Source organism: Psychroserpens sp. BH13MA-6, assembly GCF_052983595.1.
The window spans coordinates 461370-567292 of record NZ_JBRJGE010000002.1 but is presented as its reverse complement, the minus strand read 5'-3'; the positions used below and the strand labels follow the sequence as shown (position 1 = coordinate 567292).

Below are 105923 nucleotides of genomic sequence, written 5' to 3'. Positions count from 1 at the left end.
GTATTTACCGGATCGGTACTTTCAGAACATTCAACCGTTGCATCTGCAGGCACATTTAAAGTAGGAGCCACTGTATCTTCCACAGTTATGATTTGAACTCCAGTTGTTGTGTTACCACAATCGTCGGTTGCTGTCCACGTTCTTGTAATAGTTTCGGTGTTACCACAATCGGCAACAGAGGTATCGTTGAAGGTAACGGTTACCTCACCACAGCTATCCGTCGCTGTTGCGTCTCCTGTATTTATTGGATCGGTGCTTTCAGAACATTCAACAGTTGCATCTGCAGGCACATTTAAAGTAGGAGCCACTGTATCTTCCACAGTTATGATTTGAACAGCTGTTGCTGTGTTACCACAATCATCAGTAGCTGTCCATGTTCTTGTAATAGTTTCGGTGTTACCACAATCGGCAACAGACGTATCGTTAAATGTAATGGTCACCTCACCACAGCTATCCGTCGCTGTTGCTTCTCCTGTATTTACCGGATCGGTACTTTCAGAACATTCAACCGTTGCATCTGCAGGCACATTTAAAGTAGGAGCCACTGTATCTTCCACAGTTATGATTTGAACAGCTGTTGCTGTGTTACCACAATCATCAGTAGCTGTCCATGTTCTTGTAATAGTTTCGGTGTTACCACAATCGGCAACAGACGTATCGTTAAATGTAATGGTCACCTCACCACAGCTATCCGTCGCTGTTGCTTCTCCTGTATTTACCGGATCGGTACTTTCAGAACATTCAACCGTTGCATCTGCAGGCACTATGATAGTTGGATCCGTCGTGTCTACGATATTAATAGTCTGTGTAGCACTGGTAATATTGCCACATTGATCTTCTAAAGTCCACGTTCTTGTAATGGTAGATTCGTTATTACAACTTCCAGCGACAACCACATCTGTATAGGATGGCTCAAGACTTAAGTTACAATTATCGTATTCATCTGACACATCACCTGTGATATTCAGATCCGTTGGGTCTTGATCACACTCAATAGTGACATCCGAAGGCACCGTAAAGGTTGGTGGTGTTGTATCATCTATGGTAATTAGTTGGACATCGCTTGTTGTATTTCCGCAAATATCTGTCACCGTAAAAGTTCTAGTCACAGTTATCGGACAAGTTCCAGAATTGGTATCACTATAGCTTATAGACTCTATGGCTTCATCATCAGAGGCTATACCATTGCCACCTAGAGCTGCTTGCAGCTGTTCTAAAGTTATAACAGTTGATGTCTCTCTATATGGTAAATCACTAATAGCGCTCGTTCCACAACCTTCCAAACTATAATCATCAGGTGCTGTGATTTCTGGGGCTTCGGTATCCGTAACTGTTAAGGTGATTTCTATAGGTGTTGGATCGGCACATCCAGTACTATCTTGGACATACACGGTATATGTTCCAGCGGACAGATTGTTAAAAGTACCGGTTGTGTTGTCAAAATTAATGTTATCTAAGCTAAAATAATAGGGTGCAATTCCACCACTTGGAATTACTGTGATTGAACCATTAGCAGTATCATCACAAGTTGGATCTATATGATCTTCTATACTTTCTGAACCATTAACACTTACAACGGTGATGTCAAATTCACATGACAACTCTACTGGCTCTCCGTTTTCAGGAGTGTAGGTAGCTGTATACGTTACGGTCGTTTCACCAGGTACGAAAGTGTCTCCTGGATTGTGAGAAGATGTCACCACAAAATTAATACCTCCAGCACAAGCCGCATCAATGAGTGTCGCATCAAAAAACAAACTATTGACTTCAATTTTATCTCCACCATTGGCATCTGGGCTATCATAATTGAAACGTAATTTATATGCGCCACTAGGAACCGTATTAGGAATGACAATAGTTTGTTGGCCATCAGTCGTTATTCCTGAAATTTGGTCTGTATATACCACAGCATTGGTATCTGGATCGATGACAGATAAAGTCCAATTAACAGTAGCTGTTACATCCACCAAATCAATATTGATAGGTGCGCCGTCACTAGTGTCAAAATAGAGCGTTGGTGTTGTGAAAAAGGCATCGTCATAAATAGAACCAGAACCCGTAGATTGAAAAAGTCTTAGATTATCCGTTCCAACTCTTTGTACATAGTTGAATTCCCAGCAATCATCAGAAAACGTGTTTTCAGGTAGATCAAATTCCATGTTAAAGGAATAATTGTCACCATCTACAGACGTACAACATTGATATTCGAATGTAGGAGGTGTCCAAAACATGATGGCTTCCATATTTTCATCAGCACATCCAATTTCAACAGGAGGTGGGCAATCAAATACTTGAATATCACAAGTTTGTATTTCAGGCTGAATAATTGTAACATCAATAGACTCCATCGTTGTTATACAGGAGTTTGCATCCGATACCGTAAGCGTGTAAGTTCCGGCAGGAAGCCCAGAAAGATCCTCAGTATTTGCGGTAAAACCGTCAGGACCAGTCCAATCATACGTATAAGGTGGAACACCACCAGTCACTGTAGCATTAATACTGCCTGTGCTTTCACCATAACACAAAATATTATTTTGATTATATGAAATTTCAATAGGTGTATACGGTGTTCCTACCGTTATGACTTGAACAAAGGTTTCGCTAATTTCACCACAGGCATCTGTAAACGTCCATGTATTTGTATAAGTCCCTGTATTTGGGTTATTACTATCTTCCATAAATTCCCCAGACTCCTTAACATAAGTAAAGTTGCAGATATCTGTTTCAGGTTCTAAGTTTTGTGCATTCGCTAATCCATCAACATCAGAACATGCTAATGATACATCTAGTGCACCTTCAGCAGTTGCCCAATCGGCAGAAGGTTGTTGTACTTCCACTTGAATAGGAAGAAGATCTCCAATATTACAAGCAAGCACAGAGGCAGAGCTCAATGTGGTTTGTTGATTAGGATTTTGTACGCCATTAAAAGTGGCGGCAAACTGAAATTCGAAATCTAAATCACAATCGGTTTCAAGAAAATAACAAGCATCTTGAAGTACCAATTCAAAATTGACATCAAGACTCTGATCACCTACATCTAGCAAGCCATCATTAAAATCAAAAGTTAATTCATTAGTGCTGTTGTCAAAATTGAAAGTGACTCCTGATGGCAATGAATTGACAATCACATCACTTACCTGTGGTGGCAAGGTTGTCGCCATAGAAAAATCAACAGCGTCATCATTACCTGTATTCAGAATATCAAATGAATACCCAAGTGTTGATCCTGGAGCAGTAGGGTTGGACCCTGATTCAAGAACGATATCAATTGGTGATAAATTAGGAGACCATACTTCTACGGCAAATCCTAGTAAGTAAAGGCCGTAAGTCTCTTGATTAGATGTCAATCTGAAGGTCGCTGACGTTTGATCGTTATCTATAATGAGATTTCCAGAGTTGTTTAATGGAAAAATAGCAGCATCAAAACCAAGCGTATTTGTACTAGCCGGTAAACGGTTAGTAAAGTTGTTGGTACCTAGAGTAATTCGACTATTAAAAAAATTGTTACTGTCTCTTAAAGGTGCCTGTAAATCAACAAAATTACCTGCGACATTTTGAATTTGTAGTTTATCACCAGATAAATCTCGGTCTCCTTCCAATGCACCGATAATGACATCAGCGTCAACAGCACCTTGAGGCACTGTTTGAAAGCCGTTAAAAGAAATATCAAATCCATTATTTACGGCAGTGACTTGTGCATAACCATCAAATAAAGTGATATTTCTTGCCGGTAATTTCGGGCTTTCATAAACGAATACAATTTGCCATCCACCAGACGTACCAGTAATGCTTAAATCATGACCAGTAAGACTTCCGGTTTTAGCTTCAACATTGGCAACTTGATAAGCGCCAAAAGCATTATTTAATGATTGTACTTGTGCCGTGATATCTTTAAAACAGATATATGGATCATTGTTTATATGTGGATTTTGGTCTCTTCCTCTGTAGATCACTTCATCTGCAGTCACTGTGGTATAAGTAGTCTCTCCAGGAAGCATTAATTTGACGTCATTATAATTCCAGTTAGGCTGATTTTCAGAGTTAATATCTGTTGTTGGCTCTCTATCAGCCGCAGCCCAATACAGGAATACTTTTTTTAATGACAAGCATTCAAGACTAGGAGCTGGATTCGATAAATTTGCTCTTGAAGAATTGAAAGTACTTGGATCATTATCTATATCGACATAAACGTTATCAGTGAAACTATGGTTACCAGCTTCACCATTATAATTTGTAGTGGCAGATCTGGACAATACATTGTTTGCAATCATCGTGATGTCGCCGTGAACCGTTTCATTATATCTCGGTTGGAAGGCATCTAATACTTGACCATGTGAAACATAGCCTAAGCAGAGCATCAATAAAAAGATGATACGTTGTTTGGTATTATGATTAATAGCGGTTTTCATAAATACGTATGAGTTTAGATTTAACTATGACTAGTTAAATTTGGATGGATCTGGGATTAATGATTTAATCAAAATGGTATTACTTAGAACAGTGCCATTGTTTGTGACAGCTTTTACTTCAGTACAATTCCATTTATTGTTTAACGAATTATTGTTTCTTGATAATTTGAGATAAAAATTTAAAATATCTCCAGAACCAAGGACAGTATTATTTAGTTCACTGACTTTATCTTTCTTTAAAAGACGCTTTGCTAAAGGCACTTGTACTTCAGGACTTAGTCCGTCACAATTCTTGTCCTTAGCAGAAATCTTAAAACTAGCATTGTTGCTGCCAATATTGGTAATGCGCAATACATAGAATTGCTCAGGTTCAGTGTTGGGTCTGTCAGCACCTGACATGATTTTTAATTCAAGTGGCTGTTGACCATACGTTAATAGCGTCGCTAGAAATACTAGCATCAGCATCATAATTTTTTTCATAGAATACTATTTAAACTATCTTGTTTCGCTTTGCGATGTTACTTAAAAGTAAAACTGACGGGAGCTTGTAGGCCTTAATCAGAATTCCATTTTTTTTTGAGGGAAGTACATTGGCAACCAATGCGTGGTAAATGGATAAATTAATTTATTTTTGATTTGGGGTCATAAAACATTGTTATTAAACTTAACAAATGAACTCATTAGTTATACCTTTGACAAATATAAATGTTGAAGAGACGAAAATAATCGTTAAAACGGAATTATCCAACATTTTATCGATAAAAATTGCATTTAATCGAATAACATATGAAAACAATCATACTAACACGACATGCCAAATCTTCATGGGAATTTGATGTTTCTGATCGCGAACGACCTTTAAAAAAGCGTGGATTTAAGGACGCGAACTTAGTTTCAAAAGCATTCAAACGAGAGAGGATTGACTCAGATGCCATATTTTCTAGCCCAGCCAATAGAGCACTTTCCACATGTAAAATATTTATGAAAAACTTGAATGTTGATCCGAAAAACATTCAAATTAAGGAAGATTTATATGATTTCGGAGGTGATAATGTTATCACATTCTTGAAATCTCTTGACGAGAATTATCAAAAGGTTATGATTTTTGGTCACAATCATGCATTCACATCAATTTGCAATATATTTGGTGATAAATTTATCGATAATGTACCTACCAGTGGTCTGGTTGTTATAGATTTTGAGGTGAACACCTGGAAAGACATTAAAAAAGGTATAACGAAATTAACGATTTTCCCAAGAGATTTAAAATAATGACAAAAGACAAAAATAGTTATATCAATAGAGAGTTAAGTTGGCTTCAATTCAATGAACGCGTATTGCAGGAAGCAGCCGATGAAAGTGTTCCATTAATAGAGCGCTTTCGTTTTTTAGGAATTTTCTCAAATAACCTCGATGAGTTCTTTAAGGTGCGTTATGCGACGGTAAAGCGAATCGATGAAGCCGGAAAAGGTGGTAAGAGCGAGTTGGGTATCAAAGCTGCAGAATTGCTAGAAATCATTACGCAAGTAGTGATTAAACAGCAAAGTGAAAGTTTGGATATTTTAAGTAATATTCAAAAGAAATTGGAAGATGAAAATATCTATATCATTAATGAAACACAAGTTGATGACGAACAACACCAATTTATTAAAGACTATTTTATACAGCAAATTAGTCCGGCTTTAGTAAACATCATCTTGAATGATTCTGTGGATTTACCATTGCTAAAAGATAGTGCGGCTTATTTAGCTGTAAAAATGGAATTAACGAATCAAAAAAAGCAATTTGCGCTTATAGAAATCCCCAAATCGATGGATCGATTTATCGTTCTTCCTAAAAAAGGAGATAAAAGTTACATCATGATTCTTGACGATTTGTTGCGCTATTGTTTAGATGATATCTTCAATATCTTTAGCTACACAAGTATTACGGCTAATATGATTAAGATTACGAGAGATGGTGAGCTTGATTTTGATAGTGATTTGAGTAAAAGCTTTATTGATAAGATTTCTGATAGTGTGAAGGATAGGCAAATAGGTGACCCAGTTCGATTTGTATACGATAAAACCATTGACGAAAAGACCTTACTTTATCTTATGACAAAGATGGGAATTGACTCTAGAGATAGTGTGATTCCTGGTGGGAGATATCATAATAGACGCGATTATATGGATTTTCCAAGTCTGGGAAGAACAGATTTATTGTACAAAAAAATCAAGCCACTTCAAATTAAAGGACTGAGTTTGGAAAGCAGTATTTTTACGTCTATCTCTCAAAGAGATTATTTGCTGCATACGCCTTATCAGACTTTTTCATATATCGTAAAGTTTTTGAGGGAAGCTGCCTTAGATCCGCAGGTTAAATCGATTAAGATCACGATTTATCGCTTAGCTCAAATTTCTCATATTGCCAGTTCCTTAATTAACGCGGCAAAAAACGGCAAAAAGGTAACAGTTGTGATAGAATTAAGAGCGCGTTTTGATGAGCAAGCTAATATCAATTATGCCGAACAAATGCAAGATGAAGGTGTTAATTTATTATTTGGTGTAAACGGACTCAAAGTACATAGTAAAATTTGTGTTATAGAACGAGAAGAAAACAATACTTTAAAGCGTTATGGTTTCATCAGTACTGGTAATTTTAATGAGTCAACGGCTAAAATCTATACCGATTTTACCTTGTTTACAGCTAACTCCAAGATATTGAAAGACGTCAATAAAGTCTTTAACTTTTTTGAAATCAATTATCGTATTTATAGATACAAACATATCATTACTTCGCCACATTACACGAAAACAAAGCTGTTTGCCTTAATTGACAAAGAGATTGAAAATGTCAAACATGGTAAACCAGCTTTTATCAAACTTAAATTGAATAGTATTTCAAGTTATAAGATGGTAGACAAACTCTACGAAGCGAGTAGAGCAGGTGTTAAAATCCAAATGATTGTACGTGGTATCTGCTGTTTAGTACCAGGAATTAAAGGTATGAGTGAAAATATTGAAGTCATAAGTATTGTCGATAAATTTTTGGAGCATACAAGACTTTATGTATTTTGTAATGATAATGATACCAAAGTTTATATCTCCTCTGCAGATTGGATGACACGAAACATTGAAAATAGAGTGGAAGTAAGCTGTCCAATTTATCAGGAAGATATTAAGCAGGAATTACTCGACATATTTGATATTTGCTGGAGAGACAATGTTAAGGCTCGCGTTATCGATGAATCACAGAGTAATGATTATAGACGAAATAATGAACCTAAAGTAAGAGCACAATTTGCGCTATATGATTATTTTAAAGAAAAACTAACATCCTAGTATGCTGACTATAAAAAAATATGCGGCTATTGATATTGGTTCAAATGCTGTCAGATTATTAATTTCCAACATCATAGAACAAGAAGGACAAGCGCCAAAGTTTAAGAAAAGTTCTCTGGTTCGTGTCCCTATTCGTTTGGGTTCCGACGTGTTTATAAACGGGAACATTTCCGAAGAGAATACACATCGGATGTTGGATACAATGACCGCTTTTAATTTACTGATGAAATCACACAAGGTAATTGCTTACAAAGCTTGTGCTACGTCTGCGATGCGTGAAGCAAAAAACGGGAATGACATTGTTAAATTAATATCGAAAAAAGCAAAAATAGATATAGATATCATTAATGGTGAAGAAGAAGCGGCCATAATAGCGGCTACAGATTTAAATTCCTACATCAAAGAGGATAAAACCTATCTCTATGTAGATGTTGGTGGCGGAAGCACAGAGTTTTCCGTGATTCATCTGGGTGAAACCGTCGCATCCAAATCGTTTAAAATAGGGACGGTGAGATTACTGAATGATATTGTAAAAAAGGAAACTTGGATGGAGCTTGAAGAATGGGTAAAGCACAATACACAGGTCTATGACCAATTAGACTTGATAGGATCAGGCGGAAATATTAATAAAATATTTAAGATTTCAGGAAAAGCACTGGGCAAGCCATTAACTTACTTCTATCTCACTACCTATTACAATAAACTACAAACCTATTCTTACGAAGAACGTATCACAGAATTAGAATTGAATCAAGATCGTGCTGATGTGATCATTCCTGCTACGAGAATTTATTTATCTGCCATGAAATGGAGTGGTGCTAAGGATATATATGTGCCAAAAATAGGGCTATCCGATGGCATTATTAAAAGTATTTATCACAATACGGTATCAAGTGTGATGGTTTAATGTGGTCTTATCGTGTATTTTGGTGCATCAGCTAATATTTATTTTGTAATTTTATTTTTCATCATATATTAGCCGATGATAAGTGGTACAGTGATTTGACGGCTTATTCTAAGATCCCAATTTAAAAAACTTAATTAAAATATTTATGTATATGAAATCATTACTATTTACTTTTTTATTAATCACCTTTACTTCGGTAACCTTTGCTCAAGAGATAAGTTATGGTGTAAGAGGTGGATTAAATATTTCAAATTTGGACTTTGATCCTGATGCCACTTTTTCGAATCAACATCGAAACGGATTTGCTTTTGGTGGATTCGTAGATTATGGCGTGAGTGATCAGTTTTCTGTATTAGTGGAACTGCAATATTCTGCAGAAGGTGCTAAAGCCGATGAACTGAGAGCCGATTATATTCAAATGCCAATCATGGCACGATTTGCCATAAACGATCATATTACCTTAGGTGTTGGACCAATGGTGAGTTTAAAAACTTGGGAAGAGCGTGATGGCTTCTCCACATTTACATTTTCTGGAATTGGTGGTGTAGAGTATATGATTACCGATGAACTATTTGTTGATGCACGTGTTCATTACGGTTTAAGCAATATTTTGGATGAAGATTTGACAGATCTCGAAGCTCAAAACACGACGTTTCAATTTGGCTTCGGAATAAAAATATAATCTTATAGACTTAAGATTTTCAATAAAGCTTCAGTTCTGCTGAAGCTTTTTTTGTGACGTACTAATTAGGATTTGTAAAGGGTTTCTATAGCTTGATAAAATTAGCCATGAATGGTTTCTTTTTTGCTCAAATCTTTCATAATATCCGCTTCATAACCTAAGAGTTCTTCCCATTTTTTGTCAACTTCTTGTCGTTCACCATACTGTCTTGCAAATCTTAAAAACATGGTGTAATGATTCGCCTCACTCACCATCAATTTTCTATAAAATTCAGCCAATTCCTTATCTTTTAATTCTTCAGATAATAAGCGAAAGCGTTCGCAGCTTCGCGCTTCAATTAAAGCGGCATACAAAAGGCGATGAACTAATTGGGTGGTTCTACTGCCTCCCTTTGGAAAGAATTTTAAAAGTTGGATGACATAATCATCTTTGCGGTCTCTTCCTAATACCCAACCTCTCGCGATAATTTTGTCATGAACCATTTTAAAATGGCTTATTTCTTCTTTGACAAGAGCGGTCATTTCTTGTACTAACTCTGTGTACTCAGGAAAACTAACGATCAATGAAATGGCTGTACTCGCTGCTTTTTGCTCACAATAAGCATGGTCTGTTAGGATATCTTCAATATTTTTTTCTACGATGTTGACCCAACGAGGATCTGTTGGTAGTTTTAATCCGAGCATCATGAGGTGTAATCTTTAATTAAAGTGATCAATTCATTGCCTTCTCTGTCTACTAGCAATTCATAAAGTTGATATGTGTGATCTTTAGGATTCATAAAAGACAGGTTCAATACCACCTTTGTAGGATCTGAATGTTCCTCATCCACCCATACATGCTCCAAGGTAGCATAGCGCCAAAAATGACTATTGGAATACGCTGAAAAATTCTTGGCTGAAATGTGTTTATCAAATATCATTTTGTCTGCAACTTTAATATTAATTTCAGACTCAAAAACGCGATGATAATGCGCCGATTTCGACTTCCCGTTTATAGATTCTTTTATTAAGATTCCCGTATCAGATAGAGAGTGATTTACGATACTAACATGAAAGGTTTTTGAAACAATAGAATCTGTTTTTATTTTAACATAATCTTCTGGATAATAAGTTTTTATATCTAAGGACTTATATTTATTATTAAACTCATGAACAGCATGTTCTAAACGTTCTTTTTTACTAGACCTACGATCACAAGAACATATGGTGACCGCAAAAATGCACGTTAAAATAAAGACTATTTTTTTCATGTAGAATGCTTTTAAATATCCAACCCAAAGGTCTTTTTTAGAATTTCAATATTCGGATTTTTTTCCTTTAATTTTTCATATTTTTCTTGGGCAGTAAATGCATATTTTTTAGAAACTTCTTCATTGACATGAATCACTAATTTTAAATCAAAATTCATTAACGTTTTTCTCAGATGTTCCATAAGTGGATGCTGAGCTCTCTCCAATTCTACTTTTAAGGTGTCGTTTGGAAATTCTAAATGAATGTCGGTTCCTTCTAGTTTAGGCTGATCCATTTCTAATATAGAAGCCATAATTTTTTCACCACTCTTATGCAATTTAGAGATATAAGAAGACCAAGCCTCTTGAAATTGTACTTCCGTAAATTCTTCTGTTGGTAGATCTTCTACATCGATAACTACCTCCATTTGTTTGATTTGATGTTCTTTTTTGGCGCGTATACTTTTAAGGGATAACCCTGAAGTCCGTTGGTCTTTTTTTAAATCAATGGTAGGCACTTTGTCTTCAACAAGTTCAGGCTGTGGTTCTGGTTCAACAGTTGGCGCTTTGCTAAGGTTTTGATTTTTTTCTTTTTTGGGAATGTCAATTGGTATTGGTGTAATTCCCTTAGCTTTAAAATAGGAAGGTGGAATTATGTAATGTTTGCTATTTTTTTTTTCTCCATCAAAAGTGATAGAGGCAAGTTGCATGAGGCATAATTCAACCAATAAGCGTTGATTTTTACTGCTTTTGTATTTAAGATCACAGTCATTGGCCAACTCGATGCCTTTTAAAAGAAAATCCAGAGGTGATTTTCGAGATTGTTCTAAGTACTTAGTCTTAGTATCTTCACCAACTTCTAATAGCTCAATGGTCTTTTCATCTTTACAAACTAACAAATCTCTAAAATGAGAGGCTAAACCTGTAATATAGTGATGTCCGTCAAAACCTTTAGAAAGTGTTTGATTGTACTGTAAGAGTAATTCAGGGATCTTGTTCTCCAAAATTAATGCTGTACTGGTAAAATAGGTTTCATAATCTAATACATTCAAGTTTTCCGTAACAGCTTGTCTTGTAAGCTCCTTTCCAGAAAAACTAACGACACGATCAAAAATAGAAAGTGCATCTCGCATAGCGCCATCTGCTTTTTGAGCGATGATATGTAAGGCGTCATCTTCGGCATTAATACCTTGTTCTTCAGCTATATATTTCAGGTATGCTTTCGCGTCTTTGACCGTAATTCTTTTAAAATCAAAAATCTGACAACGCGATAATATGGTGGGTATAATTTTGTGCTTTTCCGTAGTGGCTAATATAAAAATACAATGTTTTGGAGGCTCTTCAAGAGTTTTCAGAAACGCATTAAAGGCGGCCTGAGACAACATATGAACTTCATCAATGATATAGACTTTATATTTTCCTACTTGAGGAGGAATTCTAACCTGGTCGGTCAGATTTCTGATATCATCCACAGAATTATTAGAAGCGGCATCTAACTCAAAAATATTGAAAGCAAAATCCTCATCTTCACGTTCAGAACCGTCACTATTAATCATTTTAGCTAGAATTCTTGCACATGTTGTTTTACCAACACCTCTCGGACCAGTAAACAACAAAGCCTGCGCTAAATGATTATGCTCTATGGCATTCAGTAACGTGTTGGTAATGGCTTGCTGACCCACAACGTCTTTAAACGTTTGAGGTCTATATTTACGAGCAGATACGATGAAGTGTTCCATTGGAATTACTTAGAGTAACAAAGTTAAAAAACTAGGCGTAAATTCTAAATGAAATACTGCCAAGTTTGATGGAGTTATTAACACAAGCATACATAAAAAAGCTTCTTAATAATTCATCAATGTCAAGAGCATTTGAATCCCTCGAGGATCTAATTCGCCATTGCTAAATCCGGTACTTCCTACAATTTCGAGATCTGAAGCTTTATATAAATAAAAAAGGGCATAGCCGTTACTACTAGTTCGTGTGGTTTCAACACCAGCAAATTCTCTTGTCTTGGTACGAGGTCTTTGTGCAATGAAGATTTCTCTTAAAAATAAAATATCTGATTGCTTATTGATTATGGCATCATCTATCAACGACTTATCAACAAACTGATAAGGATATTGATAAAGCTTATCCATCTCTTTAAGCAGTTTTTTTGACACATTATTTTTATCGATCAATAAGGTTTTATGCGCTAGAGAATCTTTTAAAAACTGCGAATAATACTTCGTCTGATCTCTCACTAGGTTTTTGTAATTATCGCCCATTTCCAAGTCTACTTGTAGATTTTTTAGAGTAACCATGAAATCTGCTACTGAATTATAATTATCATCCCTAATATCTGGAATGGCTTTATAGTGCACAGACATTTTGTTTTCTAATAGCCCAATAAGAATACTACTTGCAGGTGCATTCGACTGCAAGGGCGTTAAAGTGTAATGTAAATAGGCATATTTTTTGGCTTCGTCTTTATCTTTAGAAAGCGCTTTCCATTCGTCTGTCGATATATATTTTACAGATGGAGAGAGGGTCCAAACTTCCTCAATAGCTTTTTTAATTGTTTCTTCAAAACCGTCATAATCACCGTAATTGAAAACGAGAAGCGGCCTTTGTTTTAGTTCGTCAATATATTTTGCTGCTTTTTTATCGGTGCCCATTTGTGCAGTGGCACCTAAGCTAAGAATAGCAAGAATGAAGGTAAGTACTGTTTTTCTCATTGTTTATGTTTATAATTCTGAATAGAAATATAAAAAAAATTAATGAAAGAATGTTGTATTTTTGCACCCAAGTAAATCGCCTTATCGCTATTTGTTTTCAAATGGAGGAAAGTCCGAACACCATAGTGCAATCATAGTGGTTAACAGCCATCCATCGCGAGGTGAGGAAAAGTGCAACAGAAAGAATGTACAGGTCATGCTGTAGTGAAATCAGGTAAACTCTATGTGGTGCAATGTCATGTAAACTAGTGTTTGAGCGTGCACGCGCGATGCTAGAGGGTAGGCAGCTAAAGTTTGCTGGTAACAGTAAATGTAGATAAATGATAAGGATCGAAACTCATGAAGTTTTGATACAGAATTCGGCTTATAGATTTACTTTTGTTATAAAGACCCTTTATTCTATTAATAAAGGGTTTTCTTTTAGCATTCAGTACGATCTATTCAAAAAAGCTAAACATATTACCACCATAACTCTTTGCGTATGAATAATGTTCTAGATGGGATAAATCTGTATGCTTAGAATGCTCAACTATGAGTAGTCCGTCTTCTTCCAAAAGATGGTTTTCAAATACCAGCGCAGGTATTTTAGCAAATTCTTCAACAGGAAAGTCATAAGGTGGATCTGCAAAAATGATGGTATGTTGCTGTTTGGTTTTTTCCAAGTATTTAAAGACATCACTTTTAATGGTGGTAATTCCCATGTCGAAACTTTCGGAGGTCTCATTGATAAATTTGATACAGCCATAATTCTCATCCACCGCAGTAATGCTTTCCGTTCCTCGAGACGCAAATTCATAACTGATGTTGCCTGTACCTGCAAATAGATCAAGGACTGTGATATCATCAAAATAATAATGGTTATTGAGGATATTGAATAGGGATTCCTTAGCCATATCGGTCGTAGGCCTAACCGGTAGTTTTTTTGGAGCCGTGATACGTCGCCCTTTATAAAGTCCAGATATAATGCGCATTAATTAAAACTATTTAATAATATAAAATGATGACGGTCTGCATTTTCTAAGTCTATTTGGCTCAAGTCAAAACCGTATTTTGGATACATTAATTCTACGAAACGCACATATTTATACAAAACACCAAACAAAGCTTCATCTTCATTTATAGAGCCAGAAAGCACTGTTTTAATAGTTTCGGTATCGAGTTCTAGTTGTTCAATTGTAAAGAGGATGTAGTATATAAAATCTTCTTTTGTACTATACTCAAACGTATTGTAGAAGATAAGTTTGTCTCCATTCATACAAACAATCTCGAAGGATGTTGGATTGACATGCACAAACAAGGTAGGCGCATTATCATTATGATATTTTTGTAAAATTGTTTCGATTAATACCGTAGAGGCGTGCTTATAATCGAAAGTACCGAACGTTTCAAAAATATAATTATTGATATTCACTAAAGGGACGTAGACATTTTTACAGTCTATTGATAAACTGTCGTAATTAATGTAGTCTGTTTTCAATATTTTGGCATTAAACTTTAAATAGTCAGCCAGATTATTCTCATCAAAATACGCGTCTGGAACCAAACAGGATAGTTCATTTTGATAAATACATGTGATGGTATCAAATGCTTGATTGCTATCGATATGTGTATCAAAAACCTCTTTTAATTGATTCAACAAATCGAATGGTGACGATTTTTTATCCAGAGGTTTATGGTGAAGTTGTTCAATCGTGTTGTTGGAACGATTCAATATACAAAAAGAAAGTCCATTCAAACTAATTTGAATGGACAATGCTTTTATATGATTCTGATTCAAGGAATTAATCTTGACTATTAAGGTTTTTAGGCCAGTTTCCTTTGGTATAGGCTTCCGTCATAGAACCTACTTGTAATTTAGGTCCATTAACGCCATCTACAGAAACGACTTCTTTTTCTTTCGCAACAAGGTTCTTGTCTTGATCAAAGAGGATTACTGCTTTATCAACAGAAGCTTCAAATACAGCAATATTCGTCTCTGGTAATTTACCAGCTTTCAATTCAAATTTTGCTCCTGGTTCTCCAACAGGAACATTCATCATAGTTTTATATCTGGTGTCTGCTCCGAATAAAGAGTCTTTTACTGGTACAAATCCAAGTGTATCTATCACGACGATATCTTTAGTCATTTCTACACCACCAAAACGTTTTGTCAATTCTTCATCAATTACTGTTGAATCCTTACGTTGTGTAATGGTGAATTTAGCAGTGTCTATAAATGTGATAAGTTTATCGAAATCACCAGAGAACGTTCCCGTGACAGATCTGTGTGCCAATTCAGCATCTCTGATGTCTTTTAGTTTAGTAATCACTTTTTGGTATCTGTCGGCCTTTAGTTTGTTGAATTTAATTTCACCGTAAACTGAATCGAAAGTTAAGTAACCTAAAAATATGATAAGCGCCCATAGCACTAAATTGAGTACAGGTTTTAACTTTTTTGGCACAAATTTATCTATGAGCCAAACAATACCAATCGTAAGCAAAATAAGACCTACAACTACAAGAATTACATTTAACATAGTTAGTTTTTTTATATTTTGTTAAGGAGTTACGCAAATCTACAACTTTTTTTTATTCGTTAAAATAATGTAGACAAAAAACAATTAAAGTTGAAAGATATAAAATAAGTTTCATATTATATAACAAAACTTAAGATCAAAACCTATAAAAAGGTTAGCGCATTATATACTATATTGCGATTCAATTGTATATCAATTATTTAAATGACTGCATCAGATTTCTATAAATTACTTGTCCAAAAATTTCCTTTTACCCCAACTAATAAGCAACTTGTAGCTTTAGAGCAGTTATCACAATTTATTTTTAGTGAAGTTCCTAATAGCATGTATTTGCTCAAAGGATTCGCAGGAACTGGTAAAACAAGTATTATTGGTGTGCTGGTTTCCAATTTATGGGAGACCAAAAAAAGTGCCGTTTTAATGGCGCCTACAGGTAGAGCTGCAAAGGTAATCTCCAACTATTCTAAGAAGGAAGCCTTTACGATTCATAAAAAAATTTATTTTCCGAAGAAAGAAAAAGGCGGAGGTGTGAAGTTTGTCAAGCAACCTAACAAACACCGAAATACCATTTTCATTGTGGATGAAGCCTCTATGATTTCTGATACACCTACCGATGCTAAAAATTTCGAGAGTACTTCCTTATTAGATGATCTCATCAGCTATGTCTACTCTGGACATAAATGTAAGTTACTGCTCATTGGAGATAAAGCGCAGTTACCACCTGTTAAGTCCGATTTGTCACCTGCTTTAAACCAAGAACAATTGGATTTGAATTACAACAAACAAGTGACAACTATTGAATTAGACGAAGTGGTAAGACAGAATCAAGAATCAGGAATTTTATCTAATGCCACAAGAATGAGAGAGGTACTTCAAAATGAATTCTATGAATCTTTTAAGTTCAACCTCACAGGATTTGAAGATATTGTTCGATTAATTGATGGTCATGAAATTATGGATGCCATAAATGACTCCTACAGTGCCAACGGTCATGAAGAAACGGCCATTATTGTGAGAAGTAATAAACGCGCTAACCTCTATAATCAACAAATCAGAAATCGTATTTTGTTTAATGAAAATGAATTGACTGTTGGTGACTTTCTGATGGTGGTTAAAAACAATTATTTTTGGATAAAGCCGACCACAGAAGCCGGATTTATTGCTAATGGTGATATCATTCAAGTATTAGAGATTTTTTCAATTATTGAATTGTATGGCTTTAGATTTGCTGAAGTCAAGGTACAAATGGTCGATTATCCTAAGATGCGACCTTTTGAAACCGTGTTGCTTTTAGATACGATTGAAGCGGAAACACCATCTTTAACTTATGAAGATAATAATCGCTTGTATCAAGAGGTTCAAAAGGATTACGAAGATGAATCTTCGAATTATAGAAAGTTTTTAAAAATTAAAGGGAATAGACATTTCAATGCCCTACAAGTTAAATTTTCATATGCCATTACTTGTCATAAGTCGCAAGGCGGTCAATGGCACACGATTTTTGTAGAACAACCTTATTTGCCAAATGGTATTGATAAGGACTATATGCGTTGGTTGTATACAGCGGCTACAAGGGCAAAAGAAAAATTATACCTTATTGGTTTTAAAGATGAGTTTTTTGAAATTAAATAACGTTATATGATGACACCAGAAACGCTTATCAGTATTTTTTTAGGTATTGGCTTATCCGCTTCAGTGGGCTTTCGTGTTTTTGTGCCACTTTTTGCATTGAGCTTGGCCGCTTATTTTGATGTTTGGGAATTGAATGAATCTTGGCAGTGGATTGGTAGTATGACGGCCGTAATTACCTTGGGCGTCGCAACACTTGTTGAAATTTTTGCTTATTACATTCCTTTTGTTGATAATGTCCTAGACACCATTGCTATTCCTCTAGCTGCAATAGCAGGAACAGCGGTCATGGTTTCAACGGTTGCAGATTTGAGTCCTGTGATTACTTGGGCTTTGGCTATCATCGCCGGAGGTGGAACAGCTGCAGCAGTCGCCGGAAGTTCTGGAGCTACACGCTTAGCTTCTTCCGCAACAACTGGTGGTGTTGGGAACCCTGTAGTCTCAACGGTAGAAACAGGATCATCAGTAATCATGTCGATTCTTTCAATTTTTATCCCGTATCTCGCCTTTTTTGTCGTCGTATTGCTTTTGTTTATGATTTACAAGTTTTATAAAAAGATTAAACGTTCAAAGGACTGATTCTGTACTAAAAGTTATATTTTTGATTTCTTACTTATATTTACCTTATGAAGATAATATCAATGATTCCTGCACGCTATAGCGCTTCCCGTTTCCCTGGAAAACTGATGCAGGATTTGGCAGGTAAAACAGTCATACAAAGAACTTATGAAGCTACGGTCGCTACCAATCTTTTTGATGAGGTATATGTAGTAACCGACAGCGATATCATTTTTGATGAAATCAGTAAGCATGGCGGAAAAGCTATTATGAGTACTAAAACTCATGAATCTGGTAGTGATCGTATCGCTGAAGCTGTGGCAGATTTAGACGTTGATATTGTGGTGAATGTGCAAGGCGATGAGCCTTTTACAGAACGGGACAGTTTAGAGAAAGTTTTAGAGGTTTTTAAAGAAGATCACCATGGCGAAATAGATTTAGCTTCCCTTATGGTTGAAATCCACGACTGGGAGGAAATAAATAATCCGAATACCGTTAAGGTGATTGTCGACCAACAAAATTTTGCATTGTATTTTTCGCGTCACGCTATTCCCTTTCCTCGAGATAAAAATGCGGGCGCTCGATACTTTAAACACAAGGGAATTTATGCTTTTAGAAAGCAAGCATTATTGGATTTTTATGAACTTCCTATGCAGTTTATAGAAGCGACTGAAAAAATAGAATGTATTCGCTATCTGGAATATGGAAAGCGCATTAAAATGGTAGAAACTTCAGTGGAAGGCGTTGAGATTGATACGCCAGAGGATTTGGAGCGTGCAAAAAAACTGTGGAAATAATTGAATAATCAGTACCAACATATCAAAGTCATTGGTTTTGACGCCGACGATACACTTTGGGTAAATGAAACCTATTTTAGAGAGGCAGAATTGTCCTTTGCGAAATTATTAGCCCCTTTTGAAACTGCCAATAAAATTGATCAAGAGCTTTTCAAAAAAGAAATTGAGAATTTACCAGTATACGGTTATGGGATAAAAGGATTTGTTTTGTCTATGGTTGAAATGGCTATAGAACTTTCCAATAACACCATCTCCAATCAAGTGATATCCGATATTTTAGATATTGGCAAAGACATGTTAAATAAACCTGTAGAATTGTTAGAAGGTGTGGAGGATACGTTGAAAACTTTGTCACAGTCCTATCGTTTGATATTGGTTACAAAAGGTGATTTACTGGATCAAGAGCGTAAATTAGAGAAATCTAATCTTAGCGATTATTTCCATCACATTGAGGTGTTGAGCGACAAAAAAGAACAGAATTATTCTAAATTATTGAAACATCTAGATATTTCGCCATCTGAGTTTCTAATGGTTGGAAATTCCCTTAAATCAGATATTTTGCCTTTAGTCAATATTGGAGCTCAAGCGGTACATGTGCCTTTTCATACCACTTGGTTACATGAACAAGTTCATGAGCAGGAAGTAAAAGATAAATCATATGGTACGTTGAAAAGTTTGTCCGATTTAAAAAGTCTTTTCAATTGATAGAGGTAATCAACTTAAAATCTTGGAAACGTCGGTCGCATTTCGAGCATTTTATGGGTTTGAAAGACCCGTATTTTGGTGTGACCATCCCTTTAGATGTGACAACAGCTTATCAATACGCTAAAACTAATAACATATCATTTTTCGGTAAGTATTTGCATGACTGTATGAAGGCAATGAATGCTATTGATGAGCTGAAATTAAGAATTGTTGAGGGTTCAGTAGTTAAATTTGACACGATTAATGCCTCAGCGACCCTAATGAGACCAAATAAAACATTCGGTTTTTCTTATATAGCGTACGATAAAAGGTTAGCACAGTTTTTAAAAAATTTAGAAGCTGAGAAACAGCGTATTGAACATTCAGAGGCGCTATATCCATTGCGTAATGACGACGCCTGTATTCATTGTTCTGCCTTGCCTTGGCTGAATATAACAGGCCATAAGGAGCCCGTTTCCGGGAAGGAGGAATCCATTCCGAAGTTAGCGTTTGGTAAAACATGGCGTACAGAAGGGAAACAAGTGATGATGTCGATGTCTATTCAAGTTAATCATGCCTTGGTTGATGGATATCATGTCGGATTGTTTGCTGAAAAATTCCAACATTATTTAAATAAGTAAAGATAAATCCAACTATGTTTTTATTTTTGTTACACGAAGACGAGTAAATGAGTTATAAAAATTATCCAATGGTGTCCAGAGTAGTGTTTGGACGAGGCAGTTTTAATCAATTAGGTGATATCTTAACACCTAAACGCTTAAATACTAAAGCACCATTTATTTTTTTAATTGATGATGTGTTTAAAGGTAATTCCTTGATGACATCTAGAATACCATTAGCATATGACGATCAGCTAATTTTTATCTCTGCTGATGAAGAACCTAAAACGTCGCAGGTTGATGAATTGGTAGAGAAAATCATTTTATCCTATAAAGATAGACCATCGGGAATTATTGGAATAGGAGGAGGCACCATCCTCGACCTCGCCAAAGCGGTAGCCATAATGCTTACGAATGAAGGCGAAGCAAAAGATTATCAAGGTTGGGATTTAGTAAAAACACCAGCTATTTATCATGTTGGAATTCCAACGATTTCTGGAACGGGTGCTGAAGTTTCCCGAACCACAGTACTTACCGGTCCTGAGAAAAAATTAGGAATTAATTCTGATTACACGCCTTTTGATCAAGTTATTTTAGACCCAGAATTGACCAAAGGTGTTCCCAAAGATCAGTGGTTTTATACAGGCATGGATTGTTATATCCATTGTATTGAATCTTTGAATGGGACTTACTTGAATGCTTTTAGCAAAAGTTATGGCGAAAAAGCTTTTCAATTATGTCGCGAGATTTTTATAGAAGATACCTTGTCTGAAACTGAAGCTCAAGATCAATTAATGATGGCTTCTTGGCATGGTGGTATGAGTATCGCTTACTCGCAAGTGGGCGTAGCACATGCAATGAGCTATGGTCTCTCTTATTTGTTAGGAACTAAACACGGCATAGGTAACTGTATCGTTTTTGATCATTTAGAAGAATTTTATCCTGAAGGTGTTGAGCTGTTCAAACAAATGAAAAAGAAACATGGTATTGAATTACCACAAGGACTTTGTGCAAATCTTCATGATGATGAATTTGATATTATGATAGATGTGGCACTAGGGTTGGTACCACTATGGGAAAATGCACTTGGTAAAAACTGGCAGCAAAAGATGACGCGTGAAAAGTTGAAATCACTTTATCAAAAGATGTAATATGCGATGGTTAGCCAGACTTCTCTATTTCAAAATTTTAGGATGGACCGTTACTGGGAATAAAACCTTTTCAAAAGACACTTTGAAAAAAGTTGTGATTATCGCAGTGCCTCATACGAGTTGGCATGATTTCTTTATTGCCATTCTTTTGAGAAAAGTAGTCGGTTTAAAAACAAACTTCGTAGGAAAAAAGGAACTATTTACTTGGCCTTTTGGCTATTATTTTAGAGCTGTAGGAGGTTCTCCTTTGGATCGTACTTCCGGACAGAACAAAGTAACAGCCATTGCCAAACTTTTTGAAGATAAAGAGGAGTTTCGATTAGCACTTGCTCCTGAAGGTACGCGAAAAAAAGTGCAAGAATGGAAAACAGGCTTTTACTACATAGCAAAGGCAGCAAATGTTCCAATTATTATGTTTACGCTAGACTTTAAAAATAAACAGAATCATGTATCTGAACCTTTTTATCCCACCGATAATATTGATGCCGATTTTAAGTTTATGAAATCTTTCTATAAAGGAGTTATTGGTAAAAAACCTGAATATTCTTAGCTCACTTGACTGAGCTTTGCTGAAGCCATAACGACTGTTTGTGCTTCTTTCTAGCGCACTGTATTTCAGTAATTTATGTTGATTTAAAAACTTTGGTATACATTTTGATTTTATAAAAATGTAATCAAACACTGAAACATAAAGTAAACTACATAGTCCCTAAAAAGAAACAGATATTGGTTATTACAAAAGCTATTTGAGGCATATCAAGTAGCTTTTTTTATGGAAGTTGCTTTTCATATTTGGATAACAAGTGATTGGTTTTATGCCTTAATTTGTTTTTAAAGAATAAGGTTCTTCCTAAAACCAAACCTTTAAAGCCTAAGGCTTGTTTCGACCATTTATATAAATCGAAATGATCGGTGTGCTTAATTATTTTTCCTTCATGGAATTCAAACTGTGCCGTAATAGTATTATGCACTTTGCGTCCTGTTTTACTGAATGTATAAAACGCTTCCCACATGGCACTACCTGTATCACCATGAGATACGATATTTGAATAAACAATTCTAAAATCTTTTCCTTTTTGGGACTCGCAAAGCATGCGCCACATATTTCCTGCACGTTCTCCTTTTAAAACACCGAATGCTGGGTCTTCAAATACGATGTCGTCATGGTAGCAGGACACCATGGTTTCAGCATCCAATTCGTCAAATGCTTTGTAAAATGTTTCTATCAATAATTCCATATTTAAAGATAGTGAAATTGTACTTAAAAGTGCTATTGACATACAATGTTAAGACCCATAAAAAAGTTAAGATTATCATAATCTCAAAAGTTTGTTAAACCATAAACCAAACCTATGCGTATATAGATTAAACAACAACATAAAGTTTTAAAATTGATTATTTTGATGAAAGGGCATCTTATAAGAAGGTGCTCTTTTTTTGTTTTAAAACCAAAGTTTAGAAAATTACGTAGATATGTATGTAGTGATAAAATTGATTGATTTAAATTGCTATGAGAAAGAGAAAAGACCATCGATTTGATGGTCTTTTCATTTTTTTAAAAAGTGTTGTAATTAATACATACTTTTAATCTTCTTTAGTTTTTCCTGCCAAATATCGAGGTCTTTCTTATGACGATTTACGTTTTTTATAACCTCTTTTACCAGCGGATTACTGTCGTCAACATTTGAGAAGAATTGCATGTTGTTTTCCAACTGATTAATCTCTCCTTTGATTTCAGAAATTCGTTTTCTAATAAAATTTTGTTCGTTATCAAGTAATCTCGTGTCATTCGGTTGTGACAAACTCTCTAGTTTATTTTCAAACTTGATCATCTCCAATTTGGTTTTATCCATATCCAATTGTCCGAATAACTGATCGAGCGCTTTATTGAACTTACCATCGATATATCGTTTATTCGAAGGAACATGCCCAATAGCTTTCCATTCCGATATTTTTTCCTTGATCGTTTTAATATCCTTTTCTGGTGTTCCTGATAATTTTAAGGCGTTAACCTCTGTTAACAATTGATTTTTCTTTTCGTAAGCCTCCATTAATTCTTTGTTGGCTTCGTTGCGTTCAGCATGTAATCTGTCAAAATAGGCATTGCATGCGCCTTTAAACTGTTTCCAGATTTTATCGCTGTCTTTTCTAGGAACATGCCCAATCTTCTTCCAATCACTTTGAATTTTTTTCATCAAAGGTGTGGTAGCAGCAAAATCCTCATTGTCTTTATTATCTAATGCAATTTGAATAAGAGCTTTCTTCTTTTCTAAATTCTCGTACTGGTCTTTTTTAAGACTCTTGTAAAAAGCATTTTTATTTCTGTTAAACACTCTTACTGCACCTTTAAATTTAGACCAAGTAGCTTCATTGTGCTTTAAAGGAACTTTGCCAGCACTGAAAAACGCTTCGCGTAATGCTTCAATAGCCTTGATCTTTTTTTGCCAAGCTTGATGCGAACTACTTGTGTCTGAAGCAATCGCCTCAATTTTAGAAATGATGTCTTCTTTTCGCTCTAAATTCTTTTCACGAGCCTTGTCCAAATCGGCATAATATGCTTGACGCTTGTCATGAATAGTTTTTGTGGCATTACTAAATCGTTCCCAAATAGCTTCACGATGTTCTTTTGCAACAGGTCCTAAATCTTCTTTCCAAAGTTTGTGTAATACTTGTAATTCTCTAAAAGATCGATTGATATTATCATCTTTCGCTAATTCTTCTGCGCGTTCTATGATTTTGGTTTTTTGCTCTAGGTTATGCTTAAAATCCATATCCCGCAAATCACGATTCAAATGGAGAAAATCATAAAAAATTTCCACATGGTGATGATAAGAATTCCAAGCATTGTTGTATCGATCTCTAGGAATTGGCCCAGCGTTTCGCCATTGTTCTTGTAAGTCCTTAAAGTGCTTATAAGTTGTGTTTATATTTTCTTCAACATTGATAAGTCCTTTGATTTCCTCAATGATCTTCAATCGGTTGTCAAGATTAGCCTGTAAATTGTTTTCACGCTCTTTGTAGTAAGCGTTGAGTTTATTTCTATAAGTCTTATAAGCAGCATTAAAACGCTTTTTAACAGGAGAGGCATAGTAGAAGTCTATTTCATTACCACCCTCACTCACAAATTCTTCTTTTTTTTCATCCAGTAAGGCATCAAATTTTGAGTTAAACTCTGATTTGATCTCGTCAACTTGTGCTTTTATATTTTGAATCTTATGGTTCTCAATGAGCTGCTCTAGTTCAATAGCAAGTTGTTCCATAGACATGGCATGATAATCCTTGGATTCCAATTCATGACGTTCAGCGTTGCTTTCATCTTCTGCGTCCTCAGCATTGGCTTCGTCTATTTCATCTACATGAGCATCCGAAGCTTTTTTTTCTGAATTTTCCGCAACGCTTTCTTTAGCTTCCTGTGCTTCTGTTTTGCTTTCTACTTCTGATGCAGATACCTCTTGACTCCTTTGATCTTCCACGGTTGTGGTCTCTTGATCGCTGTCTGTCATAGCTGCTTCTGTAGTGTTTGTGTCATCTGTTTGAGATGTCTCAACTTGGTTAGATTCTTTCGTTCCGTCTGCGTCTTGCAGGTTTTCCTTCTCCGACATTTTTCAATGTTTTTTGTGTTAGAAGGCTAATATACTAACAAGCGACTGATTTACAAAAAACTTGTGGTAATTAGAGTCGTTATAAGGAGGAATTCCAGATACGCCAGGCTTTTTCAGCTTGGTAGACCAACATTTGATAACCATTACTGATTTTAGCACCTTGACGTTTTCCAAGTCTGAGAAACTCGGTTTCTTCGGGATTGTAAATAAGATCGTATAGTAAATGTTTTGATGTAATGCCATCATAAGGTATCTTCGGACACGCATTAACATTAGGGAAAGTGCCAACTGGAGTACAGTTAATAATTACTGTGTATGTGGATAGTATTTTAGAAGAGAGTTCTTCATACGTAAAAGTGGCCAGGTCATTAGGTGTTCTTGAGACATAATCAAACTTTATTTTTAGCTTTTTGAGTGCATATGCTATGGCTTTTGATGCACCACCAGTTCCTAAAATAAGTGCTTTCTTATGATGTGCTTCTAATAAGGGTTTTATGGATTTTTTAAACCCGTAACAATCGGTATTATAGCCTTTTAATTGCTTGTTTTTATCTACTGTAATGGTATTAACGGCACCAATGCGTTTTGCTTTTTTATCAATTGTATCCAGTAACGGAATCACTTGTTCCTTGTAAGGTATCGTCACATTGAACCCTAAAATATCTGATTGGTCATGAATGATGGTCTTCAACTCCGAAATAGATTCTAGGTCGAAATTTTCATAGGTATAGGGTAGTTGTTCATTTTGAAACTTTTGATTGAAATAAGTTCTCGAAAATGAATATGAAATATTCTTACCTATAAGTCCAAGTCTATGCATGCATTTTGTTTGTTCGCTGACCATACCATTCTAAGGCCAACACTATCAATATCCCAAGAATTATAAAACCTATGGCTATTTGAGTTTGTGATTGCCATTCAGGCAAAAACCTTTCATAATTTGAAATGATTTTTTCCCCTCTTGAATCTAATAGGAGTTGTCCGTCACTCAAGGTTTTATAAATAGTCGTTTTCCAAGGCCATACAACCCCTAGTGAGCCAATAATGAACCCGATGATGGACGCTGTTGTAATACTTTTATAATGCTTCAGGACATAATTCAATACATGTGAAAAGGTCACAAGACCTGTCACAGATCCTAGCGTAAAAACTCCCAAGACTTTAAGCAGTCTCATCCGAAGCTCATTATGAATAAAACTGAAATCTCCAGAAAAAATTTCTGAGAATGTATCGTAGAGCGCATTCACCGAATCTACTAAAAGCAGTACATAGTTGCCTAATAGAATCAGTATGAAAGATCCCGAAAACCCAGGAAGTGTCATACCTGAAACACTAATAATCCCACAGAAAAACACAAAAAGCAAATGGTCGTTTTCGGTTGCTGGATCTAAAAAACTAATACCAATCCCTAATAAAATTCCGACAGTTAAGGATAAAATGCTCTTATAATTCCAATCATGGAAGTCCTTGTTGATATAATATATGGAGCCAATGATCATCCCAAAGAATAAACTCCAAACATACAGTTCATGGTTTTTAAGAAAGTAATCCAATATTTTAGAAACACTAAAATAGCTCACAATCATTCCGAAGAAAAGCAGTCCTAAGAACTTCCCGTTGATGTACCTATAAAAACTCTTGAACCTGCCATTAAATAAAAGTTTTAGAGCCGTTTTATTTACCCGTTGCAAGGAATAAATAAATTCTTCATAAAAGCCTGCAACAAACGCGACCACACCTCCAGAAACACCAGGAACTTTATTCGCAGCACCCATGCCCAGACCTTTGATAATAAGGAATATACGATCTTTGAGGGTTCTAGTGCTTTGCATTATAAATCCGCTTTTTTCTTACCTAAATGTTCTAAAACCAATATGAGCGTAAAACCAATACACATGAAGATAAGCGCATATGCCCATTGACTGTCACCATTATAGGATGTGGGTAAGACGCTCTTATCTAAAACACTTACTTCCAATCCTTCGGAATTAATTCTTGTTTTTAGGACTTCTTTCCATGGCCATATTTTATTCAATGAGCCTATCATAAATCCGGTAAGAATAGCCAATGTCAGATTTTTTTTATGCTTAAACATCCAATTTAGGATCTTCGAAAACACTTTCAGACCAACAATGGCACCAATTCCTAGGAGGCATAGCTTCAAGACCGCATCCTTTAATAGGTCAAAATTTCCTGTGGAAACGCCTTCAACTAACGCATTTACCGTGTTAATAGCGGTTTCATATGCTCCAAGTATTAATAAAATAAAGGCTCCAGACACACCTGGTAAAATCATTGCAATGATTGCGATAAAACCACAAAACAGTAAATACAAAGAGCTATCTGGTGATGCAAAGGGTTCGGCTAAAGTGATGAAGTAGGAGAGGATAGTAGCTATAACTACAGCTAAAATGATCATCGGTGACCATGTTTTTATTTGTTTACCGATATACCAAATACTTGCCAATACAAGGCCAAAAAAGAACGACCATAACAAGATAGGTTCATTATGTAATAACCACTTAATGAGTTTAGCCAATGATAAAATACTAATCGCTATTCCAGAAAACAAGGCAAGTAAAAAAGGGCCATTAATAGCGCGCCATGCGGCTTTTATACCATGATCTTTCCATATTCTAAAGACGCTCATATCTAAGCGATCTATGCTTTCTATTAACTCTTCATAAATACCAGAAATGAAAGCAATTGTACCGCCCGAAACACCTGGAACAACATCTGCTGCTCCCATGGCAATGCCCTTGAAGGTTACTAAAAGGTAGTCTTTAAATGTTCTTCGCATGTGAAAGTCTAATGGCTTGCGTAAAAGTATGAAATTGTTGACGTTTTTTCGGTCGTTTCTTTCAAAAGAAAGTGAAGAAAGCTGTTATTTTCTTGTTTCTGAAATGACTTTTTGTACCGAAGGCTTTTGCAAGATATTTGGAAACAGTTCCTCTATAATAAAGTCATAGTCACTATTCAGTAATAACGCATTTTTCAGATGGTAATGACCTTTACTGCTTTCATGCAATGTAAAATGTAAACCTGCTAAACGAAATTCAATCTCTGCAGTTTCTGGATAAAATTCTGCCGCTTGAATCAAATTAATAACTGAGGCGTCATATTCTCCCAGAGAAATTAAAATATCAGCTCTAGACAACCATGTCTGAAGTTCATAATTACCCAAATCTAAGGCTTTTTTATAGCCACGTTCAGCTTCTTCTAGAAAATTAAGTCGGTGATTTATTTGGGCATAAAGTTTCCAGTATACAACATTTTCGCCATCAATATTAATCGCTTTGTTGATGTAAAACAATGCCTTTTGATAGTTTTGCTTTTTATTGTAAAACTTAGTGATCGCAATCCAGCCTTTATCTAAAAGTGGATCTTCATGAACGGTTTTATAGTAATACTGTACTGCTAATTCATCGTTACCTAATTTGTCATAACAATGACCAATTCGCAAAAGTGCAAAAGACGTAGGTTCATCTAATGCTAGGGTGATTTTATAGTTTTCAATTGCTTCATGATACAACTTCTTTTTCTCTAGCACCTTTCCCTTCTCGAGGTAAGCACCCACAAAACTATCATCTGAGATAATGGCAAAATCGAATGCTACTAGAGCTTTATCATAGTCTTTAATGGTAAAATATTGTCGGCCTAATTGATGCCAAGCGACTTCACAATAAGGATTTTTATCTAAATAAGTATTCAGAAATGTAATGGCCTCATCATTTTCATCTAAGAAATCATAACAGTAAATGATATTATACAAGGCAGAATAGTCCTCTAGATCAATATCCAAACACTTTTTAAAATAAGATCGCGCATTATCGAATTGATCTAGGAATAGGTATTCCATACCTACCAATGCATATAAATCAGCGATACCTTCATCTTTGTCGGCAAGATCAATCGCAGCCAACAAGGTATGAACTGCTTTTTCGTGTTCATCTTGCTTAGAGAGCACATTGGCTTTTTGAATATAAATTTCTTCGTTTAAGGGTTCCAAATTATGAAGCGCTTCAAGCAATCTATTGGCTTCATCAAATTTGTCCTCCATTACAAACAATTCCGTTTGAAACAATTTCAAATTGGTAGAAGAAGGGTGTTGTTCTAAACCTAACTTAACAGCTTTTTTAGCTAAAGCTATTTTACCGATTTCAAGATAATGGTGAATAATGTTCTCGAATTCTGCTGAATCAAAGAATAAAACATTATTGGTTTTAAGCATCGATTCAAATCGGGTAAGCGAAATTTTGTTGTTGTCTTCAGGTAGACTAAACTCCATAAGCAAGTAGCATTGTTTGTTTAATTAAAAGTACTGTTATCGACTAAAATTTTGAATTTTTGAGTTTAATGTTTTCAACAAATTAATTAACAGCTTTAGTGTTGGTTAACATAAACCATTCTATGTGTCAAAATATCAATCAATTATGATGAAGTCTTAAATGCACAAACTATGCCGAAATAGTATTTAAAACATTTAAAATGATCTGGCAACCAGCAATAATTTCATCGTTTGAAATGGTTAAAGGCGGTGTAATTCGGATAGCACGTGGTTCAAAAAGTAGCCAAAACAATATTAATCCGTGTTGTTGACATGTTAAAATTACCTCATCTGCAATCGCTGAAGATGGCAAAATCGCTGCAAGCATAAGTCCTTTACCACGAATTTCAGTAATTAAAGGATGTTGTAAATGTTTACGGATAAGCGCTTCTTTTTCTAGGGTCTGAGACATTAAGTTAGACGTCGTAATCTCTTTCACTGTAGCTAACGCTGCGGCTGCAATCACTGGGTGACCGCCAAAAGTTGTGATGTGTCCTAATTTTGGTTGCTCTTGAAGCAAACACATGAGTTTATTAGAGGCTGTAAAGGCACCAATAGGCATGCCGCCTCCAAGGCCTTTTCCAGTGACCAAAATATCTGGGATACAGTCGTAATTTTCAAACCCAAAAAGTCGACCTGTTCTACCAAAACCCGGTTGTATCTCATCTAATATTAATAAGGCGCCAACACGTTCGCAGCGTGACTTCACCTTTTTGAGATAATCTGCTTGAGGCTCGATAAAACCAGCACCACCTTGAATGGTTTCCAGAATAACTGCAGCAGTATCAGAATTGATGCTATCGAGCTCTTCAACCTGATTAAAGTTGATAAAACTCACGCCAGGAATTAAAGGTCTAAAAGCTCGTTTTCTTTCTTCGGTGCCCATGACACTCATAGCACCCATGGTATTTCCGTGATAGGCCTTATGAGCGGCAATTATATTTCCACGACCAGTAGCGCGTTTTGCTAATTTTATGGCGCCTTCAATGGCTTCCGTTCCAGAATTAGTTAAATACGTTGTTTCCAGACTCTTTGGAAGGTGTTGTGCTAAAAGTTTCGCCAGTTCTACAGCAGGTTCTTGGATATATTCGCCATAGACCATGACGTGCATGTAACGGTCTAATTGTGTTTTAATAGCATTCACGACCCTCGGATGTCGGTGACCTAAACTACAAGCTGAAACACCTGCTACAAAATCAAGATACGCTTTACCATCTGTGTCGTAAATATAAGATCCTTCAGCATGAGAAATGTTCATGGCTAAAGGATGTGGTGTTGTTTGAGCCTGATATTTAAGAAAATCTGCTTTCACTAATTCCCTTTTTTATTAATTAAAGGCGCATTCAATTTAGGCGTTTTCTTTTTTGTTTGGTCCTGTTTAGGTTGAATTTTTTTAAAACTCTTTAGCTGTCTTCCTGCCTTATTGACTTCGTCTTTATCTTTTTTACCAGCTTCCTCCACACGTTCTAACAACGCTTCATTAATAAACTCTTCATCTTCAACAAATGGTGCTAAACCTTTGATTGTAGGAAGTATTAAAGGTGGATCATCGCTAAACAAATCTTCAACACTTATGGGGCGTTCATCGCCTCGCCAATCAAATCCGCGAAACCTTCGGGCATTTTCAGGAAATTGAGACTCAGGATAAATATCACCATCTATTTGATTGATTAAAGTAATGTTCTTATAAGGTCCATCAAATTGTAAATTGATACTTCCAGATTTCGATTTGTTAATCCCTATTAATGTCGTATCTGTTTCATTTCGTGTATAATAAATGACTTCAGCATTTTTGATAATATCCACATTATACAATTCATTATCCTCAAAGAGTCCAATGAGTTTTTGCCCTTTAATCTGATTATAACCATCCTGACTTAGTGTGTCTTTACTTATCAGAAAGGCATTGTCGAAAACTTTAAGAGAGTCCAGTTGTTCTTTTTCTACATTCGAAATGAGGTGAATCGTGTCACCCGTCATTTGATTCCCTAAATTCCAGATGATTGGTTTCCGCTTGGTTGAAAAGGCATCACCATCTGAAAATCGTTTTAAATTGATGAGTTGTGTTAAACCAGTTTTGTGATCTGCATGTATAGAATCTGCCTTACCACTCATGTCACTTTTATACATCTTGGCATTGTAATAGGCTCTTGTAATCCGGTGTTCTGGTTTTCCAGTCACCATTAAGGTATCTGCATGAATGTAGATCGAATCTGTTTCTTGAACTGAAATTGCCAGCGCTCTTTTTGTAATAAATACCGAGTCTTTGGCACGAAACACTTCTGCATAGTGCCCTTTAATCACACTATTATTGATCGTATCTGTGACTTTAATATTATTTGATGCCGAAGCAAAACTTTTATTCCTATCAAAATAGAGGCTGTCACCTTCAATTTCGCGATTATCATAATTGATTTTTGAATTCTTTATAAAGTAGCCGGTGTCATTATTGGTATCATAAAAACCACGTTCACAATAGATTTTGCTGACATCACCAACAATGGTCGAAGGTCCGTACATATAGGCATGTCCTGTTTCAGAATAAAAGTCAAGTTGATTGGTCTCAAGTGTGTATTCGGGATTGACTAATACAACATCCTTCAAAAAGCGATATTTCCTGTCATTCATGTAGTAACGACCTATCTGACTTGTAATCGTCCCTGAGGAATCACGAACCACTTTTCCTTTGCTTTTGTAATACGCTTGCTGTTTGATCCTATTAAAATACAGTGTGTCTGTAGTTAACACCGATTGTGGTTCTGTTAAAACAACATCGCCAGCAGCAAAAGCGAGTTGTGTAATCCCACTATATTCTACATATTTGGAGGTCATATTAATCGTGTCGCCTTGTTTCATTCGTACATTACTAAAAGCCTCAATAAAGTCTTCATTTTGATAATACAAGGCTTTATCACACCACATGTCTACACCTTCATGAACAATATGTATTTGGGATTGATCACTTCTTACAAACGTCACGACGTTCGGTCCAGTTAGGGAATCCTTAACCGTAAAACCTGAATATTCAATATATATTTTTTTTGGTTTCTGAGAATAGGAGTAGAGTGCTGATAAACAACAAACTGCAACAATTATATATCTAAAAACTAGATTCAAGGTAAATGGTTTTATGCCAAAAATAACTATAATCCGAAGGGAATAGTATGCCTTAACAGATTTTTAATACCTATCTATTGATGGTCTGTGTTCTATCAGGTCCAACAGAAACAATGGTGATTGGGATTTCCAATTCCTTTTCGAGAAAAGAAATGTAATCATTCAATTCCTTTGGGAATTCAGAAACCGCACGCATTTTAGTAAGGTCTTCTTTCCAGCCCTTAAATTCTGTGTAGATAGGTGTAACGTTCTCTTCTTCAATATTGAATGGCAAATGAGAAATCACTTCTCCTTTATAATTATAGGCTGTACACACTTTTAAGGTTTTAAAACCAGAGAGTACATCACCTTTCATCATACTTAATTGTGTAACGCCATTCACTTGGCAAGCATATTTCAAAGCGACTAAATCCAACCATCCGCAACGTCTCGGACGTCCAGTAACTGCTCCAAATTCATGACCAATTCGTGCCATTTCAGCACCAGTGTCATCAAATAATTCGGTAGGGAAGGGACCAGATCCTACACGAGTTGTATACGCTTTAAAAATTCCAAAAACTTCACCAATTTTATTTGGTGCCACACCAAGACCTGTACAAGCGCCAGATGCTGTGGTATTGGATGATGTGACGAATGGATACGTTCCAAAATCTATATCCAGTAATGAACCTTGTGCACCTTCGGCCAAAATTGTTTGGTCGTTTTTGAGGGCTTGATTTAAATACTCTTCACTATCAATAAACTGAAGTTCTTTAAGTCGCTCTACGGCTGCAAAAAACTCATCTTCTAATTCTTTTAAATTGTATTGGATATCGACGTTGTAGAATCCAATCATCGCTTCGTGTTTATTCGCAAGCGCTCGGTATTTTTCTTTCCAATTAGGCAGTTCTAGATCGCCAATTCTAATACCGTTACGACCTGTTTTATCCATATATGTTGGTCCAATACCTTTCAGCGTTGAACCAATTTTTGCTTTGCCTTTAGCCGTCTCTGAAGCGGCATCCAATAAGCGGTGTGTTGGTAAAATCACGTGTGCTTTGCGTGAGATGATGAGTTTGGATTTATAATCAATATCGAATTGATCGAGACCATCTAATTCTTGAACAAATACCACAGGATCTATGACCACACCATTCCCAATAACATTGATAGAATCGCTATGAAAAATACCAGAAGGAATCGTTCTCAAGACATGTTTGATGCCATCAAATTCTAAGGTGTGTCCTGCATTTGGTCCACCTTGAAAACGCGCAATAATGTTGTATTTGGAGGTGAGTACATCGACAATTTTTCCTTTGCCTTCATCGCCCCATTGTAATCCTAGTAGTAAATCTACTGCCATTTTGTAATTAAATTAGTTGGTTGGTTTATTTTTTGTGCCGTAAAAATAGAGGGAGTGGTTTGAGATGGAAATATCAAACACCTCTTCAATTGTTTTTTTTATGCTTTGAATTCGAGGATCACAGAATTCGATAACTTCACCACTGTCGGTTAATATGACGTGATCATGTTGCTTGTCGAAATAAGACTTTTCATAATGCGCTTGATTCTGACCAAATTGGTGTTTTCTAACCAAAGCACATTCCATCAAAATCTCAATCGTATTATAAAGGGTTGCACGACTTACTCTGTAGTTCTTGTTTTTCATTTTGATATACAATGATTCTATATCAAAATGTTCTTCACTATCATATATCTCTTGAAGAATAGCATAGCGCTCAGGCGTTTTTCTATGCCCTTTTTCCTCAAGAAACTTTGTAAAGACGTTTTTTACAATCTCTTGATTTGTCTGTTCTGTTTTCTTACTCATAATTCAAGGTGCAAATTTACACAATTTTTATACTCTACTAACTTTATCTATCCCATTAATTTTTTTGAGATTTTCAATCAGCTTATTGAGCATCGTATTGTTCGTAACCACAACATTGATTTTTCCTGTGAACACACCGTCATCAGATTCAAAACTGATACTTTTCATATTTACATGCATGTTGGAAGAAATGACTTTGGTGATATTATTGACCAATCCTAAATTATCAATTCCAGAGAGTTTGATTTGCGTCGCAAACTCTTGTTGTGAAGAGTCAATCCATTTTGCTTGCATGATACGATACGCATAATTGGATTGCAAGCTTAAGGCATTTGGACAATTTTTCTTGTGAACTTTTATGCCATCATTAATAGTTAAAAAGCCAAATACAGGATCACCTGGAATAGGATTACAGCATTCAGACAATTTATAATCCAATTTCTGTTCTTCTTTTCCAAATACTAGTTGATCATACTTAGAAGTAATCTCGTCCTTATCCAAATCTGGAGCAACTGTTGGTTTCCGTATTTTGTTTTTGATGTAACTCATAAACATATTACTACGGGACGATGCGTAATCTTTGAGCATTTTATTATCGATGGTACCTATACCAACACGGTAGAATAAATCCAAACTGGTTTTCAGTTTAAAGTAATTGACCATCTCGTTCACAGATTTTTCATCTAGGGAAATTTTAAGTTGTTTTAATTTTCGTCTTAAAATTTCCTTGCCTTCTTCAGCCACGTCTTTCTTCTCCGCTTTTAGAGACGATTTGATTTTACTTCTCGCTCTTGCCGTTGTCGCATAATCCAACCAGTTTCTGTTTGGCTTAACGGTTTCTGAAGTCAATATCTCAACTTGCTCACCACTATTTAATTCATAACTCAAAGGCACTAATTTTCCATTGACTTTAGCGCCTCTTGTTTTCATACCAACTTCTGTGTGAATACTAAACGCAAAATCTAGAGGTGTAGCCCCTTTAGGAAGTGATTTGAGTTCACCTTTAGGCGAGAATACGAATATTTCTTTGGAATATAAATTCAGTTTGAATTGTTCAACAAAATCAACAGCATTGGTTTCATTGCTTTCTAAAGCTTCCTGAAGTTTATCTATCCATGTATCTAAAGCATCTTCTGCATTTCCTTGCTTATACTTGTAGTGCGCAGCATAGCCTTTTTCAGCTATTTCGTTCATACGTTCACTTCGAATTTGAACTTCTACCCAGCGACTTTTAGGTCCCATAACTGTAATGTGAAGTGCTTCATAACCTGTAGATTTTGGTGATGAAATCCAATCTCTTAATCTGGTTGGGTTAGGAATAAAATTATCAGTCACTATGGAATAGATTTTCCAAGCCAAGAATTTTTCGTTTTTATAATCGGATTTATAAATAATCCTGACAGCAAATTTGTCGTAAACTTCATCAAAATCCACACCTTGTTTTACAATTTTCTTTCGAATCGAGTAAATGGATTTTGGTCGCCCTTTGATTTCATAGTTCAAGCCTTCTTTATCCAAAGAATCTTTGATCGCTTTTGAGAAGGTCTTAATATAGTCGTCTTGCGCTTCTTTGCTTTCCTGCATTTTCTCCAAAAGATCATTGTAAACTTCAGGTTCTGTGTACTTTAATCCAAGATCTTCGAGTTCTGTTTTTATGTTGTAGAGTCCAATTCTATGGGCTAAAGGGGCATAAATATATAAGGTTTCAGAGGCTATTTTTTCTTGCTTATCGCGACGCATGGAATCCATGGTCTGCATATTGTGAAGCCGATCTGCTATTTTTATAATAATCACACGCACATCATCATTGAGCGTTAGAAGCATTTTTCGGAAATTCTCAGCTTGTGTCGAGACGTTCGCATCTTTACTTAAAGAGGAAATCTTCGTTAATCCATCTACAATGCGCGCTACGGTTTCACCGAACAAGCGTTCGATATCATCGATGCTGTAATCGGGATTATCTTCAACCACATCATGAAGTAACGCTGCTGCAATACAAGTACCATCAAGACCAATTTCACTTGCTACAATTTTTGCCACAGCAATAGGGTGGAAGATATAGGCTTCTCCAGATTTACGACGCTGATTTTTATGGGCATCCAAAGCCACCTCAAAGGCATGGCGAATGAGTTTTTTATCTTCTTTGGTAAGCGTTTGGTAACTTACTTTAAGAAGCTCCTTGTAGGCTTTAGCAATTTCAGCATTTTCTTTTTCTATAGCTTCTTCTGTCATAGAACTAAAGTAAGCATAAGAAATGTATTGTGCAATGAGTTTTGTCAGTTTTGTTTAGGACAAGAAAACAGCGGTATCAATTGGTCTTCGTTCTTAAATTTTTAACTCTATCCAATAAAGTAGGATGTGAGTAATGCGCTCTAACATAAGCAGGATGTGGCGTTAAATTGCTCAAACTATTTCTAGATAATTTTTTTAAAGAACTTATTAAAGGTGCGGCTGCAAAGGTTTCTTTGGCAAAATTATCGGCCTGATATTCAAATTTACGCGACAAGTAATTCATGAATAATCCTGTTATTTCTGAAATAGGTGCGTATAGCAATCCGAAAGCAATCAGGCCTACATGGAAACTCGCTTTTTCGACACCTAAAGCTTGTGATAGCAATGGGTTCGAGATAAAAATAGATAATAAATAAAGCGTCAAACCTGTTAAAACAACAGATGCCAATAAATTGATGATAATATGATGTTTTTTGTAATGTCCTACTTCATGCGCTAAGACCGCGACAATTTCTTCATCATCTAATTCATTGACCAAGGTATCGAAAAGAGTGACCCGTTTTTCTTTTCCGAAGCCTGAAAAATACGCGTTAGCTTTCGTACTTCGTTTGGAGCCATCGATAATAAAAATCTTTTCAAGATTGAATCCAACAGAATTGGCATACTCAGAAATTCGATCGCGAAGCGTACCGTTTTCTAAGGGTGTTTGTTTATTAAAAATAGGCACAATAAGCTTAGAGTAGAACATGTTCATAAACAAGGTGAAGACTGTAATCACGCCCCAAGTATATAACCAAAAGGATGCTTGTGTTAGTTGATAAAACCAAACAATTAAGGCCAATATGCCGCCACCAATTACAGCCATCATCAAGAGACCCTTTACCTTATCTAACCAAAATGTACTTCGTGTCGTTTTATTGAAACCGAACCTTTCTTCAATCACAAAGGTTTTATAATAACTAAAAGGTGTTGCAATAAGATCACTTCCCAACATAATGATTCCGAAGAAAATAAGCGCGATAACAACGGGATGATTGCTGTAATTTCTTGCAATACTATCTACAATTTCAAAGCCATCAAATACTAGAAAGCCAAGTGTAAGGACTAAAGAAAATAAAGAGCTCCAAAAACCAAACTTATAATTTGTTTTTTTATAAGCTTGAGACTTTTTGTAGGCATCCTTGTCATACACATCGCTTAATTCCTGTGGAATAGGATCATTGTAATGTTTTGCATTGAGATAGTCCAATACTTTATCAACGATAAAATTAGTGATGATAATACCTATAATTAAAGCGAATAATATGTTTGAGTTCATAAGGCAATAAAAAAATCGTATCTTTCCCGTGATAGCAAATTTACATTAAATAAAAGCACCTACAGTTATGAAAATAGTTCTATTTACATTTTTAATGATGACATCCTTTTTTGGTTTTTCGCAAATGACCATTGTTGGTAGTACAGACCCTCAAGTGGTGATTCAAAATAGTCTCATTGGAAATCCGAATTTCCCTGCAACAAATTTTAACCTGAGTTCTGGTAATAATTTTGGTTCGGAAAATGGTATTGGAACATTCAGCTACACAGGTTCTTTATTCCCCTTAGAGCAAGGTATCGTTTTGGCAACGGGAGACGTTGATCTTATTGCAGGTCCTAATACGAGTCAAGTGAGCACTGGAAGTTTCGATTGGTTAGGAGACCCACAATTAGATGCTTCATTTGGTACGACTTCTTGGAATGCATCGCTTCTGGAGTTTGATTTTGTCGCAAATGTTGAAATGATAAGCTTGGATTTTTTATTAGCTTCTGAGGATTATACTGGTACGTTCGAATGTACGTTCTCTGATGCTTTCGCTGTATATATTACGAATCTGTCTACAGGTGTGACAGAAAATATAGCTTTGGTTCCTGGTACTAACACGCCTATTTCTATTACAACTGTGAATGGAGGTGTAAGTGAGGTATGTCCACCTATGAACTCCCAGTATTTTGAACGCTACAACTATTTGGTTAATTTCGCGCCATCCATTCCTGCAGAACAATCTCCTATTGATTTAAATGGCCAAACACAAGTTTTTACGCTTGTAGGTGATTTAGAGATTGGGAGTCCTTACTCAATTAAAATAGTCGCCGCCGATGCTATAGATACCGCATTAGATTCTGCACTTTTTGTGCGCAATGATTCTTTTGGTGCATTTCCAGTGATGGATCAAAATCCACAAGATATAGCGATTGTGGATTTAGATGATAATGGCATAGAAATATTTGATCTTACTCAAAGTGAAGCTCTGATGCTTGGAAGTATAGATACCACAATGTATTCTTTTTTATTTCAGTATCATACCTCGCAATCAGATGCAGAATTAGGAATCAATCCAATTGCAAACCCGCAAACTTATATCAATACGTCTGCGTTGGAAACTATTTATGTCAGTATGGAAAATGCTTACACAGGAACGCGAATCACTAATAGTTTCCGTATTACAATCAACCCTGATTTATTAAGTCTTGAAGACCAACAAATACATGAGATCACACTTTACCCTAATCCCATCAATGATCAATTATTTATTGAAAGCCCACAAAAACGCATAAAGGGAATTGTGGTTTACAATATGAATGGTCAATTGCTATTATCAACATCTGTAAATAACGAAGAGACTATAAGCGTTGATTTTTCAAATTGGGATCATGGAATGTATCTGATAGAACTCATTTCAGATAGTGGCACAGTGTTCAAAAAAGTGCTTAAATAAACTGTCGCTGCCTTTTGGCTTCAAAAATGAGAATGCCTGCAGCAACAGACACGTTCATACTGTCTATGTCCCCTTGCATAGGAATGATGATATTTTGCGTTGCATGTTCTAACCAGTCATCACTGAGTCCCGTAGCTTCAGTTCCAACAACGATGGCAGTTGCCTTCTTGTAATCTTGTGAGTCGTACTGAACAGATGCTTGAAGTGCCGCACAGTAAATGAAAATATTTTGGGATTTTAAATAGGTGATAATAGTTTTGGTGTCTGCCATCACTATTTGATTCGTAAATACGCAACCCACACTTGATCTTATAATATTAGGATTATATAAATCCGTTTTCGGATTAGCGATAATCACTGCGTCTACGTTTGCAGCATCAGCCGTACGCAAAAGCGCACCAATATTACCGGGTTTTTCAGGTGCTTCAGCTACCAGTATGAGCGGATTTTTACGCTGAAATTCTAATTGTTGGATTTCACGTGATTTACCATGAGCAATCGCAATGATGCCTTCGGTCGTTCCACGATGCGCTAATTTTTGAAAGACCTCTTTTGATATGGCAATCATAGAGGCATCAACTAATTCCAAATTTTGTATTTCGGATTCTTCAATGAAATCAGCACAAAATAACAGTGTTTGAATTTTATAATCAGCTTTAATGGCTAGTGATAATTCTCTTTGGCCTTCAATAATAAATAAACCAGACTTTTTACGTTCTCTTGATTTATCCTTTAAAACAAGTATTTGTTTTACTAGGGCATTCTGGGTACTTGTTATTATTTTATGCGGCATTCTATTTACAATTAAGTATATTTATATCCCTACAAAATTACACTAAAACAAAGGTTTTACAAGGCAGTCAATTTTTTTAAATTTTTATAGTAGGAATTTTCTAAAGTGGCTTGTTATATAAGTGTCTCCATTTACTGTAATTATTTCTACTTAAAACAACCCAACCAAAACAATTGATTATGAAACAATTTTTACGCTTTGCTTTTTTGTTTTTTACCTGTTTAAGCTTTACGCAAGAACTTACCATGCAAAATGGTAGTTGGACCGAATGCAATTTTCTTTTAACAGATTCTGGTGGATCCAATGCCAATTACGGAAACAATGAAAACTTAACATTGACCCTTTGTCCGCAAGAAGCAGGCGGACAAGTAATTTTTTCTTTAATTGAATTTTCTACGCAAACGCAGACCGATATCCTTTATGTATATAACGGTGATTCAACAAGTAGTCAGCTTATTGCTCAATATTCTGGTACTTCCCCCAATCTTCCACCATCACAAGCGTCTAATCCAACGGGTTGTTTAACCTTAAACTTTGTAAGTGATGGTGCAGGTACGAGTTCAGGTTGGTTGGCAGAAGTGCTTTGCGTTGCAGGACCTTTCACAATTAATCAACCTTCAGATTTTCTGGCTTGTGACGATCTTGGTGGTGGTTCAGCGGTTTTCGATTTACAATCCAAAGACGCTGAAATATTAGGTAATTTAAATCCTGCCAATTATGAAGTGTCCTATTATTTAACACAAATAGATGCGGATAATCAAACGAATCCTCTTCCAAGCCCTTTTACAAATTTCACCAACCCACAAACCATATATGTTAATGTTAATCAATTAGCAACTGGTAACTTTGAGCAAACGTCTTTTGATTTAATTGTAAATGGTGTTCCCAATATTGATTTATTGGATGTCTATACACTTTGTAATGGAACAACACTCAATGTTGATTCTGGTTTTTCTGCAACAGGTAACACTTTTGCTTGGTATTATGATGGAATTTTAATTCCGAATGAAGAAAATCCAGATTTAGATATCACTCAAACGGGATCCTATCAATTTCAGGTGATCACTGAATTTGGATGTTCGGTATTTACTTCATTTGAAGTTACAGATGCAAATTTCAATGATTTTGTGCCACCTACACCATTTGTTCAATGTGATAATGATGGTGATGGTTTCATGAACTTTGACTTGTCTAGTAAGCTATCAGAGATTATAAATGGTAGTAATGTACCTGATTTGCTGGTGACGTTTCATGAGACACTATTTGATGCCGATGCAGGTGCCAATGCGCTACCGCTCAATTACTCGAATATTACCCCTTATCTACAAACAATATACGTAAGAGTGAGTTCATCTTCAGGGACCTGTTTTACGACCGCCAGTTTAGATTTAATAGTTGATATCACTTGTTTGAGTGTACAGGATGTAACCATCGAAGTTTGTACTCAAGGCCCAAATGGAACAGAGGTGTTTGACCTAACCATGTTGAACGAGACCATCCTAGGTGTTCAGGATATTTCTGGTTATACTTTTACATACTATCAGTCGGAAACGAATGCTATTGCTGAAGTCAATCCAATATCTAATCCTACAAATTATACAAATACCAGCACTCCTGAAATTATTTATGTTCGAGTAGAGCAAGGCGGTTCCGGAAATGTCGGAATTGCGACTTTGACATTAATTGCCAATATGGTCCCTAATGTGGATTTCAACGGTCCTTATACGGTTTGTTCAGGTTCTGAGATTGTCTTAACGCCTTTTGTTAATGGTGTGAGTGATTTGTATACTTACGCTTGGAGTACAGGTGCAACAGACCCTGAAATAGTGGTGTTTACCGCTGGAACGTATTCTGTAACTGTTACTGATATTGCCACAGGATGTACTGGTACAGCGAGCGTTGTTGTTAATGAAGGTATTACTCCAGCTTTAGTAGAACCGTCAGATTTATTTAATTGTGGGACCAATGCGACTTATGATTTAACGTCGGTTACTGATGAAATGTTAGGCGGTGTTCCAGAAGCGAACTTCATCATTAACTATTATCCAGATTTGAGTTCGGCTTATAATGGTTCCAATGCTATTTCGAATCCAACGGCATACTCGCCTACGCAACAAGTAGCTACAATTTATGTGAAAGTTCAAAATATCAATGATTATTGTTTTGAAATTACCGATTTTAATCTCATTACTAATAGTTCCTGTCCTGTCGATGTGGTTTGCGAAGATGGTCCTGTTAATGTGACCTTTTGTTATGCTAATAACGACATCACTGTTTATAGTTTTCAAAGTACCAATGGTTCTCAGATTACTGCTCAAGTGAACGCTGGTTTTGTAGAAGTGAATTGGGATGAATTTGTGGTTATTGATTCTGATGGTGTTACAAATTTGAATGGCAGTAATCCTTATGGTAATAATGGGGATTTAACAGGACTTTCATTTGTATCAACAGGAAGTACCTTAACGATTTATGTAGATGCTGATATTTCTGCAAGCTGTGCGACTAATGGGTACGTACCTCTTGATATTGATATTTCTTGTGTTGATACAACAGCGATTCCAAATTGTAATGCATCCTTAACATCGCCTTTAGATCAAGCAGTTGACGTTGATGAAGATGTGGTTTTAGAGTGGAGTCCTGCTAGTGTGCTGGTTGATGGTTATACCGTTTCAGTAGGAATCACTTCAGGTGGCACTGAAATTATTGATAATCAAGATGTCGGAAATGTACAATCCTTAGACCTTGGCTCTCTAGAATACGAAACCACGTATTATGTCAGCATTGTGCCCTACAACGCTAATGGAGACGCGGAAGGTTGTACGGAAGAAAGCTTTACAACACGTTCAAACCCTTTTCAATTTGTGGTTTGTGATGATGGTCCTGTAAATACGACGTATTGTTATGGTAATGATGACACTACCGAATTTAGTTTTGAGAGCACAGATGGCTTACCGCTCATTGTGACATTTAATTCTGGTGGTACAGAAGTGAATTATGATCAAATTGTTGTACTAGACTCTGATGGCAATATATTAAATCCGAACGAACCTTATGGTATTAATGGTGATTTTACTGGGTTGTCTTATGTGTCAACAGGCAGTCAATTGTCGGTCTTATTTAATACTGATGGCTCTGTAAGTTGTCAAACTGGAAATTCCTGTTGTACAGAGGTGTTTGATTTTGATGTTCAGTGTACGAGTGACATTGGAATTATTGATATTGAAGCATTTGTTGATTCTAATACCAATAATATCTTGGATGCCAATGAGGTGAATTTCCTCAATGGATACTTTACATATGAACTGAACAATGATGGTGTTATAAATGAAGTAACTTCATCGTCCGGAAGCTTTCAAATTCTTAGTACGAATCCTTCCGATACCTACGATATTACCTATAATTTATACGAAGAATCTGCTGGATGCTACGATGTGTCCTTACCAATTTTTGAAAACGTTTCAGTGGCAACAGGTCAAACCATTGATGTCCATTTCCCAATAGTTGAAGAACAAGACTGTGAGGACTTGGCCGTGTACTTGGTGAGTACTTGGGCACCACCAAGACCTGGTTTTTCACATACAAATCAATTAATTTTAGAAAACTTAGGGTTTTCAACAATTACATCAGGATCTGTAGCTTTTGAATTAGATCCACAATTGGTCTTTAATGCCGTTACAAATGTGAACCCCAACTATACGGTTACAACCACAGCGACTGGTTTTAATTTGGATTTCGTCAATTTGCAACCTGGTCAAAGTGAGGTGATATATATATCATTATCATGTCCTGCGTCGGTTGAACTTGGTGAGATTGTGACGAATAGCGCGACTTATGTCACGGATAGTAATGATATGGTGGGTGATAATAATTATTCAACACTTTCTGAAGTAGTGGTTGGGTCTTGGGATCCAAATGACAAAATGGAAGCACACGGACCGAGAATTGACTACAATGCATTTGTTACGTCTGATGAATACTTGTACTATACGATTCGTTTTCAGAATTTAGGAACTGCTGCTGCGACCTTTATAAGAATTAATGATATGCTGGATAATCAATTAGATGAAACCACATTCCAAATGCTAAGATCAAGCCATGATTATGTAGTGACTAGAACAGATAATGAATTAGAATGGTTCTTTGAGGACATTAATTTACCAGCCGAGCAAGATGATTTAGAGGGAAGTCAAGGGTTTGTGTATTTCAGAATAAAACCATTAGCTGGTTATGTGGTTGGAGATATCATCCCAAATACTGCAGCGATATATTTTGATTATAATGCGCCTGTCATTACCAATCGATTTGATAGTGAATTTGTTGAGGAGAATCTTTCGGTAAATGAAATTCAAAGTTTGTCATTTCAATTATCGCCTAATCCAGCTAAAGATAGGTTAAACATTATTTTTCCGAACCCTGTTGAAAACATACAAATCAGCATTTTGGATTTACAAGGGAAAATTGTCTTGGAATCACAACTTACAGGAAATCAGATACAAACACTTGATGTTTCAGCACTACAAAGTGGTATGTACTTTGTAAAAGTGAACAATCAAAAAAATCAAATGGTAAAGAAGTTGGTTATCGAATAAGGGAAAATTACCACTTTTAATGAAGCCTCGGAGACATCTGAGGCTTTTTTTGTAAATGTTTTACAATAACTACGTCTAAGCCATAAACTAAATTATAATTTTATGAAATTCTACAACCTAGTACTCATTGTTCTTTTATTATTGACAACTGCCTGTAAAAATGAAAAAACATCAACGCATGTCGAATCTATAAATTATGCTGAAGAGGAGCTGGATGTCACCACGACGATCTATCCTGAAGCTGTGACGCGTGTGTTCGATGCGCATGGAGGATTGGATACGTGGCAACAAATGAAAACACTCAAATTCACAATGCCAAAGCCATCAGGTGATGAAGTTACAACTACCGATTTACAACATCGATACTCCTTAATACAAATGCCAAATCATGATATAGGGTTTGATGGTAGTGATGTATGGCTCCACAAGAAGGATACAGCAACTTACCAAGGGAAGCCTAAGTTCTATTACAATCTCATGTTTTACTTTTATGCTATGCCTTTTGTTTTGGCTGATGATGGCATCATCTATGAAGAAACCGATCCATTAGTTTTTGAAGGGCAATCTTATCCTGGCATTAAAGTGTCATATGAAAGTGGTATAGGGGAATCACCAGATGATGAGTACATTTTATACTATGATTCTAAGACGCACAAAATGGCTTGGTTAGGATATACAGTAACTTATTTTTCAAAAGAAAAAGAGAAGGAGTTTCAATTTATAAAGTATAGTTCATGGCAAAAAGTAAATGGTTTGTTATTACCAGAGACTCTGACTTGGTTTAATTATAAGAATAATCTACCTACTTCAAAACGAAACGACGTACAATTTGTTAATGTCACAATTGATGCAAATATGTTGGAGCCATCGCTATTCAAAAAACCTGAAAATGCTAGAATTGTAGAGTAATCTATGGCATAAAAAAAGCCCTGTATATTTATCAAATTACAGGGCTTTATTCTAGGATGTTTTAATTAGTCCTTCTCACTTAGCTTTTTAGAATAACGCTGCCATAGTTCGGTTTGATGGGTTTCTAAACTTAACTCTCGACCGTCAATAAAAGCATGTGTAAGGCTATTGGTTCTCATATCTAAAGCATCACCTTCACTGATAAAAAGGGTAGCGCTTTTTCCTTCTTCTAAACTTCCATAAGCATTATCTATTCCTAAGATTTTAGCTGGATTTAATGTAATTAATTCCAAGGCTTTCTCTTTAGACAATCCGTAAGCTACCGTAGTACCTGCATAAAATGGAAGATTTCTAGAATTCATACGTTCCATTTGTCCGCTCGTTTCTAAAGCAACCACAACACCTTTATCCGACAACCATTTCGCTAATTTAAACGGTAAATCATAATCGTCATCTGTTTGATTAGGACGTGAATGAACACGTGTTAATAAAACAGGAATGTTATGCTTCTTTAATAAGTCTGTGACTTTATAAGCTTCATAACCGCCAACAATCACCGTTGAACTCACGCCATGACTTTTACTAAAGTTAATCGCGTCTGTGATACCTTTCTCATCATCTACATGAATAAATAAGGTTTTATTGCCATCAAACAGGCCTTCAGTAGCAGCATAGAGTAAATTAACTGTGGACGGATTTGATCTCGCATATGTTTTTGTCTCACTGAAAAAATCTGCTATTTCTTGAACCTGCTCATCATAGTTTTTATTCACTTTCATTCCTGGGTCTTCACCGAGCCACCAACGACCTCTGGTAAAACTACTAGGCCAATTCATATGAATACCATCATCTTCCTTAATAACAGCATCTTCCCAATTCCAAGCATCAAACTGAACAATTGAAGAGGTGCCTGAAATACGACCTCCTCGAGGCGTTATTTGTCCTAACAGTACACCGTTTGGCCGCATGGATTCTACTACTTTAGATTCAGCGTTATAGGCAATGAGACTTCGAATATGCGGATTCCAAGAACCCAGTTCATTGTCATCATCCGTAGCTCTTACTGCATCTATTTCTACCAATCCTAGCGTGGAATTTGGTACAATAAATCCAGGATAGACATGTTTGCCATTGGCTTCAATGATTTCCATACCGTTCAAATCCATTTTGACCGTTGTAAAATCAGCAACCGTTTTTAAAATGCCATCTTCAAAAACAATAATACTATTGTCTATGACATTACCATTTCCAATATGTGCTGTAGCGCCTGTAATAGCGATGGCTTTACTTTGTTTGGGTGCAGGTGTCTGTTGTGCATATCCAATAGATATACTCAAGAACATCAGCACTGTATAATGTATTGATAAATATTTCATGTGTCGTTTTTTAATGTTGTTCATGGTCTAAGTAATCGCAATGCATCTGATCTTTCTCCTTCTTTTTTATGGGTTGTGTTTTAAGACCTTTATTTTTGGCTTGCATCATTTGATTAATTAATTCGCTTTTTTCTTTCTTTATCTGTGCGCGCATCATTTCGTCACGTTTCAAATCAAAATAAGTAACGCCTTCAATGATGGTTTTCTCTGCTTTGGCGTAAATAGATAAAGGATGATCAGACCAAAGCACGACATCTGCATCTTTACCAACTTTCAAACTTCCAACGCGCTCATCAATATGCAATAATTTTGCAGGATTAAGCGTCACAAACTTCCAAGCTTCTTCTTCACTGATACCTCCATATTTTACAGACTTTGCAGCTTCCTGATTTAAGCGTCGTGCCATTTCACCATCGTCACTGTTAATCGCCACTGTAACACCAGCGTTATGCATAATGGCAGCATTATAAGGGATGGCATCGTTAACTTCGTATTTATAAGCCCACCAGTCGCTAAATGTAGAACCTCCAACACCATGTTCTACCATTTTATCAGCCACTTTATAGCCTTCTAATATATGCGTAAAGGTGTTGATATTAAAGTTGAAGCGCTCTGCAACTTTCATCAACATATTAATTTCACTCTGTACATAAGAATGGCAGGAAATGAAACGCTCTTTATTTAAAATTTCTGAAAGCACCTCCATTTCAATATCTTTTCGATAAGGTTTGCCGCTTTTCTTCAGTTCATCATAGGCTTTTGCTCTACTAAAATAATCTACATACAATTGTTCAACACCCATTCTAGTTTGAGGAAATCTTGAAAAACTATTCCAATTAGATTGCTTGACATTTTCCCCTAAGGCAAACTTTATGAATTTCGGACTGTCGTCATAGATTAAGTTATTGGCAGATTCTCCCCATTTTAATTTAATAATAGCTGAGCGTCCTCCAATAGGATTGGCAGAGCCATGTAAAATTTGAATGGAAGTGACACCACCTGCCAAATTTCGATAGATATCAATGTCTTCATCGTCAATCACATCCTCTATTGAAACTTCCGCAGAAGAATTTTGGCCACCTTCATTTATGGAGGCTGCTGCAATGTGTGAGTGCTCATCAATAACACCTGCCGTAAGATGTTTGTTTGTGGCATCAATAACCGTAGCACTATTATCTGAGAGGTTTTTTCCAATTTTAGCGATTTTACCGTTTTTAATCAGGACATCTGTTTCCTCGAGGATCCCTTCTTTTTCATTGGTCCAAACCGTCGCATTTTTAAATAGGAGGGTTTCAGGTTTTGGTAATTCCGTAAAACCATAAGCCATGTTAGGATAGGTGACAGGCATGGTTTCTTTGGCTTCGTCTTTTTTATCATCTCCCTTTTTATCTGGATTAGCCTCACCAGCTTCTTTTTTTGAAGCATAAAAGGTCATTTCATTACCGTCAGGAAAGAAGGCTTTACCATTCAAGGCATTGCCGCTAGAAACGCGGGCTTCCAAACGAATAAATTTTTGTTCAGTGGAATCTTTAGTCGTCATGGCCACTGTGAGCCAATCATCAGAATACGATACTTTAGAGCCTCGTGTTTTACCATCACTGGTGATTTCAGATTTCAATTTAGATAAGTCGCCTTTAAGTGTCATCTCATAGCTGTCTCCTGCTAAATTGAATGTATAATCGCCTCTCACATCTTTAATCGTCATATCTTCTAAGACTGTCTTTTGACCTTGAACCCAATTTTCAAAAAGGGTTGTTTTTTTGTCAAATAAATCTCCTGAAGTAATTAAAAAGTTAGCGTAAGCTCCAGTTTTGAGTGATCCAATTTCTGAGTCTTTACCCAAGACATTAGCTGGAATCGTCGTGAGCGCTTCTAAGGCTTTTTCTTTAGGCAATCCATATTCAACGGCCTTAATGACATTAGACAGAAAACTTTTAGGTGATTTTAAATCGTGGGTTGTAAAAACAAAGCGTACGTTATTGTCTGAAAGCACTTTTGGGTTGGCTGGTTCCTGGTTCCAAGCTCTCATATCACTTAATGATAGTGACCGACTTAAAAATGCATTTTCAACATCATAAGGTGCTCTGAAATTCACAGGAATAATATAGGTGGCATTAGATGCTTTGACATCCTCAATACGTTCATATTCATCACCACCGCCAAGTAGGACATATTGGATTCCGAATAAATCACCAACCTTGTCTGCTCGCATCGCATTGGCTCTACTGCCTGCACCAAATATTTGGACGAGATTCTTATTGGCATTTAAAGCTTCTAAAGATAAATCTCGAGTCTCGCTATTTCCTTTAGCGTACCAATCGGCATCATAGTACATTTGACGCAATAAGGCCATACTTCCCATGATGGAATTAGGATAAGATTGTCTAGAAGTCACACTTTTACTGAAAGAAAAATATTGCGCTGAGTTCGGATCAATAATCCTTGTGGCATTATCATTTTCAGTGTTAAGAGCCACAAGAGTTCCTGTTCCTCTTATAATTCCGTCTTCAATATGCGTATTTACCACACCAAAACCAGCGTTTAAAAGTTCTTTTGCCGATTTAGAATCGAATTCGAATTTTGAAATGGCTTTATTCTCAGGCATGACATGGTCATTCCAATAATAGCCTGATCGATTGGCCTCGTATTGCGGACCTTGACCACCACTGGCACGTTCCGGTTTTTTAGCTCCAAATGTTGAGTAAATGTCAATAAAGGATGGATAAATGCTTTTGCCCTCTAAATCTGTAACATTGGTATTTTTTGGAATAGTGACCGATGTGCCGGATGCAACCACCTTACCATCTTTAATCAATAATGTGCCATTGTCAATTATTTGATTGGGTGTGACATAAATTTTGGCGTTTGTAAATGCTTGATAACTCGTGTTCTTGGTTTTTACACCGTCGTTTTTGGGGAAGTAGTCTTGTGCAAATAATGCAAAGCTGCAAAAACAGCATGCAATCGCATACGTGATTTTATTCATATATAATGGTTGATTAATATTACCTTCTAAAGATAAAAATAAGAATAGTAAGAATCTTTATAAATTTAATTTTTAACGTTTAATCTAGACTGTTTTTCTTGTAATAATTGACTAAAAGCGCTACAACATAGCTATAACTCTCCATACCTCCAGCTTGGTTGTTTGATTTTAGAAAATTATTGTATGTGGCCTTAAATAAAGGTTCCGTCGGATTTTTATAAGCATCCCAAAATGCTTGTACTTCCTTATAATTTTCAATAATTCCGTAATTCACTTTCACTACCATTTGTTCGTACATAATGCTGTCTCGTCTATATAGTTCATGCAGACAATGGCGCAACGCGAAAGTGTAGCCAGAGTATTTAAAATAACGGTCATTGTGATGCATCGCAGCCATACTTCCAATAAAGTTAGCTTCATTTTCGGCAGCATAACCAAGCTGGTGCGCTACTTCATGACTTCCTGTGGTTGGAAACTTATAGCTCGGTATTAAGCCATCTATCTGAGCTTCATTCGTAAATGGGTTCAGATAACCTGAAAAACCCATGTAGGTGAGAGGTAGACTGTAAATAGAACGTTTAATACTTCTAGGCTCGTAGGCTAAATAAGTAAATTCTTTAGCCAATTCATCATAACCTTCAGGGACCATTTTCAATACATCGGCTTTAGAATATGGCATAAACACTTTTGTAGAATCGGTAGGTGCCAATGCATTTTGAAGCCCATTGGATTTATCAATCAGCTGATTCGTCAGTTTCACCAATTCTTCCGTCGTATAATCATGATCAATGTCTAAGGATTGATGAAGCGGTAAACGATAATAATTAAAAGCCCACAATAAATGAAAGGCAAAATACCCAATGGAGATGGCAGCAAACACATCTAATAGCCAACGCTTAAAATCTTTCAAGACGCGATGACGATTCACGAAAAGCCATCGTAAAATGTAAATACCTAATAAGGTATAAATGAGGTCTCCAACCGAAAATGGCAACCAACCAAAAGCATAGCGCATTCCTTTAGAAATCCAGATGTAAAGGCCGTGACTGTAAAATGATTCCACGAAATGAGGATACAGTGCCAAGACCTTTAGAAGTAGGATTTGGGGAATGATAGACAGCGCAAGAATCGTTTTTTTTGATTTCAGCATCTTCAAAAATAGTAATTTTTAGAACCCTATCCTTGTGAAAGTTTCAGATGTTTGTGTCCTGCTTTCCGTTATATCTTTTGTGCCAAAAGGATGTCACTTCAATCAGGAGTAGCGAGTAAGGTTCGTGGTGTCGATGAACTTTTTTTGAAGCTTTTCTTAAGGTGGTAGGTCACTTTAATTGCAATTTGTAACTTCGCAACGATTACTAATTATAAAGACCATTATAGCTATGAGCTCAGAAATAAGACAATTGGAACCCAAAGCACTTTGGAATAAATTCGCAGACCTAAATGCAGTGCCTCGTCCATCCAAAAAGGAAGAACGTGTGATCGCTTTTATGAAAGATTTTGGGAAAAGTCTCGGATTAGAAACCATAGAAGATACTGTAGGTAATGTCATCATCAAGAAACCAGCAACACCTGGTATGGAAAATCGCAAAACGGTGGTCATGCAATCCCATTTAGATATGGTACACCAAAAGAATAACGATACCGTTTTTGATTTTGAAACTCAAGGTATTGATATGTATGTCGATGGTGATTGGGTAAGAGCTAAGGGAACCACACTTGGTGCCGATAATGGATTAGGTGTCGCGACTATCATGGCCATATTAGAGAGTGATGACATTGCACACCCTGAATTAGAAGCACTCTTTACAATCGATGAAGAAACAGGTATGACAGGTGCGATGGGCTTAGAAGGTGGTTTACTAAATGGTGAGATCCTTTTAAATCTCGATACCGAAGAAGATGATGAAATCGGTGTAGGTTGTGCAGGCGGTGTGGATGTCACGGCAACAAGAACTTACGAGCAAGAGGAGACTCCAGAATTTAAAATCGGTTTTAAAATTGTGGTTAAAGGTCTTCAAGGTGGCCATTCAGGCATGCAAATTCATGAAGGATTAGGTAATGCGAATAAAATCATGAACCGATTGTTATTTGATGGGTTCGAGAACTTTGGTTTACGAATTTCTGAAATCGATGGTGGCAGTCTGCGTAATGCTATTCCTCGAGAAAGCCAAGCTATGGTCGCTATTGATGCAGTCCATGAAGAGGCCTTTAATTCCGAAATGGCTCAGCTAATAAAAACCATTCAAACAGAGTATAAAACCATGGAACCTGACTTAACCGTGGAAATTGATAAGATGGAAACCCCTCAAAGCATCATGGATTTAGGAGTGCAAGAAGGACTTACACGTGCGCTCTACGCGGCTTTAAATGGTGTGTATCGGATGAGTGCAGATATTAAGGATTTAGTAGAGACTTCTAATAATGTGGCTCGTGTGATTGTGAAAGACGGACACATAAAAATTGGTTGTCTCACTAGAAGTTCTGTAGAGAGTTCTAAATGGGATCTTGCCAATATGCTGCGCGCCACTTTTGAGCTTACCGGTTGCGAAGTCACGTTCTCTGGTGATTATCCAGGATGGACTCCCAACATGGATAGTGCCATTTTAAAAGTGATGGTGCCGCTTTACAAATCATTGAATGGTGGCGAAGAACCGCATGTAGCAGCTTGTCATGCAGGTTTAGAGTGTGGTATACTCGGGACTAATTATCCAGATATGGATATGATTAGCTTTGGGCCAAATATTAAAGGCGCTCATTCTCCAGATGAACGCGCACAAATATCATCCACTCAGAAGTATTGGCAGTTTGTATTGGAAATATTAAAGAACATTCCCAAGAAGTAAGCAGATAAAAATAAAAAAAGCCTTTCATAACGAAAGGCTTTTTTTAAACGTTAAATTGAATTTTAATCGACGATTCCAACTAATTCAACAATAAATGTTAAATCCGTATTTGGCGGAATTCCTCTGTTACCACGTTGACCATATGCTAAATGAGATGGCAAGTAAAAGAAGGCTTTATCTCCGACTGATAAAGACGCGATAGCTTCTTTAAATCCAGCAATCATGCGAGCGTCAGGATGTACATGCATTTTTGTTGGGCCATAAGCATTCGCATCCATGCGTCTCTGATTAAACATGCCGTATTCTTTAGCGATTTCGACACGATCACTATCAAATAAACGACCATCTAAAAAATAACCTTCGTAATATACTTTTACTGAGTCACCTTGTTTTGGTTGAGGTCCTGTTCCCTTCGTGATGACAAATTTTTTCAAGCCAGAAGGAAGTTCCGTCGTTTTGGAGGTATAGTCATCTAAAACTGGTTTCTTTTTTGCAGATGCCGCAGCGATTTTTTCTTCACGCTCTTTACGTTCTTGCTCCGCCTTAATTCGTTTATCTTCCTGAATTTGTTTGATTTCAGCTTCTACTTTCGGTAATTCTTCCTCGAATATTTTAGGAGCATTGAATGATTTGGCATCAGAACCTTTTCGTAGAATGTTCACTTTCAGAATGTATACATCTTCAATTGGTTTGTTTGTTCTAGGTTCCACTTCAACATTGGAAATTGCATCCTGAACATCAATCCCTTTAATGAGTTCACCAAAAACTGAGTGACAACTAACTCTAGGTTGATCACATGGTTTTAAATTGCCTTGGTCATCATAAGCGTTCAAGCTAGGGTAGGGCACTTCAGTAATAAAAAACTGACTACCATTAGTATTAAAACCACCACTATTTGCCATAGACAAAATACCAGCTTTGTCATGTTTTAAATCTGGATCAAAATCGGCAGTAAATCGGTAACCCGGACTACCAGTTCCATTAGCAGATGGATCACCACCTTGAATCATGAATTTATCCATCACTCTATGAAATGTTAAGCTATCAAAAAAGGGTTTGCCTTTGTACTGTTCACTAACCATAGGATGATTACCCTCTGCTAACGCGACAAAATTTGCAACCGTTAACGGCACTTTATCATAGAACAGTTTGGCAAGCATGGTATCTTTACTTGTAACAATTTCGGCATAAAGTCCATCCTCTAAGTCTGGATATTCTTCCTTACATGAGGTGAGGCCTACGAGTAGACATAGCATTAAAATTTGTAGTGTTTTACTAATCAATTTCATTTTGTTGTTTTTAATATTTATTTATTGGTTTTGTTGAATATTATTGACGGTTACTTTTACCATTAAAGGAATATTGGTGCCAATTTTATGATTATCGCCATAATAGCCATAGGCTTTTTGTGATGGAAATAAAAAGGTAGCTGATTCGGAAGGTTTCAAGAGTTTTAAACCTTCACGCAGACCAGTAAATAGTTCTTCTTGGTCCATCGCATAATTTTGAGTCCCTATTTCTTGCTCCGAATAAATGGTACGACCTTGAAGGTCACGCACGTCATAATCAAAATTGACAATGTCTCCGAAGCCTGGAGTAATTGTATCTCTTTCAACTTTGGTATGATAATAGTACCAAAACCCTGTTTCTGAGGCGACGTAATCAAACTCTGGGTTTTGAGCCATAATGGCTTCAATACGTTGACGTTCTCTTTGGTTGAGTTTCTTGTTTCGCTCGGCCGATTCTTTTATAAAAGAACCTGAAGTTACCGTTACAGGTTGTCTAGCCTCTGGAGATTTACAGCCGACTAGAACTAAGGTCAGAATTAATAATTTTAAAAATAGTTTCATGCTTTGAGGTCTTCTTTATAAGAGGGCAAGATACTAATAAATTTATCAATGGTATCGCTCAAGCTTAAATCGCTTTTTCCTCCTGCAGCATTCGTGTGACCACCACCACCGAAGTGTGTTCTGGACAACTCATTCACTGAAAAATCACCTTTACTACGCAAGGAAATTTTAATGATATTCTCTTGCTGGTTTTCGATAAAAATAGCGGCAAAAATAATACCATCTAAAGACAGACCATAATTTACAAAACCTTCGGTATCGCCTTTTTTAAAGTTGAATTTGTTAAGTTCATCTTGGGTAAGCGTAATATAGGCTGTACGATACTCTGGAATCACTTTAAGATTGCTCAGTGCACGTCCTAATAACTGTAGCCTGTTATAACTATTAGTGTCGTAAATACGATTATGAATGTCTGAATTATTGGCGCCTTTCTCAATCAACTTAGCAATAATTTCATGGGTCTTACTTGTAGTAGATGGAAACCGAAATGATCCGGTGTCTGTCATGATTCCTGCATATAAACATGTCGCAATAGTGGCATCTATTTTGTGAGCATCATCGAGAAAAGATATAAAATTGTATACCATCTCACATGTTGAAGACATGCTTACGTCTGAATACGTATAAGTGGCATAATTATCTGGTTGCTGATGATGGTCTATCATAATCTTAATGCTTTTAGAATTGGCCACTATAGATTCCATCGCTCCAATGCGATTGAGCGCGTTAAAATCTAATGTAAATATGAGATCCGCCTTTTCAATGATGGTATCACAATGGGAAGCATCAGCCTCATATTTTAGGATAGTAGATTCGCCTGGCATCCATTTCAGAAAATCAGGATAGTCATTAGGAGCAATAACCAAGACTTGATGTTGATAGGTTTTTAAGTAATGGTATAAACCTAATATAGACCCTATAGCGTCACCATCAGGATTTTTATGCGGAATAATTACAATGTTTTTAGGGCTACTTAAAAGCGATTTGATGTTTTGGATGTCATTTCTATTCATAGAAGGCGAAGATACAATTTTTTAATATGCGTTTCTATTGTTTTTGTTTCTAAATACCTTACTTTTGCACCCAAATTAAAATAAACAAATGGCAACAAATAGAACATTTACAATGCTTAAGCCAGATTCTGTTGAAAAAGGGAATATTGGTGCAATTTTAGAAAAAATCACTGCTTCAGGTTTTAGAATCGTCGCAATGAAATTAACACAAATGACGACTGCGGATGCTGAGGAATTTTATGCAATCCACAAGGAAAGACCTTTCTTTGGAGAATTGGTAGAATATATGACACGCGGACCAATTGTAGCTGCAATCTTAGAAAAAGACAACGCAGTAGAAGATTTTAGAACATTAATTGGTGCAACAAATCCTGCTGAAGCTGCCGAAGGTACTATCAGAAAATTATACGCTGATTCTATCGGTGAGAACGCTGTGCATGGCAGTGACAGTGATGAAAACGCTGCTATCGAAGGTGCCTTTCATTTTTCTGGTAGAGAAATGTTCTAATAGCATCTTACAATATATATGTATTAAAAGCGCAACTTTGGTGGCGCTTTTTTTTGTTTTTTCTTCCCAATAAAAGGTTGTTCCATAGGATATAAATATAGACATTCAACGATTTTATTTGCATCTCAACCCAAAAATTAAACCGATTATCTATTAGATTTTAATATGTTAAAATTATATTAAAAAAATATATATTTTTAACATATTAACGAGTTGATTAACGATATCTTATAGTTTTATATAAATTATTGATTTTAATGAAAGCCTTGTTGATAAAGTCCTAATAGCCCTAAAACTACCATTCGTATTATTCTTCTTTTGTTATGAACAGCAACCCCATGTTTATAACTCCTACATTTTATTAATAATAACTAAATAATTATGAAAAAAACCAACATTTTTTTTAGAGGGGTATTGTTCTTTACGTGTTTGTTTTCACTAACAATTTCCGCTCAAACTTTTTCTGGTAACACAGGCTCCATACCAGATTCAAGTTGTAACGAAAACCACCTGTTTACTAATTTTGTTTCTGGTGTTGATCCGAGTTATGTAGTGACGGACGTAACCATCAACATTGAGCATACTTGGAATGCAGATTTGGATATCTATCTCATCGCTCCAGATGGTGTAGAACTAGAGCTGTCTACTGACAATGGCGGTTCTTCCAACAATTACACTAATACTAATTTTACGGCGTCTGCTACTAGTTCAATTACATCTGGAACTGGGCCATTCTCTGGTAACTATTTACCTGAAGGAAGTATGGCTTCACTTTATGGCTCAGCACCCAATGGTGATTGGGTATTAAGAGCTTGCGATGACGTTGGAGGTGATACAGGAAATGTCTTGGCTTGGTCAATCACTTTTGGTGAAGCACCAGCACTTCCTTGTGATTTAGCAGAGCCAATAACCTGTGGTGAAACGGTCTTTGGTTCTACGGTTGGAGCACCAGCGTCAAGTGTACCATTTTGTGGCACAAGCTTAAGCACAGCACCTGGTGTGTGGTATTTATTTGAAGGAACAGGCGATGTGATTGATATTGATGTCACAACTGCTGGTTCTGATTATGATACTAAATTAGGTGTGTTTTCAGGAGATTGCTTGAATTTATCATGTGTGGCTGGAAATGATGATGGAGGTCCTGGTTTGACTTCTGCATTGAGTTTCTCAACGGAAGTAGGCGAGAACTATTATGTTTATGTTACTGGTTTTAGTACGGCTTCAGGAGATTACACTTTAAATTTATCTTGCCAATTGGCAGCTAATATTGCAGGTGACGAATGTAATACGGTTTATTATGGTTACGAGCCAAGTGCTTGTACAGATTTAACTGTAGAACCTCAATATGGAGTGGCACCATATACCTATTTATGGAGTACTGGTGAAACTACGGCAACTATTTCAGCATGCCCTACAGAAACAACGGTTTATTCTGTAACAGTAACAGATGCTGTTGGTGATACGGCTTCTGATGAAACAACCGTAGTATCAGTAGATGTGACTTGCGGTAATAGTAATAATGGAAAGGTATTAGTATGCCACAGAACTTTGAGTGGTGACTTTAATACCTTGTGTATTGCACCTAGTGCTGTACAAAGCCATCTTGACCACGGAGATATATTAGGAGAGTGTGGTAGTGCAACTTGTGATACTGCTCCTGCTTGCGATGTTGTGGTGACACCTGCTGATGGTGCTACTGATGTACCTACTGGTGTAGAGATTTCGTGGACAGGAGGGTCTGGGTATATATTAGGTTATACTATTTCCGTTGGATCTACACCTGGAGGAACAGATATTGCTGATAACGAAGATGTTGGAACAAGCACATCTTACAGTCCAGATGATCTAGAATTTGAAAGCACCTATTATGTGACGGTGACACCTTATAACGATAACGGTTCTGCTGAAGGTTGTGGAGAAACTAGCTTTACTACTGAAGAGAATCCTTGTAATTCGGCTGTTGAGATATTCTGTGGAGAATCAGTCACTGGTTCGACAGTTGGAGCAAGTTCAGCTAATGTACCATTCTGTGGTACAACTTTAACAACGGCAGGTGGTGCTTGGTATACATTTACAGGAGACGGTAATGCATTTAGCGCAGTAGTTTCAACGGACGGATCTGATTATGATACAAAATTAGGTGTGTTTACTGGTAGCTGTGATGCACTTAATTGTGTTGATGGCGATGATGATGGAGGTTCTGGATTGACTTCAGAAGTCGAGTTTGTAACTGAAGATGGTGAGACATACTTTATTTATGTGACTGGTTTCGGTACGAATGAAGGTATCTATACATTATCCGTAACTTGTTTAGACGCACCATTAGGAGCTCCGGATGCAGTAAATATTATTGATTGTGCAAATGGTCCTTCATCATATGAGTACTGTTATAATAGTAATGATTTGTTCTCTTGGTTATTCAGTTCTGGAGATGACTCTCCTGTAACTTTGAGTTTTACAGCTGGTTCCATTGAACTAAATACTTTCTCTGGAGGTACTTACGACGACCTAATCATCTATGATGGTGCTGATGCTTCTGGAACAGTTCTTTTCAATAGTGATATTGAAGAGCCATCAACATTGGCAGGATTAACATTCACAGGATCAAGTGGTGATCTTTACGTGACGTTTGATTCTGACTTTTCAGTATCGTGTGCTAGTGGAAGTCAAGATTCTTGGTTGTTTGATGTGTCTTGCGGATCTACAGAGCGTCTAGCTCCTAGTTTTACAATTCACCCGAACCCAACTAGAAGCAATGAAGTGAGTTTAGATTTAAGAGATTACATCTCCCAAGATTTAGATATTCAAATAATGGACTTAAGTGGAAATGTGATTTCGCGAGAGTCTATTGAGAATTTAACACAACCAAACCATACGATGCAACTACGCAATGCTGTTAATGGTATGTACTTTGTTCGTGTACTTACTAATAGAGGCGTCGTTACTAAAAAATTGATTGTAGCATACTAATTGCATTCAATTCATATTTAATTGAAAAGAGACCCAGAATTGGGTCTCTTTTTTATTTCAAATAATTACTTTTTTTCTAGCCTCTCACCAAGCTACTACATTGCTTCCCAAGAAGTGCAGAGACACCAGCTGCCATACCACCAATCAATCCAGTGACTAAAATTAAAAGAAAAGGATTTCCGTGTAGTGGCAATAAAACAGCAATTTTCTTAGCTAGCGTAAAATCATTATTCACGCTTACAATGAATGCATAAATGCTCCAAAACAAAAAAATAGCAACAAACGGAACGAGAAAAACTGATAGTCGATTCAAACTAAAAAATAAGGACGAAACAAAGCCGGCAACCATTACCGACCACCAAGGTAAAAATTGAGATAAAATAAAGGCAACAAGAATGGTTACTAAAAAATTAATTACGATTGTCTTTTTCATTTTATTTCAGTGGTATTAAAGCTTGCGTTGATATGATATCTTCAGTATTGGAGGCGTTTTGCAGGAATAATAATTCGTGATAATTCCCAACCGCCCAATCATCAATAAAATTATCGTAATAATAACTTCCAGGATTTCCAGATTGACCACCAGGATAAATACCTAAAGCTTTGGGTGGTGTACTCATTTCAACAATCATACGCCAAGATGGGCCATGATTTTTATCTGCAGCATTAACTGTATTCCTATCACCTCCAATGGGAAGATCAAAACGAGAAAAAGCAGGTAATGCTTGTAGCAAATGACCAACATATGTGGCTTTATATGCTTTCCAATTATAGGGGCCATTCTGAGCTTTCCATTCCATGAGCGTTTTTGCTGTTTCCTTAAAAGACATTAAGAATAAGTCCTGAGCCGTTTCAACTTCTGGAGTGTCTATAATATCCATAAATTCGTCGTCAGGATGATTCTTGAGCAAATAAATGGTTTGATAGGTAAAAGGCTTGTCTAGTGCAATATTTTCTGCATCGTATTCGTCCCAAACTTTGCCATATAAATTGCGCCACCAAGTCGTCCATATACTCGGACCTATTTGATCGATATCACTATTAAAATCCCAAGCCTGTATTTGTTGATAGATCTCTTTTTCCTCTTCGGTTAATGCTGAGGTATTCATCGTTTCAAAAATATAAGGTAGTAATTCCGAAGCCTTTAAATTAAAGTTGTTGTTTTGCAGATCTTTAAAATCATCAACAGTTATCTTGTCTTTAGAATCTAAAAATTCATTAATCACGCGGTTTCGATAAGTTTCATAACCATCATTAAATACATAAAAGGGATAGCTTTCATCTACAGGGTGCTGATTAGCCGAACTCACAAAACCACGTTCAGGATTTTTAGTATGTGCATTATAGGCCTGCGGTATAAAGCTTTGCCAATCATGATCAGGATCACTGCCATCCATTAAAAATTTGCCTTGACCTTCCCATTTATTAGGAAATTTGCCTTGAATCCACAAAGCAATATCACCCTCTGTAGAAGCAAAAACAAAGTTTTGTGAAGGTGCCGTGTAGGTTTTTATAGCACTCAGATAATCGTCATAGTTTTTTGCGCTATTTAATTTTAAAAAAGGGCGTTGGTTATTACCACCTTCATGACCAATCCATTTCATAGCATAACCTTTTAATGGATTGTCACCCTTAAATTGATGATCATAGGTTACAGGTCCATGATGGGTATAAATAACCGAATCCATAATTGTTTGACTCCCTTTCACTTTAATTTCTTCAATTCGCACATGCGTATCTTTCCACGCACCATCATACCTATACTGGCGTCTTGACGCATCTTTAAATTCTATTTTGTACCAATCCAAAACATCACGTGTCGCGTTTGTTTCTCCCCAAGAAATGTGGTTATTAAATCCAGAAATAATACCTAAAGCTCCAGGTAATGTAGCTCCCATAGCAGAGTGTTCTGGCGTACTTAATTGCATGACAAACCAAATGGAAGGCAAATTAAGTCCCAAGTGAGGATCATTCGCTAGCAAAGGATAACCGGAAGCTGATTTATCTGGAGAAATAGCCCAATTATTACTACCATTGTCTGGATGAGGCTTGTTAATCGTTTCTTTTATGGTATCTAATGCTTGCACATTGCTTGGCGATGTAGACATTGTGGTATCAATAAAACTCCAGTCTGTATCCTTTGGAATAATGGGATCATTGCTATCAAAAAAATCTGGATATAAGAAGTCAAATCGCTCTTTACCGAAGAGACGTAGGGCATTTGTATACTCTAGATCATGCTCACGACTTGCCAACATTTTAGTCATATACATGAGCAATAATGCCGTCTTTTTAATGGTCCATGGCTCAGGTTTATAATCAAGTAACTTATATTCAACAGGAAAGTCTTTCTCGTCCAAATTTTGAATATAATGATTAACACCATCTCTGTAAGCTTCTAGATAAGCGAGCGTTTCAGGATCCTCGGTCATTTTTTTTAAAGATTGCTCTGCGCCATAGACCATGCCACGTCTTCGTTCTTCTCGGTCATAGTTGATGGCTTTTTCTCCAATGATTTCAGAAATTCTTCCAGCAGCAGCATAGGTCTGAAATTCTAGTTGCCATAAACGGTGTTTCGCAGTAATATAACCTTGTGCTTTATATAGATCAGCATTGTTTTGCGCGAAAATATGCGGAATAAGTAATGCATCGTAATGAATCGTCACTGGTGCGGATAATCCTGAGATTACTACTTCTCCAGAAATGTTGTCGTCCTTATCGTTTTGCCATATGCCATTAACTGGATCAAGAAATTTTCCGATAGGAGGAATACTGCCAAGTTTTGTATTTAACACATAAAATACCACAAGGGTAAGCAGTAGCGTAACAATTAACTTCAAATAGTTCATAAAGTGGTATTTCTAGTTTTAAAGATGTGATTATCGCAACACCAATTTTTTTACGACATCTTTTCCAATAGATTCATTTAACATACTCATGATTTTCTCCTTACCATAACTCAATTCTTCACGAAGCACACTTGAGGTTAGTGATACGTAGAGCGTGTCTTTGTCGAGTTTGACTTCCGACGTATAATTATTGACACCATTTCCCATCATTTTAGCCCAAGCATCACGTACATCAACTTTGTCCAATCCGGATTGCAACTTATTGGTTTCAACAAATTCTTTGAGAATATCACTAATTGGTAAATGATCATTATGTCGTTTGGCCATTACTCTAGATTTAAAGGTTCATAGCGTTTATAAAGATACACATCTTTATTGGTGTTATTTATGACACGTAAATGCTCAGCACTTGCGTCTAAAATGGTTTCTTTCCATGTTGAAAACGGCGTTTCATAATAGAGGTTAAGACTATCATTTTCAATTTTTATTTGAAACGATTCACTACTATTTGAGGTTTCGAATTGACCGTATAAATTGGGCTTGAGTTTTTTTCTGAAACCATTCAGGCTATCCGTAATTTCTATATAATCTACGGTGTTGTTATAACCATAGCTGCGTTTATTTCCATCTTGAAGTGTCACTTCTTCAATTTCCCAATAACCTTCTATATGCGGTATGAACGTTTCAGGGTTAGTGGAACAGCTCCAGCATATTGAAAGTACGATAATGAGCAGACCTTTTTTCATAGTTTGAAAATCTTATATGATTGATGAATTTGCTTTACTATATCTTCTGTACGTTCAGCATGCGTATCGCTTATAAAAAGCTGACCAAAATCATCATTATCTACCAAACTGATAATTTGTGCCACCCGATTTTCATCTAATTTATCAAAAATATCATCCAATAGCAATAACGGTGTGACACCACTTTGTTGTTTGATAAAATCGAATTGTGCCAATTTTAAAGCAATTAAAAAGGACTTTTGTTGTCCTTGACTACCAAATTTTTTAATGGGATACGATTCAATTTGAAATATCAAATCATCTTTGTGTGTACCAACGCTGGTATATTGTAATGCCTTATCCTTATTGATGTTTTTGGAAAGTAAATTTTTCAATTCATCGTCAAAAAGATCGCTTTTATACACAAGATCAACCGCTTCCTTGTGATTGCTTATGGCGTGATAACGTTCTTTAAAAATAGGAATGAAGGTTTGTAAAAAAGCATCACGTGTTTTGAAGATCTCAGTACCATAGGTATGCAGTTGCTCATTATAAACCTCTAAGGTTTGCCTATTAAACGTGTTGTTAAGTGCAAAATACTTAAGTAAGGCATTTCGTTGGGATAACACTTTGTTGTAATTAATAAGCTGATTGAGGTAAACTTTATCACTTTGTGAAATAACACTATCAATAAATTTTCTTCTGGTGTCACTACCTTCAATAATCAGGTCGCGATCGGCAGGTGAAATGATGACCAATGGAATAAAACCAATGTGGTCACTAAATTTGTCATAAGCCTTTCCGTTGCGCTTGATCATTTTTTTCTGACCACGTTTCAACGAGACTACAATTTTTTCGGTTTTATCATTTTTATTGAAAATACCGTCTACTACAAAAAAATCCTCATCATGTTTGATATTTTGAACAGCGATAGGATTAAAGTAGCTTTTTCCGAAGGATAAATGATATATGGCATCTAAAGCATTGGTCTTACCGACACCATTAGAACCAACAAAACAGTTAATTTTAGCATCAAATTCAAAATCCTGACTTTCAAAATTTTTGTAATTAACTAAGCTTAACGTGTTTAAAATCATAAAACTAATAGGAATATTCTTATTTTGGAGATGTTTATTGTTAGCGGAAGTAAAAATAACAAATAATTTACCTTTTAAATCCCAATAAAAATTTTATTTTTGCGGGCACAAATACAGAATTATGGCAACCTATAAGAAAAGAGGATACAAACCAAAGCCTATCAAGGAAAAAGGAGAAAAGATTGACGTTTTAGAACAAGAATCTACAACCGCTGAAGTATTCAACACCTTAGATGAAGGAGCAAATAAAGCTGAGGACTTTGTAGCTAGAAACCAAAAAGGGATTTTTGTAATCATTGGTTTGGCAGCTGTTATTGTTCTTGGATATTTGGGTTACAATAAATTTATTGCTGAGCCAAAAGCTGAAGAGGCAATGAATGAAATGTACACAGCACAAAAATATTTTAATGAAGCTGTGACAGGAACTGAGAAAGATTCCTTGTATAATTTGGCGCTTAAAGGTGGAGAAGGAAAGTATGGTATGGTTGATATTGTTGAGAAATACGGAAGTACACCTGCTGGAAACTTAGCTAATTATTATGCAGGAATGGCATATCTCAATACCAAGAATTATGAGAATGCGGTGAAATATTTAAGTGATTTCAGTACCGATGATAATGTATTGGGACCGATTGCTAAAGGCGGAATTGGTGATGCATTTGTTCAATTAAATCAGTTAGAAGATGCCTTAGGTTATTATGAGCAAGCGATTAAAGCTTCTACTAATGACTATACAACACCGATGTATTTATTTAAAGCGGCCAACGTGGCACAAACTTTAGGAAAGACCGATGTTGCCTTAACATATTATAAAAGAATCAAATCTGAATTTTCAGAGTCTGATCAAGCCACGAACATAGATACTTTTATTGGTAAGGCAGAAGCTGGTAATTAATTGAATTATGGCAACTGCTAATCATAATTTATCCAATTACGATAAAAACACAATCCCAAACGCGAAGGACTTTCGGTTTGGGATTGTTGTTTCTGAATGGAATGATACCATCACAGACGGTCTATTCAAGGGTGCTTACGATGCGCTTATAGATTGTGGTGCATTATCTGAAAACATTATCAAATGGGATGTTCCCGGAAGTTTCGAGCTCATCTACGGAAGCAAAAAAATGATTGAGCAAAACGTAGATGCTGTTATTGCTATTGGCTGTGTGATTCAAGGCGAAACTAAACATTTTGATTTCGTATGTGAAGGTGTGACCCAAGGTATTAAAGACTTAAATGTCATATCCGATACACCTGTTATTTTTTGTTTACTTACCGATAATACCATGCAGCAATCCATTGATAGATCTGGAGGTAAGCATGGTAATAAAGGTACGGAAGCTGCTATTGCTGCTATCAAAATGGCAGATTTGCGTCGGTTAGGTTAACTTAAACTGCGAATTTTTAACGCGTTTCAATCACTGAACTTACAGACAGTCTTATTTCACAAACAACCCATGTTTGTTAACAATTTTTAGGAATTACTAGCCTAAATTTCCTTGTAAATTCTGTACTTTTGAACTTAACAAAGACTAGTTGAGCCGTGAGTTTGTTTCAACAACGAAAACCTAAACGTTTTAAATACATACCAAGACACCTTCGGGAATCCAAAAATGATGACGAGAATATCCAATCACAATGGGATACTTTAAGGCGTAAAAGTAAGCGTAGTCCATCGCTCGTTTTACTGTTGGTTGGTTTAGGTATGATAATTGCATTATGGTTTATTTTAACGCACTACGAAACATCTTAGCATTATGGGAATTTTAAGTACAAGAAAAAACAAAAAATATAGTTATCAGCCACGTTATTATAAGGGCGAAGGCAGTCCTTTTGAACTCAAGCACAAGTTTGATGAATATCGCGTGACTGCGGGAAGTAATCGTGGTATAAAAACGAAATTGAACAACGCTATCGATGATTATAAATACAATAAAGATAATAGTGGTGCGAACCGTCGTGTCATGATTATTGTTGGTATTTTGATTTTAGTCTTTTTGTTTATTATAGGTTTCGATTTATCCATATTCTCTACAAATAGCTAATGGCAGACATCATTCAATTGCTACCAGATCATGTTGCTAACCAAATCGCGGCAGGTGAAGTTGTACAACGACCAGCATCGGTTGTCAAGGAACTTTTGGAGAATGCCATTGATGCTGGATCCACTACCATAAAACTGATAGTAAAAGATGCTGGTAAGACCTTAATTCAAGTTATTGACAATGGTAAGGGCATGAGTCCTACGGATGCTCGGTTGAGTTTTGAACGACATGCCACCTCTAAAATACGTTCTGCTGAAGATTTATTTAGTCTTCATACAAAAGGTTTTCGAGGCGAAGCATTGGCTAGTATTGCTGCGATTGCTCATGTAGAACTCAAAACCAAACAAGCTACTGAAGAGTTAGGCACACTCATTGAAATTGAAGGCAGTGTGATTAAAAACCAAGAAGTGGCAGTAACACCTGATGGGACTTCACTGTCTGTGAAAAATTTATTTTTCAACATACCAGCACGACGTAATTTTTTGAAATCACAAACGGTAGAGCTCAGACATATTATTGATGAGTTTCATCGTGTCGCTCTGGCACATCCGGACATTGCATTTGTCATGTTTCACAATGGGAGTGAAAGTTTTAACCTACCTGTTGGTAATTACAGGCAGCGTATCGTACATATTTTTGGTACAAAAAGTAACGAAAAGTTGGTCCCAGTGGAGGAGGAGACAGAAGTTTTGAAAATTTCAGGATTTGTAGGAAAACCAGAGTTTGCCAAGCGTTCTAAAAATGAACAATTTTTCTTTGTCAATAATCGATTTATCAAAAGCGCCTACCTCAACCATGCCATTAATTCAGCTTATGAAGGCCTTATCAAAAAGGGTAGTTATCCCAGCTATTTTTTAAACTTGACTGTGGATCCCAAATCGATTGATATCAATATTCACCCGACAAAAACAGAAATTAAATTTGACGATGAGCATACGCTCTACGCCATTTTAAGATCATCGGTGAAGCATAGTCTTGGGCAATTTAATATTGCACCAGTTTTGGACTTTGATCGCGATAATAATTTAGATACGCCTTATGGATATAAGGATATGCGTGTAGCAAATCCAACGGTTGAAGTGGATCGTTCATTCAATCCTTTTAAAGAAGAACAGCAAGTATCAAGGTCAGGACAAGTAGCTCACATGTCTAGAAAAGCATCTGCAGCCCAATGGGAGAGCCTGTATGTAGGATTAGAGTCTAAGGGAACTAAAAACGAACATTCCTTTAGCAATATGGAATTTGAAAGTGAACCTGAAAGCAATACGCTTTTTGCTGAAGACAAAGATATAACAAGTAATCAGACCACCTATCAGCTTCATAATAAATATATCATTAGTACCATAAAATCTGGAATGATGATTTTAGATCAGCATCGTGCTCATCAACGTGTCCTATACGAAGGTTTTTTAAAGCATTTAACGGTCAAGGAAGCGGTGAGTCAGCAGTTATTGTTTCCACTAACTTTAGAGTTTTCTGCTTCAGAAATGGACGTATTGACACAACTTAAAGAAGATCTGGAGCATACCGGATTTATTTTTTCATCCTTTGATACGGAGCAGCTAGAAATTACTGGTGTGCCTGTGAATGTTCCAGAAAGTGAAGTGTCGATTATCTTAGAGCAATTAATAAGTGATGTGCAGCAGGAGGTGCCTGATAGTAATTTTAGTGCTACAGATTTATTAGCAAAATCGATGTCGAAGAGCTTAGCTATTAAAACAGGTCAGTCGCTATCTGCAATGGAGCAAGAGCATCTCGTGAATAGTTTATTCGCCTGTAAAGAACCATCCGTGTCACCAAACAATAAAGTCACCTTCGTTACCATGAGCGTTGATGACTTTGATAAAAAATTTATGTAACATATGATAAGAGGTATCACAGATACAGTTAAACATTTAATCATTATTAATGTGATTATGTTCATTGGTACAGTGACCATAGGAAATGGTCAATTGTTTAATCAATGGTTTGCCCTGTATTTTCCTGAAAATAGTTTATTCGAACCATGGCAAATTTTTACTCACATGTTTATGCATGGTGGTATTGGCCATTTATTCTTTAATATGTTTGCCTTATGGATGTTTGGAACAGCCGTAGAAAGCCAATTAGGGTCTAAGAAATTTTTATTTATTTATATATCTGCTGGGTTAGGAGCTGTGCTTTTTCAGTTAGGGTATTATTATTTCAATTATGTGCCTTTACACGAAGAACTTCTTGCTAGTGGTTTGTCAGAAGCTAGTCTTGTTGAAATGTTCACTAGCAATTCAACAGTTGGCAACGTGTCTTCTGAGCAATTAGCGATGTTAAAACAAGCTTTTCCAATTTATAATGCATCAATGGTCGGAGCTTCCGGATGTATTATGGGCATTTTAGCTGCTTTTGGGATGATGAATCCTGAGGCTAAATTGATGCTCATTTTCTTGCCAATTCCTGTAAAAGCTAAATATTTTATTCCTGGCATAATCGTTTTAGACATTATTTCGGCATTAACGGGTCAATCGTTTTTTAGCCCTAGTAATACAGCCTACATGGCACACGTTGGTGGCGCAATCACAGGATTTCTCATCATGTGGTATTGGAAGAAAAATCAGTTTAATAAAAATCGCTGGGACCGATGACGAGTTTAACATACGACATCAAGGAAAAGTTTAAAAACTTAAATGTTTTTGAAAAAATTATCGCTGTCAATGTCCTCATTTATATGGTTGGTTGGTTGTTAGGTGTGATTCGACGATTACCAAATGAAACTAGTTTGAAATGGTTAGAGCTTCCCAATGAGGCCTTGGCATTTATTGTAAAACCTTGGACAATAATTACTTACGGATTTGCTCACTATGGCTTGTTGCACTTAGCTTTTAACATGTTGATTTTATATTTTGTTTCGAGAACCATGGTGAATCTATTTCCATCGAAACAATCCCTGAATATTTATTTTCTAGGTATTATTTGTGGTGGTTTAGCGTATCTATTGATGTATAATCTATTTCCTGGAATTTTTGGAGCCAGCGTTGGTTCTTTAGTAGGTGCATCAGCAGGTGTGAATGCCTTACTAATATTTATTTGTGCTTATATGCCGAACCGAGAGGCGCGCTTTTTTACATTAAGTATAAAGCTCTGGTATATTGGTGTTGCCATTGTTGTCTTCGATTTAATAGGTTTATTTAGTGGCATTAATCAAGGTGGTAGGATTGCTCATTTAGGCGGTAGTTTGCTTGGTTATTTTTACGCTAAGCAGCTTTTTAGTGGCAACGACATTGGTTCAGGTTTTGGTAAAATTATGGATTATATAGCGAATTGGTTCAAACCAAAGTCGACCTTAAAAACGGTTCATAAGAACAAAAAGAAGTCATATGCTGGCCATAATAAAGATGAGTTTTATGAGTTTAACAATCAGAAAAAAGTGGACCTCATTCTAGATAAAATTAGTAAAAGTGGTTATGACAGTTTAACCAAGGAAGAAAAAGCATTTTTATTTAAGGCAGGAAAGGATTAACAGAACATGCGTCAACTAAAGCGTTATGAAAAACTAATATTCTTCATCAATTCATTGATGGCATTTGCGTTGCTGTTATCTTACATTCTTCCTTATATGCCACCACAGCGTTTCGCATTTCTCTCTGTCTTGAGTTTGGCTGTACCTTTTCTCATATTAATCAACATTTTATTTTTTATTTATTGGTTACTCAAAGTTAAAAAGCAATTGCTCTTATCTTTTTTTGTGTTGATTATCGGACTCAATTATGTGTTTTCACTCTACAAATTCTCGTCATCTAAAAACATAGATCATGCTGATAATATTTCAGTTATGAACTACAATGTGCGATTATTTAACTTATTTGATTGGATTGACGATCCGAATACTAAAGCAAATATTTCAAATTTTATTTCTGAAAAAAATCCTGATATTCTGTGTATGCAGGAATACAAAAGAGACGATGAGATTCAACTAAAAGGTTATCACAAGGTTGAAAAACTCACAGGACATAAGTTTAAAAGTGGACAAGCTATATTTACAAAATTTCCCATAATAAATTCAGGTTCTATAGAATTTCCAAATACGTCCAATAACGCCATTTTTGCGGATGTCATCATACATTCTGATACCGTTAGAATATACAATTTGCATTTTGAATCCCTTCGGATAGATTCTAATGTTGAAAACTTGGCAAAAGAGAAATCAGAAAATCTCATAAAGCGAATAAGTACAACTTTTAAAATGCAACAATCACAAGTGGAACAATTCTTAGAACACAAGGCCAAATGTCCTTATAAAAGTGTGCTATTAGGTGATTTCAATAATACCGCATATTCTTATATCTACAAGGAAATTAAAGGAGACAATTTAAAAGATGCGTTTGTTCAGGCTGGGAATGGATTTGGACGAACTTTCGATTTTAAGTTTTTTCCAGTACGTATAGATTTCGTGTTGGTGGATGATACAGAATTCGATATAAATGGCTTTAAAACCTTCGATGTGACCTATTCTGATCATTATCCGATCATGGCAAAATTGAAACTTAAATAACTACATCATCCAACAATCAAATTGGTCTGCTAACAAATGAATCAGTAAACCCAAACCAATAATTCTGGTCTTTTTTATTAGGGTTAAAAGCAGGTAAGCGGCAAACGCATAATAGGAGTGAAGTGGATGAAAATTGATACTACACCTATTTGGATCAAAAAGTGGTGTTGCCAACAAATGGTCCAAATCAATCACAAATGCTAAAAGCATTATCAGATAAGCGCGTTTCCATGACGACTTATAAAAGAGGTAGGCTATGATTAGCGGTAGCAAAAAATGAGTGCCATAATGAACAATAGGTTGCATCATTTTAGCATCAGATTTTGATCTCTCAGATAGAGTTCGGTATTTGGACCTTCATTGAAAAGTAAATCCAAAATACTCAAATTCGATAAGAATCCATGCTTTTGATCGAAGACTTGCGCATACGGTTTAAACGTCTGCTGTATTTCCTTTCTACAATTGGTTAAGTCCCTCGCATCGACATGATCTTTGGCCGCTTTGTCAAAAACTAAGGATTTTGAATAATCGAATGGGAGTTGTAAGCAATCAAAAATAATTTGAATACTCTGAAAGTTTAATGCCATGATATGACTAAAGTCTGTTTCAAATAACGGCATAAGGTCATCTATGTAAAATTCATAAAATGGCGACATCCGATAGGCAGATTCTAGGGATTTAAGATGTTGTAATTGCCATGGGTCATCATTGTGAATGAGCACCTCCGAAGAAAGTTGTCGGTTCTTTTGAGAGTAAACCACAGGAACATTTAAATCCAATTTACCATTGGCGCCATAAATGGACGTCCGATTGCGATAGGTTTGTTTTTGGTAGTTATCACATACTTCAAATACAACGTGGTCCGCTTGTAACATCGCTACGAAATGTGCCACATTTGGAAAGTATGTTGGATGAATTAAAAGGTTCATTGCATTAAGACTCCTTGTTAGCTTTCTTTTTCTTTCTCCAAGAATTAAAAACTAGCCAAGCACCCAAAAGAATCAAAAATGGAATGAGATATGAGGTGCGTTTACCGCTACCTCCAACGGTCGTAAACCAACGATCCCAACGCGGATTTTTAAGTCCGTCCCAGCTCATCCAAATAAATACAGGTTTCCCAACCACATGGTCAAATGGCACATAACCCCAAGCTCTAGCATCAATGGAATTATCTCTATTGTCTCCCATCATCCAATAATAGTTCTGTTTGAAAGTATAGGACGTTGCTGGAGTATCATTTATAAGAATCTGATTACCTTTGGTTGTCACTTTATTACCTTCATATTCTGAAATGAGCCTTTTATAAAGCGGCAAAACTTCCATATTAAGTTGAACAGTTTCACCTTCTTTCGGAATATAAATGGGTCCAAAATTATCGTAATTCCACGGAAATTGAGCGGCTCGTGGAAATAAATTTCCATCCTCACCTTTGGGAATGACGCGACGGGTCACACTCGCAAAATTAGGATGATTTTTAGCTTTTTCAGCAGCGTCCACAGTGGCTTGAACCACAATCGTAGATTCGCCTATTTGATAAGGTGTATCGGTGATATCGTAGCGCTGTAGCGCATTCATAATTTGTTCTCCTGTATACGTGCCTTTTAACTCAATAGCATAGGAGAATTGTAATTTAGCCCTATCTGGTAACGCATTTTTCTCACCGTTAATATATACATAGCCATCTCTAACTTCGAGCGAGTCACCAGGAATACCAACACAGCGTTTAACCAAATTAGTTTTCTTATCTATAGGCTTATAATAATTCCGATCTGGATTGAAATCATTCATGTCCAATAAGGTATCGGCAGGTTGATTAAAGACCACAATGTCATTGCGATCAATAGATTCAAAACCAGGTAACCTCATGTAAGGCAATTGTAACTTGTTCTTCCATGCCGTTTTTCGCTTTTCATAATTGTCATTAAAAAGGTAAGACTTGACATTCAAACCAGGAATGGTGTCATGAACCATTGGTGTTGCTACGGTTGTCATGGGAACTCTGGCACCATAATGAAATTTACTAACAAACAGGAAGTCTCCTACCAATAAGGATTTTTCCAAAGAAGAACTAGGAATTGTAAATGGTTGAATGAAATAGGTGTGTACAATCGTTGCTGCTACAATAGCGAATAAGATGGAACTTACCCAGTCACCAGAACTCGATTTCGGATGTAGATCACGATTTTCAACATAAGAGACATCGGCTACATAGTTTAAGTAAAAATTATAGAAACCTAAAGACACGATCGCTAAGAAGGTATCTAAATATTGATTTTTACCAAAACTACGAGCTGTTTCAACCCATACTACAGGAAGCATAATCAGGTTCACAATTGGTACAAATAATAATATCGTCCACCACCATGGGCGATTTATGATCTTCATGAGAACTACGGCATTGTAAATTGGCACAAAGGCTTCCCACGCTTGACGTCCAGCTTTAATGTAGAGTTTCCACGTTGCTAGTCCATGAATGACTTGTATGATGAGGATAAATAGTAACCACTGTGTGATAGTCATAATCTTACTTTTGTGTTATGAAATTGAAAACTATTGTAAACATTAGAATAATATTGCAAATTAACTAATATTTAGGACGTCTTTCATAGTAAATACGCCTTTTTTATCATGAATAAATTCCGAAGCGATAACAGCACCGAGTGCAAATCCTTTTCTACTGTGTGCCGTATGCTTAATTTGAATACTATCGACTTCAGAATCAAAATTCACTTCATGTGTTCCGGGTACTTGCGAAATACGCTTGGCTACAATGCCAATCTCGTCTTGCTTCGGAGCTTCTAAAGTCCAATTTTTATAGGAAGAATGCTTTATAATGTCTTTAGCTAAAGAGATGGCTGTTCCACTAGGAGCATCTAATTTTTGAGTGTGATGAATTTCTTCAATACTTGGGATATACTGTGGGAATTTATTTAAAAGCTCAGTGAGGTTTCGATTTAATTCAAAGAAGATATTGACCCCTAAACTGAAATTGGAAGCGTATAAAAATGTGCCGTTTACTGATTTACATTTGGCTACGATATCATCATAGGCATCTAACCAACCTGTGGTTCCTGAAATCACGGGCACGCCTTCTTCTAAACATCTCGAAATATTGGCAACAGCAGTTGACGGTAAACTGAAATCGATAGCCACATCACAGTTGTTGAGAGAAAAACTTTTGGTGTCACTAGACACTTTAATAGCAATGTCATGTCCACGTTCTAAAGCAATTTGCTCTATTTCTTTTCCCATTTTGCCATAACCTAGAATTGCCACTCTCATACCTTAGAATTTAAAATTAAGCGTTAGGCCTAAATCAGACGTGTTTTCCATTTGATTGTATTTAAAATGCGGCCGTAACGATAAATCTTCATCCACGTTGAACTGTAATAAATGTGCATCTACGTTCGCATCGACGATATTTAGGGCATACATACCAATAGTCAATAGCAAGGCTAATTCCTTATTACGTCGTAATTGTTGTTGAGCTCTAATGAGACCGTCATTAGAAACGTTTGGGAATGGGTCGCCCTCAGATCCTTGAACAAAGCCTGCCAATCGTTTTCTGTAAGCATCCCTATACAAATCATAATCCTTGTCATTTTGAATATAGAAATATACAGGAATTCCGATCGCTGCATATACTAAAGGTATTTTCCAATATTTTTTGTTGTAAGCCTGACCAAGTCCGGGTAATACAGCAGAGTAAAAGGCTGCTTTAGATGGCGCTAAGACATTAATAGGTTCTCTTTTTTTAGTGGAAACAGAATCCTTAACGACCATTAAACTCGTGTCCACTTCATCTGATTTATTATCTTCTTGCGCTAAGGAAACTCCTAAGAACAGTAAAGAGAAGACACAAGTAAGAATACACTTATTTAGCACTTTGAACCAATTTTTTTATGCGATTGAAATCTTCTTCAGAATGAAAAGGAATGGTGATTTGTCCTTTTCCATTCTTAGATACTTTAACGCTAATTTTATGTCCGAAGTATTCTGAAAATTCTTTTATACCTTTTTTAACAAATTTAGGTAAAGGCTTCGATTCCGCGCTTTTGGAGGCTGTTGGATTTTGATGATTTTTCACCAAAGCTTCTGTGGCTCGCACCGACAGTTTATCAGTGATTATTTTCTCATAAATATCCAATTGTTCGCTTTGATCTTCGATATTAATGATCGCTCTACCGTGTCCCATACTAATAAATCCATCTCTCATTCCCGTTTGAATGATGGGATCTAGTTTTAATAATCGCAAATAGTTGGCAATGGTTGATCGTTTTTTACCAACACGTTCACTCATTTGTTCTTGAGTTAAAGCAATTTCATCTATAAGGCGTTGGTACGAGAGTGCAATTTCAATAGGATCTAAATCTTGACGCTGAATATTTTCAACTAAGGCCATTTCCAAGGATTCTTGGTCATTGGCTATTCTAATATACGCTGGAATTGTTGTGAGGCCAATAAGTTTAGACGCTCTAAAACGACGTTCTCCTGAGACCAATTGAAATTTATTGAATTCTAATTTTCGAACCGTAATTGGCTGAATGACTCCTAATTCCTTTATGGAGGAAGCTAATTCCCGTAAGGTTTCTTCATTAAAATTGGTACGTGGCTGAAACGGGTTAATTTCAATGGCATCAATGTCCAGTTCCACAATATTCCCAATAATTGTATCTGCGTGTTTATCTTGTGCTGATTTAATATCATTGGATGGGTCTTTCAACAATGCAGATAACCCTCTACCCAATGCCTGTTTTTTTGTTGCCTTCGCCATTATGAATTCTTATTTATGATTTCCTTTGCCAAACTTAAATAATTTGTGGCACCTTTACTGCTTACATCATATTTTATGATGCTTTCACCATAACTAGGCGCTTCACCCAGTCGGACATTTCTTTGAATAATAGTCTCAAAAACCATATCGCTGAAATGCTTTTGTACTTCTTCTACAACCTGATTTGATAAACGTAATCTTTGATCAAACATGGTGAGCAACATGCCTTCAATATCGAGATTGGTATTATGGATTTTCTGAACACTTTTGATCGTATTCAATAATTTTCCTAAGCCTTCTAGTGCAAAATACTCACACTGAATTGGAATAATCACAGCATCTGATGCGGTTAATGCATTTAAGGTTAACAAGCCTAAAGAAGGCGCACAATCGATCAGAATGTAATCGTAGGCTGATTTTAAATGCGCTATGGCTTTTTGAAGCATATACTCACGCTCATCCTTGTCTACTAATTCTATTTCAATCGCCACCAAATCGATATGTGCAGGAATGATATCGACATTTGGGGAATCTGTTTTTATAATTGATTCTTCAGCTGAAGCCGTATGTTCTAGTAATTGGTAGGTTCCAATGTTTACTTGTTCAACATCGATACCCAATCCAGAAGTCGCATTGGCTTGAGGATCGGCATCTATAAGAAGTACTTTTTTCTCGAGTACACCGAGTGATGCTGCTAAGTTAACGGAAGTGGTTGTTTTACCGACACCACCTTTTTGATTGGCAATTGCAATGATTTTACCCATTAAATGATTTGGTTTTATTGGATTGTAAAAATACGATTATTTACGACTTTTGGAAATGGAAGTTGTTAACAAAAAAAGCAGCTTTTAACAGCTGCTTTTCTAATTTTAAGGCGTTTTTTATCAGGATTCAGGGTTGTGAATTCCGATAATATAATCGCCCGACAAGTATTTCTTTGCGACTTCTTGTAGATAGTCCGTTGATAACTCATTAACGCTATCTTCAAACTCTAATATTTTCGTCGCATCCTTTTTCTCATAATCAGCATTTTTAAGGGTACGTAGCCAAAAACGGTTCTCTTTCATATCTTCTTTGTGTTCCAAGATGTACGATTCCTTGACCTTGTCTAAGTCTTTTTGTGTAGGACCATCAGTCACCAATTTATCAACTTCTGCTAAGGCTGCATTTTTCAGTTTATCGACGTTTTCAGGACCGCAAGGAAAATTAATTGTAAAACGATACCAAGCATAAGGCATTTTACTAATACTTCCTCTAGCACCAGCACCATAAACACCGCCTTCTTCTTCTCGCAACTGTTCAATTAATTTAATGGTTAATATTTCACCCAAGGTTTGTAAAGCAAAGGCCTCTTTTGGATCGTAATCTGTGGCACCATGAAACGTAATACCTACAGAACTTTTAGGGTCTTTCCCTTTTTCTATAATTTTTTCATGTTGTCCTGTAAGTGGTCTGAAATCTGTCACTTCATACATTTCATTCGAGTTTTTTCCAGGCAAACTCGCGATGTACTTGCTCACATAGGTTACTAATTGCTTTTCATCGATATTTCCCACGAAATAAAAATGAAAATCACCAGCGTCTGCAAATCGTTCTTGATATTTCTCGTAAGCCAAATCATAATCGGCAGCATCCATTTTTTCAGGAGTAGGGAATCCTGTATATCTCGGATTATCACCATACATAAATTCACCCATTTTCACTGAAAAGTAGGTCTGCGGATTAGACATCATATTTCCTAAAAAGGATTTTTGCTTCTCCTTAAATGAATTGAACGCTTTCTCATCTTTATTTAATGCTGTGAAGTACAGATGAACTAATTGGAATAAATCTTCAAAGTCTTTTGGAGATGCAGCCCCTGAAAACCCTTCACTATAAGTACCAATACTCGGTCTAACCCTTACAATTTTACCAGACATCATTTTTCCTAATTCCACTTTGTCGAATCCATTAACACCAGCTTCTGCTAAACCACCATTAGCATTAACAGTCGCTTTGTAGTCTTCAATAGAATAAAGAGATGTTCCTCCGTAGCTGTAGGCATCAAATAAGATTTCATCATTTTTGAAATCGGTCACTTTATAGGTGACTTTAGCACCATTACTCAACGTTAAGGTCGTTGTTCCTAATTTATCATTGACTTCATAATTAGAAATACTTCCAGGTGTTGGCATAGTCGTCATTAAACTTGTGGCGACGGCCTCATCTTTGTAAGGCTCTAATTCTTGAGTTTCTATTGATTCAAGTATGTTTTTCACTTCGGTTTCAGTAACTTTCTCCAAGCCTTCTTTTTCTGGACCTGTTAAAATAATGACACGATTCTCATCTTTAATATAGTCGGAGATAAGGGCATTCACTTCTTCTAATTGGATTGTCGGTAATTGCTGTTGATAAAAATTAAATTCCCATGCAATGCCTGGCATCGGTTCATTTTCTAGAAAATGTCTCACATATTCACCAATCACTCTATTGGATTCCATTTTATCTCTGTCTTTATAGCTTTTTTCCATGCGCGCTAAAATATCTTTTTTAGCACGTTCAAATTCGCCTTCAAAAAAACCGTGTTGTTTGACACGCATGTTTTCCTTCAATAAGGTTTCTAAGGCTTCCATTTGCCCTGTTTCTTTGGTCATAGCAAACGATTGATACGCATTTTTGTTTTTAGCATAAGTTCCGCCGTAATAACTAGATCCAAATACAAAAGGCGGATTTTCACCGTTTCTAATTTCATCTAAACGATTGTTAATCATTTGCGAAAACAGATTCTGAACGATAGAATGTCTGTAATCTTTTAATGTCTTGTCTGCTTCTGCATTGTCTTTATCTTTAAACATCACTTGCACTTGAGAAAATGACGCTTCTTTATCAGATTCGATGGCGATTAAGGTTTCTTCATGATTTGGTAAATCAAACTCTTGTCGTGGTTTAGGATTTTTTGGTGCTGGAATATTTCCAAAGTGCGATTTGATTTTAGCCTCTAAAGTTTCAACATCCACATCACCAACAGCCATCACAGCCATTAAATCTGGACGATACCAGTCCTTATAAAAGCGTCGTAAACTTTCATAATCAAAAGTTTCAAGATTCTCTTTAGTTCCAATTGGTAGGCGATCCGCATATTTAGAGCCATAAAGCATTTTTGGCAAATACTTCTGCATCATACGCTCATTGGCGCCTTTGCCTAAGCGGTATTCTTCTAAAACAACACCACGCTCATTGTCGATTTCTTCGTCTGTTAGAAGGGCGTTATGCGCCCAGTCCTCTAGAATTTGAAACCCTTTCTCCAACTTTTCCGGATCTTCGCTGGGAATTGGTAAAATATAGACGGTTTCGTCAAAGCTTGTATACGCGTTTAAGTGTGCGCCAAACTTGACACCAATACTTTGTAAGTAATCGACAAGCTCATTTTTCTTAAAGTTTTTGGTCCCATTGAAATTCATATGTTCCATAAAATGAGCAAGACCACGTTGATCTTCATCCTCTAAGATAGAACCGGCTTTTACGACAAGTCGCAATTCGACTTTGTTTTCTGGTTTTCCATTATTTTTGATGTAATAGGTGAGACCATTACTCAAGGTACCCGTTTTTACTTCTGGATTAAATGGAATTTTTTCATTCACTGAAATTTCCTTTGAAACTTCAGATAATTCTTGGGCGAAAGAATTGAAGGCAAATATGGTTGCCATTAGCATGAGGAACATGCTTAATTTTGATGGTTTTGTAATCATATTTAAAGCGTTTTATTAGTGAAATGAATGTGTACATTCAACACAATAGATCATTCTTTGAAAAAAATCTATTGATAGATAGCTCAAAGTATAGAAACAATCGCTTGATTAAAAGAAGTTTAACAGGTTTTAACGAAATATCCTACATATGACGGTTAAAAATCTAAAAATAACTTAGCATCACATCATTAATCGACATCCGATGTGCTGGCAGATTAATCTAGTAAAATCTCTAGTATTTTGATCGCCGCGTCGCTAATTTTAGTACCGGGTCCAAAAACGGCTACCGCTCCAGCATCAAATAAAAACTGATAATCTTGTTGAGGAATCACACCACCTACGATCACCATAATATCGTCTCGACCGTGTTTTTTTAGTTCATCTATCACTTGAGGAACTAATGTCTTATGTCCTGCAGCTAAAGAAGATACGCCTAAAATATGAACGTCATTTTCAACAGCCTGCTTGGCGGCTTCCTTAGGTGTTTGAAATAAGGGACCAATATCCACATCAAAGCCCACATCGGCATAACCAGTAGCGACCACTTTAGCACCACGGTCATGTCCATCTTGTCCCATTTTGGCAATCATAATACGAGGTCTGCGACCATCCTGTTCTGCAAATTTATCTGCTAATGCTCTGGCCTTTTTAAAACTACTATCGTCTTTAATTTCTTTACTATACACGCCTGAAAAAGATTTAATTTGTGCTTTATACCTACCGAACTCTACTTCAAGAGCATCGCTTATCTCACCTAATGTGGCACGTTCTCGTGCTGCATTAACAGCTAAAGCTAATAAATTGTCATCGCCTGTACGAGCTGCTTCCGTTAATTTCGCAAGAGAATCAGAGACCGCTTTGGCATTTCTTTGCGATTTGATGGTTTTCAATCGCTTGATTTGTCCATTTCGCACAGATTGGTTATCGACTTCCAAGGTGGTGATTGGATCTTCTTGGTCTAATCTGTATTTATTAACACCTACAATAATATCTTGGCCAGAATCTATTCGCGCTTGTTTTCTTGCTGCCGCTTCTTCAATTCTAAGTTTAGGAATTCCAGCTTCAATGGCTTTAGTCATACCTCCTAAAGTTTCAACTTCCTCGATTAATGACCATGCTTTTTGGGCTATATCATGGGTTAGTTTTTCAACATAATAGCTCCCTGCCCAAGGATCAACAGTTTTGGTAATACCGGTTTCTTCCTGCAGGAATATTTGCGTATTACGCGCGATTCTCGCAGAAAAATCAGTGGGTAAAGCGATGGCTTCATCTAAGGCATTCGTATGTAAACTTTGGGTGCCGCCAAAGGCAGCTGCAGCCGCTTCAATAGTGGTTCGAGCCACATTATTAAAGGGATCCTGTTCTGTTAGACTCCATCCAGAAGTTTGACAATGCGTTCTCAATGCCAAGGATTTTGGATTTTTCGGATTAAATTGTTTAACAATTTTAGCCCAAAGCATTCGTGCCGCACGCATTTTGGCGATTTCCATAAAATGATTCATTCCAATAGCCCAAAAGAACGACAATCGAGGTGCAAATGTGTCAATATCCATTCCAGCTTCCAGTCCCTTTTTGATATATTCCATACCATCTGCCAAGGTATAAGCCAGCTCAATGTCACAAGTAGCTCCAGCTTCCTGCATATGGTAACCAGAAATACTGATACTATTAAATTTCGGCATGTTCTGACTGGTATATTCAAAAATATCAGAAATGATTTTCATAGAAGGTGTAGGAGGGTAGATGTACGTGTTTCTCACCATAAACTCCTTTAAAATGTCATTCTGAATGGTTCCAGCTAGTTGCTCTGGTGAGACACCTTGCTCTTCCGCAGCAACAATATAAAACGCCATAATTGGCAGTACCGCACCATTCATGGTCATAGATACCGACATTTTATCTAAAGGAATCTGGTCAAATAGAATTTTCATGTCTTCAACCGAATCAATGGCAACACCCGCTTTACCAACATCACCAACCACGCGTTCATGATCCGAATCATAACCTCTGTGTGTCGCTAAATCGAAGGCTACAGAAAGTCCTTTTTGACCAGCCGCTAAGTTTCTTCGGTAGAACGCATTACTGTCTTCCGCCGTTGAAAATCCAGCATATTGACGAATCGTCCAAGGTCTCCTGACATACATGGTGCTATAAGGACCTCTTAAAAATGGTGCTATGCCTGCCACAAAATTGAGGTGCTCAAGCGATTGAAGGTCTGTTTTTGAATAAGTAGATTTTACCTCAATATCTTCAGCGGTCTTAAAAGATTTTGAAGTGTTTTTTGTGTTGGTATTAGGTGTGTCCCCTAAAGTGATATGTTCGATATTCTTACGCATCTTTTAGTGATTATGTCCTTCGTGACCGTCTTTTTCAGTATTTAATTTAGAAGACTGCTTTTCAGTCTCGGAAACATCTGGAACCTCTTTATTAAAATCGACATCAAAAAACTTAGCATAATACAACTCTAATGCCACATAGGTTGCTAAGTACTTGTCATCCTTCATCCCAAAGGTCTTTCGTCTCAATTGATCACCAAACATTCTTAAACTCATGCTGTTGGTATCAATAAGTGCGTTAAAAGTTTTGTGGAGTTGTTCGTCTTCAATATGTGCACCAATACATTTAAAAATAGGATGATTGTAATTTAAATGACTTCCATCAGGATTAGTAGTCCATAATGTTTCATCCTGTTTTAAGGCCTGGAAGACAGCTTTTGAATGATCGGTAACCATATTTTGGTATACAATTCGATTGTTTATTGCTTGACTTACAAATAAGCTATAAGCTCTTGAATACACAGGTTGATCGGGTGTGTAAAACGCAATAAGATCGGCTTCAAAAGAATACAAGGCTTCCTGAAATAATTGCGTGTCCATATCATCTCCACAATCCAATAGTTGTTCTACGCTTGGATATTTATAATTGAATTCTACCGTTTTTTTTGCATCCTCCTTACAGGTAAAGAAGCATAAACTGAAGGCTACTACTGCTATTTTTAGTTTCATAGTTTTGATTTTATTCATTATTAAGTCGTTGTTGTTCCATACTTTCAGCAAGCCGTTTTTCGATAATTGGCTCAATCAAGGTTTTTACTGGATTGGTTTTAACAAAAGGATAAATCTCTAAATGATCCTTCATTTTATCTGACGGATTGGGATGTTTATTCGTGCCTAACAAAACGTATGCACCTTGCTCAAACTGATCCTGCTCTTTAGACGCACTTTCTTTAATTTTCTTTTGAATAGTTCCTTCCTTCAGCTGCGATAAAAACCCACCGTTTTTTTCAATGTCTTTGAATAATTCCAACGCTTTTTCAGCTAACTGATCTGTCAAGCTTTCAATATAATAGGCACCATCAGACGGATTATTAACTTTATCAAAATAGCTTTCATTCTTTAAGATGAGAAGTTGATTTCTCGCTATGCGATCACCGAAATCATTGCGCTTGTGGTACAGATCATCATAAGGCCTATTTATAATTGTATCAGCACCACCTAAAATAGCACTCATACATTCTGTGGTGGTTCGCAACATGTTAGTGTTGTAATCGTAAATCGTTTTATTACGACGCGTTGGCATGGCTGTAATGGTACATTCTAAATGACAATCATAGAGTTTAGCCAGCGAAGCATATAATTTTCGCAGTGCTCTAAGTTTGGCGATTTCAAAGAAATAATTACTACCAACAGCCACATTGAAAATGACTTTTAAATGCTGTTTGGATGCTGTATCCAATAGGGTGTCAAAATGATTTAAATATTCATTGACATGGCACAGGGCATAAGCCAATTGTTGCACCATTTGAGCACCTGCATTTTGATACAATCCAACATCAATACTTAGGGTATGAAACTGTTGGACAAGATTTTCAAAACCTTCGTGATCGTTTTTAAGGTTATGGTACCAATTCCCTGCGCGTGCTAAATGGCCAATAATATCTGAATGAACGATTAAAGATTCGTGATTAGGGATCTGTTTTATAAATTCTGACGACAGAAATTGCAACTTAAGATGTACTGGAGTCGTGGAGAGGTCGATATTTTTTAATAAGTCTGAGATAGGAATGTCCTTATGTGGAATGATAAATTCAATCGATTCGGCACCTTTAGAAATGGCCTCCACAGCCGATTGATTTGATAGCGCTGCATTGGCGACATATATGGATTGACCGATTTTAAAATTACAAGCTTGAGCTCCAGATACGTCTGGTTTTGATTCAAATTCATCTGCGTGATAAAAGGGTTTGACATCAATACCTTCATTGGTATGCCAAATGAGGGTATCGTTATAATCTGCACCTTTTAAATCTGCTTGTATTTTTTGTTTCCATTGTTTAGAGGAAACTTCAGAAAACTCATTAAATAACGTTTTATTCATTTCTCTTTCTCTTGTTTTATGCTGTCTTGATATTCAATGATATAAATATCCTCATTTTCCTTCTTCATATAGTACTTCTCACGAGCCAATTTCTCAATACCTTCATCAGTACTCAATTCTTTAATGGCTTCTTTGTCTTTTTGCATTTCTTTCCTGTAATAAGCCTTTTCATTTTCCAAGTCGTTGATATCCTCGTTGAGCTCACTATGGATCAAAAGAGAGTTGGAGTCAATGAACAGCATCCAAATAGCAAATACTATAAAGACGAGCACAAATATATTTTTAAGGTATTTCAGCATTTAATTAATTAGTTTTTCGTTGATAATTGTCTTTACGATATCAACTGCCACAGTATTGTATTTGTTGTTTGGAATAATAATATCGGCATATTCCTTCATCGGTTCAATAAACTGTTGATGCATCGGCTTTAAGGTGTTCTGGTATCTGCTAAGCACTTCATCTATATCTCGACCACGCTCAGAAATATCGCGTTTTAGGCGTCGGATAAGTCGTTCATCACTATCCGCATGTACAAAAATCTTGATATCGAACATGTCGCGCAGCTCTGGATTTGTTAAAATTAAAATCCCTTCAACAATCATGACTTTCCTCGGCATGGTCTTGATAACATCACCAGTACGATTGTGTTTTACGAAGGAATATACAGGCTGATCAACGGGTTTATTCAAACGTAATTCCTTCAAATGAGCTTCCAATAATTCAAAATCTATGGATCTTGGGTGATCGAAATTTATTTTAACACGTTCTTCGTAACTCAAATGTGAGGTATCCTTATAATAGGAATCTTGAGAAATGACACCAACTTCACCTTCTGGTAATTCATTTAGGATTTGATTGACAACGGTTGTTTTACCACAACCTGTACCACCTGCAATACCGATAATAAGCATAAAATAGGACTGATTTTTAGTACAACAAATTTAACAATTATGAGATAATATCACTGTTCAATTCTTGAAACTTCTTCCTCAGTTATTAACCGATCATTGGAATTTCCCCAACTATTGTTAATGTAATTCATGACATCTGCTACTTCCTTATCTTTGAGTCCTAATGGCGACATGACGCTATTATAAATTTTACCATTTACCGTAATTTCTCCTGATTGACCATATTTTATCGCACGAATACTCGCTTTTTGTTTGTTCATCAAATAATCTGAATTAGCGAGTGGAGGGAATGCCTTTGACATACCTTTGCCATTACTGCCATGACAAGACATACAAAAGTTTTTATATATTTTTTCGCCTCTCATCATGCTTCTTTCAAGTGCTGAATTTTGAAATTGAGTTTCCGAGTTGTTAGAGACTGAATTCGCCATGTCTTTTCCTTTTTTCGAAAAATTACAAGCTAAGCATAATATGGACAGTATGCACGTTCCAATAATTTGTCGCATTTACTTTTGAATTAATTTTACAATACCTAAATTCTCAACACCTACATAAATATAGCCATCTGGACCTTCCTCGATAGAACGAACACGGCCAATTTTGTCGAGTAATCGCTCTTCCTTGACCACCTTACCATCTTTGATGTAGCAATTATCTAAATATTGAAATTTTAAAGATCCTACCAGTAAATTACCTTGCCAACCTTTGTATTTATCACTGGATATAAAGGCCATACCACTAGGAGCAATAGAGGGTACCCAGTAGTGTAGTGGTTGCTCCATATCTGGATGCGAAGTCTTGTTGGTGATGGATGTACCACTATAGTTGACGCCATAGGTGATAACTGGCCAGCCATAATTTTTACCAGGTTTAATAATATTGATTTCATCACCACCTTTTGGGCCGTGTTCATGAGTCCAGATTTCTCGAGTCTCAGGGTGAAGTACCATGCCTTGAGGATTCCGATGGCCATAAGAATAGATCGCGGTTTTTGCATTATTATAGTCTTTAAATGGGTTGTCTTCAGGAATGGTCCCATCATCGTGTAAACGATAAACTTTGCCACCGTCTCTAGTAATATCTTGCGGATTTACATCCCGATTACCACGTTCGCCAATTGTAAAATATAGGTAGCCTGAATCATCAAAGATGATACGAGATCCAAAATGCTGTCCTCTTGTCGTGTTTGGTGTAGCCTTATATAATAGTTCGTGATCTACTAGGGTGTCGGAATCTAATTTAACTCTTGCAATAGCGGTATGTCCTCCTTTTTTTTCACCTTCTGAAGATGCATAAGAAAGGTAAATCCATCCATTTTCTTCAAATTTTGGATGAAGTTCGATATCTAACAAACCTCCTTGACCACGAAAGTAAACTTCTGGAACACCTTCAATATTAATCTTCTTACCATTTTTAAAATGGATCATTTTACCTTCTTTTTCATTAATAAGCATGGAACCATCTGGAAGAAATGTAAATCCCCAAGGATTCGTCAATTCTGGTACAACGACCTCATATGTATTTTCTTTATTTACCGGATTTTTATCTTGTGCACAAGCAAAAACACTTATCACACTGAATATGAATATAGTTTGTCTAATAAATTTCATTAAAATAAATTTTATGCTTAAATTTAATAAGAAAAGTTGTCAATTTTTAAAGATTTACTATATATTTGCACCTCGAATTTTGAGACAAATTGAAAATTATTTTCTCAAAGTTAGATAACCGATTTTCGGGGTGTAGCGTAGCCCGGTTATCGCGCCGCGTTTGGGACGCGGAGGTCGCAGGTTCGAATCCTGCCACCCCGACTTTTTTTAGGGCTCTTAGCTCAGCTGGATAGAGCACCTCCCTTCTAAGGAGGCGGTCGAAGGTTCGAATCCTTCAGGGCTCACAAAAAGCTTCATCTTTAACAGGTGGAGCTTTTTTGTTTTATAGAAAATCAACACTAAAGTTAAAAACCCCTTGTATATCAGTAATTTAGTGATGTATTTCGTCGATATCTCACAAGAATTATTGCATTTCATCGAATATATTATTCATTTTAACGATAAAATAATTTGTTTTAAATAGATTTAGGTCTATATTTGCCCCATATTTCATTAAACCCCAAAACGATGAAAAACCTACTTAAACATGCAATTGCTTGCGCAATTGTCTTTACTTCATGCTTTAACTGTTCTGTAGAGTCATTACAGGATGAGCCAACTGATGTTAATAATGCCATTGAATCATCAATGGTTACTCAAGCTTTTGATCCAGTTTGTGATGCACAAGATCCGCAAGCACGAATCACTAACAATGGTACGATTGCTGTAACCTTGGAAATTGCGACTTCAGAAGGCATTGTCTTACACACTGTATCAAATTTAAGTCCAGGAAATGCTTCAAGCTATTTAGCTTTTGCCGCGGATGACATTATTTTTAATGTCATAAAGAACACCACTGGAGTTACTGATGAAAAGGTAGTGTATACCATGGATCAATGTATGAGTTTTGACATAGAAGTTGGATCTGACAATTATTTGATAGAAACTGTTCCTGTCAACCTCTAAAAAGTCTATAGTTTAGAGCACACAATTACTATTTTCTTGTTATCCGAGTTCGTCGTAAAAAACAGATAGGTGTTACCGCCATCTTTTATGCGATATTTTCCTCTAATTTGTTGTACACTTTCAGGGAAATTACGAATCGTGATATTGGCTTTGGTATTGGATAGTTGTCTCATTGATTTTTTACTGTAATCAATAACAGTTTCAATTTTGAATGACCTCCCAGGAAATTCAATGACATCATCACTCGTATATAAATGCGAATGCTGATGCAGCTTAAAGAGTTGAAATTTATTTGCAATACTGTTGAATCCACCCGATTTTAAAATAGCAGCATTGGGTTCAAATAAAAATGATTTAGGGAAATCAAATCTTGAATTTGCCAAAGACTCCTCTTTTAGAATAAAAGAAAATTCCTGATAGCTCTCTTCTAATAAATTAACGGTTTTGATGGTGATATCACCATTGAAACCGTTTTCTATATGCCAAAGTAATTCTTTAACTTCATTGTTAACGGCTACTATATGGATCGTTTTTACTTGAGATAATTCTGAAATACCGGAAGAAATATCTAACAGAGGGGACGTTTTAATAAGTATCTGATCACTTAACTCAAACAGGTCATCTAAGCGCTCAGGAACATTGGGTTCACAATCATTTAAAAAGAAAACTTTTCCCTTCACGTCATGTCTTCTGGAAGGATCAAGATACAACCAATCATAAGTGGTCGATTGCGAATTTAGATAGTCAATGCCATCTGTTGCTCTAGTATATACATTTGTGACACCTAATTGCTTTAAATTGTGAGTGACAATCTCTGATAAGTTCTTATTGATTTCAAAATGATCTACCGTTTTAAATTGTTTTGAAAAATAGTAAGAATCTACTCCATAACCACCTGTGAGATCCGCTATAGTTTTACCAGAGATAAGTTGTGACTTATACTTTGCAGAGACTTCCGAAGAGGTCTGTTCAATATTTAGTTTGTTTGGATAATAAATGTTATTTGTGGAAAACCAGGTAGGTAATTTTTTTTTACATTTTAATTTAGCTTCTATTTGTTCGACAATCTCCGTGGTGGATACGTTGGGAAATGACGTCCCTTTTAAAAGCAATTTTGATACATTCGTATGAAGGTTTTCATCAATGAAATGTTGAATTTCAGTATGTAAAAGATGCCTGTTCAATGAAAATCTAAAGTCCTTGAGTTAATTTTTTCACCACCTTGTTATCAGATAAAAACTCTTTAAGAATTACTTTTATAGCCGTATAACTAGGCACAGCAACAATCATTCCTACGACGCCAAACAGCAATCCAGCAATAATGATGATTAAGAAAATTTCAAGAGGATGCGATTTCACACTTTTCGAAAATATGATAGGCTGACTAAAGAAATTATCTATCAACTGAGCAATTACCAATATGATGAGTGTGTAGGATATATTTGGTAAGATGACCTCATTAAAACTATCACCTAAATTATTAGTCATGACTAATAACATCATCAGTGCGCCACCAATTAGTGGTCCTAAATAAGGTATGATATTAATGAGCGCACATAAAAATGCAATGACTACGGCATTTTTTACACCTATAATTAAGAGCCCAATGGTGTATATAACAAACAGTATAAAAATTTGCAGAAATAAACCTACAAAATACCGCGAGAGTAAATCCGATATTTTAGTAAACGAGCGCTTCAATCTTAATTCTTTCTCATTTGGCACAAAGGTCATGACACCTTGCTGAAATAAATTGCTATCCTTTAAAAAGAAAAACGCAATAAACAATACCGACATGAGTCCGATGCCAATACTACCCAAACCAGAGGCGATATTATTTAAAAAATTAGGAATGATACTATAATCTAAACTCGATAATATTTTAGACTCCTTAATGGCTTTTTCTGCATCGATATGGTTCAATTCAAGATAGGATAGGGTCGCGCGATATAACTCTTCAATATTGGTTTGTAGCTGGTTGATATCTAAAAGCGATAAGTTTTGACCTTGTTCAATTAACAATGGTATCAACAAACTAATGACACCTACGAAAACACCTACTAAAAGCAGCATGGTGCAAATAACAGCGACTGTATTATTGAATTTAAGTCGTCGTCTTAGGAACAAAACGATAGGTCTTCCAATAAGAGAAATGACAGCAGCTAATAAGATATAGACAATCACCGATTGGATCTCATATAAAAAATACAATACCAAGGCAATAGCTATAATAATACCAACAGCTCTTAAAATACCATTAGCTATAGTTTTTGAATTCATTTAATTGATTTAATAGGTTAAATATATGAAGACTTTATTTAAGTTGTTTGGTAATTTCATACAAAGTCACGCTTGTGGCTTGTACGACATTCATACTGCTATTTTGTCCATACATATCAATATGTACCGTTGCGTCACAGTGTGCCATGGTTGTTTCAGAAATTCCAAAATTTTCATCGCCTATAATTAAAGCAATAGGTGTGTCCTTTATAAATTTATACGTGGCTAAGGAGGTGCTTTCTGAAGTGATTTCAAGTGCTATTAGAAAATAGCCTTCATTTTTTAATTGTGTTACAACATCCAAACTATTCGACGCGATGCTATAATTGACAGATTTTTCAGTGGCTCGCGACGTTTTCGCCATTTTCCTACCCATGGAAATTTCCGAACCACAAAAAATCAATTTTTCAATTCCAAAGGCGTCACAAGCTCTAAACAAACCACCAATATTTGGAGCATTGGTCACATTGTCACAGACAACGATTATTGGAAATAAGCGTTTTTTAAAAAAGTTAGAGTAGTGGTCTAGTTGCATTACTTATGATCTTGATTTAAATTTTATACTGTTTTTTTTAAACTTATATTTGTAACAAACACGTAAATATATGCTTTCAATTTTTTCTAAAAGTAAAAACAAGAAAACTAAAGAGGCTATTTTTTTACATATTCCGAAGTCTGGAGGCTCAACGTTTGTCGGTCTTCTGCAATCAGCTTTCAAAAACAACAATTCGACAGAAAGCTTGACACCAACACATAAAACAAATCGCGTTGGTACTACCACCATTTACCATGTCGATTTTTCTAATAAGCATCGAAGATTTAAGGGCGCTGAGATATTCAGTACTAAAAATACGGATGAGTTTGCAAACAAATTATTGTTTATGCTTTTAAGGGATCCAATTGAAAGACTTATTTCAGAATTTAATTTTCAATATCACATTCTAGAAGGTAAGAACGGTAATCCGAATGCGATGATCTTGAATAACCTGAAGCAACGACCACAATCTTTTGAAGCTTATATTGAATGTAAGGAAACTCAAAACTATCAATTAAAATTTTTGTTAGGTCGTCCAATCAATGATTCCAAAAAAGTCACTGAAAGTGAACTTGAGCAGATCCTTGAAAAAATTGACACGTTACCTATTTATTGTGGTATCACTGAAGAATACGCGAGTTTTTTAAATTTATTTGAAGAAAAAACACAAACGTCGCTGCCTAAAAAAGTAGCAGTAAGAAAAAAAACGCCATTTGTGTATCAGGTTGTCATTGATGATACATTGCGGGAACGCATCAAACTGCTCAACAGTATGGATTACAAATTGTATGATCAAATTAAAAAAGGGATAACTATTAACAATAAAAAATTCAGGTTTATTCAATCTGATAAATTCATCGTTTAACATGGGACTTTTCAATCTGTTTAAGAGTAATGAGAGCAAACTTGCTGAACTTGACGTACTAGCAGCGAAAGACAAAAAGCTTTTCATGACTCAATATAAAACTGCTCGTGTTCCGGTATTATTAAAAGGCGCAGCAGAAAACTGGCCATTAATGTCTAAGTGGGATAAAGACTATATCATTGCACATATGGGGAATTATGTTTGTAAGGTGATTAAGGATTCGAGACCTGCTTATTCAAAAGAACAAACGACTTTAAAATTCTATTTTGAAAAATTGAAAGACGTAAGTACGCTAACATTAGATCCTTTCAATTCAAAAAAGCCACCACGTTTTTTTAAAGATGTGACATGCCCGAATCCCTATTTCAATATAAATGACATCCAAAGGTTTTTCTTTTTTCATTCAGTCAAAGATGCTGGAACCTTGCCTCACATTCATGGTAATGCCTTTAATATTCTTCAGAATGGTACCAAAGAATGGGTGTTTTATGACGCTAGCGAGACCCATAGTCCAAAGGGCTATCAAGTACTCCAAGCCTCCAATAAGAAGTACAATGTGGGAAGCCATGCTAAGGATTGGTTTAAGAAGGAAGTACCTAAATTACCGCAAAAACTCGATAAGGTGTATCGCTGCACTCAGGAGGCTGGAGATATTGTTTTTATACCTGAAGGATACTGTCATGCCGTGCTTAACAAATCTGAAGTAATGGGTATTGTTTTCGAAACGCGATGAATCTTAATTCTCGAACGCAAATTGCACAATATTAGCACCCATTTTCAGGGCCTTTTCACGAACATCCTGTGGGTCATTATGGACTTCTGGGTCTTCCCAGCCGTCACCAATGTCACTTTCAAAAGTAAATAACAGTACCAATCTACTTTCGTAAAAAAGTCCCATAGCTTGAGGGCGTTTTCCGTCGTGTTCATGAATCTTAGGTAAACCATCAGGAAATTTAAATGCTGTGTTGAAAATGGGATGGTTTTTAGGAAGCTCAACTAATTCTTCATTAGGAAACACTTTTTTAAGTTCCTTTTTGATATACGGTTCCATACCGTAATTATCGTCGATATGTATAAATCCACCTGAAATTAAGTAACTCCTCAGATTTTCGGCATCTTCTTCGCTAAAAAAAACATTCCCATGACCTGTCATATGCAATAATGGGTATTGAAAGATATCAATACTGCTCGGTTCAACCACATCTGGTTTAGGATTCATTTTTGTATTGATATTCGCATTACAATAGCTAATCAAATTTGGGAGTGCTGTTGGATTGCTATACCAATCGCCACCTCCTTTATATTTCAAAACAGCTAAGTCTTGCGCATTGGCACTATTGATGAATAGGCCAATCAACATGATAATGACCAACGATTTATGACAGTTTCTCATAACTCAAAATTATAAAATAAAGCCAATCATAGTTATAAATTAACGTTAATTATACGGAAAGAACGCGTGGCTTAAGATTGATTTACGAATGCCACCGAGTGACAAGCCACAATAGCCGCAGTTTCTGTACGTAATCGCGAATCGCCTAAAGTGACTGGTCGGTAATTGTTTGAAATGGCTTGTGCAATCTCTTCCGTACTAAAATCACCTTCAGGTCCTATTAGGATGGTAGTTTGTCCATTCGGAATTAAGGCTTGCTTCAAAGAGGTTCGGTTGTTGTCTTCACAGTGAGCGATAAATAAGTCACCCGTCATTGGTTGTTGCATAAACTCTTTAAATGGTATCGCCTCATTTAAAACGGGTAGATAGCAATTTAAAGATTGTTTCATAGCCGATTGCAATATTTTCTCATAGCGTTCTGCTTTAATCACACGACGTTCGCTATTATCGCATATCACAGGCGTAATAGTATCCACGCCAATTTCAGTAGCTTTTTCTAGAAACCACTCATAACGATCATTCATTTTGGTAGGTGCAACGACCAGATGTAATTGATAGCTCCTTGCTGGTTGCAATTCTGAACTCTGAATCACAGCCACACAATTTTTTAAATCTGCCACAGTGATTTGTGCCTGAAACAACCAACCTTTACCATTCGTAATATGTAAGGTGTCGTCAACAGATTTTCGCAATACTTTTACAATATGTCTACTTTCATCCTTTGTGAATTGGATATCGCTGTCTGAAGGCGTGAGGTGTTGATTGTAAAATAATTGCATTAGCGTCTGCTAGGTTCTGTCACTTTTAAAACTTTCGATTCTTTAATCAGTTTGGAATCATGGGTTTTTAGAATTACATAATACGATTTTGTTTCTGGAATATCGACTAAAAAGATATCACCCACCGCATGACCAGTATCAGTAATGGCTGTTTCAAAGTCTGGATGCATATCACCGGTTTTTAGCCAACCGAGATCTCCACCTTGTTTTGCGGATTGATTCATAGAATGCAATCGTGCTAAATCTGTAAACCGATAGCCTTGTTGGTATTTGCTGATAATTTGTGTTCGGAGTTTTTCGATATCATCCATAGCCATTTTTTCGCCATCTAAGAATACACAACTCACTCTATAATAAGGGATTTCATATTTATCAATAACTTTATAGTAGGTTTTCTGTGGTGCGTCCTTAAAATATTTTTTGGAACCAAGTCCCATTTTCAAAATATCTAAAGCCATGCTTGTTTTGTGTTTTTCTTCATTAAAAACAATCACTTTGCCTTTTATGGTTTTGTTCTTTTTGAAAAACAAATTCACATCATCTAAGGTTTGAATAGAATCTAATGATTGTTCAAAGTCATTTTGCGCAGTAATGGTGAACGTTAAAAGGAATAGGGAAGTAGTAAGTAATATTTTAAGCATCGTTAAGGTGTTTTTTAATCTATTTCAAAATTAAACCTCTAAAACTTCTATAAAACACATCCACAATGAAGTTTTTAAGAAATCATTGTTTATAACTCTAATCTCAAAGTTATTTTACCGCAATCATACTGATTTCCACATTTACAAACTTGGGTAAATTCGCCACTTCAACAGTTTCTCTGGCAGGAGCCGTCAAAGGGTCAAAATAATTGGCGTAAACCGCATTAATGTCTGAAAAATAATGCATGTCACTTATAAAAATCGATGTTTTTACGACATTTTCGAAAGACATCTCAGCGGCTTCTAAAACAGCTTTTAAATTTTCCATGACTTGCTTTGTTTCGGCAGCAATGGAATCCATAACAAGTTCTCCTGTCACAACATCAATGGCAATTTGACCAGAAGTATACAAGGTGTCATTAGATAAAACCGCTTGATTATAAGGGCCAATTGGAGCAGGAGCTTTAGGTGTATTGATAATAGTTTTCATGTCACAAATAATTATAATTGTTGATCTCTTTGTCGACGTTTATCATACTTAAGATCTTTAAGTAAATTCGATTTTATTCCGATAAAGAAGTTCCAGGAGTTATAGCGTCCAAAAGGCACCCACGAAAAATTCATTCGCCAACTTAATAAATCGCGTTCAAACCGCAATTGCGTTTGGGTAAATCCTTTATTTACAAAATCATAACCAGAGGAGCCACCAACAGACCATCGTGGAGATAATTCGATATCACCAGAAAACATGAGAGAATTACTAGAAATCATATTTTGTCTGGCCGAGTTAGAGTAATTCACAGCATAGGCCAATCGCAAACTCCAAGGGATTTTATAATTATATAATTCTGAAGGTTCCTCTTTCTTTTGCTTATCATTTTCATCAGAAAGCCGTTGATCTGCAAAATCTTGAGGTTTTCCGAATAAATCATCTGCGCGACCACCACTTCGTATAGACTCTTGAATCGCTGCCTCGTCTTCTTTACCATTGCCTTCAAAGGCTTTACTCGATAGCGAATAACTAATATTTAAATTCGCCGAAGTCAATCTAAACAGACTTCCACCATTGTCTATATTAAAGGTGTTAATTTTTCGGTTATTATTGTCTAAAGCGTAAGGATCAAGTACCATCCCGAAATTGATATTCATTTTATCTTTTAAAATCGTCGTTCCACCGGAAACACGCAACGGACTCCATTGCAAGGAATCACCTGCCAAATTATAGGAGGTAGAAAAATTCAGGTTGTTTAACAATTTGATTTTTTTTGGTTCCGTAGCTGTAGAGTCTTTGTCTCTCACTTTCGCCTCAAAATTGTTGCCCAACGACAATCCCACCGAACTCGAATAGGTACGATTAGGCGTTCCGAAGATAGAACCTTCAAATCGCGTATACTGTTCTTTGGTAGTTCCATCGGCATCAATGATTTCAAAGGTATCGTAATATTGATCGAAAGCCGGATTGATGTTATAGCTAATCGATGGACGCATCACATGTCGTATTTTTTGAATTTTGGGATTCTTACCTTCCTTTTCAAAATCGAACATGCCATAAATAGTCGTCCCAATACTCGTACTGAAATTATAAGTGAAAAATCGATCAAACTGACTTAAGTCTGTAGTCACTACAGATGCGGTTGCTTCGTCATAGAATTTATTAACGGTGTTCAGTGTCCAGGTTTCTTCCAAATTCGCACTAGCACTCATGCTAAAATATTTAAACACCTTAAAGTTTGTAGACACTGGAATACTATGTTGTGCGCCTACTTTGGCATCATCGAACATTTCAGATTTAAAAAAAAGGGAATCGGTTGTTTGAATTCTATTTTCACCTCTTACGTTGTATTGGAGGTTGATATTTTGAATAATCCCTTTTTTGCTACCTACTTTTGGTGCGAATGGAAATATCCTACTGACGCTGGCCTGTAGCGTCGGTAAGGTCATATTTATCTGTTGCGTATTGGTGTTTTGTGAATGCGTTGCTGTGACACTCATATTCACTTGTGGTTCACCTTGAAAGGTTTTGGAATACGACACGGAAGACGCTAAGGTGTTATTCTGTGTGTTTGCTAAGTTCAATTGGTTTATCGACTGCTGGTAATACTGACTACTACCTAAGTTAACAGACGCCGAAAACCTGGAACTCGGATTGGATTTCGTATCTTGACTGTGTGACCATCGGATATTGTATATGGTCGATTTCCTAAAATCTGGAAAGCCACGTTCACTATTGATAAGGTTTTCATATCGAAAACTCAAATTACCTCTAAACTTATAGCGTAAGGCATAATTAGTTTCCAATCGCAATCCATAGCTACCATTGGTATAATAATCTCCTAAAACTGCCAAGTCGACATAATCTGAAATCGCAAAATAATAACCACCATTCTGTAAAAAATAACCTCTATCATTCGCTAAATCTTGACCAGGTGTTGGCATAATAACACCAGAGGTTTGCTTTTTGGTCATAGGAAAATAGGCAAAAGGTAGTCCGATAGGTGTTGGTACATCGTAAATAAAAAGATTGGTTAAGCCTGTGACGACTTTCACGCCAGGCACAACTTTCGCATTACGCATTAAAAAATAATACTCTGGATCGTCTAAGTTTTCCGAGGTTGTAAATCGACCATTCTTAATGAATAGGGTCGAGTCATTTTCCATTTTCGTGGTCTCGGCGATAATGGTACCACCACTTTGTTCTGTCTTAGAATTAAAAACCAGTGCTTTTCTGGTTTTCTGATTAAATATGATAGAGTCTGGCTCAATCACGCTTTGTCCTTGGGTAAAAACAGGTGCTTGCGAATAAACACCAGAGGAATCTTTAAGTCGGCCAGCATAAATTAAATCGGTTCCATGGTCAATGACAATGATACCAGCTTTAATATTCATATCTGTATAATTGACTTCAGCTTGGTTGTATAAGGTCGTTTGCTGCTTACGTTGGTTCAATTTAACATAATCCTTTGCCTTATAATTGACGATGTCTTGAAGCGTTTCTTTTTTCTTCGGAATAGAGTCTGTTTTGGTACTGTCAGATTCTCGATTATTATTGGGTGGCTCCAAAATAGTTCCAATACTAACTTTGGTAGTATCATTAACTGTTTTGGGCTTGATAGGTTCTTTTTGATTTGGCAATTCTTGAGCAAAGCAGAACATGTTAATAAACATGGTAAAACTTAGGGTGAAAAGTATGTGAAAGCTTTTTGTACGCAATGCTTTAAAATGTATTTTTGCTAAAGTATGGCTCGGTTTTTGAATTGCCAAAATTACATATATTTTTTATGATTAATTTATAATTCAATTAAATTATACAAAGTATCCAGCAGCATAGAACAGAGCCTTGGATTTACTTAAAATAAACGTCATTGATTAAACGTTACATTCGTATGAAAACGACACCTCATTATATATTCGTATTAACCTGTTTGTTAATTACCAGTTTTTTAACACCTGCAGAGGCATTTCAAAAAAACAGAGATAAATTTATCGTTGTTCTAGATGCTGGACATGGTGGTAAAGATCCTGGCCGACCTACAAAATATGGCTATAAGGAAAAGAATATTGCATTAAAGTTAGTATTATCTGTAGGAGAAGCCTTAGAAAAACAAAAAGACATCAAGGTGATATATACACGAAAGACAGATAAGTTTCTTGAGTTGCATGAACGCGCAGCAATTGCCAACAAAGCGGATGCCGATCTATTTATTTCCATACATTGCAATGCGCATAATTCTCAGGCTTACGGTACAGAAACCTATGTATTGGCCACGAGAGGCAATAGTAAAAACTTGGAGATCGCAAAGAAAGAGAATGAAGTTATCTTCTTAGAAGCCGATCATGAAAAGCACTATGAAGGATTTGATCCAAATTCACCAGAGTCATTAATTACTTTAAGTTTTATTCAAGAAGAATACTTAGATCAAAGTATTCGATTGGCGCGCTATATTGAAGATAATTTTAAGAACAAGATTAAACGTAAAAGTAGAGGCGTAAAAGATGCCGCCTTTTGGGTTTTGCATAACACATATATGCCGAGTGTACTCATTGAAACTGGGTTTATCACCAATAAGACAGAAGGCGATTACCTCAATTCTAAAAAAGGTCAAACTGAAATTACTAAATCTATTGTAGATGCGGTAAAAGATTATAAAAAAGTACTAGAGCAAAATATTGGAGAAAATGTCTATCAAGAAAATTCCGATACGGATATTGCTAGCACAAACAATGAACCTCAAATTATTGAAAACGTCGTGTTTAAGGTTCAAATAGCGGCCAGCTCTAGAGAATTAGCTCCTAAATCTTATAATTTTAATGGCTTAGCTGATATTTCCAGAGAGAAAATCGGGGAGTTTTACAAGTATTATTTTGGTTACACTTCCGATTACAATGCTATAAAACAGCTGCAGTATGAAGCCCAATCAAAGGGTTACAAAGATTGTTTTGTAGTGGCTTATAAAGATGGAAAACAAATTGAAGTTTCAGAAGCATTAAAATCAGCATCTAATTAGAAACGTTCTTTATATTTTTATTGTTAATTTTGTTTTAACCCAAAATACTAAAATTTGAAAGTCTCAAGAGAAGTAAAAACAGCCATACTCGTACTTTCGGGTATTATTTTATTGATATTCTTATTCAACTACCTCAAGGGAGAGAATCTCTTCGAATCGCCTGATACCTACTACACAGAATTTGAATACAACGCCTTAAGTTCTTCTTCTCCAGTAACGGTGAAAGGTAATACCGTTGGTAAAATAAAAGCGATTAATTACGATTTCAACACGGGAAAAACACGAGTCGCTTTTTCAGTGGATGATCAGCTTAATTTTTCTAAACAAAGTAAAGTACGTCTTTATAAAACAGGCCTCATGGGAGGTAACGCTTTAGCGATTATTGTGAGTGACGAAGGCGAATTGGCGCAACCAGGTGATTTTTTAAATTCTGAAGTAGAAGAGGATTTGGTATCCAGTCTTACAAAGAATTTTTCTGGCGTGAGTGACAATCTAGACACAACATTAAAATCTGCAGATTCGCTTTTGGTGAGTTTAAACGCCTTGGTGAACGATACCTCTGAAGATGGTATTAAAAATGCTATTGCAGAACTCAATGCGACGATGAAGTCGTTCAAATCTGTTTCTTATACGATTAATTCCTTAGTGAAAGATAACGAGAAAAAATTAGCATCTGTACTTTCTAATGTGGATTCCATTACTCAAGATTTATCGGTAGTGACCAACGATTTGAAGGACGTTAAGCTTTCTGAAACAGTGGCAGGATTAGATAAAACCTTGGCATCTGTCAATGTACTGATGGCACGTATAGAAAGTGGCGAAGGGTCTATTGGGAAACTCTTGAAAGATGAAGGCTTGTACAATAACCTTGAAGGTGCTGCGCTGCAAATGGAGCAATTAATAGAAGACATGAAATTGAATCCGAAACGTTATGTGCATTTTTCTATTTTTGGAAAAAAGCCTAAGCGTTACGATGCCGATGGTAACGAAATAGAAGATTAAGACTAACACACCAACCATATATGAGTTTTTTACCACAAATAGTATTCGCCATAGCTTTAGTGCTTGGTATTGGTTATTTTGCTAGAAATGTCAAAAAATTAATGCGCAACATTAAACTAGGTCGCGATGTTGACATTCAAGATAATAAACCACAACGTTGGAAAAATATGGCGATGATTGCCATGGGACAAAGTAAAATGGTGAAACGTCCCATTGCTGGCTTTTTACATGTTATCGTTTATGTCGGTTTTGTGGTGATTAACATTGAAGTTCTAGAAATAATTATCGATGGACTGACCGGTAAACATCGTATATTCTCTTCCGCAGGTGAAATTTATGACATCCTCATAGGAACTTTTGAATTGCTAGCTTTTTTAGTGCTAGTATCTGTGATTGTTTTTTGGATAAGACGAAATGTCATTAAACTCAAGCGTTTTTTAAGCGCTGAAATGAAAGGTTGGCCGAAAAGTGATGGAAATATCATTTTATACTTTGAAGTGGTGTTGATGTGCTTATTTCTAACAATGAATGGTGCCGATTTACAATTACAACTCAATGGTGCAGAAGGCTATGCTACAGCTGGTTCTTTTCCAATTAGTCAGTATTTGCTGCCTTTGTTTGACAGTTTATCAAATGCGACGCTTATCATTATTGAACGTACGGCATGGTGGTTGCATATCTTAGGTATATTAGTGTTTTTGAATTACTTATATTTTTCAAAACATTTACATATTTTGTTGGCGTTTCCAAACACTTACTACGGAAAGCTAACGCCTCAGGGGCAATTTGAAAATCTAGAAGCGGTCACTAAAGAAGTTAAAATGATGATGGATCCTAATGTCGATCCGTTTGCGGCACCTCCTGAAGGTGCTGAGGCTGCAGTTCCTGCAAAATTTGGAGCTAGCGATGTACAAGATCTCAGTTGGCTAAACTTATTAAACGCCTATTCCTGCACAGAATGTGGACGATGTACAAGTGAGTGTCCAGCCAATCAAACAGGGAAAAAACTGTCACCTAGAAAGATCATGATGGATACACGTGATCGTTTGGAAGAAGTTGGGAAGAATATTGATGCTAACAACGGGGAATTTAAGGATGATGGCAAGCAATTATTAGACGATTATATCACTAAAGAAGAGCTTTGGGCATGTACGAGTTGTAATGCCTGTGTAGAAGCTTGTCCTATTAGTATCGATCCTTTAAATATTATCATGCAAATGCGTCAATATTTGGTGATGGAACAAAGTGCTGCACCAATGGAATTGAATAACATGATGACCAATATAGAAAATAATGGAGCGCCTTGGCCTTATAACCAAATGGATCGTCTCAACTGGAAAAATGAATCATAATGAAGTTTGGCTTTCAGACATATCAGATGATTCTAATCATGGTTCTTATTTTCAGTCAGGTCAATGTGAGTGCGCAATCTTACAGGAAAGACTCCTTGCAGATTAAATCCTATACCCTTATTGAATATCGTAATAATGACGTAAAAGAGGTACAGCTTCTTAAAGTATTATGTGATTATTGTACTGAGTTTCAAAAGAAAATAATTGGCGAAGAAGCCAAGCGCAGAGCGTTTTTAGAACGTTATGATCCTAAAAACCGATTAAAGGAAGGTCAAAAGAAATTGGCCATATATATTCGGATTGCAAAAAAGGATTTTGCAGCAATAAAAGAGAACTAAGTTTAACCCTTGAAATTCCTAGAAACAAAGGAAATTATTTATGGAGAGAGAAGAAGCAGACAAGCTATTACATGAAAAAGTTGAATCTGGAGAAAAAGTAAGTCCAGTATTACCGAAAGGTGTAAAAAATTACTTAATTGATATTGACGGAACCATTACTGAAGATGTTCCAAATGAAGAGCCTGAACGTATGGCAACTTGTGATCCTTATCCAGATGCATTAGCCACTTGTAACAAATGGTATAATCAAGGTCATATGATTTGCTTTTTTACGTCTCGAACGGAAGATCACAGAGAAGTGACCACGAATTGGCTGAATAAACACGGATTTAAGTTCCATTCATTACTCATGGGAAAACCAAGAGGAGGAAATTATCATTGGATTGACAACCATTTGGTTAAAGCCACGCGTTACAAGGGGAAATTTACTGATTTGGTCGACAAAAAAGTAACGATCCAAGTGTTTGACGATGGGCAACACGATTAAGTAGAAACAAGCGCGTTTCTCATGATGCTGTTTGTACAGCAAATAAGAACTAAAGCATTTTAAGAAAACGTTTTCGATACCATTGAAAACTAAAAATATAATTTATGAGCGATTTACTGAAAGTACCTACGATGGCAGAATTCATGGCAGCTGGTAAACAACCGGAAGTTTTATTTTGGGTTGGCTGTGCCGGAAGTTTTGACGACCGAGCAAAGAAGATTACAAAAGCATTTGTCAAAATCTTAAACAGTGCCAATGTTGAATTTGCAGTCCTAGGTACAGAAGAAAGTTGTACTGGAGATCCTGCGAAGCGTTCAGGAAATGAGTTTTTGTTTCAAATGCAAGCGGTTACCAATATCGAAGTCATGAATGCTTATGACATTAAAACTGTAGTCACAACGTGTCCGCATTGTTTTAATACCCTAAAAAATGAATATCCAAGTTTGGGAGGTGATTACAAGGTCATGCACCACACACAGTTTCTAAAATCATTATTAGAAGACAATAGACTCACCATTGAAGGTGGCACGTATAAAGGTAAACGAATCACATTCCATGACCCTTGTTATTTAGGTCGCGCCAACAATGTGTACGAAGCACCGAGGGATCTCATTAGAAAATTGGATGCTGAATTGGTAGAAATGAAAAGCTGTAAGTCGCGCGGACTGTGTTGTGGAGCAGGAGGTGCTCAAATGTTTAAAGAGCCTGAGAAAGGTGATAAGGACGTGAATATTGAACGTACAGAGCAAGCCTTGGAAACTCAGCCAGAGATTATCGCTGCTGGTTGTCCGTTTTGTAATACCATGATGACAGACGGTGTTAAAAACAAAGAGAAAGAAAATGATATCGCTGTTTTAGATATTGCTGAACTTATCGCAAATGCTCAAGATTTGTAATATGGCTAAAATCGAAAAAAAACGGATCATTACTGCGGCTCTTATTGGAGGCATCATCTTTTCAGGAATAGTTATCTTATTAGATTACTTATTAGGTCGAGATTTTTCTTTGATGCGACTTCTCTTTTATTTAGTTTTTGGCATACTGATGTACGGATTTTTAACTTACAGAAATTTTAAGAAGCATAATAATGGGCAACAATAATAGTGTTTGCAAGCCTTCGATAGGATAATTAATCACTGTTTTTGCTGCTAATTGGTCTGATATTTTGACCTGAAGAATTTCTGAACGAATAAAACGATGTTTACAAACAATCAAATAGACTTAAGCAGCATACCAAAACTAGAAGCGGTTAATCTCAAACCTATTTCAAAACAGTATCTCAAAATAATCATCCTGAATAAATTACTGGTGTATGCCGTCATGATTGGCGTATTGCTAATGGTCAAATGGTTCATTAATAAAGAGGTGATTCAGCAAGGCTTTTGGTATATTTTAAGCATTTTTTTAGTTTTTGTTTTGTTCAATTTTAGTATCACCTTATTGGCATTTAAAACACGTAAATACGCACTGAGATCTCATGATGTCATTTATGCTCAAGGACTTATTGTTAATTCTGTCACTACAGTGCCTTTATCACGAATCCAACACGTCGAAGAATCACGTGGTTGGTTGGCAAGAAAACTCAATTTATCAACGCTTAACATTTACACAGCTGGTGAATCTGGAAGTGATTTGAGTATCAAAGGTTTGCCTCATGACGAAGCTAAAAAAATTAATGATTTTATAAGTGCTCAGGTCCATGGGAACGACTGATTTTTCACAACCTTTACGGCAATCTTCTAAAGGGATTATTATCATTTTTGCCTTTAATACGTTTAAATTCCTTAAGCGTTTTTTTGTGGCATTTTTAGCCATAGGGTTTTCCTTGATGAAGAAAAAAACTTTTGGTAGTTTGAGTGTTACGACGCTACTGTTAATACTCTTCGGAATTCTTATCATTATTCTTGTAATTGCCATTTTAAAGTATCTGAACTTTAAATTTCATGTCAACGATGAAGATTTTCATTTATCGACCGGTATTATCACTAAAGACCATACTATTATTCCAAAGTCTAAAATTCAAAATATTTATATCAAGCAGAATTTTTTACAACAACTCATTCAAGTAGTGTCTCTTAATATTGAAACAGCTGGTGATAAGAAGTCCGAAATTGAAATCAACGCTTTAGACAAGTCAACGGCTCTTCAATTAAAACAACGGTTGTTTGATAAAACAAAGAAGGTGTCCCAAGTGGAAGAGGATGTCAGCAATTCAGATCAGGTCTTCTTCAAAGTATCTCCTAAACGTTTGATTTTAGAAGGGATTTCACAGAATCACTTAAGAAGTTTTGCGGTTATTGCCTCTTTTGTATTTGGCTTGTATTATGAATTTAAGGATTATTTCTCAGATTTAAACTTACGCTCATGGCTAGAATCATTGCTTCAGTTTGAAGAAGAAAGCTTCCTGAATTTAGTGCTTGCCAATGTTATTCTAGTTGGTCTAATGCTGTTTGGTTCCTTATTATTTTCTGTGATTAAGACCGTTGTGGTCAATTTCAATTTAGAAGTCATAGAAAACAAAAAAACCATCGAAATTAACAAAGGGCTATTTAATAAAGTATCATTGAGTCTTACACCGAGTCGGATTCAAAATTTAGTTGTTAAAACGAATAGAGTTAAACGTTATTTTGGTTTACATACCTTATCAGTTAAGCAAGCCATGGTGAACGTCAAACAGCGTAAAAACTTTGTGGTTATCGCTCTTGAAAAATTACAATTACATCATTTAATAGAAAAACTCCTAGATCATTATACGCTCGGTCCAGAGATCCTAAAACCTCAAGGTTTTTACAAGCGCGTTCTAGCGTTTAGAATTATATTTTTGGCGGCTGTGATTCATATGCCTGGTTTACTCGTTTTTGGTGCTTCCTTCCTTTGGTTGAATCTCCTTTGGCTACCAATTATTGGATTGTATATTCACTATGGTTACAAAAAAGCCTATTATAGCATTAGTTCAGACTTCATCACTGTTGGCAGTGGTATTATTGATACAACGACTAATATTTTGGAAATATCAAAAATTCAAGCCGTAAAGCTCCAGCAAAACATCTTTCAAAAACAACGACAGATAGCATCGGTATCAATTGCCACGGCCTCAAAGACAGTTGTAATACCTTATATCTCCCAATTAGATGCTGAAAATATCCACGATTTTTTAATATATCAGGTGGAATCACAGGCTAAGGATTGGATGTAAAATCGTACTTTTGTAATCCTAAAATCAGAATTATGCTTGTTGACTTTAATACGCTACCAGAGGAATCCCGTGTTTGGATTTATCAAGCCAATCGCTCCTTTACAGACGAGGAAATTTCAGAAATAAAAGAAAAGTTAGATACGTTTATCGAAAATTGGACCGCTCATGGAAGTGATTTACAATCGGGTTATACTATTGAATATAAACGATTTATTGTAATTGCATTAAATCAAAACTTGAATAAGGCTACAGGTTGCAGTATTGATGCTTCTGTTCGTTTTATACAGGATTTGGAACAAACCTATAACGTTGATTTAATGGATAAAATGAATGTCTCTTATAAACAAGGTGAGTTCGTGGCCCATAAATCGCTTTTAGATTTTAAAAAAATGGCTAAAGACCGTGCCATTTCCAAAAACACTATTGTTTTTAATAATCTCGTAAGTAATATTGCCGAGTTTAAAGAAAATTGGGAAGTACCTGCCAGTGAAAGTTGGCATAGCAGATTTATTAAATAGTCGTTGCATTTCAGGTGTTTACAACCTTCTTTATAAATCTATCTTAAAGTCTTTTCATTCTTGACCGTAAAGTACTATTTTGGCATAGTTTTTAAGGCTTTTTAAGAACAAATCAATAAGACCAGATTCTATGCGATATATATTGTCCCTCATATGTTTAATTACATGTATTCAACCTACCTATTCTCAAGAGGAAAATCATCCTTTAGCACATAAAGACTTAAACGCTCAAAAACGTTGGGTAGACAGTGTTTATAACGACATGAATCTTCAGGAGAAAGTCGGACAATTATTTATGGTAAGGGCTTTTTCAAGTGCGAGCAAAGACAATTCTAAAGCTGTAGCAGAACTCATAAACGATTACCATATTGGTGGTTTAATTTTTTCAACTGGAGGACCTGTTAGTCAAGCAAAGCAAAATAACTTATATCAGGCTATTTCAAAAACACCTTTATTGATTGGGATGGATGCTGAATGGGGTCTTAGTATGCGTTTGGATTCTACTTATGCATTTCCATGGAACATGACCTTAGGCGCTATTAAAGACAATAAACTGGTAGAACGCACTGGTTATCACATTGGTGAACATTGTAAGCGAATTGGAGTGCATTTTAATTTTGCACCAGTGGTTGATATTAATACAAACCCGAAAAACCCGATTATTGGCAACCGATCTTTTGGCGAAGATCGAGATAATGTCACAGAAAAGGCGGCTGCGTTTATGAAAGGGATGCAAGATGCTGGCGTTTTAGCTAATGCCAAACACTTTCCAGGTCATGGCGATACCGATAGTGATTCACATAAAACCTTGCCAACGATCAGTTTTAACGAAAAGCGTATTGATTCCATTGAATTGTATCCTTACAGAGAATTGATAAAACAAGGTTTATCCAGTGTTATGGTGGCACATTTGAATGTGCCTAGTTTAGAACCTCGATCTGGATTTCCTTCGTCTTTATCGACTCATATTGTGACCGATATTTTAAAAGAGCAACTCGGTTTTAAAGGCTTAATTTTTACCGATGCTCTGGAAATGAAAGGGGTTTCAAATTTCAGTACACCAGGAGAAATCGACTTAGCGGCCTTTCAAGCAGGAAATGATGTCTTATTAATTTCCGAAGATGTTCCCAAAGCCATAGAAAAAATAATTCAGGCATATGAGAGCAAAGCTATTTCAGAAGAGCGCTTAGCTCATTCTGTTAAAAAAATTCTGATGGCGAAATACAAAGTGGGTCTTCATAATTATCAACCTATTGGAACCACGCATTTAGTAGAAGATTTGAACCGACTGAAAGATGATATGCTCTACGAAGCCCTAGCCGAAAATGCTTTTACGGTCTTAAAAAATAAAGAAGAACTGCTACCGCTAAGACATTTAGAAACGAAAAAGATTGCCTATGTACAACTAGGTGATGATGATGGTAGCGCCTTTTATAATGAACTTAAAAAATACACGAAGGTACATTTGGTGCAAGCCGAGAAGCTTGATGAACTTATTGCGAAGCTTCAAAATTACAATACAGTAATTGTTGGATTTCATA

95 protein-coding genes, 2 tRNA genes and 1 other RNA gene (1 of these 98 only partly in view) are annotated in these 105923 nt (G+C 36.2%); 41 read left to right on the top strand and 57 right to left on the bottom strand.

Translation table 11 applies throughout. The features are described from left to right. On the bottom strand, positions 1-4409 hold a 4409-nt coding region (locus ACU8DI_RS07060), incomplete at its 3' end, for an HYR-like domain-containing protein (protein ID WP_447112056.1). Positions 4410-4439: 30 nt separating this feature from the next. Continuing rightward, entirely contained in the window at positions 4440-4889 is a 450-nt protein-coding gene (locus ACU8DI_RS07055; protein ID WP_447112055.1) for a hypothetical protein, read from the bottom strand. A 306-nt stretch (positions 4890-5195) separates the two neighbouring features. On the opposite strand from ACU8DI_RS07055, the gene ACU8DI_RS07050 reads away from it, so the two are divergent. The 4 genes from ACU8DI_RS07050 to ACU8DI_RS07035 all read left to right on the top strand — a co-directional run bounded on the left by ACU8DI_RS07050 (position 5196) and on the right by ACU8DI_RS07035 (position 9321). Continuing rightward, positions 5196-5681, top strand: coding sequence for a SixA phosphatase family protein (locus ACU8DI_RS07050; RefSeq protein ID WP_447112054.1), 486 nt, complete (start codon positions 5196-5198; stop codon positions 5679-5681). Next, positions 5681-7732, top strand: a complete 2052-nt coding sequence (gene ppk1, locus ACU8DI_RS07045) for a polyphosphate kinase 1 (RefSeq protein WP_447112053.1) — start codon at positions 5681-5683, stop codon at positions 7730-7732. The genes ACU8DI_RS07050 and ppk1 overlap by 1 nt, the downstream gene beginning before the upstream one ends. A gap of 1 nt (position 7733) precedes the next feature. Beyond that, positions 7734-8639 carry a Ppx/GppA phosphatase family protein gene (locus tag ACU8DI_RS07040; protein WP_447112052.1) on the top strand — a complete coding sequence of 302 codons (906 nt, stop codon included), beginning with the start codon at positions 7734-7736 and terminating at the stop codon, positions 8637-8639. 151 nt (positions 8640-8790) lie between these two features. Continuing rightward, a complete protein-coding gene (locus tag ACU8DI_RS07035) occupies positions 8791-9321 on the top strand; it encodes a porin family protein (RefSeq protein WP_447112051.1) in 531 nt (176 codons plus the stop codon). A 101-nt stretch (positions 9322-9422) separates the two neighbouring features. Here ACU8DI_RS07035 and miaE read toward each other — a convergent pair whose 3' ends face one another. The 4 genes from miaE to ACU8DI_RS07015 all read right to left on the bottom strand — a co-directional run bounded on the left by miaE (position 9423) and on the right by ACU8DI_RS07015 (position 13269). Then, positions 9423-10004 carry a tRNA isopentenyl-2-thiomethyl-A-37 hydroxylase MiaE gene (miaE, locus tag ACU8DI_RS07030; RefSeq protein ID WP_447112065.1) on the bottom strand — a complete coding sequence of 194 codons (582 nt, stop codon included), beginning with the start codon at positions 10002-10004 and terminating at the stop codon, positions 9423-9425. After that, on the bottom strand, positions 10004-10570 hold the full coding sequence (locus ACU8DI_RS07025; RefSeq protein ID WP_447112050.1) for a hypothetical protein: 567 nt from the start codon (positions 10568-10570) through the stop codon (positions 10004-10006). Before ACU8DI_RS07025 ends, miaE begins: the two co-directional genes overlap by 1 nt. Before the next feature lie 11 nt (positions 10571-10581). Next, a complete protein-coding gene (gene dnaX / locus ACU8DI_RS07020) occupies positions 10582-12288 on the bottom strand; it encodes a DNA polymerase III subunit gamma/tau (protein WP_447112049.1) in 1707 nt (568 codons plus the stop codon). A gap of 105 nt (positions 12289-12393) precedes the next feature. Next, positions 12394-13269 carry a hypothetical protein gene (locus ACU8DI_RS07015; protein WP_447112048.1) on the bottom strand — a complete coding sequence of 292 codons (876 nt, stop codon included), beginning with the start codon at positions 13267-13269 and terminating at the stop codon, positions 12394-12396. 68 nt (positions 13270-13337) lie between these two features. Between ACU8DI_RS07015 and rnpB the strand changes: the two genes are divergently transcribed. After that, positions 13338-13652, top strand: an RNA gene (gene rnpB, locus ACU8DI_RS07010) — RNase P RNA component class A. 54 nt (positions 13653-13706) lie between these two features. Here the strand turns inward: rnpB and ACU8DI_RS07005 are convergent. From ACU8DI_RS07005 to ACU8DI_RS06995, 3 genes are read right to left on the bottom strand one after another with little or no spacing between them, the layout of a single operon-like run. Further along, entirely contained in the window at positions 13707-14240 is a 534-nt protein-coding gene (locus ACU8DI_RS07005; RefSeq protein ID WP_447112047.1) for an RsmD family RNA methyltransferase, read from the bottom strand. Beyond that, positions 14240-15046 (bottom strand): DUF3822 family protein, encoded by an 807-nt coding sequence (locus tag ACU8DI_RS07000; RefSeq protein WP_447112046.1) that lies wholly within the window; start codon positions 15044-15046, stop codon positions 14240-14242. The genes ACU8DI_RS07005 and ACU8DI_RS07000 overlap by 1 nt, the downstream gene beginning before the upstream one ends. A 4-nt stretch (positions 15047-15050) precedes the next feature. After that, positions 15051-15785, bottom strand: coding sequence for a hypothetical protein (locus ACU8DI_RS06995; RefSeq protein ID WP_447112045.1), 735 nt, complete (start codon positions 15783-15785; stop codon positions 15051-15053). A 204-nt stretch (positions 15786-15989) separates the two neighbouring features. Here ACU8DI_RS06995 and ACU8DI_RS06990 point away from each other — a divergent pair, with 204 nt between their 5' ends. From ACU8DI_RS06990 to ACU8DI_RS06960, 7 genes are read left to right on the top strand one after another with little or no spacing between them, the layout of a single operon-like run. Beyond that, on the top strand, positions 15990-17417 hold the full coding sequence (locus tag ACU8DI_RS06990) for an ATP-dependent DNA helicase (RefSeq protein ID WP_447112044.1): 1428 nt from the start codon (positions 15990-15992) through the stop codon (positions 17415-17417). 9 nt (positions 17418-17426) lie between these two features. Beyond that, positions 17427-17993, top strand: a complete 567-nt coding sequence (locus ACU8DI_RS06985; RefSeq protein WP_447112064.1) for a DUF4126 domain-containing protein — start codon at positions 17427-17429, stop codon at positions 17991-17993. A 47-nt stretch (positions 17994-18040) separates the two neighbouring features. After that, positions 18041-18769 carry a 3-deoxy-manno-octulosonate cytidylyltransferase gene (gene kdsB, locus ACU8DI_RS06980; protein ID WP_447112043.1) on the top strand — a complete coding sequence of 243 codons (729 nt, stop codon included), beginning with the start codon at positions 18041-18043 and terminating at the stop codon, positions 18767-18769. Next, entirely contained in the window at positions 18770-19474 is a 705-nt protein-coding gene (locus ACU8DI_RS06975) for an HAD family hydrolase (RefSeq protein WP_447112042.1), read from the top strand. It begins immediately after the preceding gene. Further along, entirely contained in the window at positions 19471-20094 is a 624-nt protein-coding gene (locus ACU8DI_RS06970; protein WP_447112041.1) for a CatA-like O-acetyltransferase, read from the top strand. The genes ACU8DI_RS06975 and ACU8DI_RS06970 overlap by 4 nt, the downstream gene beginning before the upstream one ends. Before the next feature lie 47 nt (positions 20095-20141). Next, the gene (locus ACU8DI_RS06965; RefSeq protein WP_447112040.1) at positions 20142-21224 is read left to right on the top strand and encodes an iron-containing alcohol dehydrogenase family protein; all 1083 of its coding nucleotides are present in this window, start codon (positions 20142-20144) and stop codon (positions 21222-21224) included. Position 21225: 1 nt separating this feature from the next. After that, positions 21226-21774, top strand: a complete 549-nt coding sequence (locus tag ACU8DI_RS06960) for a 1-acyl-sn-glycerol-3-phosphate acyltransferase (protein ID WP_447112039.1) — start codon at positions 21226-21228, stop codon at positions 21772-21774. Positions 21775-21994: 220 nt separating this feature from the next. On the opposite strand, the gene ACU8DI_RS06955 is transcribed toward ACU8DI_RS06960, so the two are convergent. The 12 genes from ACU8DI_RS06955 to ACU8DI_RS06900 all read right to left on the bottom strand — a co-directional run bounded on the left by ACU8DI_RS06955 (position 21995) and on the right by ACU8DI_RS06900 (position 37630). After that, positions 21995-22462 carry a nuclear transport factor 2 family protein gene (locus ACU8DI_RS06955; protein WP_447112038.1) on the bottom strand — a complete coding sequence of 156 codons (468 nt, stop codon included), beginning with the start codon at positions 22460-22462 and terminating at the stop codon, positions 21995-21997. A gap of 333 nt (positions 22463-22795) precedes the next feature. Beyond that, the gene (locus tag ACU8DI_RS06950; protein WP_447112037.1) at positions 22796-24826 is read right to left on the bottom strand and encodes a DUF349 domain-containing protein; all 2031 of its coding nucleotides are present in this window, start codon (positions 24824-24826) and stop codon (positions 22796-22798) included. A 79-nt stretch (positions 24827-24905) separates the two neighbouring features. Next, complete coding sequence (locus ACU8DI_RS06945) at positions 24906-25646, bottom strand: shikimate dehydrogenase family protein (RefSeq protein ID WP_447112036.1); 741 nt, start codon at positions 25644-25646, stop codon at positions 24906-24908. Beyond that, on the bottom strand, positions 25639-26658 hold the full coding sequence (locus ACU8DI_RS06940; RefSeq protein ID WP_447112035.1) for a DUF368 domain-containing protein: 1020 nt from the start codon (positions 26656-26658) through the stop codon (positions 25639-25641). The genes ACU8DI_RS06945 and ACU8DI_RS06940 overlap by 8 nt, the downstream gene beginning before the upstream one ends. Beyond that, positions 26658-27626, bottom strand: a complete 969-nt coding sequence (locus ACU8DI_RS06935) for a DUF368 domain-containing protein (RefSeq protein WP_447112034.1) — start codon at positions 27624-27626, stop codon at positions 26658-26660. Before ACU8DI_RS06935 ends, ACU8DI_RS06940 begins: the two co-directional genes overlap by 1 nt. Before the next feature lie 84 nt (positions 27627-27710). Continuing rightward, positions 27711-29114 (bottom strand): tetratricopeptide repeat protein, encoded by a 1404-nt coding sequence (locus ACU8DI_RS06930; RefSeq protein WP_447112033.1) that lies wholly within the window; start codon positions 29112-29114, stop codon positions 27711-27713. A gap of 169 nt (positions 29115-29283) precedes the next feature. After that, positions 29284-30465 (bottom strand): aspartate aminotransferase family protein, encoded by a 1182-nt coding sequence (locus ACU8DI_RS06925; RefSeq protein WP_447112032.1) that lies wholly within the window; start codon positions 30463-30465, stop codon positions 29284-29286. Beyond that, on the bottom strand, positions 30465-32270 hold the full coding sequence (locus ACU8DI_RS06920) for an OstA-like protein (protein WP_447112031.1): 1806 nt from the start codon (positions 32268-32270) through the stop codon (positions 30465-30467). The genes ACU8DI_RS06925 and ACU8DI_RS06920 overlap by 1 nt, the downstream gene beginning before the upstream one ends. Before the next feature lie 70 nt (positions 32271-32340). After that, positions 32341-33612: an adenylosuccinate synthase gene (locus tag ACU8DI_RS06915; protein WP_447112030.1), complete on the bottom strand. Its 1272-nt coding sequence runs from the start codon at positions 33610-33612 to the stop codon at positions 32341-32343. A 12-nt stretch (positions 33613-33624) separates the two neighbouring features. Then, complete coding sequence (locus tag ACU8DI_RS06910) at positions 33625-34080, bottom strand: Fur family transcriptional regulator (protein ID WP_447112029.1); 456 nt, start codon at positions 34078-34080, stop codon at positions 33625-33627. 27 nt (positions 34081-34107) lie between these two features. After that, on the bottom strand, positions 34108-36312 hold the full coding sequence (locus ACU8DI_RS06905) for a RelA/SpoT family protein (protein WP_447112028.1): 2205 nt from the start codon (positions 36310-36312) through the stop codon (positions 34108-34110). Positions 36313-36388: 76 nt separating this feature from the next. Continuing rightward, positions 36389-37630 carry a M48 family metallopeptidase gene (locus ACU8DI_RS06900; RefSeq protein WP_447112027.1) on the bottom strand — a complete coding sequence of 414 codons (1242 nt, stop codon included), beginning with the start codon at positions 37628-37630 and terminating at the stop codon, positions 36389-36391. A gap of 67 nt (positions 37631-37697) precedes the next feature. Here ACU8DI_RS06900 and ACU8DI_RS06895 point away from each other — a divergent pair, with 67 nt between their 5' ends. Further along, the gene (locus tag ACU8DI_RS06895; RefSeq protein WP_447112026.1) at positions 37698-39068 is read left to right on the top strand and encodes a choice-of-anchor L domain-containing protein; all 1371 of its coding nucleotides are present in this window, start codon (positions 37698-37700) and stop codon (positions 39066-39068) included. Here the strand turns inward: ACU8DI_RS06895 and ACU8DI_RS06890 are convergent. Further along, entirely contained in the window at positions 39061-39861 is an 801-nt protein-coding gene (locus ACU8DI_RS06890; protein WP_447112025.1) for a TrmH family RNA methyltransferase, read from the bottom strand. The genes ACU8DI_RS06895 and ACU8DI_RS06890 overlap by 8 nt on opposite strands. A gap of 179 nt (positions 39862-40040) precedes the next feature. Between ACU8DI_RS06890 and ACU8DI_RS06885 the strand changes: the two genes are divergently transcribed. Both ACU8DI_RS06885 and ACU8DI_RS06880 read left to right on the top strand, forming a co-directional pair. Further along, positions 40041-44450, top strand: a complete 4410-nt coding sequence (locus ACU8DI_RS06885; protein ID WP_447112024.1) for a DUF7619 domain-containing protein — start codon at positions 40041-40043, stop codon at positions 44448-44450. 102 nt (positions 44451-44552) lie between these two features. Further along, complete coding sequence (locus ACU8DI_RS06880) at positions 44553-45359, top strand: DUF6503 family protein (protein WP_447112023.1); 807 nt, start codon at positions 44553-44555, stop codon at positions 45357-45359. Between the two features lie 65 nt (positions 45360-45424). Here the strand turns inward: ACU8DI_RS06880 and ACU8DI_RS06875 are convergent, their stop codons facing one another. From ACU8DI_RS06875 to ACU8DI_RS06865, 3 genes are all read right to left on the bottom strand, one after another. Next, a complete protein-coding gene (locus ACU8DI_RS06875; RefSeq protein ID WP_447112022.1) occupies positions 45425-46735 on the bottom strand; it encodes an amidohydrolase family protein in 1311 nt (436 codons plus the stop codon). A 10-nt stretch (positions 46736-46745) separates the two neighbouring features. Beyond that, complete coding sequence (locus tag ACU8DI_RS06870; protein ID WP_447112021.1) at positions 46746-49721, bottom strand: amidohydrolase family protein; 2976 nt, start codon at positions 49719-49721, stop codon at positions 46746-46748. 79 nt (positions 49722-49800) lie between these two features. Further along, positions 49801-50871: a DUF3810 domain-containing protein gene (locus ACU8DI_RS06865; RefSeq protein ID WP_447112020.1), complete on the bottom strand. Its 1071-nt coding sequence runs from the start codon at positions 50869-50871 to the stop codon at positions 49801-49803. Between the two features lie 229 nt (positions 50872-51100). On the opposite strand from ACU8DI_RS06865, the gene ACU8DI_RS06860 reads away from it, so the two are divergent. Then, positions 51101-52564: an aminoacyl-histidine dipeptidase gene (locus ACU8DI_RS06860; protein WP_447112019.1), complete on the top strand. Its 1464-nt coding sequence runs from the start codon at positions 51101-51103 to the stop codon at positions 52562-52564. Positions 52565-52626: 62 nt separating this feature from the next. Here the strand turns inward: ACU8DI_RS06860 and ACU8DI_RS06855 are convergent, their stop codons facing one another. The 3 genes from ACU8DI_RS06855 to ACU8DI_RS06845 are packed head-to-tail and all read right to left on the bottom strand — an operon-like array spanning position 52627 to position 55427. After that, positions 52627-53853: a peptidylprolyl isomerase gene (locus ACU8DI_RS06855; RefSeq protein WP_447112018.1), complete on the bottom strand. Its 1227-nt coding sequence runs from the start codon at positions 53851-53853 to the stop codon at positions 52627-52629. Positions 53854-53874: 21 nt separating this feature from the next. After that, positions 53875-54414, bottom strand: coding sequence for a gliding motility-associated peptidyl-prolyl isomerase GldI (gene gldI / locus ACU8DI_RS06850; RefSeq protein ID WP_447112017.1), 540 nt, complete (start codon positions 54412-54414; stop codon positions 53875-53877). Continuing rightward, positions 54411-55427 (bottom strand): DHH family phosphoesterase, encoded by a 1017-nt coding sequence (locus ACU8DI_RS06845; RefSeq protein ID WP_447112016.1) that lies wholly within the window; start codon positions 55425-55427, stop codon positions 54411-54413. The genes gldI and ACU8DI_RS06845 overlap by 4 nt, the downstream gene beginning before the upstream one ends. 88 nt (positions 55428-55515) lie before the next feature. Here ACU8DI_RS06845 and ACU8DI_RS06840 point away from each other — a divergent pair, with 88 nt between their 5' ends. After that, positions 55516-55935 (top strand): nucleoside-diphosphate kinase, encoded by a 420-nt coding sequence (locus ACU8DI_RS06840; RefSeq protein WP_447112015.1) that lies wholly within the window; start codon positions 55516-55518, stop codon positions 55933-55935. Positions 55936-56316: 381 nt separating this feature from the next. Then, the gene (locus ACU8DI_RS06835; protein ID WP_447112014.1) at positions 56317-58905 is read left to right on the top strand and encodes a proprotein convertase P-domain-containing protein; all 2589 of its coding nucleotides are present in this window, start codon (positions 56317-56319) and stop codon (positions 58903-58905) included. Between the two features lie 76 nt (positions 58906-58981). On the opposite strand, the gene ACU8DI_RS06830 is transcribed toward ACU8DI_RS06835, so the two are convergent. Genes ACU8DI_RS06830 through recF form a run of 5 tightly spaced genes read right to left on the bottom strand, consistent with a single transcriptional unit; the run spans position 58982 to position 63576 of the window. Beyond that, a complete protein-coding gene (locus tag ACU8DI_RS06830; RefSeq protein WP_447112013.1) occupies positions 58982-59338 on the bottom strand; it encodes a hypothetical protein in 357 nt (118 codons plus the stop codon). Position 59339: 1 nt separating this feature from the next. Continuing rightward, the gene (locus ACU8DI_RS06825; RefSeq protein ID WP_447112012.1) at positions 59340-61754 is read right to left on the bottom strand and encodes a penicillin acylase family protein; all 2415 of its coding nucleotides are present in this window, start codon (positions 61752-61754) and stop codon (positions 59340-59342) included. 30 nt (positions 61755-61784) lie between these two features. Then, positions 61785-62081 carry a DUF721 domain-containing protein gene (locus ACU8DI_RS06820; protein ID WP_447112011.1) on the bottom strand — a complete coding sequence of 99 codons (297 nt, stop codon included), beginning with the start codon at positions 62079-62081 and terminating at the stop codon, positions 61785-61787. Further along, entirely contained in the window at positions 62081-62500 is a 420-nt protein-coding gene (locus tag ACU8DI_RS06815; protein ID WP_447112010.1) for a hypothetical protein, read from the bottom strand. Before ACU8DI_RS06815 ends, ACU8DI_RS06820 begins: the two co-directional genes overlap by 1 nt. Next, a complete protein-coding gene (gene recF / locus ACU8DI_RS06810; protein ID WP_447112009.1) occupies positions 62497-63576 on the bottom strand; it encodes a DNA replication/repair protein RecF in 1080 nt (359 codons plus the stop codon). The genes ACU8DI_RS06815 and recF overlap by 4 nt, the downstream gene beginning before the upstream one ends. Before the next feature lie 121 nt (positions 63577-63697). Between recF and ACU8DI_RS06805 the strand changes: the two genes are divergently transcribed. After that, positions 63698-64471 (top strand): tetratricopeptide repeat protein, encoded by a 774-nt coding sequence (locus tag ACU8DI_RS06805; protein WP_447112008.1) that lies wholly within the window; start codon positions 63698-63700, stop codon positions 64469-64471. Between the two features lie 7 nt (positions 64472-64478). Continuing rightward, a complete protein-coding gene (ribH, locus tag ACU8DI_RS06800; RefSeq protein ID WP_447112007.1) occupies positions 64479-64964 on the top strand; it encodes a 6,7-dimethyl-8-ribityllumazine synthase in 486 nt (161 codons plus the stop codon). A 189-nt stretch (positions 64965-65153) separates the two neighbouring features. Here ribH and ACU8DI_RS06795 read toward each other — a convergent pair whose 3' ends face one another. Next, positions 65154-65294: a hypothetical protein gene (locus tag ACU8DI_RS06795; protein WP_447112006.1), complete on the bottom strand. Its 141-nt coding sequence runs from the start codon at positions 65292-65294 to the stop codon at positions 65154-65156. Between the two features lie 39 nt (positions 65295-65333). On the opposite strand from ACU8DI_RS06795, the gene ACU8DI_RS06790 reads away from it, so the two are divergent. Genes ACU8DI_RS06790 through ACU8DI_RS06770 form a run of 5 tightly spaced genes read left to right on the top strand, consistent with a single transcriptional unit; the run spans position 65334 to position 70146 of the window. Continuing rightward, entirely contained in the window at positions 65334-65621 is a 288-nt protein-coding gene (locus tag ACU8DI_RS06790) for a riboflavin synthase subunit beta (protein WP_447112005.1), read from the top strand. Next, the gene (gene mutL / locus ACU8DI_RS06785) at positions 65621-67480 is read left to right on the top strand and encodes a DNA mismatch repair endonuclease MutL (protein ID WP_447112004.1); all 1860 of its coding nucleotides are present in this window, start codon (positions 65621-65623) and stop codon (positions 67478-67480) included. Before ACU8DI_RS06790 ends, mutL begins: the two co-directional genes overlap by 1 nt. A 3-nt stretch (positions 67481-67483) precedes the next feature. After that, the gene (locus ACU8DI_RS06780; RefSeq protein WP_447112003.1) at positions 67484-68239 is read left to right on the top strand and encodes a rhomboid family intramembrane serine protease; all 756 of its coding nucleotides are present in this window, start codon (positions 67484-67486) and stop codon (positions 68237-68239) included. After that, positions 68236-69114 carry a rhomboid family intramembrane serine protease gene (locus tag ACU8DI_RS06775; RefSeq protein ID WP_447112002.1) on the top strand — a complete coding sequence of 293 codons (879 nt, stop codon included), beginning with the start codon at positions 68236-68238 and terminating at the stop codon, positions 69112-69114. The genes ACU8DI_RS06780 and ACU8DI_RS06775 overlap by 4 nt, the downstream gene beginning before the upstream one ends. 6 nt (positions 69115-69120) lie before the next feature. After that, entirely contained in the window at positions 69121-70146 is a 1026-nt protein-coding gene (locus ACU8DI_RS06770; RefSeq protein WP_447112001.1) for an endonuclease/exonuclease/phosphatase family protein, read from the top strand. Here the strand turns inward: ACU8DI_RS06770 and ACU8DI_RS06765 are convergent, their stop codons facing one another. The 15 genes from ACU8DI_RS06765 to ACU8DI_RS06695 all read right to left on the bottom strand — a co-directional run bounded on the left by ACU8DI_RS06765 (position 70147) and on the right by ACU8DI_RS06695 (position 85546). Then, positions 70147-70455 carry a DUF6122 family protein gene (locus ACU8DI_RS06765; RefSeq protein WP_447112000.1) on the bottom strand — a complete coding sequence of 103 codons (309 nt, stop codon included), beginning with the start codon at positions 70453-70455 and terminating at the stop codon, positions 70147-70149. Further along, positions 70452-71075 (bottom strand): WbqC family protein, encoded by a 624-nt coding sequence (locus tag ACU8DI_RS06760; RefSeq protein WP_447111999.1) that lies wholly within the window; start codon positions 71073-71075, stop codon positions 70452-70454. The genes ACU8DI_RS06765 and ACU8DI_RS06760 overlap by 4 nt, the downstream gene beginning before the upstream one ends. A gap of 4 nt (positions 71076-71079) precedes the next feature. Continuing rightward, positions 71080-72666 (bottom strand): signal peptidase I, encoded by a 1587-nt coding sequence (gene lepB / locus ACU8DI_RS06755; protein WP_447111998.1) that lies wholly within the window; start codon positions 72664-72666, stop codon positions 71080-71082. A gap of 60 nt (positions 72667-72726) precedes the next feature. Continuing rightward, complete coding sequence (gene dapB, locus ACU8DI_RS06750; protein WP_447111997.1) at positions 72727-73428, bottom strand: 4-hydroxy-tetrahydrodipicolinate reductase; 702 nt, start codon at positions 73426-73428, stop codon at positions 72727-72729. A gap of 3 nt (positions 73429-73431) precedes the next feature. Beyond that, positions 73432-74031 (bottom strand): DUF5683 domain-containing protein, encoded by a 600-nt coding sequence (locus ACU8DI_RS06745; RefSeq protein ID WP_447111996.1) that lies wholly within the window; start codon positions 74029-74031, stop codon positions 73432-73434. Next, on the bottom strand, positions 74021-74920 hold the full coding sequence (locus ACU8DI_RS06740; protein ID WP_447111995.1) for a ParB/RepB/Spo0J family partition protein: 900 nt from the start codon (positions 74918-74920) through the stop codon (positions 74021-74023). Before ACU8DI_RS06740 ends, ACU8DI_RS06745 begins: the two co-directional genes overlap by 11 nt. Next, positions 74920-75684 carry a ParA family protein gene (locus ACU8DI_RS06735; protein WP_447111994.1) on the bottom strand — a complete coding sequence of 255 codons (765 nt, stop codon included), beginning with the start codon at positions 75682-75684 and terminating at the stop codon, positions 74920-74922. The genes ACU8DI_RS06740 and ACU8DI_RS06735 overlap by 1 nt, the downstream gene beginning before the upstream one ends. A 120-nt stretch (positions 75685-75804) precedes the next feature. After that, positions 75805-78648: a M16 family metallopeptidase gene (locus tag ACU8DI_RS06730; RefSeq protein ID WP_447111993.1), complete on the bottom strand. Its 2844-nt coding sequence runs from the start codon at positions 78646-78648 to the stop codon at positions 75805-75807. Between the two features lie 215 nt (positions 78649-78863). Continuing rightward, positions 78864-80984 carry a methylmalonyl-CoA mutase gene (gene scpA / locus ACU8DI_RS06725; RefSeq protein WP_447111992.1) on the bottom strand — a complete coding sequence of 707 codons (2121 nt, stop codon included), beginning with the start codon at positions 80982-80984 and terminating at the stop codon, positions 78864-78866. A gap of 3 nt (positions 80985-80987) precedes the next feature. Continuing rightward, positions 80988-81653 carry a hypothetical protein gene (locus ACU8DI_RS06720; protein WP_447111991.1) on the bottom strand — a complete coding sequence of 222 codons (666 nt, stop codon included), beginning with the start codon at positions 81651-81653 and terminating at the stop codon, positions 80988-80990. Positions 81654-81663: 10 nt separating this feature from the next. Next, positions 81664-83025, bottom strand: a complete 1362-nt coding sequence (locus ACU8DI_RS06715; RefSeq protein WP_447111990.1) for a methylmalonyl-CoA mutase subunit beta — start codon at positions 83023-83025, stop codon at positions 81664-81666. Next, entirely contained in the window at positions 83022-83324 is a 303-nt protein-coding gene (locus ACU8DI_RS06710; protein WP_447111989.1) for an FtsB family cell division protein, read from the bottom strand. The genes ACU8DI_RS06715 and ACU8DI_RS06710 overlap by 4 nt, the downstream gene beginning before the upstream one ends. Continuing rightward, positions 83325-83936, bottom strand: a complete 612-nt coding sequence (gene udk, locus ACU8DI_RS06705) for a uridine kinase (protein ID WP_447111988.1) — start codon at positions 83934-83936, stop codon at positions 83325-83327. A gap of 50 nt (positions 83937-83986) precedes the next feature. After that, complete coding sequence (locus tag ACU8DI_RS06700) at positions 83987-84367, bottom strand: c-type cytochrome (protein ID WP_447111987.1); 381 nt, start codon at positions 84365-84367, stop codon at positions 83987-83989. Between the two features lie 75 nt (positions 84368-84442). After that, on the bottom strand, positions 84443-85546 hold the full coding sequence (locus ACU8DI_RS06695) for a PQQ-dependent sugar dehydrogenase (RefSeq protein WP_447111986.1): 1104 nt from the start codon (positions 85544-85546) through the stop codon (positions 84443-84445). Positions 85547-85672: 126 nt separating this feature from the next. Here ACU8DI_RS06695 and ACU8DI_RS06690 point away from each other — a divergent pair. The 3 genes from ACU8DI_RS06690 to ACU8DI_RS06680 all read left to right on the top strand — a co-directional run bounded on the left by ACU8DI_RS06690 (position 85673) and on the right by ACU8DI_RS06680 (position 86491). Continuing rightward, a tRNA-Pro gene (locus ACU8DI_RS06690) sits at positions 85673-85747 on the top strand. Between the two features lie 9 nt (positions 85748-85756). Then, positions 85757-85830: transfer RNA gene (locus ACU8DI_RS06685), tRNA-Arg, on the top strand. A gap of 223 nt (positions 85831-86053) precedes the next feature. Then, positions 86054-86491, top strand: a complete 438-nt coding sequence (locus ACU8DI_RS06680) for a hypothetical protein (RefSeq protein WP_447111985.1) — start codon at positions 86054-86056, stop codon at positions 86489-86491. A gap of 5 nt (positions 86492-86496) precedes the next feature. Here the strand turns inward: ACU8DI_RS06680 and ACU8DI_RS06675 are convergent, their stop codons facing one another. Genes ACU8DI_RS06675 through ACU8DI_RS06665 form a run of 3 tightly spaced genes read right to left on the bottom strand, consistent with a single transcriptional unit; the run spans position 86497 to position 89306 of the window. Continuing rightward, positions 86497-87675, bottom strand: a complete 1179-nt coding sequence (locus ACU8DI_RS06675) for a THUMP-like domain-containing protein (RefSeq protein ID WP_447111984.1) — start codon at positions 87673-87675, stop codon at positions 86497-86499. Positions 87676-87682: 7 nt separating this feature from the next. Further along, the gene (locus ACU8DI_RS06670) at positions 87683-88771 is read right to left on the bottom strand and encodes an AI-2E family transporter (protein ID WP_447111983.1); all 1089 of its coding nucleotides are present in this window, start codon (positions 88769-88771) and stop codon (positions 87683-87685) included. A gap of 34 nt (positions 88772-88805) precedes the next feature. Next, positions 88806-89306, bottom strand: a complete 501-nt coding sequence (locus ACU8DI_RS06665) for a TrmH family RNA methyltransferase (RefSeq protein ID WP_447111982.1) — start codon at positions 89304-89306, stop codon at positions 88806-88808. A gap of 70 nt (positions 89307-89376) precedes the next feature. On the opposite strand from ACU8DI_RS06665, the gene ACU8DI_RS06660 reads away from it, so the two are divergent. Both ACU8DI_RS06660 and ACU8DI_RS06655 read left to right on the top strand, forming a co-directional pair. After that, positions 89377-90171 carry a sulfotransferase family 2 domain-containing protein gene (locus tag ACU8DI_RS06660; protein WP_447111981.1) on the top strand — a complete coding sequence of 265 codons (795 nt, stop codon included), beginning with the start codon at positions 89377-89379 and terminating at the stop codon, positions 90169-90171. A gap of 85 nt (positions 90172-90256) precedes the next feature. After that, entirely contained in the window at positions 90257-90904 is a 648-nt protein-coding gene (locus ACU8DI_RS06655; protein ID WP_447111980.1) for a hypothetical protein, read from the top strand. A 3-nt stretch (positions 90905-90907) separates the two neighbouring features. Here ACU8DI_RS06655 and ACU8DI_RS06650 read toward each other — a convergent pair whose 3' ends face one another. From ACU8DI_RS06650 to ACU8DI_RS06630, 5 genes are all read right to left on the bottom strand, one after another. After that, positions 90908-91531, bottom strand: a complete 624-nt coding sequence (locus tag ACU8DI_RS06650) for a DUF4159 domain-containing protein (protein WP_447112063.1) — start codon at positions 91529-91531, stop codon at positions 90908-90910. Between the two features lie 104 nt (positions 91532-91635). After that, the gene (locus tag ACU8DI_RS06645) at positions 91636-92343 is read right to left on the bottom strand and encodes a 16S rRNA (uracil(1498)-N(3))-methyltransferase (protein ID WP_447111979.1); all 708 of its coding nucleotides are present in this window, start codon (positions 92341-92343) and stop codon (positions 91636-91638) included. Continuing rightward, a complete protein-coding gene (locus ACU8DI_RS06640; protein WP_447111978.1) occupies positions 92343-92984 on the bottom strand; it encodes a peptidylprolyl isomerase in 642 nt (213 codons plus the stop codon). Before ACU8DI_RS06640 ends, ACU8DI_RS06645 begins: the two co-directional genes overlap by 1 nt. 109 nt (positions 92985-93093) lie before the next feature. Next, a complete protein-coding gene (locus ACU8DI_RS06635; RefSeq protein ID WP_447111977.1) occupies positions 93094-93474 on the bottom strand; it encodes a Rid family detoxifying hydrolase in 381 nt (126 codons plus the stop codon). Positions 93475-93485: 11 nt separating this feature from the next. Continuing rightward, a complete protein-coding gene (locus tag ACU8DI_RS06630; RefSeq protein WP_447111976.1) occupies positions 93486-96245 on the bottom strand; it encodes a putative LPS assembly protein LptD in 2760 nt (919 codons plus the stop codon). Positions 96246-96367: 122 nt separating this feature from the next. Here ACU8DI_RS06630 and ACU8DI_RS06625 point away from each other — a divergent pair, with 122 nt between their 5' ends. From ACU8DI_RS06625 to ACU8DI_RS06575, 11 genes are all read left to right on the top strand, one after another. After that, complete coding sequence (locus tag ACU8DI_RS06625) at positions 96368-97489, top strand: N-acetylmuramoyl-L-alanine amidase family protein (protein ID WP_447111975.1); 1122 nt, start codon at positions 96368-96370, stop codon at positions 97487-97489. Positions 97490-97543: 54 nt separating this feature from the next. After that, the gene (locus ACU8DI_RS06620) at positions 97544-98491 is read left to right on the top strand and encodes an MlaD family protein (RefSeq protein WP_447111974.1); all 948 of its coding nucleotides are present in this window, start codon (positions 97544-97546) and stop codon (positions 98489-98491) included. Positions 98492-98511: 20 nt separating this feature from the next. Next, entirely contained in the window at positions 98512-99843 is a 1332-nt protein-coding gene (locus tag ACU8DI_RS06615; protein ID WP_447111973.1) for a 4Fe-4S dicluster domain-containing protein, read from the top strand. Then, a complete protein-coding gene (locus ACU8DI_RS06610; protein ID WP_447111972.1) occupies positions 99843-100181 on the top strand; it encodes a hypothetical protein in 339 nt (112 codons plus the stop codon). The genes ACU8DI_RS06615 and ACU8DI_RS06610 overlap by 1 nt, the downstream gene beginning before the upstream one ends. 40 nt (positions 100182-100221) lie before the next feature. Beyond that, positions 100222-100668, top strand: coding sequence for an LNS2 domain-containing protein (locus ACU8DI_RS06605; RefSeq protein WP_447111971.1), 447 nt, complete (start codon positions 100222-100224; stop codon positions 100666-100668). A 104-nt stretch (positions 100669-100772) separates the two neighbouring features. Then, on the top strand, positions 100773-101564 hold the full coding sequence (locus tag ACU8DI_RS06600; RefSeq protein ID WP_447111970.1) for a (Fe-S)-binding protein: 792 nt from the start codon (positions 100773-100775) through the stop codon (positions 101562-101564). 1 nt (position 101565) lies between these two features. Beyond that, the gene (locus tag ACU8DI_RS06595) at positions 101566-101769 is read left to right on the top strand and encodes a hypothetical protein (RefSeq protein ID WP_447111969.1); all 204 of its coding nucleotides are present in this window, start codon (positions 101566-101568) and stop codon (positions 101767-101769) included. A gap of 96 nt (positions 101770-101865) precedes the next feature. Continuing rightward, positions 101866-102381, top strand: a complete 516-nt coding sequence (locus ACU8DI_RS06590) for a PH domain-containing protein (RefSeq protein ID WP_447111968.1) — start codon at positions 101866-101868, stop codon at positions 102379-102381. Then, positions 102368-103864, top strand: a complete 1497-nt coding sequence (locus tag ACU8DI_RS06585) for a PH domain-containing protein (RefSeq protein ID WP_447111967.1) — start codon at positions 102368-102370, stop codon at positions 103862-103864. Before ACU8DI_RS06590 ends, ACU8DI_RS06585 begins: the two co-directional genes overlap by 14 nt. A gap of 32 nt (positions 103865-103896) precedes the next feature. Further along, positions 103897-104382, top strand: coding sequence for an ABC transporter ATPase (locus tag ACU8DI_RS06580; RefSeq protein ID WP_447111966.1), 486 nt, complete (start codon positions 103897-103899; stop codon positions 104380-104382). A gap of 130 nt (positions 104383-104512) precedes the next feature. Further along, positions 104513-105923, top strand: partial view of a glycoside hydrolase family 3 N-terminal domain-containing protein gene (locus tag ACU8DI_RS06575; protein WP_447111965.1) — the beginning only. The gene runs 1508 nt beyond the window's last position; 1411 of the gene's 2919 nt are visible here — the first part of the coding sequence; its start codon is at positions 104513-104515; its stop codon lies off the right edge, out of view.

Coding starts and splice junctions, on each gene's coding strand:
- ACU8DI_RS06935 (WP_447112034.1), bottom strand. CDS start 27,626: ATGCGAAGAACATTTAAAGACTACCTTTTAGTAACCTTCAAGGGCATT.
- ACU8DI_RS06715 (WP_447111990.1), bottom strand. CDS start 83,025: ATGAATAAAACGTTATTTAATGAGTTTTCTGAAGTTTCCTCTAAACAA.
- ACU8DI_RS06720 (WP_447111991.1), bottom strand. CDS start 81,653: ATGAAACTAAAAATAGCAGTAGTAGCCTTCAGTTTATGCTTCTTTACC.
- ACU8DI_RS06670 (WP_447111983.1), bottom strand. CDS start 88,771: ATGAATTCAAAAACTATAGCTAATGGTATTTTAAGAGCTGTTGGTATT.
- ACU8DI_RS06855 (WP_447112018.1), bottom strand. CDS start 53,853: ATGAAATTGATTAGTAAAACACTACAAATTTTAATGCTATGTCTACTC.
- ACU8DI_RS06645 (WP_447111979.1), bottom strand. CDS start 92,343: ATGCAATTATTTTACAATCAACACCTCACGCCTTCAGACAGCGATATC.
- ACU8DI_RS06740 (WP_447111995.1), bottom strand. CDS start 74,920: ATGGCGAAGGCAACAAAAAAACAGGCATTGGGTAGAGGGTTATCTGCA.
- ACU8DI_RS06930 (WP_447112033.1), bottom strand. CDS start 29,114: ATGGAGTTTAGTCTACCTGAAGACAACAACAAAATTTCGCTTACCCGA.
- ACU8DI_RS06890 (WP_447112025.1), bottom strand. CDS start 39,861: ATGCCGCATAAAATAATAACAAGTACCCAGAATGCCCTAGTAAAACAA.
- ACU8DI_RS06965 (WP_447112040.1), top strand. CDS start 20,142: ATGAGTTATAAAAATTATCCAATGGTGTCCAGAGTAGTGTTTGGACGA.
- ACU8DI_RS06775 (WP_447112002.1), top strand. CDS start 68,236: ATGACGAGTTTAACATACGACATCAAGGAAAAGTTTAAAAACTTAAAT.
- mutL (WP_447112004.1), top strand. CDS start 65,621: ATGGCAGACATCATTCAATTGCTACCAGATCATGTTGCTAACCAAATC.
- recF (WP_447112009.1), bottom strand. CDS start 63,576: ATGATTTTAAACACGTTAAGCTTAGTTAATTACAAAAATTTTGAAAGT.
- ACU8DI_RS06865 (WP_447112020.1), bottom strand. CDS start 50,871: ATGCTGAAATCAAAAAAAACGATTCTTGCGCTGTCTATCATTCCCCAA.
- ACU8DI_RS06710 (WP_447111989.1), bottom strand. CDS start 83,324: ATGCTGAAATACCTTAAAAATATATTTGTGCTCGTCTTTATAGTATTT.
- ACU8DI_RS06860 (WP_447112019.1), top strand. CDS start 51,101: ATGAGCTCAGAAATAAGACAATTGGAACCCAAAGCACTTTGGAATAAA.
- scpA (WP_447111992.1), bottom strand. CDS start 80,984: ATGCGTAAGAATATCGAACATATCACTTTAGGGGACACACCTAATACC.
- ACU8DI_RS06820 (WP_447112011.1), bottom strand. CDS start 62,081: ATGGCCAAACGACATAATGATCATTTACCAATTAGTGATATTCTCAAA.
- ACU8DI_RS06625 (WP_447111975.1), top strand. CDS start 96,368: ATGAAAACGACACCTCATTATATATTCGTATTAACCTGTTTGTTAATT.
- ACU8DI_RS06695 (WP_447111986.1), bottom strand. CDS start 85,546: ATGAAATTTATTAGACAAACTATATTCATATTCAGTGTGATAAGTGTT.
- ACU8DI_RS06815 (WP_447112010.1), bottom strand. CDS start 62,500: ATGAAAAAAGGTCTGCTCATTATCGTACTTTCAATATGCTGGAGCTGT.
- ACU8DI_RS06605 (WP_447111971.1), top strand. CDS start 100,222: ATGGAGAGAGAAGAAGCAGACAAGCTATTACATGAAAAAGTTGAATCT.
- dnaX (WP_447112049.1), bottom strand. CDS start 12,288: ATGGAACACTTCATCGTATCTGCTCGTAAATATAGACCTCAAACGTTT.
- gldI (WP_447112017.1), bottom strand. CDS start 54,414: ATGAAACTATTTTTAAAATTATTAATTCTGACCTTAGTTCTAGTCGGC.
- ACU8DI_RS06680 (WP_447111985.1), top strand. CDS start 86,054: ATGAAAAACCTACTTAAACATGCAATTGCTTGCGCAATTGTCTTTACT.
- lepB (WP_447111998.1), bottom strand. CDS start 72,666: ATGACTATCACACAGTGGTTACTATTTATCCTCATCATACAAGTCATT.
- ACU8DI_RS06845 (WP_447112016.1), bottom strand. CDS start 55,427: ATGAATAGAAATGACATCCAAAACATCAAATCGCTTTTAAGTAGCCCT.
- ACU8DI_RS06835 (WP_447112014.1), top strand. CDS start 56,317: ATGAAAAAAACCAACATTTTTTTTAGAGGGGTATTGTTCTTTACGTGT.
- ACU8DI_RS06600 (WP_447111970.1), top strand. CDS start 100,773: ATGAGCGATTTACTGAAAGTACCTACGATGGCAGAATTCATGGCAGCT.
- ACU8DI_RS06795 (WP_447112006.1), bottom strand. CDS start 65,294: ATGCAATTATCATACCTAAACCAACCAACAGTAAAACGAGCGATGGAC.
- ACU8DI_RS06825 (WP_447112012.1), bottom strand. CDS start 61,754: ATGAACTATTTGAAGTTAATTGTTACGCTACTGCTTACCCTTGTGGTA.
- ACU8DI_RS06615 (WP_447111973.1), top strand. CDS start 98,512: ATGAGTTTTTTACCACAAATAGTATTCGCCATAGCTTTAGTGCTTGGT.
- ACU8DI_RS06635 (WP_447111977.1), bottom strand. CDS start 93,474: ATGAAAACTATTATCAATACACCTAAAGCTCCTGCTCCAATTGGCCCT.
- ACU8DI_RS06660 (WP_447111981.1), top strand. CDS start 89,377: ATGCTTTCAATTTTTTCTAAAAGTAAAAACAAGAAAACTAAAGAGGCT.
- ACU8DI_RS06955 (WP_447112038.1), bottom strand. CDS start 22,462: ATGGAATTATTGATAGAAACATTTTACAAAGCATTTGACGAATTGGAT.
- ACU8DI_RS06590 (WP_447111968.1), top strand. CDS start 101,866: ATGTTTACAAACAATCAAATAGACTTAAGCAGCATACCAAAACTAGAA.
- ACU8DI_RS06770 (WP_447112001.1), top strand. CDS start 69,121: ATGCGTCAACTAAAGCGTTATGAAAAACTAATATTCTTCATCAATTCA.
- ACU8DI_RS07040 (WP_447112052.1), top strand. CDS start 7,734: ATGCTGACTATAAAAAAATATGCGGCTATTGATATTGGTTCAAATGCT.
- ACU8DI_RS06995 (WP_447112045.1), bottom strand. CDS start 15,785: ATGTTAAATGTAATTCTTGTAGTTGTAGGTCTTATTTTGCTTACGATT.
- ACU8DI_RS06915 (WP_447112030.1), bottom strand. CDS start 33,612: ATGGCAGTAGATTTACTACTAGGATTACAATGGGGCGATGAAGGCAAA.
- ACU8DI_RS07050 (WP_447112054.1), top strand. CDS start 5,196: ATGAAAACAATCATACTAACACGACATGCCAAATCTTCATGGGAATTT.
- ACU8DI_RS06640 (WP_447111978.1), bottom strand. CDS start 92,984: ATGCTTAAAATATTACTTACTACTTCCCTATTCCTTTTAACGTTCACC.
- ACU8DI_RS06945 (WP_447112036.1), bottom strand. CDS start 25,646: ATGCATAGACTTGGACTTATAGGTAAGAATATTTCATATTCATTTTCG.
- ACU8DI_RS06585 (WP_447111967.1), top strand. CDS start 102,368: ATGGGAACGACTGATTTTTCACAACCTTTACGGCAATCTTCTAAAGGG.
- ACU8DI_RS06885 (WP_447112024.1), top strand. CDS start 40,041: ATGAAACAATTTTTACGCTTTGCTTTTTTGTTTTTTACCTGTTTAAGC.
- ACU8DI_RS06780 (WP_447112003.1), top strand. CDS start 67,484: ATGATAAGAGGTATCACAGATACAGTTAAACATTTAATCATTATTAAT.
- ACU8DI_RS06595 (WP_447111969.1), top strand. CDS start 101,566: ATGGCTAAAATCGAAAAAAAACGGATCATTACTGCGGCTCTTATTGGA.
- miaE (WP_447112065.1), bottom strand. CDS start 10,004: ATGCTCGGATTAAAACTACCAACAGATCCTCGTTGGGTCAACATCGTA.
- ACU8DI_RS06910 (WP_447112029.1), bottom strand. CDS start 34,080: ATGAGTAAGAAAACAGAACAGACAAATCAAGAGATTGTAAAAAACGTC.
- ACU8DI_RS07055 (WP_447112055.1), bottom strand. CDS start 4,889: ATGAAAAAAATTATGATGCTGATGCTAGTATTTCTAGCGACGCTATTA.
- ACU8DI_RS06655 (WP_447111980.1), top strand. CDS start 90,257: ATGACTCAATATAAAACTGCTCGTGTTCCGGTATTATTAAAAGGCGCA.
- ACU8DI_RS07015 (WP_447112048.1), bottom strand. CDS start 13,269: ATGAGAAAAACAGTACTTACCTTCATTCTTGCTATTCTTAGCTTAGGT.
- ACU8DI_RS06895 (WP_447112026.1), top strand. CDS start 37,698: ATGAAAATAGTTCTATTTACATTTTTAATGATGACATCCTTTTTTGGT.
- ACU8DI_RS07005 (WP_447112047.1), bottom strand. CDS start 14,240: ATGCGCATTATATCTGGACTTTATAAAGGGCGACGTATCACGGCTCCA.
- ACU8DI_RS06650 (WP_447112063.1), bottom strand. CDS start 91,531: ATGTTGATTGGCCTATTCATCAATAGTGCCAATGCGCAAGACTTAGCT.
- ACU8DI_RS06730 (WP_447111993.1), bottom strand. CDS start 78,648: ATGATTACAAAACCATCAAAATTAAGCATGTTCCTCATGCTAATGGCA.
- ACU8DI_RS06830 (WP_447112013.1), bottom strand. CDS start 59,338: ATGAAAAAGACAATCGTAATTAATTTTTTAGTAACCATTCTTGTTGCC.
- ACU8DI_RS06870 (WP_447112021.1), bottom strand. CDS start 49,721: ATGAATAAAATCACGTATGCGATTGCATGCTGTTTTTGCAGCTTTGCA.
- ACU8DI_RS06805 (WP_447112008.1), top strand. CDS start 63,698: ATGGCAACCTATAAGAAAAGAGGATACAAACCAAAGCCTATCAAGGAA.
- ACU8DI_RS06760 (WP_447111999.1), bottom strand. CDS start 71,075: ATGAACCTTTTAATTCATCCAACATACTTTCCAAATGTGGCACATTTC.
- ACU8DI_RS06665 (WP_447111982.1), bottom strand. CDS start 89,306: ATGCAACTAGACCACTACTCTAACTTTTTTAAAAAACGCTTATTTCCA.
- ACU8DI_RS06840 (WP_447112015.1), top strand. CDS start 55,516: ATGGCAACAAATAGAACATTTACAATGCTTAAGCCAGATTCTGTTGAA.
- ACU8DI_RS06990 (WP_447112044.1), top strand. CDS start 15,990: ATGACTGCATCAGATTTCTATAAATTACTTGTCCAAAAATTTCCTTTT.
- ACU8DI_RS06610 (WP_447111972.1), top strand. CDS start 99,843: ATGAAGTTTGGCTTTCAGACATATCAGATGATTCTAATCATGGTTCTT.
- ACU8DI_RS06790 (WP_447112005.1), top strand. CDS start 65,334: ATGGGAATTTTAAGTACAAGAAAAAACAAAAAATATAGTTATCAGCCA.
- ACU8DI_RS06735 (WP_447111994.1), bottom strand. CDS start 75,684: ATGGGTAAAATCATTGCAATTGCCAATCAAAAAGGTGGTGTCGGTAAA.
- kdsB (WP_447112043.1), top strand. CDS start 18,041: ATGAAGATAATATCAATGATTCCTGCACGCTATAGCGCTTCCCGTTTC.
- ACU8DI_RS06880 (WP_447112023.1), top strand. CDS start 44,553: ATGAAATTCTACAACCTAGTACTCATTGTTCTTTTATTATTGACAACT.
- ACU8DI_RS06765 (WP_447112000.1), bottom strand. CDS start 70,455: ATGATGCAACCTATTGTTCATTATGGCACTCATTTTTTGCTACCGCTA.
- ACU8DI_RS06700 (WP_447111987.1), bottom strand. CDS start 84,367: ATGGCGAATTCAGTCTCTAACAACTCGGAAACTCAATTTCAAAATTCA.
- ACU8DI_RS07035 (WP_447112051.1), top strand. CDS start 8,791: ATGAAATCATTACTATTTACTTTTTTATTAATCACCTTTACTTCGGTA.
- ACU8DI_RS06580 (WP_447111966.1), top strand. CDS start 103,897: ATGCTTGTTGACTTTAATACGCTACCAGAGGAATCCCGTGTTTGGATT.
- ppk1 (WP_447112053.1), top strand. CDS start 5,681: ATGACAAAAGACAAAAATAGTTATATCAATAGAGAGTTAAGTTGGCTT.
- dapB (WP_447111997.1), bottom strand. CDS start 73,428: ATGAGAGTGGCAATTCTAGGTTATGGCAAAATGGGAAAAGAAATAGAG.
- udk (WP_447111988.1), bottom strand. CDS start 83,936: ATGCTTATTATCGGTATTGCAGGTGGTACAGGTTGTGGTAAAACAACC.
- ACU8DI_RS06905 (WP_447112028.1), bottom strand. CDS start 36,312: ATGACAGAAGAAGCTATAGAAAAAGAAAATGCTGAAATTGCTAAAGCC.
- ribH (WP_447112007.1), top strand. CDS start 64,479: ATGGCAACTGCTAATCATAATTTATCCAATTACGATAAAAACACAATC.
- ACU8DI_RS07025 (WP_447112050.1), bottom strand. CDS start 10,570: ATGAAAAAAATAGTCTTTATTTTAACGTGCATTTTTGCGGTCACCATA.
- ACU8DI_RS06985 (WP_447112064.1), top strand. CDS start 17,427: ATGACACCAGAAACGCTTATCAGTATTTTTTTAGGTATTGGCTTATCC.
- ACU8DI_RS06950 (WP_447112037.1), bottom strand. CDS start 24,826: ATGTCGGAGAAGGAAAACCTGCAAGACGCAGACGGAACGAAAGAATCT.
- ACU8DI_RS06875 (WP_447112022.1), bottom strand. CDS start 46,735: ATGAAATATTTATCAATACATTATACAGTGCTGATGTTCTTGAGTATA.
- ACU8DI_RS06940 (WP_447112035.1), bottom strand. CDS start 26,658: ATGCAAAGCACTAGAACCCTCAAAGATCGTATATTCCTTATTATCAAA.
- ACU8DI_RS06900 (WP_447112027.1), bottom strand. CDS start 37,630: ATGAACTCAAACATATTATTCGCTTTAATTATAGGTATTATCATCACT.
- ACU8DI_RS06960 (WP_447112039.1), top strand. CDS start 21,226: ATGCGATGGTTAGCCAGACTTCTCTATTTCAAAATTTTAGGATGGACC.